Source organism: Streptomyces sp. NBC_01775, from assembly GCF_035917675.1.
GTDB lineage: Bacteria > Actinomycetota > Actinomycetes > Streptomycetales > Streptomycetaceae > Streptomyces.
Genome location: NZ_CP109104.1, coordinates 1,412,751 through 1,528,093 on the forward strand (window position 1 = coordinate 1,412,751; position 115,343 = coordinate 1,528,093).

General features: G+C 72.3%; 94 protein-coding genes and 1 pseudogene (2 of these 95 cut by a window edge). 41 read left to right on the forward strand and 54 right to left on the reverse strand.

Annotated elements, in window-relative coordinates; all coding sequences use genetic code 11:
• The 4 genes from OHB04_RS06585 to OHB04_RS06600 all read right to left on the reverse strand — a co-directional run.
• Positions 1-887 carry the 5' portion of a cytochrome P450 gene (locus tag OHB04_RS06585; RefSeq protein ID WP_326686741.1) on the reverse strand. It extends 379 nt beyond the left edge of the window, so only the first 887 of its 1,266 coding nucleotides appear in the window; the start codon lies at positions 885-887; the stop codon falls past the left edge of the window.
• 299 nt (positions 888-1,186) lie between these two features.
• Positions 1,187-2,500, reverse strand: coding sequence for a lanthionine synthetase C family protein (locus OHB04_RS06590; RefSeq protein ID WP_326807010.1), 1,314 nt, complete (start codon positions 2,498-2,500; stop codon positions 1,187-1,189).
• The gene (locus OHB04_RS06595; protein WP_326807011.1) at positions 2,500-5,586 is read right to left on the reverse strand and encodes a lantibiotic dehydratase; all 3,087 of its coding nucleotides are present in this window, start codon (positions 5,584-5,586) and stop codon (positions 2,500-2,502) included. The genes OHB04_RS06590 and OHB04_RS06595 overlap by 1 nt, the downstream gene beginning before the upstream one ends.
• Before the next feature lie 88 nt (positions 5,587-5,674).
• Positions 5,675-5,842 carry a class II lantibiotic LanA gene (locus tag OHB04_RS06600; protein WP_326686744.1) on the reverse strand — a complete coding sequence of 56 codons (168 nt, stop codon included), beginning with the start codon at positions 5,840-5,842 and terminating at the stop codon, positions 5,675-5,677.
• Between the two features lie 419 nt (positions 5,843-6,261).
• Between OHB04_RS06600 and OHB04_RS06605 the strand changes: the two genes are divergently transcribed.
• Complete coding sequence (locus OHB04_RS06605) at positions 6,262-7,998, forward strand: L-lactate permease (RefSeq protein ID WP_326686745.1); 1,737 nt, start codon at positions 6,262-6,264, stop codon at positions 7,996-7,998.
• A 36-nt stretch (positions 7,999-8,034) separates the two neighbouring features.
• On the opposite strand, the gene OHB04_RS06610 is transcribed toward OHB04_RS06605, so the two are convergent.
• From OHB04_RS06610 to OHB04_RS06620, 3 genes are all read right to left on the reverse strand, one after another.
• The gene (locus OHB04_RS06610; RefSeq protein ID WP_442815079.1) at positions 8,035-9,369 is read right to left on the reverse strand and encodes a DEAD/DEAH box helicase; all 1,335 of its coding nucleotides are present in this window, start codon (positions 9,367-9,369) and stop codon (positions 8,035-8,037) included.
• 362 nt (positions 9,370-9,731) lie between these two features.
• Complete coding sequence (locus tag OHB04_RS06615; protein ID WP_028436804.1) at positions 9,732-9,935, reverse strand: cold-shock protein; 204 nt, start codon at positions 9,933-9,935, stop codon at positions 9,732-9,734.
• Positions 9,936-10,243: 308 nt separating this feature from the next.
• Entirely contained in the window at positions 10,244-11,227 is a 984-nt protein-coding gene (locus tag OHB04_RS06620) for a multicopper oxidase domain-containing protein (protein WP_326807012.1), read from the reverse strand.
• A gap of 244 nt (positions 11,228-11,471) precedes the next feature.
• Between OHB04_RS06620 and OHB04_RS06625 the strand changes: the two genes are divergently transcribed.
• Together OHB04_RS06625 and OHB04_RS06630 are read left to right on the forward strand one after the other, a co-directional pair.
• A complete protein-coding gene (locus OHB04_RS06625) occupies positions 11,472-13,958 on the forward strand; it encodes a ThuA domain-containing protein (protein WP_326807013.1) in 2,487 nt (828 codons plus the stop codon).
• 59 nt (positions 13,959-14,017) lie between these two features.
• On the forward strand, positions 14,018-15,976 hold the full coding sequence (locus OHB04_RS06630) for an OmpL47-type beta-barrel domain-containing protein (RefSeq protein WP_326686749.1): 1,959 nt from the start codon (positions 14,018-14,020) through the stop codon (positions 15,974-15,976).
• A 248-nt stretch (positions 15,977-16,224) separates the two neighbouring features.
• Here the strand turns inward: OHB04_RS06630 and OHB04_RS06635 are convergent, their stop codons facing one another.
• Positions 16,225-16,749: a TerD family protein gene (locus OHB04_RS06635; protein ID WP_326686750.1), complete on the reverse strand. Its 525-nt coding sequence runs from the start codon at positions 16,747-16,749 to the stop codon at positions 16,225-16,227.
• A 113-nt stretch (positions 16,750-16,862) separates the two neighbouring features.
• On the opposite strand from OHB04_RS06635, the gene OHB04_RS06640 reads away from it, so the two are divergent.
• Entirely contained in the window at positions 16,863-17,597 is a 735-nt protein-coding gene (locus OHB04_RS06640) for a phage holin family protein (protein ID WP_326807014.1), read from the forward strand.
• Here OHB04_RS06640 and OHB04_RS06645 read toward each other — a convergent pair.
• Both OHB04_RS06645 and OHB04_RS06650 read right to left on the reverse strand, forming a co-directional pair.
• Positions 17,585-18,247 (reverse strand): DsbA family oxidoreductase, encoded by a 663-nt coding sequence (locus OHB04_RS06645; RefSeq protein WP_326807015.1) that lies wholly within the window; start codon positions 18,245-18,247, stop codon positions 17,585-17,587. The two genes, OHB04_RS06640 and OHB04_RS06645, sit on opposite strands and share 13 nt — an antisense overlap.
• Positions 18,248-18,391: 144 nt before the next feature.
• Positions 18,392-19,099, reverse strand: a complete 708-nt coding sequence (locus OHB04_RS06650) for an SDR family NAD(P)-dependent oxidoreductase (protein WP_326807016.1) — start codon at positions 19,097-19,099, stop codon at positions 18,392-18,394.
• A gap of 111 nt (positions 19,100-19,210) precedes the next feature.
• On the opposite strand from OHB04_RS06650, the gene OHB04_RS06655 reads away from it, so the two are divergent.
• Both OHB04_RS06655 and OHB04_RS06660 read left to right on the forward strand, forming a co-directional pair.
• Positions 19,211-20,113 (forward strand): helix-turn-helix transcriptional regulator, encoded by a 903-nt coding sequence (locus OHB04_RS06655; protein WP_326807017.1) that lies wholly within the window; start codon positions 19,211-19,213, stop codon positions 20,111-20,113.
• Positions 20,114-20,325: 212 nt separating this feature from the next.
• Positions 20,326-21,585: a DUF1266 domain-containing protein gene (locus tag OHB04_RS06660; protein ID WP_326686755.1), complete on the forward strand. Its 1,260-nt coding sequence runs from the start codon at positions 20,326-20,328 to the stop codon at positions 21,583-21,585.
• Between the two features lie 56 nt (positions 21,586-21,641).
• Here OHB04_RS06660 and OHB04_RS06665 read toward each other — a convergent pair whose 3' ends face one another.
• Together OHB04_RS06665 and OHB04_RS06670 are read right to left on the reverse strand one after the other, a co-directional pair.
• The gene (locus OHB04_RS06665) at positions 21,642-22,049 is read right to left on the reverse strand and encodes a RidA family protein (protein ID WP_326807018.1); all 408 of its coding nucleotides are present in this window, start codon (positions 22,047-22,049) and stop codon (positions 21,642-21,644) included.
• A 93-nt stretch (positions 22,050-22,142) separates the two neighbouring features.
• Positions 22,143-23,105, reverse strand: coding sequence for a TIGR03557 family F420-dependent LLM class oxidoreductase (locus OHB04_RS06670; protein WP_326807019.1), 963 nt, complete (start codon positions 23,103-23,105; stop codon positions 22,143-22,145).
• A gap of 82 nt (positions 23,106-23,187) precedes the next feature.
• Here OHB04_RS06670 and OHB04_RS41755 point away from each other — a divergent pair, with 82 nt between their 5' ends.
• Positions 23,188-23,529, forward strand: coding sequence for a hypothetical protein (locus OHB04_RS41755; RefSeq protein WP_442814784.1), 342 nt, complete (start codon positions 23,188-23,190; stop codon positions 23,527-23,529).
• Between the two features lie 19 nt (positions 23,530-23,548).
• On the opposite strand, the gene OHB04_RS06680 is transcribed toward OHB04_RS41755, so the two are convergent.
• The 5 genes from OHB04_RS06680 to OHB04_RS06700 form a co-directional block, all read right to left on the reverse strand.
• Positions 23,549-25,144 (reverse strand): hypothetical protein, encoded by a 1,596-nt coding sequence (locus OHB04_RS06680; RefSeq protein WP_326807020.1) that lies wholly within the window; start codon positions 25,142-25,144, stop codon positions 23,549-23,551.
• Positions 25,145-25,229: 85 nt separating this feature from the next.
• Complete coding sequence (gene paaK / locus OHB04_RS06685; protein ID WP_326807021.1) at positions 25,230-26,582, reverse strand: phenylacetate--CoA ligase PaaK; 1,353 nt, start codon at positions 26,580-26,582, stop codon at positions 25,230-25,232.
• Complete coding sequence (gene paaI, locus OHB04_RS06690) at positions 26,579-27,028, reverse strand: hydroxyphenylacetyl-CoA thioesterase PaaI (protein WP_326686760.1); 450 nt, start codon at positions 27,026-27,028, stop codon at positions 26,579-26,581. The genes paaK and paaI overlap by 4 nt, the downstream gene beginning before the upstream one ends.
• A 57-nt stretch (positions 27,029-27,085) precedes the next feature.
• A complete protein-coding gene (locus OHB04_RS06695; RefSeq protein ID WP_326807022.1) occupies positions 27,086-28,612 on the reverse strand; it encodes a hypothetical protein in 1,527 nt (508 codons plus the stop codon).
• Between the two features lie 112 nt (positions 28,613-28,724).
• On the reverse strand, positions 28,725-29,399 hold the full coding sequence (locus tag OHB04_RS06700; protein WP_326686762.1) for a hypothetical protein: 675 nt from the start codon (positions 29,397-29,399) through the stop codon (positions 28,725-28,727).
• 243 nt (positions 29,400-29,642) lie between these two features.
• Between OHB04_RS06700 and OHB04_RS06705 the strand changes: the two genes are divergently transcribed.
• The 6 genes from OHB04_RS06705 (at position 29,643) to OHB04_RS06730 (ending at position 37,457) form a co-directional block, all read left to right on the forward strand.
• Positions 29,643-30,197 carry a hypothetical protein gene (locus OHB04_RS06705; protein WP_326807023.1) on the forward strand — a complete coding sequence of 185 codons (555 nt, stop codon included), beginning with the start codon at positions 29,643-29,645 and terminating at the stop codon, positions 30,195-30,197.
• 24 nt (positions 30,198-30,221) lie between these two features.
• A complete protein-coding gene (locus OHB04_RS06710) occupies positions 30,222-30,992 on the forward strand; it encodes an endonuclease V (RefSeq protein ID WP_326686764.1) in 771 nt (256 codons plus the stop codon).
• 179 nt (positions 30,993-31,171) lie between these two features.
• On the forward strand, positions 31,172-33,067 hold the full coding sequence (locus tag OHB04_RS06715; RefSeq protein ID WP_326807024.1) for a methylmalonyl-CoA mutase family protein: 1,896 nt from the start codon (positions 31,172-31,174) through the stop codon (positions 33,065-33,067).
• Positions 33,064-35,331, forward strand: coding sequence for a methylmalonyl-CoA mutase (gene scpA / locus OHB04_RS06720; RefSeq protein WP_326807025.1), 2,268 nt, complete (start codon positions 33,064-33,066; stop codon positions 35,329-35,331). Before OHB04_RS06715 ends, scpA begins: the two co-directional genes overlap by 4 nt.
• A gap of 4 nt (positions 35,332-35,335) precedes the next feature.
• Positions 35,336-36,322 (forward strand): methylmalonyl Co-A mutase-associated GTPase MeaB, encoded by a 987-nt coding sequence (meaB, locus tag OHB04_RS06725; RefSeq protein ID WP_326686767.1) that lies wholly within the window; start codon positions 35,336-35,338, stop codon positions 36,320-36,322.
• Between the two features lie 193 nt (positions 36,323-36,515).
• Positions 36,516-37,457, forward strand: coding sequence for a DMT family transporter (locus OHB04_RS06730; protein WP_326692619.1), 942 nt, complete (start codon positions 36,516-36,518; stop codon positions 37,455-37,457).
• Here OHB04_RS06730 and OHB04_RS06735 read toward each other — a convergent pair.
• Positions 37,421-37,846 (reverse strand): hypothetical protein, encoded by a 426-nt coding sequence (locus OHB04_RS06735; protein ID WP_326686768.1) that lies wholly within the window; start codon positions 37,844-37,846, stop codon positions 37,421-37,423. The genes OHB04_RS06730 and OHB04_RS06735 overlap by 37 nt on opposite strands.
• Before the next feature lie 469 nt (positions 37,847-38,315).
• Between OHB04_RS06735 and OHB04_RS06740 the strand changes: the two genes are divergently transcribed.
• Both OHB04_RS06740 and OHB04_RS06745 read left to right on the forward strand, forming a co-directional pair.
• Positions 38,316-39,677, forward strand: coding sequence for a GntP family permease (locus tag OHB04_RS06740; RefSeq protein WP_326807026.1), 1,362 nt, complete (start codon positions 38,316-38,318; stop codon positions 39,675-39,677).
• Between the two features lie 217 nt (positions 39,678-39,894).
• Entirely contained in the window at positions 39,895-41,424 is a 1,530-nt protein-coding gene (locus tag OHB04_RS06745; protein ID WP_326686770.1) for an FAD-binding oxidoreductase, read from the forward strand.
• Between the two features lie 71 nt (positions 41,425-41,495).
• On the opposite strand, the gene OHB04_RS06750 is transcribed toward OHB04_RS06745, so the two are convergent.
• The 9 genes from OHB04_RS06750 to OHB04_RS06790 all read right to left on the reverse strand — a co-directional run bounded on the left by OHB04_RS06750 (position 41,496) and on the right by OHB04_RS06790 (position 53,449).
• On the reverse strand, positions 41,496-43,169 hold the full coding sequence (locus OHB04_RS06750; protein ID WP_326807027.1) for a hypothetical protein: 1,674 nt from the start codon (positions 43,167-43,169) through the stop codon (positions 41,496-41,498).
• Between the two features lie 2 nt (positions 43,170-43,171).
• Positions 43,172-43,462 (reverse strand): non-oxidative hydroxyarylic acid decarboxylases subunit D, encoded by a 291-nt coding sequence (locus OHB04_RS06755; RefSeq protein WP_326686772.1) that lies wholly within the window; start codon positions 43,460-43,462, stop codon positions 43,172-43,174.
• The gene (locus OHB04_RS06760) at positions 43,459-44,889 is read right to left on the reverse strand and encodes a non-oxidative hydroxyarylic acid decarboxylases subunit C (protein WP_326686773.1); all 1,431 of its coding nucleotides are present in this window, start codon (positions 44,887-44,889) and stop codon (positions 43,459-43,461) included. Before OHB04_RS06760 ends, OHB04_RS06755 begins: the two co-directional genes overlap by 4 nt.
• A 165-nt stretch (positions 44,890-45,054) precedes the next feature.
• The gene (locus tag OHB04_RS06765) at positions 45,055-45,720 is read right to left on the reverse strand and encodes a UbiX family flavin prenyltransferase (protein WP_326686774.1); all 666 of its coding nucleotides are present in this window, start codon (positions 45,718-45,720) and stop codon (positions 45,055-45,057) included.
• Complete coding sequence (locus OHB04_RS06770) at positions 45,710-46,402, reverse strand: isochorismatase family protein (RefSeq protein ID WP_326686775.1); 693 nt, start codon at positions 46,400-46,402, stop codon at positions 45,710-45,712. Before OHB04_RS06770 ends, OHB04_RS06765 begins: the two co-directional genes overlap by 11 nt.
• Positions 46,403-46,431: 29 nt before the next feature.
• Positions 46,432-47,226, reverse strand: a complete 795-nt coding sequence (locus OHB04_RS06775; RefSeq protein WP_326686776.1) for a 2,3-dihydro-2,3-dihydroxybenzoate dehydrogenase — start codon at positions 47,224-47,226, stop codon at positions 46,432-46,434.
• Positions 47,227-47,288: 62 nt separating this feature from the next.
• Positions 47,289-48,491 (reverse strand): 3-deoxy-7-phosphoheptulonate synthase, encoded by a 1,203-nt coding sequence (locus OHB04_RS06780; RefSeq protein ID WP_326686777.1) that lies wholly within the window; start codon positions 48,489-48,491, stop codon positions 47,289-47,291.
• The gene (locus OHB04_RS06785; protein ID WP_442814785.1) at positions 48,488-50,608 is read right to left on the reverse strand and encodes an anthranilate synthase family protein; all 2,121 of its coding nucleotides are present in this window, start codon (positions 50,606-50,608) and stop codon (positions 48,488-48,490) included. The genes OHB04_RS06780 and OHB04_RS06785 overlap by 4 nt, the downstream gene beginning before the upstream one ends.
• Positions 50,609-50,701: 93 nt before the next feature.
• Positions 50,702-53,449 (reverse strand): AAA family ATPase, encoded by a 2,748-nt coding sequence (locus tag OHB04_RS06790; RefSeq protein ID WP_326807029.1) that lies wholly within the window; start codon positions 53,447-53,449, stop codon positions 50,702-50,704.
• A gap of 585 nt (positions 53,450-54,034) precedes the next feature.
• Here OHB04_RS06790 and OHB04_RS06795 point away from each other — a divergent pair.
• The 7 genes from OHB04_RS06795 to OHB04_RS06825 all read left to right on the forward strand — a co-directional run bounded on the left by OHB04_RS06795 (position 54,035) and on the right by OHB04_RS06825 (position 61,979).
• The gene (locus OHB04_RS06795) at positions 54,035-55,687 is read left to right on the forward strand and encodes a carboxylesterase family protein (protein WP_326807030.1); all 1,653 of its coding nucleotides are present in this window, start codon (positions 54,035-54,037) and stop codon (positions 55,685-55,687) included.
• 83 nt (positions 55,688-55,770) lie between these two features.
• Positions 55,771-56,688 (forward strand): SDR family oxidoreductase, encoded by a 918-nt coding sequence (locus OHB04_RS06800; protein ID WP_326686781.1) that lies wholly within the window; start codon positions 55,771-55,773, stop codon positions 56,686-56,688.
• Between the two features lie 73 nt (positions 56,689-56,761).
• Positions 56,762-57,847 (forward strand): aldo/keto reductase, encoded by a 1,086-nt coding sequence (locus tag OHB04_RS06805; protein WP_326686782.1) that lies wholly within the window; start codon positions 56,762-56,764, stop codon positions 57,845-57,847.
• A gap of 24 nt (positions 57,848-57,871) precedes the next feature.
• On the forward strand, positions 57,872-58,792 hold the full coding sequence (locus tag OHB04_RS06810; protein WP_326686783.1) for a pseudouridine-5'-phosphate glycosidase: 921 nt from the start codon (positions 57,872-57,874) through the stop codon (positions 58,790-58,792).
• 1 nt (position 58,793) lies between these two features.
• Positions 58,794-59,486 (forward strand): HAD family hydrolase, encoded by a 693-nt coding sequence (locus OHB04_RS06815; protein ID WP_326686784.1) that lies wholly within the window; start codon positions 58,794-58,796, stop codon positions 59,484-59,486.
• Positions 59,487-59,571: 85 nt separating this feature from the next.
• Positions 59,572-60,612, forward strand: coding sequence for a methyltransferase (locus OHB04_RS06820; RefSeq protein WP_326807031.1), 1,041 nt, complete (start codon positions 59,572-59,574; stop codon positions 60,610-60,612).
• A complete protein-coding gene (locus OHB04_RS06825; RefSeq protein WP_326686786.1) occupies positions 60,609-61,979 on the forward strand; it encodes an aspartate kinase in 1,371 nt (456 codons plus the stop codon). The genes OHB04_RS06820 and OHB04_RS06825 overlap by 4 nt, the downstream gene beginning before the upstream one ends.
• 128 nt (positions 61,980-62,107) lie before the next feature.
• Here OHB04_RS06825 and OHB04_RS06830 read toward each other — a convergent pair whose 3' ends face one another.
• A complete protein-coding gene (locus OHB04_RS06830; protein WP_326807032.1) occupies positions 62,108-63,904 on the reverse strand; it encodes a DHA2 family efflux MFS transporter permease subunit in 1,797 nt (598 codons plus the stop codon).
• A gap of 87 nt (positions 63,905-63,991) precedes the next feature.
• On the opposite strand from OHB04_RS06830, the gene OHB04_RS06835 reads away from it, so the two are divergent.
• From OHB04_RS06835 to OHB04_RS06850, 4 genes are all read left to right on the forward strand, one after another.
• Positions 63,992-64,483 carry a MarR family winged helix-turn-helix transcriptional regulator gene (locus OHB04_RS06835; RefSeq protein ID WP_326686788.1) on the forward strand — a complete coding sequence of 164 codons (492 nt, stop codon included), beginning with the start codon at positions 63,992-63,994 and terminating at the stop codon, positions 64,481-64,483.
• A 149-nt stretch (positions 64,484-64,632) separates the two neighbouring features.
• Entirely contained in the window at positions 64,633-66,351 is a 1,719-nt protein-coding gene (locus OHB04_RS06840) for an FAD-dependent monooxygenase (protein ID WP_326807033.1), read from the forward strand.
• Positions 66,348-67,136, forward strand: coding sequence for an amidohydrolase family protein (locus OHB04_RS06845; RefSeq protein WP_326686790.1), 789 nt, complete (start codon positions 66,348-66,350; stop codon positions 67,134-67,136). The genes OHB04_RS06840 and OHB04_RS06845 overlap by 4 nt, the downstream gene beginning before the upstream one ends.
• The gene (locus tag OHB04_RS06850; RefSeq protein WP_326807034.1) at positions 67,133-68,443 is read left to right on the forward strand and encodes a phenylacetate--CoA ligase family protein; all 1,311 of its coding nucleotides are present in this window, start codon (positions 67,133-67,135) and stop codon (positions 68,441-68,443) included. Before OHB04_RS06845 ends, OHB04_RS06850 begins: the two co-directional genes overlap by 4 nt.
• Before the next feature lie 29 nt (positions 68,444-68,472).
• On the opposite strand, the gene OHB04_RS06855 is transcribed toward OHB04_RS06850, so the two are convergent.
• From OHB04_RS06855 to OHB04_RS06915, 13 genes are all read right to left on the reverse strand, one after another.
• A complete protein-coding gene (locus tag OHB04_RS06855; RefSeq protein ID WP_326686792.1) occupies positions 68,473-69,600 on the reverse strand; it encodes a response regulator transcription factor in 1,128 nt (375 codons plus the stop codon).
• A 77-nt stretch (positions 69,601-69,677) separates the two neighbouring features.
• A complete protein-coding gene (locus tag OHB04_RS06860; protein WP_326686793.1) occupies positions 69,678-70,739 on the reverse strand; it encodes an NAD(P)-dependent alcohol dehydrogenase in 1,062 nt (353 codons plus the stop codon).
• A gap of 17 nt (positions 70,740-70,756) precedes the next feature.
• Entirely contained in the window at positions 70,757-72,094 is a 1,338-nt protein-coding gene (locus tag OHB04_RS06865) for a phenylacetate--CoA ligase family protein (protein ID WP_326686794.1), read from the reverse strand.
• Entirely contained in the window at positions 72,081-72,860 is a 780-nt protein-coding gene (locus tag OHB04_RS06870) for an amidohydrolase family protein (RefSeq protein ID WP_326686795.1), read from the reverse strand. The genes OHB04_RS06865 and OHB04_RS06870 overlap by 14 nt, the downstream gene beginning before the upstream one ends.
• 4 nt (positions 72,861-72,864) lie before the next feature.
• Complete coding sequence (locus OHB04_RS06875) at positions 72,865-73,971, reverse strand: 3-dehydroquinate synthase II (RefSeq protein ID WP_326686796.1); 1,107 nt, start codon at positions 73,969-73,971, stop codon at positions 72,865-72,867.
• Positions 73,968-74,795 (reverse strand): 2-amino-3,7-dideoxy-D-threo-hept-6-ulosonate synthase, encoded by an 828-nt coding sequence (locus OHB04_RS06880; protein ID WP_326686797.1) that lies wholly within the window; start codon positions 74,793-74,795, stop codon positions 73,968-73,970. Before OHB04_RS06880 ends, OHB04_RS06875 begins: the two co-directional genes overlap by 4 nt.
• Positions 74,780-75,658, reverse strand: coding sequence for an AfsR/SARP family transcriptional regulator (locus OHB04_RS06885; RefSeq protein WP_326807035.1), 879 nt, complete (start codon positions 75,656-75,658; stop codon positions 74,780-74,782). The genes OHB04_RS06880 and OHB04_RS06885 overlap by 16 nt, the downstream gene beginning before the upstream one ends.
• Positions 75,659-75,794: 136 nt before the next feature.
• A complete protein-coding gene (locus OHB04_RS06890; protein WP_326686799.1) occupies positions 75,795-76,715 on the reverse strand; it encodes a tyrosinase family protein in 921 nt (306 codons plus the stop codon).
• The gene (locus OHB04_RS06895) at positions 76,712-77,143 is read right to left on the reverse strand and encodes a tyrosinase family oxidase copper chaperone (RefSeq protein WP_326807036.1); all 432 of its coding nucleotides are present in this window, start codon (positions 77,141-77,143) and stop codon (positions 76,712-76,714) included. Before OHB04_RS06895 ends, OHB04_RS06890 begins: the two co-directional genes overlap by 4 nt.
• 23 nt (positions 77,144-77,166) lie before the next feature.
• Positions 77,167-78,537, reverse strand: coding sequence for an aldehyde dehydrogenase family protein (locus OHB04_RS06900; protein WP_326807037.1), 1,371 nt, complete (start codon positions 78,535-78,537; stop codon positions 77,167-77,169).
• Complete coding sequence (locus OHB04_RS06905; protein WP_326807038.1) at positions 78,537-79,595, reverse strand: phenazine biosynthesis protein; 1,059 nt, start codon at positions 79,593-79,595, stop codon at positions 78,537-78,539. Before OHB04_RS06905 ends, OHB04_RS06900 begins: the two co-directional genes overlap by 1 nt.
• 113 nt (positions 79,596-79,708) lie before the next feature.
• Positions 79,709-81,187, reverse strand: coding sequence for an MFS transporter (locus OHB04_RS06910; protein WP_326807039.1), 1,479 nt, complete (start codon positions 81,185-81,187; stop codon positions 79,709-79,711).
• A 33-nt stretch (positions 81,188-81,220) separates the two neighbouring features.
• Positions 81,221-82,636 (reverse strand): FAD-binding oxidoreductase, encoded by a 1,416-nt coding sequence (locus OHB04_RS06915; RefSeq protein ID WP_326807040.1) that lies wholly within the window; start codon positions 82,634-82,636, stop codon positions 81,221-81,223.
• Between the two features lie 206 nt (positions 82,637-82,842).
• On the opposite strand from OHB04_RS06915, the gene OHB04_RS06920 reads away from it, so the two are divergent.
• Positions 82,843-84,198 carry a GntP family permease gene (locus OHB04_RS06920; RefSeq protein ID WP_326807041.1) on the forward strand — a complete coding sequence of 452 codons (1,356 nt, stop codon included), beginning with the start codon at positions 82,843-82,845 and terminating at the stop codon, positions 84,196-84,198.
• Here OHB04_RS06920 and OHB04_RS06925 read toward each other — a convergent pair.
• The 7 genes and pseudogenes from OHB04_RS06925 to OHB04_RS06955 all read right to left on the reverse strand — a co-directional run bounded on the left by OHB04_RS06925 (position 84,134) and on the right by OHB04_RS06955 (position 94,311).
• Positions 84,134-86,145: pseudogene (locus tag OHB04_RS06925) on the reverse strand (glycosyl hydrolase family 28-related protein). The gene OHB04_RS06920 and the pseudogene OHB04_RS06925 overlap by 65 nt on opposite strands.
• 121 nt (positions 86,146-86,266) lie before the next feature.
• Positions 86,267-88,228, reverse strand: coding sequence for a glycosyl hydrolase family 28-related protein (locus tag OHB04_RS06930; RefSeq protein ID WP_326807042.1), 1,962 nt, complete (start codon positions 88,226-88,228; stop codon positions 86,267-86,269).
• Between the two features lie 51 nt (positions 88,229-88,279).
• Positions 88,280-89,875, reverse strand: a complete 1,596-nt coding sequence (locus tag OHB04_RS06935; RefSeq protein ID WP_326686808.1) for a glycoside hydrolase family 13 protein — start codon at positions 89,873-89,875, stop codon at positions 88,280-88,282.
• 58 nt (positions 89,876-89,933) lie between these two features.
• Complete coding sequence (locus OHB04_RS06940; RefSeq protein ID WP_326686809.1) at positions 89,934-90,827, reverse strand: carbohydrate ABC transporter permease; 894 nt, start codon at positions 90,825-90,827, stop codon at positions 89,934-89,936.
• A 13-nt stretch (positions 90,828-90,840) separates the two neighbouring features.
• Positions 90,841-91,797: a carbohydrate ABC transporter permease gene (locus OHB04_RS06945; protein ID WP_326686810.1), complete on the reverse strand. Its 957-nt coding sequence runs from the start codon at positions 91,795-91,797 to the stop codon at positions 90,841-90,843.
• A 7-nt stretch (positions 91,798-91,804) separates the two neighbouring features.
• A complete protein-coding gene (locus OHB04_RS06950) occupies positions 91,805-93,166 on the reverse strand; it encodes an ABC transporter substrate-binding protein (protein ID WP_326686811.1) in 1,362 nt (453 codons plus the stop codon).
• 125 nt (positions 93,167-93,291) lie between these two features.
• Complete coding sequence (locus OHB04_RS06955; RefSeq protein ID WP_326686812.1) at positions 93,292-94,311, reverse strand: LacI family DNA-binding transcriptional regulator; 1,020 nt, start codon at positions 94,309-94,311, stop codon at positions 93,292-93,294.
• Positions 94,312-94,797: 486 nt separating this feature from the next.
• Here OHB04_RS06955 and OHB04_RS06960 point away from each other — a divergent pair, with 486 nt between their 5' ends.
• Both OHB04_RS06960 and OHB04_RS06965 read left to right on the forward strand, forming a co-directional pair.
• The gene (locus OHB04_RS06960) at positions 94,798-95,610 is read left to right on the forward strand and encodes a hypothetical protein (RefSeq protein WP_326807043.1); all 813 of its coding nucleotides are present in this window, start codon (positions 94,798-94,800) and stop codon (positions 95,608-95,610) included.
• Complete coding sequence (locus OHB04_RS06965; RefSeq protein WP_326807044.1) at positions 95,607-96,782, forward strand: S8 family peptidase; 1,176 nt, start codon at positions 95,607-95,609, stop codon at positions 96,780-96,782. Before OHB04_RS06960 ends, OHB04_RS06965 begins: the two co-directional genes overlap by 4 nt.
• 113 nt (positions 96,783-96,895) lie before the next feature.
• On the opposite strand, the gene OHB04_RS06970 is transcribed toward OHB04_RS06965, so the two are convergent.
• The 3 genes from OHB04_RS06970 to OHB04_RS06980 form a co-directional block, all read right to left on the reverse strand.
• A complete protein-coding gene (locus OHB04_RS06970) occupies positions 96,896-98,518 on the reverse strand; it encodes an alpha/beta hydrolase (protein ID WP_326807045.1) in 1,623 nt (540 codons plus the stop codon).
• Positions 98,515-99,771: a serine hydrolase domain-containing protein gene (locus OHB04_RS06975; RefSeq protein ID WP_326807046.1), complete on the reverse strand. Its 1,257-nt coding sequence runs from the start codon at positions 99,769-99,771 to the stop codon at positions 98,515-98,517. Before OHB04_RS06975 ends, OHB04_RS06970 begins: the two co-directional genes overlap by 4 nt.
• Positions 99,772-99,990: 219 nt before the next feature.
• A complete protein-coding gene (locus OHB04_RS06980; protein ID WP_442814786.1) occupies positions 99,991-101,289 on the reverse strand; it encodes a CapA family protein in 1,299 nt (432 codons plus the stop codon).
• 574 nt (positions 101,290-101,863) lie between these two features.
• Here OHB04_RS06980 and OHB04_RS06985 point away from each other — a divergent pair.
• A complete protein-coding gene (locus tag OHB04_RS06985; RefSeq protein WP_326807047.1) occupies positions 101,864-102,826 on the forward strand; it encodes a CPBP family glutamic-type intramembrane protease in 963 nt (320 codons plus the stop codon).
• Here OHB04_RS06985 and OHB04_RS06990 read toward each other — a convergent pair.
• Positions 102,805-103,902 (reverse strand): polyprenyl synthetase family protein, encoded by a 1,098-nt coding sequence (locus OHB04_RS06990; protein ID WP_326686818.1) that lies wholly within the window; start codon positions 103,900-103,902, stop codon positions 102,805-102,807. The two genes, OHB04_RS06985 and OHB04_RS06990, sit on opposite strands and share 22 nt — an antisense overlap.
• 395 nt (positions 103,903-104,297) lie before the next feature.
• Here OHB04_RS06990 and OHB04_RS06995 point away from each other — a divergent pair, with 395 nt between their 5' ends.
• Both OHB04_RS06995 and OHB04_RS07000 read left to right on the forward strand, forming a co-directional pair.
• On the forward strand, positions 104,298-104,747 hold the full coding sequence (locus tag OHB04_RS06995) for an SRPBCC family protein (RefSeq protein ID WP_326686819.1): 450 nt from the start codon (positions 104,298-104,300) through the stop codon (positions 104,745-104,747).
• A 28-nt stretch (positions 104,748-104,775) separates the two neighbouring features.
• Positions 104,776-105,219, forward strand: a complete 444-nt coding sequence (locus tag OHB04_RS07000) for a hypothetical protein (protein ID WP_326686820.1) — start codon at positions 104,776-104,778, stop codon at positions 105,217-105,219.
• Between the two features lie 248 nt (positions 105,220-105,467).
• Here OHB04_RS07000 and OHB04_RS07005 read toward each other — a convergent pair whose 3' ends face one another.
• The gene (locus tag OHB04_RS07005; RefSeq protein WP_326686821.1) at positions 105,468-105,890 is read right to left on the reverse strand and encodes an ATP-binding protein; all 423 of its coding nucleotides are present in this window, start codon (positions 105,888-105,890) and stop codon (positions 105,468-105,470) included.
• Positions 105,891-106,273: 383 nt separating this feature from the next.
• Here OHB04_RS07005 and OHB04_RS07010 point away from each other — a divergent pair, with 383 nt between their 5' ends.
• The 7 genes from OHB04_RS07010 to OHB04_RS07040 all read left to right on the forward strand — a co-directional run bounded on the left by OHB04_RS07010 (position 106,274) and on the right by OHB04_RS07040 (position 112,506).
• Entirely contained in the window at positions 106,274-106,774 is a 501-nt protein-coding gene (locus tag OHB04_RS07010) for an Asp23/Gls24 family envelope stress response protein (RefSeq protein WP_326686822.1), read from the forward strand.
• A gap of 298 nt (positions 106,775-107,072) precedes the next feature.
• Complete coding sequence (locus OHB04_RS07015) at positions 107,073-107,570, forward strand: STAS domain-containing protein (protein ID WP_326686823.1); 498 nt, start codon at positions 107,073-107,075, stop codon at positions 107,568-107,570.
• Positions 107,571-108,079: 509 nt separating this feature from the next.
• Complete coding sequence (locus OHB04_RS07020) at positions 108,080-109,834, forward strand: ATP-binding protein (protein ID WP_326686824.1); 1,755 nt, start codon at positions 108,080-108,082, stop codon at positions 109,832-109,834.
• A 3-nt stretch (positions 109,835-109,837) separates the two neighbouring features.
• Positions 109,838-110,242, forward strand: coding sequence for a roadblock/LC7 domain-containing protein (locus tag OHB04_RS07025; RefSeq protein WP_326686825.1), 405 nt, complete (start codon positions 109,838-109,840; stop codon positions 110,240-110,242).
• Positions 110,239-110,592 (forward strand): DUF742 domain-containing protein, encoded by a 354-nt coding sequence (locus tag OHB04_RS07030; RefSeq protein WP_326686826.1) that lies wholly within the window; start codon positions 110,239-110,241, stop codon positions 110,590-110,592. Before OHB04_RS07025 ends, OHB04_RS07030 begins: the two co-directional genes overlap by 4 nt.
• Positions 110,573-111,193 carry a GTP-binding protein gene (locus OHB04_RS07035; protein WP_326686827.1) on the forward strand — a complete coding sequence of 207 codons (621 nt, stop codon included), beginning with the start codon at positions 110,573-110,575 and terminating at the stop codon, positions 111,191-111,193. The genes OHB04_RS07030 and OHB04_RS07035 overlap by 20 nt, the downstream gene beginning before the upstream one ends.
• 173 nt (positions 111,194-111,366) lie before the next feature.
• Positions 111,367-112,506, forward strand: a complete 1,140-nt coding sequence (locus OHB04_RS07040; protein ID WP_326686828.1) for a PP2C family protein-serine/threonine phosphatase — start codon at positions 111,367-111,369, stop codon at positions 112,504-112,506.
• 36 nt (positions 112,507-112,542) lie between these two features.
• On the opposite strand, the gene OHB04_RS07045 is transcribed toward OHB04_RS07040, so the two are convergent.
• Positions 112,543-113,160, reverse strand: coding sequence for a LysE/ArgO family amino acid transporter (locus OHB04_RS07045; protein WP_326686829.1), 618 nt, complete (start codon positions 113,158-113,160; stop codon positions 112,543-112,545).
• Between the two features lie 81 nt (positions 113,161-113,241).
• On the opposite strand from OHB04_RS07045, the gene OHB04_RS07050 reads away from it, so the two are divergent.
• Both OHB04_RS07050 and dgt read left to right on the forward strand, forming a co-directional pair.
• On the forward strand, positions 113,242-114,153 hold the full coding sequence (locus OHB04_RS07050; RefSeq protein ID WP_326686830.1) for a LysR family transcriptional regulator ArgP: 912 nt from the start codon (positions 113,242-113,244) through the stop codon (positions 114,151-114,153).
• Between the two features lie 54 nt (positions 114,154-114,207).
• Positions 114,208-115,343: the 5' portion of a dGTP triphosphohydrolase gene (dgt, locus tag OHB04_RS07055; protein ID WP_326686831.1), read on the forward strand. It continues 187 nt past the right edge of the window; 1,136 of the gene's 1,323 nt are visible here — the first part of the coding sequence; its start codon is at positions 114,208-114,210; the stop codon falls past the right edge of the window.

The following is a 115,343-nucleotide window of genomic DNA, read 5'->3' on the forward strand; positions in this document are numbered from 1 at the left end:
ACCGCCGGGGCGGCGAACCCGGCGTCCTTCCCCAGCCGGTCCAGGAGTCCGGGCCGCTGGGTCATGGAGACGAGGGCGAGGGCCAGCATGTGTCCGGTGGTCTCGTATCCGGCGATCAGGAGGGACATCGCGGTCGCACACAGTTGCTCGGCGTCCAGCTGCCCGGTGCCGACCTGCTCCTCGATGAGACGGCTGAGCAGATCGTCTCCGGGGCGCACCCGCTTCTCGGCGATGACGTCGGCGAGGTAGGAGCTGAACTCTCCGGCGGCGCGGATGCGTTCTTCCGGCTCCCGTTCGGGATCCATGGCGATGCCGCTCTTCTCCTGGAAGACGTCGGCGCCGGTGCAGTCGATGCCGAGCAGCTCGCACATCACCCGGGACGGCAGCGGAAGCGCGAACGCTTCGACGAAGTCGGCCTCCTGGCCCTGTGCGGTCATCCGGTCGAGCAGCTCGTCGACCATGGCCTCGACCCGGGGCCGGAAGGTCTCCGTACGACGGGCGCCGAACTCCGGTATGAGCATGCGCCGGTAGCGCCCGTGCTCGGGCTCGTCCATCGTGAGGAACGCGCGGGCGCGGCGCTTGGCCGGATCGGGCGCGGGGCGCGGGGTGGTGGAGCCGCTCGGGAATCCCTCGCGGGCGGGGTCGGTGCTGAAGCGCGGATCGCGCAGAACCTGCTTGGCCGCCTCGTAGGAGGTGACCAGCCACAGCGGCTGCTCCTTGAACCGCACCCACGCGACGGGCTCTTCGGCCTGCAACTGCCCGTACCGGGCGGGCGGGTGGAAGGGGCACTCCCGGGCCACCGGATATGACAGAAGGCCGGAGTCCTCCTCGGCAGCCGGACCCGCCGGACTGCCGGACTCCTCGGATTGCTGCCGGGAAGCTGTCATCACTTGTCCTTCTGAGCGAGGCGTCCGGTCAAGGAGCGTCCGGTCAAGGCGAGGAACCCCCCGAGCGCCGGTGGGCAGTTGCGGGGGTGAAGCGAAAATCGTGAGAACTATAGGCACGCTTTTGACGGCGCAGCAACGGATATCTCTGCGGTGGCAGCCGGACCAGCCCTGACCTGGATGCACCCGCTGCCGGCCACGGTGTCGAGCTCGAGTCGTCCGTTGTGGGCGCGGGCGTTCGCGGTGGCGACGGCAAGGACGAGTCCACCGCCGTCTGCCGCCTGCCACCTGAGAGCGCGAGGCTAGGCCACCAGCAGGGCCATGTCCCAGTCGGTCGTGGCGCGGCCGTCCGCGTAGGCGTCCAGGGCGAGGGCCGTGCCGGTGGCGCCTTCCAGGAACGCGGGGACGTCGGTGCCCTGCGGGGCGCTCGTGAGGAAGGCCCGGAACCCGAACCGGTACTCGGGACGGAACTGGGCCAGGGTGCGGGCCGCCATGTCGTCGACGAGGTCGGTCAGGCGCTTGTCGCCGATGGACTCGTTCAGGACGGCGAACAGGTGCATCAGCCCGCCCGACCCGTGGCACAGGTGGGGTTCGTCGAAGCGCCAGCTCTCCGGACCTGCGGTCAGGAACGGCAGCAGCGAGCGGTGGGCCAGTCCGAGCCACTCGGCGCGGCCGAGCGCGAGCCCCGCGAGCTGTACCGCGCGGGAGACCCCCGGGGCGCCGTAACACCAGGACGGGCGCTGGCGCGGCGGCGCGACGCCCGGCCCGGCCGCCCAGCCTTCGAGGGTCAGATGCGGAGGCCAGTACGGTCCGCTCTCGCTCTCATACGCCCACTGCTGGAGAAGGCCGGCCAGCCGCTCGATGGCCTCGCGCTGCCCGTCGACGACCACGCCCTGCCGCCAGGCCAGCGAGAGCAGGGCGAGCGGGCCCGCGACGCCGTGGGAGAGCCCGAGGTTCAGGTGTCCGTCGGGCATCTCGACCTCCTGCCCCAGCTTGGGCGCTGCCCACGTCCACCAGCGGGGCACTTGATGGCCCCGGTGGCTGATCTCGCCGTGCGCCATGCGTGTCAGGTAGGTGAGGACGAGCCGCAGCTCCTCCTCGCAATTTTCCTGGCGCGCCAGCAGGTAGCGGCCGATGCCGCTCATGCCACGCACCACCTCGAACTCGCCGTTGGTCGTCGCCGGGGTGTCACGGACTTCGGGAAGCGCACGGTGGACCAGGCGGCGCTGATACTCGTCGAGCCGGCCGAGAGCGGAGCGGTAGCCGCCGGTGGCGCGGTGGGCGACGAGGACGGCGAAGGCGACGGCGCCCGGACCGGTGTAGATGCCGCCCGGGGCGTGGGCGGTGGCGGCGGTGGCCCGCATCGCCCGGACGAGGTAGGCCTGCGCTCGCGCGGCGTCATCGGGGCCGGGGGTGCCGCGGCCGGTGAACGCCAGGGACACTCCCGGATAGCCGCTGGAGAGGGCAAGGTCCTGCCAGAGGGGCTCGAGCAAGGTGATGTGCGAGGCGTCGCCCGGGATGCGGGTGTCGGCAGCGGTGGCGTCCGGGTCGGCGAGCCGGTCGAAGACCTGCGCGGCGACATCCCGGGCCTCGTCCGCGTAACGCGGCGCTGTCATCACGTCTCCTTCCCGCCCTGGGCGTGGGCCAGGCGGCCCTGGTGGTCACGGGCGACGCCGCGCAGCACGGCGTAGCCGGTGTCCTCGCCGGTTCTGTCGATGCCGAACAGGCGGTTGTGCTGCATGTGCAGCACAGCCATGACGGCTTCGGCGTGCTGTTCGGTACCGGGCGCCCGTCCCCCGCCGGACAGCAGCAGCGCGCCGTACTTCCCGGTCTCCGGCGTGGTGCTCCACAGGGCCGCGAGGGGGGCGCCCAGCACGGGGGCCGCGCTCTGGGCGGTATGTCCGGGCACGATCAGCGACCTGGCCTGTTCCTGGTACTTCCGGTAGGCCGCGTGGGCGGGCCCCTTGGGCAGCGCACGGCTGATCCAGGCCGACCAGTCCCAGTCGCCGAGTGATTCCAGCAGCAGCGCGTGGTTGACGGCCGCGAGCACGGGGGCTGCCAGGGCCAGAGCGCCCCGCGCCCGCATGCCGAGCTGGGCCAGCGCCGACTGGCTGTCCACGCAGAACATCCGCTCCGCGTGGGCGAGTGCGTCGGGCCCGCCGTAGCGGTCGGTTTCGGGCCGGTAGGTGTCGAGGACCATGCCCTTGATCAACCCTGTCTCCTGCCAGTCGCGGCTCACCGCGGCGAGCCGGGGCAGTGCCGTGGCCCGCAGGGCCTCGGCCTCGCCGTGCAGACGGACGCGGATGTGGGGCTCGGGATCGCGGTACCGGATGTAGTGCCAGCTGTGCAGCTTGTCTCCGACCTCGCGCACGAGCGTGGGCAGGCCGGCGTGCAGCAACTCGTCGTGCGTGTCCTCAGCCGCGTAGAACTTCGCGTAGAGCCACTCCTCACCGGGCAGGTGCGCAGCGCTGTGGTCCGTGGGCCGGGGCACGAGCACCGGGCGGCGCGGTCGGCGGGCTCTGCCTTGATGCTGATCCGGTGCGGTGGTCCGGGCGAGCGGGATGACGACTTCGGCGCTGTGTCCGCCGGACCAGCCCAGTCCGCGTCCCCCGTCCGTGAGGTCCTCCATGATCGCCAGGGAGCCGCCGCCGCGGACTTCCTGCCGGAACACCTCCCGGCGCCAGGGGTCCGTGAGGTCCACCCGGTACGTACGGTCCCACCTCGCGAGGTTCACCTCGTCAGGGACGCGGTAGCGATCCCGCCATGCAGCGACCGCCTCCTCCCACCCGGAGGTGCCGTCCGCAGCCTCGCGCAGGTACCGGTCGGGCACCCAACGCCGGGGGAAGATCGTGACGCGGCCGTACGTGATTCGGGGGAGATAGGGCAGCCCTTCCAGCCCGCACCAGTTCCAGCCCGTCCACGTCCTGGCCATGCCGGAGGCGAGTTCCACCAGCAGCCGGGCGACCGGCGGCGCCTCCCGGTCGAGAGCCAGCACGTGCGGCACGACGGGCAGGACCTCACGTCCGTCATCCGGCAGTATGAGCCGTAGTCCGAAAGGCCCTGGCGTGACGAGGAGTTGCCGCCAGTCCAGTGTGCCGGGAGCGCTCCGGTCGGCGTACACGCCCACCGGTATCCGGTGCGGCAACAGCTCCGGAACCTGGGCCATGTTGAGCCCGCGCACGGTATGCGGTCGGTACACCACCTGTGCCGGCACCGTCCCGGCATCGCCGAGACCGGCCAGGAGTGACGCCAGTTCGCCTTCCATCCCGACGAGTTCGGCGAATCGTCCGACGGTCGCCCCGGCGACCCAGGAACCCGGGTACGCCGGGGACAGGAGCCTGAAGTCGCCCCGGTCGATGGCCTGTTCGCTCTCGGCCAGCAGTTGGAAACACAGCTCCAGCGATCTCGGCGGGGGTACGGCCGCGTCGGCCGTCCGGCCGACGGCCAGCCGGTCGACGAGGCCGGGGGTGAGCCGGACCTCGTCGTCACCGCTCAGCAGAGCCTCCTGCACCAGGTCATGGGTGAGGAGACGGCGTTCCTTGGGCAGCTGCTCCGGTTGCTGGTGCCCCGCGGTCTTTCCGCCCGCGCGCTCGCCGTAGCCGGAGGGGAAGCCGATGCTCCGGTGCCGGTCGACGAGTTGGCCCAGTGGAACCACGCCGGTGGTGCCGTACGCCTCCAGGAACCGGTCCCGGTACGTACGCATGTGGGCATGGGTCTGCCACTCCCCGGAGAGGTCCCACATGGCGGAGGCGTAGCGGGCGGCCTCATCGGTCACCGCTCGCGAGATCCGCAGATCGGCGTCCATCCGCAGGTCGACGTGGACGGGCGGCCTGGCGGCGGTGGCCTCGGGATCGGTCAGCCGCATGAGCCCGCGCCACGCCGCGCGGCCCTCGCCGGGTCCTGTCGCGGCGTAGGCGTCCAACGCCGCGCGTACGGAAGCGAGTTCCGCGGCCACCCCCGGCACGGGCGCGACCGCCGCCGCGATGCGGTCGTACAGCGCGTCGTCGAGGTCCTGCGGGGTGATGGAGGTCAGCAGGAAGCCGTGCCGTACGAGTTGGAACAGCGCGGCGTCCACCTGGGCGGTGGTGAGGCGGGGGAAGGAGCCGCACGCCTGCTCAAGGAGCACGGCGTAGCCGACGGGCTGCGCCGTCCGCTCGCACACCCAGGTCACCAGCGCCGTGTCGCGGGCGGAGACCTCGCTCCCGTTGCCCGGGACGACGATCCGCTCGCCCCGTGTCCGGCACAGGTCGCTCAGCACGACGTCGACGCCGTGCCGTACCGCGGGCAGTTCGAGCCATTCGGTGACGCGCCGCGTCAGCCAGTCGGCGTCCAGCCGTACCTTCTTCTCGCCGGGACCAGACACTCGCACCTGTGTGGTGTCCGCCGCCCGTGCGGGTGCGACACCGGCGAAGAGCCCGAAGGGCGTCGGCCTGGTCTCAGCTCGCAGCGCGTACCGGGAGAGGGCAAGCGCCGTACGGCGCAGCCGCTTGGCCCCCAGATCGGCCCCCGCGTCGAGCCGGTCGAGGGAGTCGGCGAGGCTGCCGCTGGCGACGTGCAACGCCTCGCGCAACAGCGGGTCGGCAGCGACCTCGCGCACCTGCGCGGCCGAGTCGCCCAGGGGACGGCCACCTGATCCGGTGCGGGGAGTCGCCGTGAGGCGTACGAACAGACAGTCCTGCGGCGTGTAGTGATCATCCCGCACGTGTTCCGGCTCCCCCCTCGTTCCCGAGCACTGGCTTGACCCGCGTGGGGCGGGGACCCGGCCCCGCCCCACGCGGGCGCTGATGCGTTTACGCGCAGCAGATGTTGCAGGGCGACGGCCCGGGCGAATACGTGCTGGGCGAGGTGAAGCCGCCCGACGCGAACGCGGGGCCCTCGTCTTCGGTCTCGGAGATCTGGATGTCGAGATCCAGCTCGGCGAGGTCGGTGGTGTCTTCCAGCAGAAGGTTGGTGCTCATGAGACTCCTCCCGTTCAGTGGCTCGCCGACGTCGGCTGGACGTCGGCGAAACGTGTGGTCCTGTTCGAACCAGACGGGAGCATATGCACGACGAATGCCCAACACCGCATGCAGGGCGGCAAGTTGACCAGAATTGGCGTTCCCTCATGCCGATACGGAGACACTCCCTCCGACTCCACTCTCTATGTGATGACTGGGCGCCCTGGTGTGAAAAATGAGCTTCGTGAGCTTCTGATCCAACGGCGATTTCGCGCCATGATCACAGAGGCTCGGCAGCGCGATGACGCTCCGGAGCGGGCAGAGGCCGATTTCATCGCCGCTGTTCTCCCTCTTGCCCCATCCGTACCCGCCAGGGACTCTTAGACCGTCATCGACGCAGGTCAGGCGAACGAGATTCCCGGAGTAGGTGAAACACGGACATGTACCGTCCCGATCTCTCTCCCGTGGCCGACAGCCTCGCGCTGTCCTCCCTCGTGGGGGCGCTGCCGCTGCTGACGCTCTTCGTGCTGCTGGGCGGGCTGCGGCTCAAAGCACACTGGGCGGGGCTGGCCGCGCTGGGTGTCTCCGTCGTGGTGGCGGTGACGGCGTACGGAATGCCGCTGGACCTGGCCCTGTTGGCGGGCACCGAGGGCGCGGCCTTCGGGCTCTTCCCGATCATGTGGATCGTGCTGGCGGCGCTGTGGGTCTACCAGCTCACCGTGGTCAGCGGCAGGTTCGAGGATCTGCGCCGCTCCTTCAACCTGGTCAGCGGCGACCCCCGCGTGCAGGCGCTCATCATCGCCTTCTGCTTCGGCGCGCTGCTGGAGGCGCTGGCCGGGTTCGGCGCTCCGGTCGCGATCACTGGCGTGATGCTGATGGCGCTCGGCTTCTCACCGGTACGTGCCGCGGTGACGGTGCTGGTGGCGAACACCGCACCGGTGGCGTTCGGCGCGATCGCCACCCCGATCATCACCGCCGGGAGCCTCACCAAGATCGACTACGAGGAGATCGGTGCGTACGTCGGCCGACAGACCCCGGTGCTCGCGCTGTTCGTACCGTTGCTGCTCGTCGCGCTGGTGGACGGGGTGCGCGGGATACGGCAGACGTGGCCGGTCGCGCTGGTGTGCGGGGCCGTGTTCGCGGCGGCGCAGTTCGTGAGCGCCACCTGGATCTCCGTCGAACTGACCGACATCATCGCCTCGTTGGCCGCGCTGGCCGCCGTGGTCGGGTTCTTGCGGGTGTGGCGGCCGGTCGACGGGGAGCGGGTGCGCGAGGATCTGCGGCGCGCGGCGGAGCAAGAGCGGCGGGAGGCGGGCGACGAGGCACACGGTGAGCCGGCCGGTGAGACGCGCGACGAGGCGACCCATGAAGCCCGTGGCGGTGCGGACGGTGGGACGGACACGGGCGGGGACAGGGACGGCCGGAGGATCGCGGGGCCCCGGGTGCTGATGGCCTTCGTGCCGTACCTGATCGTGATCGCGGTCTTCTCCGTGGCCAAACTCTGGGACCCCGCCAAGGAGTTCCTGGCCGACAGCGATGTGGAGGTGAGCTGGCCGGGGCTGGACGGCGAGGTGCTCAACGCCGCCGGCGAGCGGTCCACCACAACCGTCTATGTCTTCCCGTGGCTCTCCTCGCCCGGCTCGCTGCTCCTGCTGTGCGGGCTGCTGGTGGCCGCGGTCTACCGGGTGCGCGCGCTCGATGCCGTACGGGAGTTCGGGCGTACGGTGGCGACGCTGCGCTGGGCGCTGCTGACGGTCGGCTCGGTGCTGGCGCTGGCGTACGTGATGAACCTGTCGGGCCAGACGATCACCATCGGCACCTGGATCGCGGGGGCGGGCGCCGCCTTCGCCTTCTTCTCCCCGCTCCTGGGCTGGCTCGGCACGGCCGTCACCGGCTCGGACACCTCGGCCAACGCGCTGTTCGCCACGCTCCAGCAGACGGCGGCCGGCAAGGCGGGGCTGGACCCTACGCTGCTGGTCGCCGCGAACACCTCGGGCGGCGTAGTGGGCAAGATGATCAGCCCGCAGAACCTCACCATCGCCGCCACGGCCGTCGGACTGGTCGGCAAGGAGGCGGTGCTCTTCCGCCGCGCGATCGCCTGGAGTCTGCTGCTCCTGCTCGTCATGTGCGTGCTGGTGTTCCTCCAGTCGCACATGCTCGCGTGGATGCTGCCGTAGCCCGAGGGGTCGGGCGCGAAGCCGCCACGGCAGGGGTCAGGCGGCCTTCTTCCGAGACTGCGGGTTCCGCGAGCGGCGGCTGCGCCCGCGCGCCGCAGTGGTGCTCTTGCTGCCGGTGCCGTTGCCACCGGTGCTGCCCTTCCCGCCGTTCCGTCCGCGTCCCGCGCGGGAGGAGGAGGCCGCCTTCTGCGGGGTGGCCGGCGCGGCGGTCGGGAGGGCGACCGGTATCCCGGAGGGGGTCCGGGCGCCGGTGAGGCGGGCCAGTTCGTCGTCGCCGGGGCGCGCACGCAGGGCTGTCGCGTCGACCCTGGCCTGCTTCAGGAGGCGGTCCATGTCGCGCCGCTCCTCGGGCAGGACGAGCGTGACGACGCTGCCCGAGGCCCCGGCACGGGCGGTGCGCCCGCCACGGTGCACATAGTCCTTGGGGTCGGTCGGCGGGTCGACGTTGACGACCAGGTCGAGGTCGTCGATGTGGATGCCGCGCGCCGCGATGTTGGTGGCGACCAGGACGGTGGCCTCGCCGGACCGGAAGTGGTCCAGCGCGCGGTTGCGCTGAGGCTGGGTCCTGCCGCCGTGGAGGGCGACCGCGCGGACCCCGTTGTTCAGCAGCGACTTGGTGAGCCGGTCCACGGAGCGCTTGGTGTCGCGGAACATCAGGACGCGCCCCTCCCGTGCGCCGATGTGCGCGGCGACGGCGAGCTTGTCGTCCGAGGCGACGTGCAGGAGGTGGTGGTGCATATCGGTCACGACACCGGCCGAGGGGTCGACGGAGTGCACGACGGGGTCGGTCAGGAAGCGCCGCACCAGGCGGTCGACCTCGGCGTCCAGCGTCGCGGAGAACAGCATGCGCTGCCCGTCCGGCTCCACCTGCTTCAACAGTGCGGTGACCTGCGGCAGGAAGCCCATGTCGGCCATCTGGTCGGCCTCGTCGAGCACCGCGACGCGCACGTCCCCCAGCTCACAGTCGCCACGCTCTATCAGGTCCTTGAGCCGCCCCGGTGTGGCCACGAGGATCTCGGCGCCGGCCCGGAGCACATGGATCTGACGGGAGAGCGAGACGCCGCCGACGACGGTGGCGGTACGCAGCCGCAGCGCGCGGGCGTGGGGGGTGAGCGCGTCCGTGACCTGCTGCGCCAGCTCTCTCGTCGGCACGAGCACCAGCGCGAGCGGGCGGCGGGGTGCGGCGACGTGGCCCGCCGTCCTGGCCAGCAGCGCCAGGCCGAAGGCCAGGGTCTTCCCGGAGCCGGTGCGTCCGCGTCCCAGCACATCGCGTCCGGCCAGCGCGTTGGGCAAGGTGGCGGCCTGGATCGGGAAGGGGACGGTCACGCCCTGCCGGGTCAGCGTGTCCAGCAGCGGCGCGGGCAGGTCCATGTCGGCGAAGGCGTGGACGGCCGGGAGCGCGGGGGTACCGCTGGTCGGCACCGCGAACTCACCCGCGGTGCGGGGCTGCGGGGCCGCCTTCTGGCCGCCGGAGCGGGCCGGGCGCTGGGCGCGTGCGGGACGGTCGCGCTGAGGGCGCGGGGAGCGGCGGGTGCTCGGCGAGCGTTGGGTCACGTGGACTGCCTTCCTCGGTGCGGCGCGTCGGGGCCGTCGCGAGGGCCCACGCTGCCCGTACGGGGGGAGCGGGTGGGGTGAACAGGGAGCGAAAAGAGGTGAACAGAACTGCGGGAGCCCAAAGCACGGCGCTGGGGCCCGCACCTGGACGGTGCGGGCCCCAGCGTTACGACGCGCGATCAGGCAGGAGTGATGTTCTCCGCCTGCGGGCCCTTCTGGCCCTGCGTGACGTCGAAGTTGACCTTCTGGCCCTCGTGCAGCTCACGGAAACCCTGGGCTGCGATGTTCGAGTAGTGGGCGAAGACGTCAGCGCCGCCACCGTCCTGCTCGATGAAGCCGAAGCCCTTTTCCGAGTTGAACCACTTCACGGTGCCAGTTGCCATGTTTTTCTCCTTCAGGGTGGCTGGGAGCCGCGCACTTCGCGGGCCCCACGTCGCCGCGTTGACCCCATCCAGAAAGAACTCCGGAAAACAAAAGCGCCCGAGCTACGAAGCTCGGGCGCACATAAGTCATGGGTACCAAAACTGCAACAGGTCAAACGTACCACGCTCCCGCCGGGAACGGAATCGGTGTCGATCACCGAAGCTGATCACCGGAGCGGCGCCGGCCCACGGCACGAGCCACGACCACCGGCCACCGGCCACCGGCCACCGGCCACCGGCCACCGGCCACCAGAGCAGCGTCGTCACCCTCAGTGGTGGTCACCGTGACCGGGGACCGTGCCGTCCGGCTTGGCGATCAGCAGCAGGCCCGCCATCCCCATGTCGGAGTGGCTCTGGACGTGGCAGTGGTACATCCACGCGCCCGCGCCCACGCCCTCCCCGGCGATCAGCTGGAAGCCGAAGGAGTCGGCCGGGCCGGTGATCTTGGTGTCGATCACCGCACTGTGGTCGTCAGGGCCCTGGAGCAGCCCGGTGCGGTTGTCGGCCCAGCGGTGACCGTGCACATGGAACGTGTGGTAGTACTCACCGTGCGTGATCATGATGATCTCGATGCGGTCGCCGACCGTGGCCTTGAAGTCGGGCGCCTTCTTGAGATTGTTGGTGGTCATGTCGTTGAAGACGACGGTGAACTGCCGGTCGGGGTCCGGGAGGATGTCGCCTTCGCGGCGCACGATCGCTGGCCCGTACAGGCCGTTGCGGATGCCTCCGGTGCCGTGTTCCGTCCCCACCACGTGATCGTGGTAGTGCCAGTACCCGGCACTCCCGGGGCGCCAGCTGCCGTCCTTGCGCCGGCCCGGCGCGTGGGTGCGCCAGGTGTAGGTGCGGGTCTCGCCGGGCTCGACGTGGCCGTTGTTCATCTTGGTGCCGTCGTTGGCGATGTCGTAGTCGACGCCGTGGGGGTGGAGGCTGGCGGCGACGTCCATGGTGTTCTCGAACTCGATGTGCAGGGTGTCGCCCTCGATCAGCTCGATCAGGGGGCCGGGAATAGTCGCCTTGCCCTTCTCCAGGCCGTATCCCATCTGCCCGTCGGCGAGCTTCTCCGCGTACATCTTGATGCGCCGCGTGGCGCCGCCCTTGCCCGCGCGGCGCGGCTCGGCGGCGGCCGACGGGGCGGCCTGCGAGGACTGGGAGGCGGCAGTCAGTGCGCTGCCGCCGACCGCGGCGACGGCCCCCGAGGCGAGGAGGCGCCTGCTGAAGGCGCGTCGGGTGTGGTTGCTGGCGGTTCCGGTCATCGTTCTCCCCCGGGCGAGGCCAATGGTGCGCAGCGTGAGGCGAGTTGAGCGGATCACCTGGGACCGTAGCGCCCGTCTCCCTGTTTATCCACACTCAGGACAAAGTTCGTTGAGTTGCGGTCATAGCTCTTGGCGAAGTGCCAAAAGAGGTCTAGCTTCAGCCACGTTTCTGTGACAGAAGAGGGGTGGATCGCTCATGCGGCACGAACCGCGTCAAAGACCCTCACAACGGCGAGGGCTGAGCATGTTCAGGCCGGGCCCCGCACGGCGGAGATCCCGGCGCAGACGAGTCGCCGTACTCCTGGCCGGGGCGCTGGCCGCCGGTCTGCTCAGCGCACCCGCGCTCGCGGGCCAGGCACCCGACCGGTCCGTGCCCAAGCTGGATCTGCCGAGCCCGCCGGGCGGCGAGGACGTGCGCGTCCTGGTCTTCCACGGCGCCACGGGCGAGGAGTCCCCCACCGTCAACGCCGGGATCGAGGCCATCGAGAAGATCGGGCAGCAGGGCCCGGCGCAGGAGCGGTTCACCATCAAGGCCACCGGTGACCCCGCCATCTTCACCCAGCCCAAGCTGGGCAAGTTCAACGCCGTGGTCTTCCTGGCCGGGGACGGCGACGCGCTCGATCCCGAGCAGGAGGCGGGTCTGGAGAGCTACCTGGAGGCGGGCGGCGGCTTCCTGGGCGTCCATGACGCGGCGCGCGCCGAGCCGTACTCGGACTGGTTCACCGGCCTGATCGGCGCCCGGCCCGCCGCGAACAGCCCCGAGAAGACGCAGCGCGCCACCGTCGAGGTCGGCGACCGCCAGCACCCGGCGACCAAGGACCTGCCCGTCGAGTGGAAGCGCCCCGACAAGTGGCTCAACTGGAAGGAGAACCCCTCCGGTTCCGTCCACACGGTCGCCCGGGTGCGCACCAACACCTACGACCCCGGCGAGAACTCCGGCGGCTGGGACCACCCGGTCTCCTGGTGCCGTGACTACGACGGCGGGCGGTCCTTCTACACCGCCATGGGCGGCACGGCCGCCAGCTACGAGGAGACCGACTTCCGCAGCCATCTGCGCGGCGCCCTGATGTGGACGACGCGGCTGGAGCGCGCCGACTGCCAGGCGGCGATCTCCTCGAACTACGAGGCCAAGCGCGTCACCCAGCCCAACCAGCCGGGCAAGAACGACCAGATCGGCGAGCCGCACGGCGCGGTCACCGCCAAGGACGGCCGGGTCTTCCACATCGGCAGGGGCGGCGCCGACGCGGACCAGCCGGTGGTCACCGACTGGAACAACCCCGACATCGGCAAGGGCAAGGGCCAGGTCCACATCTACGACCCCAAGACCGGCAAGTCCACGCTGGCCGGTGAGCTGACCGTCTTCGGCAACAAGGGCGGCGGCGACGAGCTGGTCAAGAACGAGGAGGGCCTGCTCGGCATCGAGCTGGACCCCGGCTTCGCCAGCAACGGCTGGGTCTATCTGCACTACACCCCGCACAGCGAGATCAACCGGGACACGCACATGGCCGAGCGCCGTGTCTCCCGCTTCACCCTGGACAAGGCCAACGACAAGCTGGTCATGGACTCGGAGAAGGTCCTGCTCAAGTGGCCCGTGCAGATCCACAGCTGCTGTCACGCGGGCGGCGGCATGGCCTGGGACTCCAAGGACAACCTCTACATCGCCACCGGGGACAACAACTCCTCGCAGTTCTCCGAGGGCTACTCGGGCAACAACCCCCAGCCCAACTTCAAGGGTGTCTCCTTCGCCGACGCGCGCCGCACCGCGGGCAACACCAACAACCTCAACGGCAAGATCCTGCGCATCCACCCCGAGGACGACGGCACCTACACCCGGCCGGACGGCAACCTGTTCACCGGCAAGGAGACGGACGAAGGCGGCGGCAAGACCCGCGGGGAGATCTATGTGATGGGCGTGCGCAACCCCGCGCGCATCTCCGTCGACAAGAAGACCGACACCCTGTACGCGGGCTGGGTCGGCCCCGACGCCGCCGAGCCGAGCACCACCTGGGGGCCGGCGAAGTACGACACGTTCGCCCGGATCAACAGCGCGGGCAACCAGGGCTGGCCGTACTGCATGGGCAACAAGCAGCCCTACCGCGACCGCAATCTGCCCGACCCGAGCAAGCCGCTGGGCTGGTACGACTGCGACCACCTCAAGAACGAGTCCCCCAACAACGACGGCCTCGTCAGCATCCCGCCCGCCCGGTCCAACAACATCTGGTACTCCCCCCAGGGCGGCGGACCCGACTACCCGCGCGACGCCGACGGCGTGCCCAGCTACAAGATCTCCGAGCAGAAGCTCACCCTGCCCTGGCTCAAGGGCGGCGGCCAGGCCACGATGAACGGCCCGGTCTACCGCTACGACAAGGACAGCGCTTCCAAGGACAAGTGGCCCTCCTACTGGGAGGGCAAGTGGTTCGTCGGCGACTTCTACGACGCCGACCAGCCGCGCCACGCCGTGGTGATGCCCGAGGGCGACGCGGTGGGCGCACCACCCGTCCACGCGGAGAGCCTCAAGAAGATCATCCCGGTCGGCGAGAAGGGCATCCGCAACCTGATGGACTGGAAGTTCGCCCCGGACGGCTCGCTGTACGTCCTCGACTACGGGCGCGGCTTCTTCACCTCCGACGACAAGTCGGCGCTGTGGCGTGTCACCTACAAGGGCGGCGAACCCACCCCCGCGGCCGGTGACATGGCCGAACCGGCGCTGCGGAAGGAAGCGGGCCGATGAGATTCAGACGGGCTGAACGGGTACGGAAACCGGGCCGCGCGAGGACACGGGGCCGAGTCATGACCCCCGCCTCGCGCGCGCGGCGGGAGCGGCGCAGGCTGCTGACCGCCATGCTGGCCGCGCTGCTGATGGTGCTGGGCCTCACCTCCGCCACCGCGTGGGGGCAGGGCTCGGACCAGGGCGCGAAGAAGGCGGCCGGTCCCGACACCAAGGCCGAGCAGGTGCTGACCTGGACGGCCAACGACGACATGACCAAGTACGCCTCGGCTCCCACCACGGCGGTGGCGGGCAAGGCGACCATCGTCTTCGAGAACAGCACCGCCACCGGCAACACGTCCGGGATGTCGCACACTCTCACCTTCGACACCTCCAACCCCGACTACAACCAGGATGTCGACCTCAACATCCTCGCCAGCCCCGTGGACTCCAACGGCGGCAAGCACACCGCGGAGGTCACCCTCACCCCGGGCACCTACCGCTACCACTGCACCATCCCGGGGCACCTCGCGATGCAGGGCACCCTGGTGGTCACGGGAGACCCCCCGGGGGACGACACCACGCCGCCGGAGACCTCGGCCAAGGTCGAGGGCGAGAAGGACTCCGCGGGCGACTACCTGGGCAGCGCCACCGTCACCGTGACCGCCTCGGACGCCGAATCGGGCGTGGACAAGATCGAATACGCCCTGGGCGACGGCGCGTTCCAGACCTACACCGCGCCGGTGACGGTCAAGGACACCGGCAGTCACACCGTCCGCTACCGCGCGAGCGACAAGGCGGGCAATACGGCGGCGGAGAAATCGGTGACCTTCACGGTGGTCGAGCCACCGGACGAGGACACCACTCCCCCGGTCGCGAAGGGCAAGGCCGAGGGCAAGAAGAACTCGGACGGCCACTTCGTGGGCAAGGCGACGGTCACGGTGACCGCGACGGACGACAAGTCGGGGGTCGCCAAGACCGAGTACTCCCTCGACGGCGGCCCGTACCTCACCTACTCCGATCCGGTGGTCATCGACCGCGCCGGACATCACTCCGTCACCTACCGGGCGACGGACAAGGCGGGCAACACCTCCGAACCCGCCGAGCTGTCCTTCCGGGTGGTCGCGGGCGGCGGGGTGCCCTCGCCGGACTGCCCCGAGTACGACGAGCGGCTGACCGTCATCGTCGGAACGATCGACTCGGGCGTGCCCAACCGCATGACCCAGCGCCGCTGCACCATCAACGAACTGATCGAGGACGAGAAGGAGTGGACCTCACAGGCGCTGTTCCTCAAGCACGTGCGCGGGGTCACCGCGGGGCTGGTCACCGACGGTGTGATCGTCGCCCGTGAGCAGAAGCTCATCAACCAGGCCGCCAAGAAGTCCGGCATCGGCACCCCGGGGCAGGAGAGCGGGTACCGCGACCTGTTCGACGGGAGCAAGGAGAGCTTCGCCAAGTGGGAGCACGTCGGCGGCGGGGCCTTCGGCCTCAACGACGACGGCACCATGACCAGCAGCTCGACCGTCGACGGCATGGGCATGCTGTGGTATCCGCAGCGCAAGTACGCGGACTTCTCGCTCAAGCTCCAGTTCCGTGACGACGCGCCGGGCAGCGGCAACGCCAACAGCGGTGTGTTCGCGCGCTTCCCCGACGTCCATGACCATCCGGAGGAGTCCCGGCCCGAGTGGGTGGCCATCAAGTACGGCCACGAGCTCCAGATCAACGACCGTGCCGACGGGGACATGTACAAGACCGGCTCCGTCTACGGCTTCGACCGCGTGGGCCTGGCCGGTGCCGGGGTCACCCCCAAGGGCACGTGGAACGACTACGAGGTCCGCGTGATCGGGCAGCACTACGAGATCTACCGCAACGGCGTGCTGCTCAACGAGTTCGAGAACAACGGCGGGCAGGTGTTCAACCCGCCGCGTGACGACGACCCGGGCACGGACGGGAGGCGCTACGCCTCGGGGTACGTGGGCCTCCAGACCCACAGCACCTCGGACGTCGTGTCCTACCGCAACGTGCGGATCAAGGAGCTCTGAGCGCTCCGCGGGAAGTGCCGAGAGGTTGTGTCGTTCGGCTGCGACTACGTCGTGGCTGGTCGGGTCCGCGCGGCGGAGCCGCATATATGACACAGCCCCGCGCCCCTTCGGGGCACGACCGGGCCCCATGGGACTTCGGCGAGGCCGCTCAGTGCCCCTGGGCGGTTCCTCGAAGAGCGGCTCCGGTGCGGCGGGATCTCCCGCCGCACCGGAGCCGCTCGCTCGTCAGGCACGGCCCGTCAGGCTCGTCAGGCGCGGCCCATCACGGAGGTGAACTCCTCCGAGGCGCCGTCGTATCCGCGCAGCACCACCTTGTGGTGCCACTCGCCCGCCTCGCCCCGGGCGAACTCCGCGACGGTGGCGGCCGTCGCCGGGGCCACCCCCGTGAAGTCGCTCTGCGACAGCTCCTCGTAGCCCTCACGGATGCGCACGGCGGGGTTGGCGATCTCACCGAACGTCTTGTGACCCTCGCCCTGCTGGATGGCGACCCCGACCACGACCCGGGTGTAGTTCGGCGCCAGGCGCCCCAGCTCCAGCGTCATCACCTCGTCCGAACCGAAGCCCTGGCCGTTCTGGCTGTCGCGGTTGAGAGTGATGGTGCCGTCCGGCGAACGGCTGTCGAAGTGCACGAGGTACGCGGGCTCCCCGTAGGGCGCGTCGGCTGTGTATGTGGCGGCGACAATGTCGAGGTCGTGAGGCGCGGCGCCCAGCGGGCTGGGGTCCCACCTGAGGGTGACCTCCACCTTGTCGATCCCTTTGTTGAGACTGCTCACCTGATGTCCCCTCCTCCGGCCGCCAACTGACTGGATCTTCGCGGCCTTTCCATCTTGCCACGGTGGCGGCGGACAGGTGCGTCAGGCCGGAACCAAGGGGTACTCGGCGCGCTATGAGTGACAAGGCGATCTACCCGGGCGCGGACACCTCCCACGGCGCCGCTCCGGCAGGAGACCTGTCCGAGCCGATGGCGCACCTCGTCCGCGAGCAGCTCAAGGCGGTGGAGGAGGAGATGCGCGCCGAGGTGCGCGCACGCGTCAGCACCCGCACGGTCAAGCTCAACGCGGGGGCCGGGGCTGCCACGCTGTACGGAGGAGGCGCGCTGGTCGCGGCCGTTGGGCTGGCCCTCGCTCTGGTCCTGCCCGGCTGGGCGGCGTTCCTGATCGTCGCGGGCGCGCTGTTCGCCCTCGCGGCGGCCCTCCGGAACGCGGCGCGGGGTCACGGGCCGGACCGCGTGGCGCCACCCACCCCTTCGTCCGCTTCGTCCGCGCCCGCACGGGCGCGGACGGCGGCTGACGCGGCACGGGCCGCGACCGCGGGTGCGACAGCGGCAGCGGGGGCGAGGGCGGGGGCGGGAACGGCAGCCGCTCCGGCGCGCCCCGCGCCGCCCACTCCGGAGGCGGCGCCCCAGGCCCCGTCGGCACCGCCGGTCCCGGAGGCGGCACCGCCGGTCCCGGAGGCCACGCCTCGGGCGCCGTCCGTACCGGCGGCACCGCCCGTTCCGGAGGAGGCCCCCGCCGTGCCGCCTGTTCCCGAGGAGGCCCCCGCGAAGTCGGCTCCTTCCGCGCCGCCGACCGGGCCGGATCCGCAGGGCCCGGAGCCGCAGACCCCGCGTCACCCGGCCTGAGGGCCGGAGCGGTTCACCTCCGCGGGAGACCCCCGCAGAAGGGTCAACAGCTCTTTCTCCGTGGGCTCCTCGCCGAGGACGGGCCGGCCGTCGAGGAAGAAGGCCGGGCCCGTCTCGCTGCCCAGGGTGCGGGTGCGGGCGAGTTCGTCGCGGAGGTGTCCGGTGAGATCGGTGAGGTCCGTGAGGCCGGTGCCGGTATCCACGCCGGTTTCGGCGGCCAGGCGGGCGAGGACGGCCGGGTCGGCGATGTTGAGACCGTCGGTGAAGTAGGCACGGAAGAGGCGCTCGGCGACCGGGAGGGCCAGCCCCTGCGGAGCTGCCCGCGCGAGGAGATGGTGCGCGGCGAAGGTGTTGGTGAACACGGCGTGGCCGAAGCGGAGCCGGAGCCCGTCCTCGCGGCCCGTCGTGGTGTCGGCACGTATCCGGCGGGCGGTCTCCTCACCCCGGTCTCGCCGGTGCACCTCGAACAGGGGCTCGCCTTCGGGGGAGGCGTCCGGGCGGACCTGGAAGGGCCGCAGCACGAGTTCGGCACCTTGCCCCTCGGCGCGCACCGTCTCCAGGGCGCGGCGGGCGCGGGTGAAGGCGAGGTAGGAGCGGGCGCACACGAAATCGTGGACCAGGTCGAGGCGGACGGGGCGTTGGCTGGGCATGGCGGCTTCTTCCGTCGTTCCTGCTGTCATTCCTGGTGCCGTTCCTGCTGTCGTTCCTGCTGTCGTTCCTGCTGTCGTTCCTGGTGCCGGACGCGCTGTCGGAGGCCACTGTCGGAGGCGCTGTCGGAGGCGCTGCGGGCCGAGTCACCAGGGGATCGGCCCCCCGGTCGCGAGGTAGCCGCCGGTGGGGCCCTCCGGCCCGATGGTGGCCATCCGCACGATGATCTCCGCTCCCTCGGCCACGGTCCTGCCGCCGGCGTGGCCGTTGAAGTCGGTCGCGGTGCAGCCGGGGTCGACGGCGTTGATACGGAAGCCCGGCAGGGCGTGCGCGTACTGCGCGGTGAGCATGTTGAGCGCCGCCTTGGACGAGGCGTAGGCGAGCCCCGGTATCCAGTCGGGCACGGCGCGGGCACGCGCTTCGGGGTCGCCCACGGCGGCGAGGGAGCCCAGGCCGCTGCTGACGTTGACGACGACGGGAGCGGCGGCGGCACGCAGCAGGGGCAAGAACGCGTGGGTGGTGCGGACGACGCCGAAGACGTTGGTGTCGTACACCGTGTGCAGCTCGGCGGCCGTCATCCGGTCGGCGGGGCGGTCGGGGCCGGGGATTCCGGCGTTGTTGACGAGCACGTCGAGGTGGTCGGTGCGCTCCCGCAGCAGCTTGGCCGCCGCTCGTACGGATTCCTCGTCGGTGACGTCGAGCGGCAGCGCGTGCCCGCCGGTCTCCCTCGCGGCGCGCTCGCCGCGCTCCGCGTCCCGGGCGCCGAGGTGGACGGTGTGTCCGGCGGCGGCCAGCCGCCGTGCTGTCTCCAGGCCCAGGCCCCGGGTGGCCCCGGTGATCAGTGTGGTGGTCATGGCTCCAGCCTCGGCGCTCCGCGGGTTTCCGGGCAGCGGCAGGTTCTTCCTGGTAATGGCGTTACCAGGAACAGGCCTTGCCTCTCGGTCCGCAGGCCGGACACTGGAGTGATGGCCGCACCACCCCTCGATCCCCCTCCCGCCGACGGGCCCGGCACCAACGAGCTGGGCCGTGCGCTGCGCCGCTGGCGGGGCCGCACCGACCCGGCCGGCACCGGGCTGCCCGTCGGCCGCCGGCGCAGGACCTCGGGGCTGCGCCGCGAGGAACTGGCGGCACTGGCCGGAATGTCCGTCGACTACGTCGTACGGCTGGAGCAGGGCCGGGCCTCCTCGCCCTCGGCGCAGATCCTCACCGCGATGGCGCGGGCGCTGCGGCTGTCGGAGGAGGAGCGGCGGCATCTGTTCCTGCTGGCGGGCCGCCGACCGCCCTCGGACGGGCGGATGCCGGCCCGGCTGACGCCGGGGGTGCGGCGGCTGCTGGAGCAGCTGCACGCCACGCCGGTCGGCGTGTTCGACGCGGCATGGACGCTGTTGGCATGGAATCCGCTGTACGCGGCGCTGATGGGCGATCCGGGGCGGCTTCGCGGGTGGGAGCGCAACATCCTGTGGCGTCACTTCTCGGGCCGTCCCGAGCGGGTGAGCCACAGCGCCGAGCAGGCGGCGCGCTTCGAGGCGGCGGCGGTCGCCGATCTGCGGGCGGCCACGGCCCGCTATCCGTCCGACCCGCAGCCGCGCTCGCTGACCGCCGAACTGCACACGCTCAGCGAGCGCTTCACCCGTCTGTGGGACGCGCACGCGTGCGGCGCGCACACCATGAGCAGCAAGACGGTGCACCACCCCGAGGCCGGTCCGCTCGAGCTGGACTGCGATGTGCTGGTGGTGCCCGGCAGCGAGCTGCGGGTGGTCATCCACACGGCTGCCGCCGGGACCGACGGCGCGGCCAAGCTGGCGCTGCTGGGTACGGACGCGCGCCCCGACCCGGCGGTTCGGCCCGCTCCCGTCCTGGAGCTCTGACGAGGAGCGGCCACTGGCCTCTCAGGCTCCCGGACGCCCTCCGCGGGAGCGGCGGGCCCGGCGACGCGGCCCCGGGCAGCGGGCGGTAGCGTGCATCCGTTCGATCATGCAAGTGCCCGCCGCGCGCCCACGCGGGTCGCGCGGCGGGCACTTCGACGGCAGGCGACGGAGCCCGCGGGCAACGGGGCCGGCGGGCGGAACGGGGCGCACGGATGTACACGGTGGGCGAACAGGACGAGCATGACGAGATCTTCCCCGTCATCGAGATCCCCGAGGGCGAGTTCTGGCAGGCCCCCGGCGACCTGGAGCGCCGGCTCTACAAGCTGTGCGAGGTCGAGGAGAGCTACACCTACCTGCGCACTCTGGCCGCCCACGGCGTCTACCACGCGGTCCCGCTGACCGAGAGCGTCCGCGACCCCCTCAAGCGCAAGCTGCTGACCAGCGAGATCGAGGGCAGCGACGGAGAGACCCGGGTCATCACGCAGGTGTACACCGACGGTGTGCTGCCCAGGCCGCACCCGTATGTGGTCTACGAGTTCATCACCCTGGGGGCACTCGCCCGTATCTGCCCGCCCGAGGTCGGCGTCCTCGTCGTCAACGCCGCGACGCCGTGCCAGGAGATGTTCCTCGTCGACGACGAGGAGCGCGAGGTGTGGCTCGACCTGCACGAGGATTTGTTCGACCCGGACGCGCTCGCCGACCGGATCGTCACCCGCCGCACCGGGGCTCCCGAGCCCGGCCCGCTGCTGCACGGCCTCGCCTGCGGTGCGCACCTGTGCTACGGGAACGGCGATCCGTGGAACACCCTCGACTGGCACGGCGCGGGATACAGCAACGAGGTGGAGCGCCTGGAGGAGTCCTGGGACGTGCGCGTGCGCGAGGACTGGCTCGAAATCCAGGAGCGGCTGCTGAAGTGCGAGGTCAGCCCCTGGGTCTGGGACTACGTGCTCGGGGCGCGTCACGCGCTGGCCGGCGAGCACGGCCGCCCGGTGGACCCCGGCCTGTGGCGGGACTGTGTGGAGGCCAACCTGCGCGACGGGCTGGCCGACACCGAGGGCCCGCACTTCGAGTCCTTCGTCGCCGGACTGCGCGGCCTGGTCGGCAAGATACTGCGCTACGAGTCCCGCTTCCGCGCCGACGGCCTGCTCGGTCCCGGCGATACGGTCCGCACCATCGCGGCCTGGGACCTGGGCCGCGCCTCGAAGATGGCCCGCTGGGGCCGGGGCGCCCGCTACGCGACCCGGGCGGAGATGCACGAGGCGCTGGAGCGGGTGAGCGCGGGGGTCCAGCAGTCGTACCTCTCCTGGGGGGAGTTCTCGGCCGCGTATGTCATGGGCCGCTGCCTGCACTTCGACGAGGAGCGCTTCGGCGACTGGTACACCTCCGTGCTGGCGGCGCACAAGGCGCTGGACGAGCGGCCCGGCAGCCCGTGGGACCTCGTTCCGTTCAGGCTGCCGGACCGGTCGCTGTGACGCTGGGGTCGCTGTGACGCCGGTGTCGCTGTGACGCGGGCGGAGCTTGGCCGTGGTCAGCCGACCACGGCGGCGACCGCCTCGATCTCCACGAGCTGGTCGGAGTAGCCGAGGACGGTCACGCCCATCAGCGTGCTGGGCACGTCGTGTTCACCGAGCGCGTCGCGGTAGACCTCCCAGGCGCTGAGAAGGTCCTCCCGGCGGGTGGTGGCCACCAGGACGCGAGTGCTGATCAGGTCCTCCGGCGTCGCCCCCGCCTCCTGGAGCGCCACCCGCAGGTTGTCCACGCACTTCGCCGCCTGGCCCGCGTAGTCCCCGACGGGGGCGATCGTGCCGTCCTCTTCGAGCGGACAGGCACCGGCCAGGAACACCGGCCGCGCCTCGGCGGACGCGGTGGCAGCGTAGGCGTATTCGGCGACGTCCGACAGCGTCGCCGAGCGGATGAGTGTCACGGCACGCGCCACGACGTTCCCCTTTGGTGAGAGTCCCGATGAAAGTCGTAACCACAGATCACCGGCCATGCTCTCACCCTGTGCAACCAGTTTTCCGGGGCGTGCTCAGCTCTCCAACCGGCGCAGCGGGCCGGCCAGTTCGCTGCGGTAGAAGTCCATGAAGCCGTCCGGGTCGGGGCCGGCGTTCATCAGGACGAGGCGGTCGAAGCCCGCCTCGGCGAAGGGCTTGGCGACCTCCAGGAACCGCTTGGGGTCGCTCCCGCAGGCGAACCGGCCGCGGATGTCCTCCTCGCGGACCGTGGCGGTGGCCGCGTCGAAGTTGACCGGGTTGGGCAGCTCGCTCATCACCTTCCAGCCCGTCACGGCCCACCGGAAGTACTCCAGGGCCGAGCGGGCCGCTGTCGTCTCGTCGTCCGCCCACGCCATCGGCACCTCCGCGTAACGGGGCCCGGTGCCGCCCGCCTGGCGGTAGTGCCGCACGATCTGCGGCTTCTCCTCGGTGGCGAACAGCCCGTCCCCCAGCTCCGCGGCGATCCGGCAGGACGCGGGGCCGCTCGCGGCGACGGCGATCAGCGGGGACTTCGGCGGCAGGTCGAAGACCCTGGCGTCCTCCAGTTGCAGGTACTTGCCCTCGTAGGAGCGGTAGCCGCCCTGCCACAGCAGCCGGATGATCTCCAGCGCCTCCCGCAGCATCACATGCCGCTCGGTGACGGGGGGCCACCCCCCGCCGATCACATGTTCGTTCAGCCGCTCGCCGGAGCCCACGCCGAAGACGAAGCGCCCCTCCGAAACGAGCGCGAGGGTGGCGGCGGCCTGGGCGACGACGGCCGGGTGATAGCGCAGGGTCGGGCAGGTCACCCCGGTGACCAGCTCGACGCGTTCGGTCCTGGCGGCGACGGCACCCAGGACGGTCCAGATGAACGAGGAGTGCCCCTGACCGTCCAGCCAGGGGTGGTAGTGGTCACTCATCTCGACGAAGTCGAAGCCGGCCGCCTCTGCGGCGACCGCCTGCCGGATGAGTTCCTGGGGGCCGTACTGCTCGGACGCGAGCTTGTAACCGATCTGCATGTCTGGCTCCTTGGTCGCTTCCCCCCTCGGGTTGCCTCCAGCCGCTACGCACACTCCCACCGACCCTCGGCGCCACCCGGGTGTGACACGACGCCTCGGGGGAACCGCCGGATCCGACACCTCCGCCCGCGTGAAGGAGGCGGCGACGCGGAAGATCTCGGACCGGTCGGTGCTGGTGACGGGCGGCTCCAGAGGGCTGGGGCTGATGGAGCGCGGCGGCGTGGACCGGCTGGCGGCGCTGACGGCGGCCATCGACGTGGTGCGGCGCGGCGGGAGGGTGTCCATCTCCGGTGTCTACGGCGGCGCGCTGGACCCGCTGGGCGTCGGCCACTTCACCACCCACACCCTGTCCCTGGAGGAGGGGCCGAACGCCTACGGCACCTCCAGTGCAAGAAGGAGGACGGGATGGTCAAGACCCTGCTGAAGCCCTCGGGGGGCCGAGTTCAGCTCCAGCGGGCCAGCAGCGCGGCGCAGTAGGTGTCGACGCCCATCGGCGGGGTCGGCGGCGGCGCGGGATGGATCGCGGCGACCAGGGGCGGGATCGCCGGGGACCAGGCGCGCAGCGGGAGCCAGGCCGCGACGTGCGCCTGCTCGCGGTCGGTGCCGGGCCGCCCGGTGCCGCCGACGTCGTGGCGCATCCGGGGCCGCCGGTCCCGCTCACCGGGGTCCACGACGTGCCGGGTGAAGGCCGCGGCCACCGCGTGCAGGTCACCGTCGGTGAAGACCGGCGGCAGGCCGCGCGTGCGGTGGTACAGGTGCAGGAAGTCGAGGTCTATGAGGGCGTGGGTGACGTCCTCGGGGACGGTGACGGGCGCGTACGAGGGGCGGTAGAGGGAGCCGTCCCGGTCCGGGTGGCCGGTCGCCGTCCAGCCGCTGTGGACGCGGCCGAAGCCGGGCCAGTACGGCCACACCGCGACGCCGTCGCGGCGGGCCAGATCGTCACGCAGGGCGCGCGCCATGGCAGCGGCCCGCTCGGCGTACCCCTCCTCCCCCGTCAGCACGGCGAGGTGCGTCAGGGTGCGGCCCATGGCCAGGAATTCGTTCGTCGGCAGCTCGGCTCCGGCGAAGGACACCGGCTCGTCCGGCAGCCACCGGTAACAGCCGCGCCGGCCGGAGACCGGCTGCCACTGGTGGTCGTGCGCCCGCACGGCGCGCACCACGGCGTCCAGGTAGCCCTCCAGCCTGACCCGGACCGACGGCGGCACCACCCCGGCGGTCCGCTCGTCACGGGCCAGCCGGATGAGCCCGGCAAGGGGATACGTGATCATCCCGGTCTGCGCGGCCAGCGCCACCATGGCGGGGCGTACGCCGTACTCGCCCGCCTGTACGCGACGCCCCGGCGTCCCGCCCGCCCCGCTCCCGGGGCCGCCCGGCCCACCTGGACCGGAGGGGCCGGAGGGGCCGGGGAAGCCGGAGGGCCCGGGCGGCACCAGCCTGCCGGTGATGCCCCGGCTTTGCTCGTACGCCTCGTACAGCACGCGGTCGGCGCGCCTCGGGTCGGCGGGGTCCAGGCTGAGGCCGGGCACGGTGACGGCCGGGCGGTCGGGTCCGTGCACGGTGAGGCCGAAGCGTCCACCCTCCTCGGGACGTACGGTCACCCGCGCGTGCAGGGCGCGGGGCGGACAGACCGTCACCTCCAGCGCGGCGCGGCCCTGCTCGTCCTGGACGGTGGCGGTCGCCGCGGTGAACTTCCCCGCGGTGCTCCACACCGGCCCGCTGTGGCCCCGGTGGTCGGTGACGCCCCGCTCCTCGTCGCGGGCGGCGAGGACCCCGTCGATCAGCGCGGCGAGCCGCTCGGCGTAGGCGGGGTTTCCGGTGCGCTCGGCCATCAGCACATAGCCCTGCATCCGCCAGGAGATGCCCCAGCCGATGACACCGGCCCTGTTGTCCTCGGGCACCCCCGGTCCGGAGGGCGGGACGAGCCCGCTCTCCACCTCGTGGAAGCAGCGCACTCCGGTGCGGTGCTGCCGGGAGCCGCGCAGGACGAAGGGGAGGGCGAAGCGGAGACCCGACCGGGGCCGGGTGGATATGGCGCACATAGGATGAGTAAAACCCACAAACAGCGCACATGCCCCGGCGAGCTGCACCACCCCGGTGACCGGCCCGATCGGCGGGGGCTCCCGCCTACCCCCCGGCCATGCCGCGCAGATCCTTGACGCGGCGGAACTTGCCGACGGAGCGCTCGATCGTCTCCGGGTCCACGACCTCCACCTCGACCGTGACGCCGACGCTGTCCTTGACCCCCTGGAGGATGGCCGCCGCCGCGGCACCCCGCTCGTCCGTGGTGGCCTCCGGGCGCGCCTCCACGACGACCGCGAGGTGGTCCAGGCGACCGCGCCGGGTCAGCCGGAGCTGGAAGTGCGGGGCGACGGCGGGCCGGCGCAGCACGATCTCCTCGATCTGACTCGGGAAGACGTTGACGCCCCGCAGGATGATCATGTCGTCGCTGCGGCCGGTGATCTTCCGGATGCGGCGGAACGAGGCCCGCGCGGTGCCCGGCAGCAGCCGCGTCAGGTCGCGGGTGCGGTAGCGGATGACGGGCAGCGCCTGCTTGGTGAGCGTGGTCAGCACCAGCTCGCCCTCCTCGGCGGGCTCCTCGCCGAGCGGGTCCACGATCTCCGGGTAGATGTGGTCCTCCCACACGTGGAGCCCGTCCTTGGTCTCCACGCACTCCTGGGCCACACCCGGGCCCATCACTTCCGACAGCCCGTAGATGTCGACCGCGTGCAGGTCGAGCCGGTCCTCGATCTCGCGGCGCATCTCCTCCGTCCACGGCTCGGCGCCGAAGATGCCCACGCGCAGCGAGGTCGAGCGCGGGTCGATGCCCTGGCGCTCGAACTCGTCAAGGAGCGTGAGCATGTAGGTCGGGGTGATCATGATGATCTCGGGCCGGAAGTCCTGGATGATCCGCACCTGCCGGGCGGTCATGCCGCCCGAGGCGGGGATCACGGTGCAGCCGGCGCGCTCGGCACCGTAGTGCGCGCCCAGCCCTCCGGTGAACAGCCCGTATCCGTAGGAGACATGCACCTTGTGCCCCGGCCTGCCGCCCGCCGCGCGTATGCAGCGCGCGACCAGGTCGGCCCAGTTGTCCAGGTCACGCTGGGTGTAGCCGACGACCGTCGGACGACCCGTCGAGCCGCTGGAGGCGTGGATGCGGCGGACGCTGTCCATCGGCACGCCGAACATCCCGAACGGGTAGGTCTCACGCAGGTCGGCCTTGGTCGTGAACGGAAAGCGCGCCAGGTCCTCCAGCGTGCGGCAGTCCTCGGGCCGCACCCCGGCCGCGTCGAACTTGCCGCGGTACAGCTCGATGTCGTCGTACGCGTGCCGCAGCGTGGCCCGCAGGTGCGTGAGCTGGTGGGCGCGCAGCTCCTCGGGGCTCATCCGCTCACCGTCGTCGAGGAGCCCGTCCGGCGGCGGCTCCCCTCTCCTCCGGTCCGCCGTCATACCGTCCGCCGTCGCGCCGTCGCCCGTCATGCCGTCGCCCCTTCCGGGCCCGTGACGCCCGTACGGCTGCGGCTGCGGCCCCGGAACTCGGCGATCACCTGCTCGCCGCGCAGCACGCTCACGTCGTAGATGCCGCTGCGCCCGTATCTGGTCCGTTCGTGAGCCGTCGCGTCCAGCACGTCGCCCTCCCGTGCGGGCGCGACGAAGGTGATGTCCGCGCCCGCGGCGACCGTCACCGGGCCGTGGCTGTTGCAGGCGCAGGCGAAGGCCGTGTCCGCGAACAGGAACACGTAACCACCGTGCGCCGTCCCGTGCCCGTTGACCATCGCGTCCGTCACGGTCATCCGCAGCCGCGCGAACCCCTCACCGCTCTCGACCAGCTCGATCCCGAGCCCCTGAGAGGCCCGGTCCCCCGCGAACATCGCTTCCGCACCGTGCCGCACCCTCGCCTCCACGTACGTACGCCGACCGAACATTCGGTTAAGCGTCAGTAATCCAGCCTGCCGCGGGGCCTGTCAAGGGATCGTTCCGCCTCAGAATCCGGTCGCGGCACGTGCCTTCCGCCGCCGGACCAGCCAGTACGCGACGCCCGCCGCCAGCACTCCGGCGACTCCGGCACCCCACGGAAGGGCGGCACTCACGGCCCGGCTGGTACGCAGTTGTGAGGTGACGCCGCTGACCTTGAGCGGCATGGTCGCGCTGTCGTTCGCCCGACCGGGGTCGTGTGCGGGGAATTCCGCGCTGTGCCGCACCGCGGCCTTCGCGTGGGCGCCGGGCACCTTCCGGTCGACGCGCAGGGAGAGGGACTCGCCGTCCAGCCCGCCGGGGCAGGAGACCGTCCGGCCGTGGGTCTCGCACATGGGCTCGCCCGAGTCCTCCGGGACGCCGACCACCTTCGTGCCCTCGGGAGCGGTGAACCGGTAGGTGTAGGCCATGTAGTTGGGCGACTCCGTGCTGCCGTCGGGCCAGCGCTCGCGGGTACGGATCGGAACGCCGATCGTCTCGCCCTCCTTGGCGCGCAGCGTCCGGTGGGCCACCGAGACATCGACGTGCGAGTCCACCTTGATCCAGTCCCGCGGGGACTTCTCGAAGCGTCCGCCCTTCTCCGCGCCCTCCGCGTCCGGCTCCGTCTCCAGAGCGGGGTCACCGGGCCGCCCCTCGCGCCAGTTGTCATAGCGCTTGCTGTTCCGCACGAACTCACCGTCCGGGTCCAGGCCCGGGTCGTCGGGGCCGCCGATCGCGTAGGCGTCGACGTCGAGGGGGGTGTAGAGCAGGTGCTTCGGGACGTGGAAGTCCAGGGGACGGGTGAAGGAGACGGTCCCACCGGGGCGCGGGGCCTTGTCGAGCGTGCACAGCGCGGTCGAGGGCACTCCGACGTCCTTGCCGCAGTTGCGGTACGTGGCGGAGAGCGAGACGTCGTCGCCGCTGTGGAGGCGGATGCCGAATCCGTTCGCCGCGGGCACCTCGCCGCTCGCGCGGACCTTCAGCCGCAGTCGGGCCGTCCCTCCCGGCTGCTGCCGCTTCTTGTCGAAGTGGGCGCTCGCGGTGAAGCGGGGCACACCCACGACGACGTCGGTGCTCCGCCGTACCTTCTTGCCGTCCCCGGCGGACGCGGTGACGGTCACCTCCGCCTTGTCACCCGCCTCGCTCCCGCGTGCCGCGCTCAGCTCGAACGGGTTCACGGCCCTGGCCGAGGCGCCGACGCTGTACGAGCACGTGACGGCTTGCTTCGCGCCGCCCTCGGCACGGCAGTCCTTGCCCAGCTCACCGACGTCGGCGACACGGGAGAGCTTCCCGGTGTCGATCCGGACGCTGACCCGCTGCTTCCCCTTCCCCTCCCCCGCGCCGATCGCGAAGCCGAAGCGCGACTGCTCCCCATCCCCGTCCCCGCCCCGCTCCGGCAGATACCGCGTGCTCTGCGGCCCGACGAGCGTCACCGCGTCCTCACCCGCCTTCGGCGCCGCCACGGCGGACGACAGCTGCGGCAGGGCAAGGGCGGCACCGGCGAGCGCGGCGCACAGCACCGCGCACGGGGCATGTACCCGGGGTCGTATTCGCATACGGAATACGACCCTCCTTCCGCTCACGCGGTTCCACAGGGGGTTTGACCTGTCCCCGCGCGAAGGGGTAGGCCCTCGGGGCCTCGTCCCGGCCGCGGACCGCGGCGCCGGGTCAGAACCGCTTGGGGCCCGGGTCGCGCCGACGCGACCAGAACGCGGCGAAGAGCACAGCGCCCCGTCCTCCCACGGCTACGGGCGGGCAGACGAACGCCAGCGTGTGCCAGACGCCGTCCTTCCCGATCGTCTCCGTCGGCCTCGGACCGATACGGCCCCGCGGATCGTATGTGACTGCTATTCGCTCTCCTCTGCTCGCCCACTTCTCGTCGAGCCTCATCGTGTGGGGACGCCCCGCCGCGCAGTCCAGGGTGTGCTTGTAGTCGATCCTGGTGCTGGTGTGGGACATGCCGTTGCTGTCGGTGTAAGTGGTCGTGTGCACTTGCCTGTCGACGTCCAGCACCGTGCACCGCGTGGGCTCGCCCCTGGTACGCAAGATCTCCCCGTCCACGAAGGAGACCACCGCCAAGACCCCCGCGGCCAGCACGACGCTGGTCACGACCGCCACGAACGGCTGCCAGGGGTGGTCGGAGTCGCAGAGGGCCCCCGAGGCACACGCGCCGATGAACGCGACGACAACCAACGCGTTGCCGACGAAGACGCTGCTCTCCGGCCGGCCGTTGACCGCGTACAACGCGCCTCCGTACGCCATGCCGATGACGCACACGGGCGCGCCCACGACACCCATCGCGTGGACGACCGGCCCCGGCTCGCTCCGCCGGTACTTGCGCATGCCACCACCCCCCGCACAGGCATGTACCCAGTGGGGAGCGGCCATTCCTCGCACGGCCCCGCAGCGCCCCTGGAGCGCAACCGGCCCCAGGCCGGTTGCGCTCCCCTCTCTGGGACAACAGCGCCTCACCCGAACGGGGGAATTCGGGGGCACATTGTCACTCCCGCCCTGCCCCAAGGGCCGGCGGGGGCCCACGATGCGCTCAACGGCCCTGACAGCGCGCCGCAGACGAGGAGTTCCCACATGTTCCGTACCGCACGTACCCGCGCCCTCCCGCCGACCTGTACGGCCCGTACGACCCGCCCGACCGCCCGTACGACCCGCCCGGCCCCGGTGCCGCGCCGGGCATCCGCCGCCGTCGCCGCCTGCGCGGCGGCTGCGGTGCTGGGGGCGCTCCTGGCGGCGCCGGTGGCCCAGGCGGCGCCCGCGTCCCCGGACGCCGAGCGGCCTTCCGCGAGCGCTCCCGCCGCGCAGGGCCGCCACACGGGACCGCAGATCCACCGCTTCCTGACCTGGTTCTACGGCGACCACGGCCCCACCCGGCAGCAGCGCGACAAGCACGTGTCCGCCTTCCTCAAGGGGAAGCAGGAGCAGAACCCGGGGTACGACGTCATCCTGTGCGCCCAGAACACCCCGAGGGACATCGAGGTCGGCCCCGTCACGGTGGGGCAGTCCGTCGGCTTCGGGTGGGCGACGGTCACCGCGTACTGGGGAGACGGCACCACCAGCACCTCGACCGCCTATGTCGCCCTAGACTCCCGTCCGATCGAGCTGCACGACGTCGTGTGTGCGCAGTGACCTGCGAGGACAACGGAGTAGTACGTGGACATAGGTGACTGGCCCACCACCGAGGCCGAGGCGATCGCCGTGCAGGAGCGGCTGCGCGAGGCCGCCGACCTGACCGGCCCGGGCCCCGGGCCGGACGAGGCGCGCACCGTGGCCGGGGTGGACGTGGCCTACGCCGACAGCCGAAGCGGTGGCGCCACCGAGGGCGGCAGCGGCCGGAACGACGGCAGCGGCGGCGGCAACGACGGCGGCGGCCTTCTGGTGGCCGCCGCCGTCGTGCTGGACGTGCGGACCCTGGAGGTGGTCGAGGAGTCGGTCCACGTGGGCACCTCCGCCTTCCCCTACGTCCCCGGACTGCTGGCCTTCCGGGAACTCCCCTCCGTGCGGGCCGCGTTGGACGGTCTGACGCACCGCCCCGACGTGCTGGTGTGCGACGGCTACGGCCTCGCCCATCCGCGCCGCGCCGGACTGGCCGTCCACCTCGGGGTGCTGACCGGGATCCCTTGCTACGGCGTGGCGAAGACACCGTTCGTCTCCCGTTTCGAGGAGCCGGGCCGCGAGCGGGGCGCCTGGACGCCGCTGACGCTCGACGGCGAGCGGGTGGGCCGCGCACTGCGCACCAGGGAGGCGGTCAAGCCGGTGTTCGTATCTGTCGGCAGCGGCATCAGCGAGGAGAACGCCGCCGCCCTCACCCTCCGCCTCACCCCCGCCTACCGCCTCCCCGAAACCACCCGCCACGCGGACCACCTGGCAGGCCGGCGCCTGGCCCAGGAGCTCAGCCGCACGCCCACGGCAAACGGAACGTAGCCCCCGCCCCCGCCCGATCCCGCGCCGGCTCCCCCGCCACCTACCCCGCAACACGCCCGCGCACCGGCGTGCGCCGGACCTGCGCGCGCCACCTCCGAGCACCATGCGAGCACCGGGAGAGTCCAAGGTCACACCGACAGTCACTGCGGAGCCCGGTCCACCTCCCCTAATCTGCGGCCATGACGGTCCCGCCTGAAGAAGGGCTCTCCCTGGCGGAGGACTTCCCGGAGGCCACGTACGAGCAGTGGCAGCAGTTGGTCTCGGGAGTCCTGCGCAAGACGGGAGCGACGGTAACGGACGACGCCGTTCCCGAATCCGCCCTCACCACCACGCTCCCCGACGGCATCACGGTGCGCCCCCTCTACACGCGCGACGAGGGAGGCGGTGACCCCCACGGGCGGCCGGGCTTCCCCCCGTTCACCCGGGGCGCCGACCCCGAGGGGAACGTGGCGCGGGGCTGGGACATACGGCAGCGCCACACCCGCGCCGACGCCGAGGGCACCCGCGAGGCCGTACTCGGCGACCTGGAGAACGGCGTCACCTCCCTGTGGCTCACCCTCGGTCCCGGCGGACTGCCCGTGGGCGACCTGGAGCGGGCGCTGGAGGGCGTCTATCTGGACCTGGCGCCCGTCGTGCTCGACGCGGGCGACCAGTTCGGCGCCGCGGCGGTCGAACTGCTGCGGCTGCGCGAGGCGCTGGGAGCCGCCGCTCCCCCGGCGCCCGGCGGCTCGCTGGGCGCCGATCCGCTGGGCCACGCGGCCCGCACCGCAGCGCACGACCAGGCCGCGGGGCTGCGCCGCGAGGCGGCGGAGCTGGCGGCCCGCTGCGCCACCGGTCACCCGGGGCTGCGCGCCTACGTGGTGGACGCGCTGCCCTACCACGAGGCGGGCGCCTCTCCCGCGCGGGAGCTGGGCTGTGCGCTGGCGACCGGCGTCTCCTATCTGCGGGACATGACCGCGGCGGGGCTGCCGGTGAAAGCGGCCTGCGCGCAGCTGGAGTTCCGGTACGCGGCCACCGCCGACCAGTTCACCACCGTCGCGGCGCTGCGCGCGGCCCGCAGGCTGTGGGCGCGGGTGGCACAGGCGTGCGGCGCGGCCGGGGAGGCCGGGGCGCAGCGCCAGCACGCGGTCACCTCACCGGTGATGATGACGCGGCGCGACCCGTGGGTGAACATGCTGCGTACCACGGTGGCCACGCTCGGGGCCGGGGCCGGGGGCGCTGACGCGGTGACGGTGCTGCCGTTCGACGACGCGCTCGGGCTGCCCGACGCCTTCGCCCGGCGCATCGCGCGCAACACCTCCTCGATCCTGGTGGAGGAGTCCCAGCTGGCCGGGGTGATCGACCCGGCGGGCGGCTCCTGGTACGTCGAGGCGCTCACCGACGAGCTGGCCCGCGCCGCCTGGAGCTGGTTCCAGGAGATCGAGGGCGCGGGCGGGATGGCCGCGGCGCTGCGCGACGGGCTGGTGGCCGAGCGGCTGCGCGAGGGCTGGGCGGAGCGCTCGGCGGCGCTGGCCCGCAGGAAGGAGCCGGTCACCGGCGTCAGCGAGTTCCCGGACCTGGACGAGCGGCGCCTCCCCCGTCAGGCCGCGCCCGAGCGGCCCGGCGGCGGGCTGCCCCGGGTGCGCCGCGACGACGCGTTCGAGGCGCTGCGGGCCAGGTCCGACGCGCGGCTGGCCGCCACCGGCGCGCGGCCCGCGCTCTTCCTGGCGGCGCTGGGCCCGGCCGCGGCGCACACCGCGCGGGTCTCCTTCGTCTCCAACCTCCTCCAGGCGGGCGGCATCCGGCCGGTGCACGACCCCGTGACGGTGGACCCCGACAGCGTGGGCGAGGCGTTCGCCCGCAGCGGCGCGACGGTGGCCTGTGTGTGCTCCAGCGACGCGCTCTACGCCGAGCGGGGCGCGGCGACGGCCGCGGCGCTCAAGGCGGCGGGTGCCGAGCGGGTGCTGCTGGCCGGGCGGCCCGCCGCCGGGCCGCGCGAGGAGTATCTGGCGGCCGGTGTGGACGAGTTCGTCTTCGCGGGCGGCGACGCTGTCGCCACCCTCACCTCCCTTCTCGACCGTATGGGGGTCTCATGAGTCAGGAGCGGACACCGGGCGCCGGACACGGCGGCTCCGTCCCGGACTTCACCGCCGTCAGCCTCGACCCCGACCGGCCGGAACAGGCGTCCGGCCGGCCGGAACAGGCCGGCTCCGGTGCCGGGGAGCAGTGGCGGGACGCGGTCAAGGAGCGCACGGGCCGCAGCGTGGAGGACCTGTCCTGGCACACGCCCGAGGGCATCACGGTCAAGCCGCTGTACACGGCCGAGGACCTTGAGGGCCTGGACTTCCTGGACACGTATCCGGGCATCGCGCCGTATCTGCGCGGCCCGTACCCGACGATGTACGTCAACCAGCCGTGGACGATCCGGCAGTACGCGGGCTTCTCGACCGCCGAGGAGTCCAACGCCTTCTACCGGCGCAATCTGGCCGCCGGGCAGAAGGGTCTCTCGGTCGCCTTCGACCTGCCCACCCACCGGGGCTACGACAGCGACCACCCCCGGGTGACGGGCGACGTCGGCATGGCGGGCGTGGCGATCGACTCGATCTATGACATGCGGCAGCTGTTCGACGGCATCCCGCTGGACAAGATGACGGTGTCGATGACGATGAACGGCGCCGTGCTGCCGGTGCTGGCCCTCTACATCGTGGCCGCCGAGGAGCAGGGGGTGCCGCCCGAGAAGCTGGCGGGGACCATCCAGAACGACATCCTCAAGGAGTTCATGGTCCGCAACACCTACATCTATCCGCCGCAGCCCTCGATGCGGATCATCTCCGACATCTTCGCGTACACCTCGCAGAAGATGCCGCGCTACAACTCCATCTCGATCTCCGGCTACCACATCCAGGAGGCCGGTGCCACGGCCGACCTGGAGCTGGCCTACACGCTGGCCGACGGCGTGGAGTACCTGCGCGCCGGCCAGGCCGCCGGGATGGACGTGGACTCCTTCGCGCCCCGGCTGTCCTTCTTCTGGGCGATCGGCATGAACTTCTTCATGGAGGTCGCCAAGCTGCGCGCGGCCCGGCTGCTGTGGGCCAAGCTGGTGAAGCAGTTCGGGCCGGAGAACCCCAAGTCGCTGTCGCTGCGCACCCATTCGCAGACCTCCGGCTGGTCGCTGACGGCGCAGGACGTGTTCAACAACGTCACCCGCACGTGTGTGGAGGCCATGGCGGCCACCCAGGGCCACACCCAGTCGCTGCACACCAACGCACTGGATGAGGCCCTCGCCCTGCCGACCGACTTCTCGGCCCGTATCGCGCGCAACACCCAGCTGCTGCTCCAGCAGGAGTCGGGCACCTGCCGGGTGATCGACCCGTGGGGCGGCAGCGCCTACGTCGAGCGGCTCACCCACGATCTGGCGCACCGGGCCTGGCAGCACATCGAGGAGGTCGAGGCGGCGGGCGGCATGGCCAAGGCCATCGACGCGGGCATCCCCAAGCTGCGGGTGGAGGAGGCCGCGGCCCGCACCCAGGCGCGGATCGACTCCGGGCGGCAGCCGGTCATCGGCGTCAACAAGTACCGCGCGGCGAGCGACGAGGAGATCGACGTCCTCAAGGTCGACAACTCCTCGGTGCGCGCCCAGCAGATCGAGAAGCTGCGCAGGCTGCGCGCCGAGCGCGACGAGGACGCCTGCCGCGCCGCGCTGGAGGCGCTCACCCGCGCGGCCGAGGCGGGCTCCGGCGGCGGGCCGGCGAACAACCTGCTGGCGCTGGCGGTGGACGCGGCGCGCGCGATGGCTACCGTCGGGGAGATCTCGGACGCGCTGGAGAAGGTGTACGGACGGCACGCGGGACAGATCCGTACGATCTCCGGTGTGTATCGCGAGGAGGCAGGATCGTCGTCCGGGGTGGCGCGCACCCGTGAGCTGGTGGACGCCTTCGAGGAGGCGGAGGGCCGCAGGCCCCGGCTGCTGGTGGCCAAGATGGGCCAGGACGGGCACGACAGGGGCCAGAAGGTGATCGCGACGGCCTTCGCCGACCTGGGCTTCGACGTGGACGTCGGCCCGCTGTTCCAGACCCCGGCCGAGGTGGCGCGGCAGGCGGTGGAGGCGGACGCGCACATCGTGGGCGTCTCCTCGCTGGCCGCCGGGCACCTGACGCTGGTGCCCGCGCTGCGCGAGGAGCTGGCAGCCGCCGGACGGGAGGACATCATGATCGTCGTCGGCGGCGTGATCCCTCCGGCGGACGTGGCGGCCCTCCACGAGGCGGGCGCGACCGCGGTCTTCCCGCCCGGCACCGTCATCCCCGACGCCGCACACGACCTGGTACGCAAGCTGGCCGTCTCGCTCGGCCACGAGTGGTGAGCCGGTGCCTCCGACGATCGACCTCGACAGCTACGCCAAGGGCGTCCTGGACGGCTCCCGTGCGCAGATCGCCCGCGCCATCACGCTGGTGGAATCCCGCAGGGCCGACCACCGGGAGCTGGCCCAGCAGCTGCTGACGACGCTGCTGCCGCACGCGGGCGGCGCCCGCAGAGTGGGGATCAGCGGGGTGCCCGGGGTCGGCAAGTCGACGTTCATCGACGCGCTGGGCACGCTGCTGACCGAGCGGGGGCACCGGGTGGCGGTGCTCGCCGTCGACCCCTCCTCCAGCCGTACGGGCGGGTCGATCCTGGGGGACAAGACGCGGATGGAGCGCCTGTCGGTCAACCCGGACGCTTTCGTGCGCCCCTCCCCCACGTCCGGGACGCTGGGCGGGGTCGCCAAGGCCACCCGCGAGACGATGATCGTGATGGAGGCCGCCGGGTACGACGTCGTGCTGGTCGAGACGGTGGGGGTGGGCCAGTCGGAGTCGGCCGTGGCGCAGATGGTCGACTCCTTCCTGCTGCTCACCCTGGCCCGCACGGGCGATCAGTTGCAGGGCATCAAGAAGGGCGTGCTGGAGCTGGCCGATGTGCTGGCGGTCAACAAGGCCGACGGCCCGCACGAGCGCGACGCGCGCTCGGCGGCGCGTGAACTGGCAGGCGCGCTGCGGCTCATGAAGTCGGCGGAGACCGCCTGGACCCCGCCCGTGCTCACGTGCAGCGGGCGCGAGGGCAGCGGGCTGGACGAGGTGTGGGAGCGCCTGGAGCGGCACCGGAGTCTGCTGGAGTCCACCGGGGAGCTGGCGGCCAAGCGGCGTGACCAGCAGGTCGAGTGGGTGTGGGCGATGGTCCGCGAGGATCTGCTGGGCCGGCTCCAGCGGGACCCGGAGGTGCGGCGGCTGGCCCCGCAGCTCGAAGAGCGGGTCCGCGAGGGCTCGTTGACGGCGACGCGCGCCGCCCAGCGGATCGTGGAGGCGTTCGGACTGAAGTGAGGCCCCGCGGCCCACGGCCCCGGACTCCGAACGCGGCAGCGCACTATTCGCTTGTACCCGACACGTCGGCTCTTGCAAGCTTGCCGCTCACGTGCGGGCGAGGGCCGCATTCGGTCAGCTTCAGGAGGATGCCATCGTGGATCAGCGGTCGGAAACAGCAGCGGGGGACGGCGATGCCGGGTCCGCGAGCGGAGTGGACCGCCGCGCCCTCGTCGCGGCCTGTGTCACCGTGCTGCTGTGGGCATCGTCGTTCATCGCCATCCGCAGCTCCGCGGCGCATTTCGATCCGGGAGCGCTTGCCCTGGGCCGGCTGGCGGTGGCGTCCGTCGTGCTGAGCGCCATCCTGCTGGCCCGGCGGGGCGGGTTCCCGCCCCGCGAGGCATGGCCCGGCATAGCCGCCTCGGGAATTCTGTGGTTCGGCGCGTACATGGTCGCCCTGAACTGGGGCGAGCAGCACGTGGACGCCGGCACCGCTTCCATGGTCGTCAACGTCGGACCGATCCTGATGGCGCTCCTGGGCGGCTGGCTGCTGAAGGAGGGCTTCCCGCCCAAGCTGATGGCGGGCATGGCGGTGTCCTTCGCCGGGGCCGTGGTGGTCGGGCTGTCCACGTCCGGCGACGGGGGGTCATCTGTCCTCGGCGTGCTGCTGTGCCTGTTCGCGGCGGTGGCGTACGCGGTGGGTGTGGTGCTTCAGAAGCCGACGTTGAAGCACGCCACGCCGATGCAGGTGACGACGTTCGGAGCGCTCGCGGGAGCGGTGGTCTGCCTCCCGTTCGCCGGACAGTTGACGTCGCAGGTGAGCCGGGCTCCCGCGGCGGCGACATTGCAGATGGTGTATCTGGGCGTCTTCCCGACGGCCCTGGCGTTCACCACGTGGGCCTACGCGGTGTCTCGTACGACCGCCGGGAAGATGGGTGCCACGACGTACGCGGTGCCGGTGCTCGTCGTCTTCATGTCGTGGCTGTTCCTCGGCGAGGTGCCCGGCTGGCTGACGCTGCTCGGCGGTCTCCTGTGCCTGTCCGGGGTCGCCGTGACGCGTATACGGGGAAAGGCGCGTGCCCAGAGCCCCGAGGAAGCACGAGGGAGTACAGCCGACGCTCAGCCCGAGGCGCCGACCGAGTCCTCCGCGCGGTAGCGACCGGCGCGGCGGTTCGGGGACCGCCGCGCCGCACGGGGCGCACTCATGGAGTCATGGACAGCCGAGATCCACTTTCGCGGCACGCTCCGGACCGGCGTCCGTGACCGGGGGTCGCAGGGCCTCCTCCCCGGGCCGCTGCCCGCGACGCGGTGCGCGCCGGCTTCCCGCGCGGCCCGAAGCGCTTTCGGCGCGGGGAGCAGCCGTTCGCCGAGCAGCACCACGCACGCTCCGACGGTCAGCAGCCCGCCCGTGAGGAAGGTGCCGCGCACGTCGGCGGGCGACAGGACCAGGCCCCCGAGCGCGGCGCCCGAGGCGATACCGGCGTTGTAGGCGCCGGAGTTGGCGGCGAGTGCGATATCGGTGCGGCCCGGCGCGCACCGCAGCATCTCGTTCTGGGTGGCGTCGGGGCACGGCCCGCGTGACGTGGGCCGGCGGCAGGGATGCCACGGCGACCGTCACGCCATGACCGGTGGCCAGGCAGCCGACCGCCGGCAGTGAGACCCGAAGGCCATCGGAGATGAGTTCCAGGCCGATCGGCAGGTTCCCCGCGGTGTTGAAAGTGAAGGCGGCCGGCATCAGGGCCGCGAGCACCGCCGGTGCGTTCGGACAGTTACGGCCACCCCTGACCGCGGCGCGCCGTTCATGGGGGTTCATGTGATCTTCATTGCGGACAGGTCACTCTTCCGGGGGACGGCGTTAAGCGAAGGCGCAGACCCACCCTTTCGTGGGCATGCCACAGCATGAGACACGAATTCCGATTCCGCTCACTACGTGCCGAATTGACGGCATCCGGCCGCGGACGACCGGGTTCCGGGAGGTTCCGAGGCACGCCTACGGCCGGACAGGAGAAGAACGATGGTTAACGCCGCCCCCTTGGTGCACACGGCCATCGCCATCGCGGCGGTGGTCGTTCTCATCCTCAAGGCGAAGGTCAACCCCGCTCTCGCGCTCGTACTCGGCGCCGTCTACCTCGGCATCATCTGCGGCCTCGGCGCCGAACGCACCCTGCGGATCGTCAACCAGGGCTTCGGTGACCTGTTGGCGAAGGTGGGACTGCTCATCGTTCTCGGCGTGCTGCTGGGCACGCTGTTGTCCGCGCTCGGGGCCATCGACAAGCTGATGAAGCTGCTGTTGCGCATACTCGGCCCGAAGCTGCTGCCGTACTCCTTCGCCGTCCTGCTGGGCACCGTCCTCCAGTTCATCTTCACCGACGTGCTGCTGGTGATGACCGCGCCGCTGGCCCGGTCGCTCGGCACCCATATCGGGCCGGGCGGACTGGCGCGGATGGCGGCGGCCATGGCGCTGGGCCTGGAGGTCGGGGTCACGCTCTCCGTGCCGGGCGTCGGGACACTGGCGCTGGCCGGGCTGCTGCACATCCCGCTGGGCGTCATGCTGATCCACGGCATCTCGCTGACGATCCTGACCGTGTTGCTGACCCTGCTGCTGTTCAGCGCGCTGGTCAAGCGCGGCTTCTGGAGACCCGAGCGGGACGAGAGTGCGACAGCGCCCGAGGAGAGCGCCCCCGCGGAGGACGCGTATGGGGACGTGGCGAAGGCGCGGGCCGCGCTCCCCCCACCGCCGTTGGCGCTCTCCCTGTCTCCGCTGCTGCTCGCTCTGGTGATGATCGCGGCCGGTGCCATCAGCGCGGTCGCCGAGTGGCACTTCCCCCTCGTCGGCTTCCTCAGCAACCCGGTCGCCGGGCTGCTCACGGGTCTCATTCTCGCCTGTCTGATCGCGCGCCGCTGTCTGCCCAAGGGCGCGGTCAGCCAGGCGTTCGGGCAGAGTTACCGGGCCAGTGGCCAGATCCTGGTCCTGCGGGGCGTGGGCGGGTCGCTGGCCGCGGTGGTGGGGGCGGTCGGCCTCGGGAGCATCGTCAAGGACTCCGTCGCCACCAGTACCTGGGCGCCGCTCACGCTCGTCTGGCTGATCGCCGCCGTCCTGCACCTGGCGATCGGCTCGGTCATCACCTCGGCCATCACCGCGGCGGGCATCCTCGCCTCGGTGGCACCGAGCCTCGATGTGCAGCCGGTGCTGGTGGCCCTCGCGGCGGGCGCGGGCTCCCTGTTCGGCATCCACGCGACCAGCAACACCTTCTGGATGCTTCAGACCATGCTGGGCCAGACGACACAGGGCGCGCTGAAGACGGTCACGATGACCGTCTCGGTCGCTTCCGTGATCGCGCTGGGACTGCTCCAGGCGGCGAGCATGGTGCTGTGAACGGCCACCGGGAGGGCCGGGAACCTCGAACCCGGCGGCGAACGGCGCCGGAACGCCCGCCACCGGGCCCGAGACATCACGTGTTCCCGTGATTCGGGGGAGCGACCGCTGCGGCTACGTTGCACAGCGGACAGCGCGCGGGACGCCGGGGCCGCCCCGGCGAGGCCGCCGCTGTCCGCTGCGACGTGCTCAGCAACGGTTCCTCGAAGGAGGCCACATGATGGACCGCAGGAGATTCATGGCACTCGGCGGCCTCACCGCCGCCGGTACCCTCGGCGCCGCGCCGCTGGTATCGGCGGCGACCGCCAGGGCCCATGACTCCGGCCACGGAACGCCCGACTGGAACGCGCTACGCCGCAGCGTTGACGGCAAGGTGCTGCTGCCCGGGGACGAGGGGTACGACTTCGCGCACAGCACGTACATCAAGCGGTACGACGCGGTGCGGCCCGCCGCCGTCGTCCAGGCGGCCCGCGCCGAGGACATCGCCGAAACGGTGAAGTTCGCCCGGCGCTTCGGTGTCCGTACCGTGGCACGGTCCGGCGGGCACAGCTTCGGCGGCTACTCCACGAGCCCCGGCATCGTGGTCGACCTGTCCCCGATGAACCGGACGACGGTCTCCGACGGGCTCGCGCGGGTGCAGTCGGGCACGAAACTCGTCGACATGCAGCGCGAGTTACTGTCGCGCGGCATCACCATCAGCGGCGGCATGTGTCCCACCGTGGGCATCTCCGGGCTGACCCTGGGCGGCGGCTTCGGCATGGCGGGCAGGCGGCACGGCCTCACCTCCGACCGGCTCACCTCGATCCGGGTGGTGCTCGCGAACGGGCGGATCGTCACCTGCGATCCGCACCACGAGCCGGACCTGTTCTGGGCGCTGCGGGGCGGCGGCTGCGGCAGCTACGGCTTCGTGAGCGACTTCGAGTTCGAGCCCTTCCCCGCCGACGACCCGACGGTCTTCGAGCTGCACTGGCCCTGGCCCCTGGCCGCGAAGGTGCTGCCGGCCTGGCAGCGCTGGGCGCCCAAGGCGCCCGACGACCTCAGCGCCGGGATGTTCGTCCGCTCCCCGGACCCCGCCGTGGAGCCGATGCTGTACGCCTTCGGGCAGTGGGGCGGCGCGCCCGCCGACCTGGACGCTCATCTCGACCGGCTCACGGCCATGGTCGGGCAGGCGCCGTCCAAGGTGGTGCGCAAGACGATGCCGTACATGGACGCGGTCATGCACTGGGCGGGCTGTTCGGAGCTGACGGTCTCGCAGTGCCACGGGGAGGGCCAGACGCCGGACGCGAAGCTCCAGCGGTTCGAGTACGCGCTGACCAAGTCCAGCTTCTTCACCGACGTCATGACCCCCGAGGCCGTCCAGACGCTCGTGAAGAACTTCACCGCACCGGGGGCCGGGGCGCAGCTGCGCGGGCTGGAGTTCCACGCCTTCGGCGGCGCGTACAACAGGCCCAGGCCCGGGAAGACCGCGTTCGTCCACCGGCGGCAGCGGTTCTTGCTCCAGTACCTGGCGCAGGTGCCGATGGACTCGCCCGAGGCGCACAAGACCGCCGTCACGGACTGGGCCAGGACGCTGCACTCCTCGATGCTGCCGTGGGCCTCCGGCGAGTCGTACCAGAACTACACCGACCCGGAGCTGAAGGACTGGCGGCAGGCCTACTACGGGAGCAACTACCGGCGCCTGGTGGAGGTCAAGCACCGCTACGACCCGGAGCGCTTCTTCGACTTCCCGCAGGCCATCGGCCGCTGACAGGGCAGGCCGAAAAGAGGGGGGCTCCCCGTGCCGGGCGCGGGGAGCCCCCCTCGCGTGTGCGCGAGCCGCTACCGCCCCGGGCCGGGGGCGCGCATGGTGACGACCTTGCCGTGGGTGCCGTAGGGCAGCACGGTCTCCTCGTACATCGACTCGTCGAAGGTGACCAGCAGCCAGTCGCCGGACGGGCTCCCCGGGTCGGGGAAGACCTGGGGAAAGGGGGTGCCCAGCGGGTAGGGGGCGTCGATCGCGCCGCGGGGGCGCATCGACAGATCGAGGCGGGGATACGCCTTGTGCGCCCGGTCGCTCACCAGCAGCCGGGGCTGCCCGCCGAAGTGCTGCCAGCGGCAGCCTTCCGTGTTGGGCGGTCCCGGCGGCACCCGGCGCAGGGCGATGCCGTCCGCGTAGTCGCCGCCCCGCTCGGCGACGGCCAGCACCGGGCGGAAGCTCAGCTCGGGCTCGTAGGCGGTGACGTCCACGTAGGCCCAGTGCCAGCGGCCTTCGTACCGGATGAGGGCCGGGTCCCAGGCGCTGCGCGTGAACGGCGCCTCCAGCGGCCGGTCATGGAGGACATGGACGCCGCGCAGCAGGTCGGCCGAGGTGGTGGCGTGGTACATCCGCACGCCGGGCGTCGGCAGGTTGCCGCCGACCGTGAGAACGATGAAGCGGTCCCGGGCCGGGTCGTGCAGGAGCTGGCCGCCGTGGTCGCCGAACAGCAGCCCGTCGCGGGCGAAGAACAGCTTGGCGACCTGCTCCATGCGCTCGGGACCGTCCGGGTCCATCGCCCACACTCCGGTGTGCGCCTCCTGGGAGAAGCCGGCGCCGGCGCAGCCCGCCGTGAAGAAGACCTTGCCGCCGCGCACATACGGGCGCCCGCCCACGTCGCGCACCAGGTGCAGGTCGCGGAGTCCCAGCTGCCCGAAGTGGCCCGCGCGCAGCCGCCGTACGGTGGCTCCCCCGCCGCTGTGACAGGAGTAGCGCAGCCGTTTGACGAGCGCGGGCTGCCGCAGGTCGAGAAGCGGGGCGACCGCGCCCTTGTCGGTGAGCAGCGGACGCCAGGGCAGGCCGCCCCGCGCCGAGGCACCGGTGGAGACGAAGGCGGCGACGGTGTGCCCGGTCACCGTGAAGGCGAGCCGGAAGGGTGCGCTCAGCCGCTCCCGTACCGTCGCGACGGTCGTGGTGCCGCCGGGTCGCACGACCTCGACGGTCGTGGTGCCGCCGGACCCCGTGCTGTCGTGGCGCACCCGGACCGCCTCGGTGCCGTCGGCCGTCTCCAGGCCCGGGGCGACGCTGCCACCGGGCGGGAGCGCGGCGACGTCCGCGATGACGGCGGCGAACGGGGCGGCCGGGCCGGCCTCGGCGAGCAGCCGCGCGGGCGGGTGGCCCATCGGTCCGGTGTCGTGGTCGACGAAGCGCGGCGCGATCAGGTCGACGGGGCGGAGGCTGTGGATGACCGTGAAGTGCGGCCCGTACACGGCTCCGGAGCGCCCTGACCCGGAGTGCCCGGCGGCGCCCGCCGGGGTGCCGGGGGCGAGCAGCGCCGCCGCACCCGCCGAGGCCGCGAGGCCGGTCAGCGCTTGCCGGCGGCCCAGCGGGTGGCCGCCCGGCTGGTGGCCGCCCGGCTGGTGGCCGCCCATCCCGTGGCCGCCCGCATGGTGATCGCCGCGCCGGAGCTCCCATGGGCGCAAGTCCCGCAGGCGCAAGTCCCGCATCCGCAAGTCCCGCAGGCGGAAGTCCTCCGTCATTGTCAGCTCCTCTCCTCGCGCGCCCGCACCCGCGCCCGTTCCAACAGGGGGGGTATCGCGGGAAGTTCGGGTGCGGTGTCCATGGACTGCTCCGTCAGCCGGAACTCCTCGGGGAACAGCTCCGGCGTCGTCCTGGCCGCCGGTTCGGTGGTGCGCCACGCGTACCAGCAGCGGGTGCACTGCCGGACCTCCCACACCCCGCCCTCGGGCGCGACCGTGACAGTCTCCACGCGCTCCGCCAGGCACCTCGGGCAGGTCACGGCGGGCTCTCCTGCCGGACGGGGACCGGTCATCGGCGTGCCTCCTCGGCGAGGGCGCGCAGCCGCTCCAGCCAGGCGCCGGTCTCGGGCAGGTCCCGCACCGGAGTCGTGTGTCTGCCGCGCCGGTCGGGGGCGACGGGCGTGGTGGCGTCGAGCACGACCTTGCCGCTGATCCCGGTCGGGTCGGAGGACGGGTCCAGCGGCAGGATCGACATCCCGGGCAGCTGGACGAGGTCGTCCGTGGGGTTGAACTTGGTGGACAGCGCCCACATCACCTGCGGCAGATCGAAGGGATCGACGTTCTCGTCGACGACGATGACGACCTTGCAGTAGCCCAGCCCGTGCGGCGTGGTGGCCACCCGCAGCCCCACCGCGCGCGCGAACCCGCCGACGCGGGAGCGGGTGGAGACGATCGCGACGAGGCCGTGGGTGTACATCGCGTTGACGGCGACCACCTCGGGGAACTCCGCGCGCAGTTGCTGGAGCAGCGGCACGCAGGTGGCGGGCCCCATGAGGTAGTCGATCTCGGTCCAGGGCAGGCCGAGGTAGAGGTGTTCGAAGAGCGGGTCGGTCCGGTAGGAGATCCGGTCGACGCGGATGACCGGCATCCTGCGGCCCCCCGAGTAGTGCCCGGTGAACTCGCCGAAGGGGCCCTCGATTTCCCGGACGCGGGATTCCACCACGCCCTCGAGCAGCACCTCGCACCCCCACGGGACGTCGACGCCGGTGAGCGGCGCCCGGGTGATCGGCGCGGGCGCGCCGCGCAGCGCTCCGGCGAGTTCGTACTCGGACTCCTCGTACGCCATGGGGGTGGCCGCCACGATCGAGATGACGGGGTCGTTGCCCAGCGCGATGGCCACCGGCAGGTCCTCGCCGCGCTCCTCGGCGGCCCGCAGGTGCCGGGCGATGTCGTGGATGGAGCCGGGCTGGATGCCGAAGTGGCGCCTGCCCTTGCACTGGAGCCGGTAGATGCCCACGTTCTGCTTGCCGAAGTGTTCCGGGTCCTCGGGGTCCCGGGTGACCACGGCGGCCTTGTCGACGTAGAACCCGCCGTCGTGCGCGTTGAGGCGGAAGAGCGGCAGCACCCGGTAGAGGTCGACCTCCTCGCCCTCCAGCGTGTTCTGGAGGAACGGGGGGTCGGCGCGGCGCTCGGGCGCGACGGGGAAGGACTCCCAGCGGCGGCTGAACTCCGCGACCTGCTCGCTGACGGGGGTGGTGGGGGGCAGCTCCAGCGCGAGGGCGTGGTTGGCCCAGGAGCCGTGCACGTTGAGCGCGACGCGGCCGGTCGAGTAGCCCGTCACGTTCTCGAAGCACAGGGCCGGTGCGTCGGCACCCATGCGGGCCGCGGCGTTGGCCGCCGCCGCGAGGTCGGGTTCCGGGTCGGCCGGCTCCTCGATACGGAGCAACTGGCCGTGTTTGTCCAGTGCTTCGAGGTAGCCGCGCAGATCGTCGTACGGCAACGGTTCGCCGCCTTCCAGGGAGTGTGGGCGTCGTGGTGGTTCGTGGGCGTCGTCGGTGTGTCCGGTGGTGCGGCCAGGCGGGTCCGGCGCCCCAAAGGGGCGCGGGGAACTGCGCGACCAGCCACGACGGGCCCGCAGATGACCCACCGGACTTCCATCGGAGCACTAGGAGGTGGCGCGCAGTCGCGCCGCGCGCATGCCCTCCCAGCGGCGGGCGGGCGCCTGGACGCCGAACTGGTCCAGCACGCGCGAGACCAGGTGGTCCACGAGGTCGTCGATCGTGCGCGGGTGGTTGTAGAAGGCGGGCACCGGCGGCATGACGACGCCGCCCATGCGGGAGAGCGTGAGCATGTTCTCCAGGTGCACCTCGGTGACCGGGGTCTCCCGGGGTACGAGCACCAGCCGCCGGCGCTCCTTGAGGGTGACGTCGGCGGCACGGGCGATGAGGCCTTCGGTGTAGCCGGTCCTGATGGCCGCGAGCGTCTTCATGCTGCACGGCGCGATGACCATGCCGTCGGTGGGGAACGAGCCGCTGGCGACCGTCGCGCCCAGGTCGTCGGGACCGTGGCAGACGTCGGCCAGCTCGGCGACCTCGGCCACGGTCCGGTCGGTCTCCAGAGCGATGGTGGAGCGGGCCCACCGGCTGAGGATCAGCTGGGTCTCCACGCCGGGGACGGCAGCGAGCGCCTCCAGCAGCCGGATCCCGTACACCGCGCCGGTCGCGCCGGTCATGCCGACGACGATCCGCCGCGCGGGCGCGGCCGGTGCCTCCCTGCCGTTGCGCTCGGCCCGGCCGTTGGGCTCAGCCCGGCCGTTGGGCTCAGCCCGCATGCGAGGTCACCGCGCGCGCTCCGGCCGCGCCGCCGTCCGCGCGGGCACCCTTCAGTACCCGCAGCAGCTCGGCGCTGGTGGGGGTCGCGGCGCAGCGCTCCGCGGCGTACTCCAGGGCGAGCGCGTGGTATTCGGGGGTGAAGTCGGCCAGCGCGTCGGCCACCAGGAACGGCTGGATGTCGGAGGTGAAGGCGTCCACGGCGGTGATCAGACAGCCGATGTGCGCGTAGACCCCGCAGATCACCAGCTGGTCCCGCTCCATCGCGGCGAGCCGGGTGAGCAGGTCGGTGCGTGCGAAGGCGCTGTAGCGCCACTTGGTCAGCACGGTCTCGCCCTCGCGTGGCGCCACCTCGGGAAGGATCTCCTGGTGGGCGGGGTCGGCGGTCATACCCGGGCCCCACACGTCGTGCAGGAGCCCGCGGTCCTGGCGGGACATGGCGCCGGGCTGCGCCGTGTAGAGGACGGGCACCCCGGCGGCGCGGGCGGCCCCGACGAGCGCGGCGGTGTGCGCCACCAGCTCCTTGCGGGGTGAGGCGTCGGGCGCGAAGAAGTCGAGGAAGTAGCGCTGCATGTCGTGGACGAGCACCACGGCGCGCTCGGGGCAGAGCCGCCACAGGTCCGTCTCGCCCGGCGCCCGTTCGGCGTGGGGCATCGGGTAGGTCACGTTGTCGGGTATCCGCACCGCGGACGCCTCCTTGGGGTCGGTGGTCGTCAGCGGCCGAGCGCGGCGCCGCCGTCCACGTACAGGTCGTGCATGGTGATGTGGGAAGCGGCGGACGACAGCAGGAAGACGACGGCCTCGGCCACGTCCTGCGGCGCGGCGAGCTTCCCCAGCGGAATCCCGACCCGGTAGGCCGCCATGTCGCCTCGCAAGGTGGCCTCTTCGCCCTGGTCGTCGTGCCACAGCTTGCGCAGCATGGGCGTGTCGGTGGACCCGGGCGCCACGACGTTGCAGCGCACGCCGTACTCGGCGAGTTCGAGCCCGAGGGTCTTGGTGAAGGAGGTGGCCGCGGCCTTGGAGGCGCCGTAGGCGGCCATCTGCGAGCGGGGTACGGAGGCCGCGTTGGAGGCGACCGTGACGATCGCCCCGGCGCGGCGTGCGGCCATCCGCTTGCCGACGGCGCGGGAGACGTGGAAGACGCCGGCCGTGTTGACGGCGAAGGTGGTCGTCCAGTCCTCGTCGCTCAGCGCCAGGACGGGCGCGGCGCGCAGCACTCCCGCCACGTTGGCCAGCACCCCGATGGGGCCGAGTTCGTCCTCGACCCGGGTCACGGCGGCTTCCACATCCGCGCTGCGGGACACGTCGAGGGGGTAGGCGCGCGCGACGCCGCCTGCCTCGGTCACCTCCTTGACCAGTGACGAGAGCGGTTCGGCCGCGGCGTCGGCCGCCGCGACGGGCATGCCCCGGGCGGCGAGCGTGCGGGCGACGGCGGCGCCGATGCCGCCGGCCGCGCCCGTGACGAGTGCGACAGGACCCGGTCGGTCCGGGCCGGCTGTGGTGCTCATGGATTCCCCCTTTGGACGGCCCGGGACCGAAGCCCCGGGCCGAGGTGTTCGGGCCGAGACGTTCAGGCCCAGGTGTTCAGGAAGCGGCGGGTCTGTTCCGGGTTGAGCCGCGGGTCGCACAGGGTCGTGTACCGCTCGGTGAGGCGCTCTTGAGAGGTGACGGGCCCGCCCACGCACTCGGTGACCCCGCTCGCCGCGACCTCCAGGTGGACGCCGCCCGCGTGCTGCCCCTGCCGGTCCAGCACCGCGCGGAAGGCGGCGGCCTCGGCGATGAGGTCGGGCAGGTAGCGCGTCTTGAGGCCGCCCGCTGCCTTGACGGTGTTGCCGTGCATGGGGTCGCACAGCCACACCACGGGGTGACCGGCCCGGCGTACGGCGGCGACGACCGGCGGCAGCGCCTCGGAGATCCGGGCCCGCCCCATCCTGACGATCAGAGTGAGCCTGCCCGGGGTGCGCGCCGGGTCCAGGTGCTGACAGAGCATCAGCACCTCGTCGGGGGTGGCCGACGGGCCGATCTTGCAGGCGACCGGGTTGGCCACCGACGCCAGCAGGGCGACGTGGCGCGACCCGGGCTGCCGGGTGCGCTCCCCGACCCACGGCAGGTGGGTGGAGGTCAGCAGCGGCTCGCCGGTGACCGGGTCGACGCGCACGAGGCGGGTCTCGTAGTCCAGCACCAGCGCCTCGTGGCTGGCCCAGGGGCCCGCGGTCCGCTCCCCCCGGTGGCCGCGCAGCGCCTCGAAGACGGCGCCGCTGGCCTCGTAGGCGCGCAGCATGCGGCGGGGGTCGGGGCGGCGCGCCTCGGCCGTCGGCTCCTCGGAGTTGACCATGTGGCCCCGGAAGACCGGGAGGTCACGGCCGTCGACCCGCTCGGTGGGCTGGGAGCGGGGCTTGGCGAACTGTCCGGCCAGCCGCCCGATGCGCACCACCTGGCGGCCCGAGCTGCGCTGGAGGTGGTCGCCGAGCTGGTCGAGCACACTGACGCGGTGGTCGGCCTGGACGGGGCCGCACTCCTCCAGGCTCTCCGCGCAGTCGCCCGCCTGGAGGACGAGGCCCTCGCCGCGCGCGACCGAGGCGAGCGTCTCGCGCAGCCGGCGGATCTCCGCGGCGTCCGCGAGCGGCGGCGCTTTGGCGAGCCGCGCGGTGACCTCGCCCAGCTCGGGGTGGTCGCGCCAGCGGGGCTCTTGCGCGTCCTGGGCCAGGGGGGCCGGAGGCGCAAGGTCCGTACGGAGCTGAAGGGCGGCCGGGTGGCTCACGGGGCTGGTCATGCGCTCCTCCGTGCGTCGCTGGTGGTGAGGCCGGCCGCCGGACGGCCCGCGAGGGCGCTGGTGGCCAGGTCGGCCACCAGGTCGATGCCGTTGCTGGTGAGCACGGACTCGGGGTGGAACTGGGCCGAGGAGAAGCCGGGCCCGCGCAGTCCGTGGATGTCGCCGGCCTCGGGGTCGCGGGAGACCAGCACCTCGCCCGCCACCCCGGGGCAGCTCACGCGGGAGGAGGAGGCGTGTGCGGTGAAGGAGTTGTAGAAGCCGACGGGCTCCTCGCGTCCGAAGAAGTCGATCTTCTTCTGGAGCCCTTGGTTGGGTACGGCGCGCGGGACGACCTCGAAGCCGAGCCGCCGCGCGAGCAGTTGGTGGCCGAGGCATACGGCGACGAAGGCGGTGGGCCCTTCCAGCAGCCGCGCGACGGTGCCCAGGACGGTGCGGATGCGCGGGTCCTCGTCGTCCCTGGGGTCGCCGGGGCCGGGGCCGACCACGACGAGGTCCGGCCCGCTCCTGGCCGGCCGTCCCGCCGCCTGGTCGTAGGGCAGGACGGTGGTGCGCGCGCCCAGGGCGCGCAGCTGGATGGCGAGCATGCCGGTGAAGGTGTCCTCGGCGTCGACGACCAGGGTGTCCAGGCCCAGCAGCGGCTGCGAAGGCTCGGGCCGGTCCGCCTGCGGGGTGTCCTTGGGCGGGTCCTCCAGCCAGAATCCGGCCAGCGGGGCGTTGCGCCGCGCCAGTGCCTCGCGGATACGCGGGTGCCCGGCGAGCAGCGCGTGGGCGGGGCGCGGGTGGGGCGAGGGCTCTTCGGCGACGGCAGCCCCCGCCTTCCGGCCCTCCGGCGACGGCTGGTCCGTCTCCCCGGCCAGCCGCAGTCCTGTCGCATCCAGCAGCCCCGCCGCCTTGGCGCGCGTCTCGGCGGCTTCGGAGGCCGGGTCGGAGTGCCGTACGAGGGTGGCGCCGACGCTCAGCCGCAGGGTGCCGCCGGAGTCGATGTCCGCGGTGCGGATGAGGATCGAGGAGTCGAGCACGGGACGCTGCCGGTGGTCGGTCTCGATGAGGGCCGCCACTCCGCTGTAGTAGCCGCGGCTGTCCCGCTCGTGCCGGGTGATGACGCGGCAGGCGTTCTCCAGGGGGCTGCCCGTCACGGTGGGCGCGAACATCGTGGCGCGCAGGATGTCCACCGGGTCGCGGTCGCTCTCTCCCTCCAGCAGGTATTCGGTGTGCGAGAGGCGGGCCATCATCTTCAGGTAGGGGCCGCGCAGCCGGGCGCCGCGCCCGCAGACTCCGGCCATCATCTTGAGTTCCTCGTCCACGACCATGGACAGCTCGTCGGTCTCCTTGCGGTCGGCGAGGAAGGAGACCAGGCCCTCCAGTTCGGCGCCGGACGGCGGGTGCCGGTAGGTGCCGCTGATGGGGTTCATCACGGCCCGGCCCCCGTTGAGGCACACGTGCCGCTCCGGGGTGGCTCCGACGAAGGTGCGCTCACCGGTGTGGATCACGAACGTCCAGTAGGCGCCCGCCTCCTGGCGCAGCAGCCGCCCGAACATGGCGAGCGCGGTCAGGTGGGAGTAGTCGGGGAGCTTCGCGCTCAGGGTGCGGCGGATCACGAAGTTGGCGCCGGCACCGGCGGCGATCTCCTCGTCCACGACGCGGCGCACACACGCGGCGTACGCGGCGTCGTCGAGGTCGAAGGCGGCCTCGGCCTCCCGCAGCGGGAGGCGCTCCAGCAGCGGAAGGAGGCCCTGGGCCGAGGTGTCGGCCCGCTCGTCGACGAGCATGGCCAGCACGGGTTCCTTGCCGTCGTGGCAGTCGAAGCCGCGTTCGGCGATCTGACGGAAGGGCAGCAGGGCGAGCACCGCCCGGGATCGGGGGGTCCCGGCGCGGTGCCATGACAGTTCACTCAGCTCCCGCAGCTCCCGCACGGGCCCGGTGAGCAGCTCCACGGTGTCCCGCCCGTGCACGGCGGGGCGCCACAGGAGGGCGAAGGGCCCGGGGTCGGGTCCCAGGATGCGCTCGACACTCGCCTCGGACGCGGAGCGTGGTGCCCGGGGTGCGGACTTGGCGGATGGGGATGGTACTCGCACGGTCGTTCCCTCCAGCGTGAGGAGGCCCCCTGTACGTCGCATGGCCGGCATGGCTGCGGCCGGAGGACCACGGGCGGCGCGCCCTTGGGAGCGCCACCGCCTCGTCACTCTCCCGTGGCACGGGACCCTGGCACATCACGTGTTCTCGGGATCGTCCGGCGTGTGGTGCTCCACCACGGCCCTGGTCAGTTCCACCCGGTTGTTGACGGCGAACTTCGCGAAGCACTGGCGCAGATGGCTGTCCACGGTGTGCGGGGAGAGGAAGAGCCGCTTGGCGACCTCGCGATTGGTCAGCCCCTCGGCGACGAGGATGCCCACGCGCCGCTCGGCCTCCGTCAGCGACTCCCAGCCGGGCACGGTGCCCGAGGTCTGCGCCGCGTTCGGCCGCGCGGGCTGCTCCGCCAGCCGCCCGCGCACCCGGCGGGCGAGGAAGGACGCGCCCGCCTTCTCGTACAGGCACAGTGCCTGGCGCAGCCGGGTCGTCGTCTGCTGGCCGCCCTGGTCGCCGGTGCGGCGCAGCAGTACCCCGCTGTCCTCCAGCGCGGCGGCCAGTGCGAGGGGCCGGACCGTCAGCCGCCGTTCCTCGTGCGAGCGCTCCACCAGGCGCAGGTCGTCCCGCAGGACGCCCTCCGCGTGCATGGCGGCTCCCTGGAGGGAGCCGATCGACGGGTGACGGCTCGTCAGGTCACGCATGACGGCCACGACCGTCGCGGCGTGCTCCCTGGAACCGGCACAGCGCGCGACCCCCACCAGGATCGCCGCGGCCCCCGGCTCACGCGTGAGCAGCCGGGGGCGGGCCGGGAGCGTGTCGTACAGGGGACGCAGCGCCTTGAAGGCACCCGCGGTGTCTCCCTCGGCGCGCCGCAGCAGGCCGCGCCGCCACACCAGGTCCTCGGGCGCGGAACTCATGGTGTCGAACGGGCCCAGGGACGCGCAGCGCAGGTGGTAGCGGGCCGTGGAGATGTCGTCGCGCAGCAGGGCGAGGTGGCTGAGGAGCGCGAGGACGGCGGAGCCGACCGGGCTGCTCGGTTCGACGGCGGACGCCGCGGTCTCGGCGGCCTCCTCCGCCTCGGCGAGCCGCCCGGCCGAGAGCCGCAGGAGCGCGCGCTGGTAGTGCCACATGGGGCGCAGCCAGGTGTCTCCCTTGCGCACGGCCTGCTGCTCTCCGAGGCGCAGCATGATCTCGGCCTCGGCCAGTTCGTCGTGGGCCGCGAGTGCGGACGCCATCATCAGATGGGGGTAGTGGTGGGCGGTCTCGCGCCCGCCGAGCTGGGCGAGGTGCATGCCCTCGCAGGCCCGGATGACGGCCTCGTCGAGGTCGCCCGACTCCAGGGCGCAGCGGCTGAGGAGCATGTCGGCCAGGAGCCGCGAGAGCACGTCCTCGTCTTCCTCGCCCTGCCGCAGCGCGCGGCGTCCGGTGGCGACGGCGGCCTCGGTGTCGTTGTCGCACAGGTGGGCGACGGCCTCGGCGACCAGCAGCTGGGAGCGCTGGGGCGCGGGGAGTTCGGACTCCCCGAGGTGGCGGACGGCCTGTGCGGTCAGTCCGTCGTTCCGGCCGGTGTAGAGCCACACGGAGGCGACGGCGAGCAGGGTACGCACCTTGACGGCCGTGTCCGGTCCGTCGGGCCCGGCACCGCGCAGGACGCTCGCCACCAGTGCCCGTGCCTCCTCGTGATGGCCCGCGGTGGCGAGCAGGCGTACGGAGTCGGTGATGCCCTGGGGCGAATGCGCCGTGCGCTCCAGGAAGGCGAAGAGTCTTCCGGTGGTGTCCTCGCCCGGTCTGCTGCCGAGGGTGATGTGCCGGGCCACCTCGTCGGTGCCGCAGCTGCCGTCCCGCTGGAGCAGGGTGGCCGCTTCCCTGTGCAGGGCCATCCGCGTGGTCTCGGGCAGGTTGTCGTACGTCGCGTCGCGCGTCAGCGGATAGCAGAAGTCCACGCCCCCGTCGCGTTCGACCAGGACGCCCTGGCTGAGGGCCTCGTGGACGGCCGCGACGATGTCGAGGGTGGACCTGCCCACCAGCGCGCCGGCCTCGTGCAGCGTGCAGGGCCGGTCGAAGACGGCCAGCGCCGAGACGAGCCAGCGCGCGTCGTCGGACAGCTCGTGCATCTTGAGCGCCACCGCGTCCAGGACCCGGCGGGGCAGCTCGTCGCTGCGCAGGCTCGCGCGCTGCCCTCGGATGCGTACCAGGCCCTCTCGCGAGAGCGCGTCGAGCAGCAGCTTCACCAGTGCGGGCGCGCCGCCGGAGCGGTGGACCAGCTCCGCGAGCCGGGGCTCCATCGGGGCGCCGAACGCGGCGGCGGCCATCTCGTCGACCGCGGCCTCCTCCAGCGGTCCCAGCCGCAGGCGGACCGCGTGGTGGGAGGCGATCTCTTCCAGTGCCCGGCTCGTGGCGGTGACCGCGAGCGCCGGTTTGCGGGCCAGCAGCCACAGCACCGGCAGGGTCTCCGTACGCGACACAAGTGCGGCCAGCCGTCGCGCTGTCGCCTCGTCCGCGCCGTCGATGTCGTCCAGGGTCAGGACGAAGGGCCCCTCGGTCAGGGCGAGTTCCCGCACGCGCGCTTCCGCCGGGTCCACCGGCCCGGACCCGCCGGGGTCGGCGGCGAACCGTGCCGCGAGGTGTGCGGCGAAGTCGAGTCCACCCGTGTGCTGTGCCGGCGAGCCCCCCGCTGCGCCCGCGGCGATGATCCGGATGTCCTGCTGCGCCGCCTCGCTCGCGGCGGCCTCCAGCAGATGGCTCTTGCCGATGCCTCCGGGGCCTTCGATCATTACGCATCCGCCGGTGCCGCCGCGTAACTCCTCCAGCGTGCGGCGTAATAGGGCCAGCTCTTTGCTCCTGCCCGCTGTCTGGATTATCTCCGGCTTCGTCAGTACGGTTACGGACACTTTCCCATCTCCCTCGGAATGGCGACGGCGCCGGCCTCGATGCGAGTGGTACTTCTGCCGCTGTAGACGGCACCGGGCGATGAATGCGTGGTGACGCGTTCACGGCACGGCGGTACTCACGGGGGAGATTTTCGAGAGGCCACTGGTGTGGACCGCGCGTCAGGACCGGGGACTCCTGAGGCGCTGCGAGTCGGCGCAGTCGGGAATTCGAGAATCAGTCACTGAATCTTTTGGCGCTTGATCTCTTTGACGCTGTCGGCCACCAACAACACGGCAGCGGCCGTCCGCTGATCCACCCCCCGTGGACTTCCGCTCTCATTCTACGAACTCTTCAAGCACGGATCGAGTCGTGCGCGAGCGTCGCGCTCAGCGCCATGCATACAGGAATTCTTGGGCGGAAGACAGCACTCCATATCGACGCGCGCGGCCCGCTGCCGTCCGCCCCGGCAGACCACGTGAGCCCCGCATATCCCGCGTTCGCGTGAGGTGGCGCGGGGCCCTTCCGTACCAGGCTGACCGTGGCTGACGCAGCCGCAGTCCGTCGTCCGCCGGTGTGTTGCACCGGCCCTCGGAAGGAGACCACCGGTGCACCGACGCACCCTGCTCACCGGGTCGGCGGCCCTGGCCGCCGCCGGCGCCCTCATCCCGGCCGGCGCCCGGCCCGCCGCCGCTGCGGCCCCTTCGGCGCGGCCGTCGGCGGGCTCGTCGTCGGGCCCTGTGGTGCGTACCACGGCGGGTCGGATCCGGGGCGCGCGCGAGTCCGGGGTCGCCGTCTTCCGAGGGGTGCCCTATGCCCGGCCGCCCGTGGGCCGGCTGCGCTTCGCGCCGCCCGCGCCGCCGCTCCCGTGGACGGGAGTGCGCGAGGCGGCCGAGTTCTCCCGCCCCTTCCTCTCCCCCGGCGCACGCGACGGCAGCGAGGACGCGCTCTACGCCAACGTCTGGACGCCGGACACGGCGGGCCGCAGCCCCGTGCTCGTCTACGTCCACGGCGGCGCCTGGCTGTACAACACGGGCAACAACCCGACGTACGACGGCACCGCGCCGGCGCTGCGCGGCGATCTCGTCGTCGTCACGTTCAACTACCGCCTCGGCTGCTTCGGCTTCGGGCTGCACGAGGAGTTCGGGGACGGAGGGGACGGCGACGCGGGGGCCAACTGGGGGCTCCAGGACCAGGCCGCGCTGCTGGAGTGGGTGCACGACAACGCCCGCGCCTTCGGCGGCGATCCGGACAACATCACGCTGTGCGGCACCTCCGCGGGCGGCTCCAGCGTCTGGCAGCTCGCCCTGCGGGAGTCCACCCGGAAGCTGATCCGCCGCATCGTGCCGGTCAGCGCCGCGCACCTGTGGACCCCGCTGGGCGCCCTCACACCCGAGGACGCGCGCACCTCCTACGCGGGGGTGGCCGGGCAGCTGGAGACCACCGTCCCCGGGCTGCGGCGGCGGCCCGCGCTGGAGGTGATGGACGCGTGGGAGGGCCGCTTCGCGGGCGACCCGGGATCGCGTGCGGTCGCCAGCGGCCGGTACTTCCGCGGGCCCGTCGTCGACGGGAGGTGGATGACCGGCTACGACCACGCCCTGCCGACGCCCGGCCTGCCCACGATGGTGGTCAACACCCGTACCGAGGGCTCCTTCTACACGGACATGACCGCGCCCGCGCCGGAGACCGAGGCCGAACTGCGGCGCATGACACGGGAGTACCTCCTGCTCGGCGCCGAGGACGTACCCGGCCCGCTGCTGGACGGCGTGCTCGACGCCTACCGCGCCGCCGCTCGGGCCGAGGGGCTGCCCCAGGACCCGCTCTCGCTCTACACGGAGATCTACGGCGACGGGCTGTTCCGCTACCAGATCCTGCGGCTGGCCGAACGCCGCGCCCAGGAGAGCCGCGCCCCGCAATACCACATGGACTTCGCGCACCCCGTGCTGCCGCCGGGGCACGGGACGCCGCACGAGGCCACCTCCCCGTTCCTGTTCGGCACCCAGGGCATCCCCCAGAACGCGCCGTTGTACGGGGACGGGCCGCTGGAGCGCCGGGTGTCGGCCACCTTCATCGACCTGGTGGCCTCCTTCGCGCACACGGGCGTCCCCCGCAGCGCGCACGCGCCACGGTGGCCGGTCTTCTCCTCCCGCGCGCCGCGCTCCCTGGTGCTCGGCGGCGAACACGTGGCGCGGATCGCGCCCACCCCGAAGCTGCGCCAGCTGGAGTTCTGGGACCGGGCCGGCTGGGTGCCCCGGCCCTGACAACGGACCACACCCCGACAGGACCGGGCCCGGCCCACGCCCCGGCGGGAACGGGCCCATACCCCCGACAGGAAGGGAACACCATGTCCGACGCACAGCCCGAGCGCTATCTCGTGATGGGCGCCACCGGCGCCCAGGGAGGCGCGGTGCTCCGGCGCCTGGCCGCGCGGGACCGCACCGTGGTCGGCATCTCGCGCGGCACGAGGAGCGCGGACACCGGCTCCCCCGTACAGGTGCACGCCGTGGACCTGGCGGACCGCGAGGGCCTGCGCCGCGCCTTCGAGGGGGTGACGCGGGTGGCCGCGAGCCTGCCCCTGGTCTACGACGCCGAGGTGGCCTCCGGCTACGCGGCCAACCTCGTGCACGCAGCCCGGGAGGCGCGGGTGCGGCGCCTGGTGTTCAACACCAACCTGCCCGTCCCGCACGCGCCGACCGGCTATCCGGCCTTCGAGACCCGGCGGATCGCGGAGGAGGCGCTGGTGGCCAGCGGCCTGCCGGTCACGGTGCTGCGCCCGCCGCTCTACCTGGACAACCTCTTCGGCCCGGGCCACGCCCCCGCGCTCGTCAACGACGGGGTGCTGGCCTTCCCGCTGTCCGACAGCCTGCCGGTGAGCTGGATGTCGCTGGACGACATGGCCGCCGCCACGGTCGCGGCGCTCGACGGCGCCGACGAACTGGTGGGCACCGCCTTGCGCGTCGGCGGCGCCGAGGCGGTCACGGGGCCCCGGCTGGCGACCCTCTTCGAGGACGTGCTGGGGCGCGACGTGACCTTCCATTCCATGGATCCGGGCGACTTCGAGACGGCCGTCTCCGCCGTCCTCGGCCCGGAGCTGGGCGCCGGGATCGCGGGCGGCTACCACTGGGCCCGCGCCGCCGCCGACGACAGCTCCTTCACCGCCGATCCGGAAGCCGTGGAGAAGCACCTGGGCATCCGGCTGACCCCGCTGCGGCAGTGGATCGCGGCGCAGCCCTGGAACCAGTGGGCGCACTCCGGCTCCTGACCGCCGGACGGCCCGGCGAGCGGCACGCCCGCCATCGACAGCTACCGCGTACGCGCGACGAGGAGGATTCGCAGTGGAACTACGGACGTTGGGCCGCACCGGTATGCAGGTGAGCCCGCTGTGTCTGGGCACGATGATGTTCGGCGTCTGGGGCAACCCGGACGAGAAGGAGTCGATCGGCGTCATCGAGGCGGCGCTGGACGCGGGAATCAACTTCGTGGACACGGCCGACGTCTACTCCTGGGGCGGCTCGGAGGAGATCGTCGGCAAGGCCCTGGCGGACCGGAGGGACGAGGTCGTCCTCGCCACCAAGTTCCACTTCCCGATGGGTGACGGACCGCACGCGTCCGGCAACTCACGGCGGTGGATCACCCGGGCCGTCGAGGACAGCCTGCGCCGCCTGGGCACCGACCGGATCGACCTCTATCAGGTGCACCGCCCCGACCCCGAAACGGACATCGAGGAGACGCTCTCCGCGCTGGACGACCTGGTCACGGCGGGCAAGGTGTGCGCCGTGGGCACCACGACCTTCCCGGCCGAGGAGATCGTGGAGGCCCAGTGGGCCGCCGAGCGGCGCGGCCTGGTCCGCTTCCGCACCGAGCAGGCGCCCTACTCGCTGCTGAACAGGGCGGCGGAGGCCGCCACGTTCCCCACCTGCCTGCGGCACGGCCTCGGGGTCACCACCTGGAGCCCGCTGAGCGAGGGCTGGCTGACCGGCAAGTACCAGGGCGAGATCGACCTGACCCAGGGCCGGCAGGCGGCGCACCGCGCCAACTTCGACCTCGGTCTGACCGGCAACCAGCTCAAGCAGCGCACCGTCGCCGAGCTGGCGAAGCTCGCCTCGGACGCCGGGTTGACGCTGATGGAGATGGCGCTCGGCTTCGTCCGCAACCACCCGGCGGTGACCTCCGTGCTGATCGGCCCGCGCACCCCGGAGCAGTTGCGGGGCCTGCTGGCGGCGGCCGACACGGTGCTGGACGCCGATCTGCTCGACCGTATCGACGCCTGCGTGCCGCCCGGCACGGTGCTCAACACCGCCGACTCGCACTACACCCCCGAGGCGCTGGCCGACCCGGCGCTGCGGCGCCGCACCGGCACCGGCAGCCCCGTGGCCCCCTCGTGGGAGCGCCGCGGACCCTCGGCCCCGCCGCACTCGTAAACCCTTGGAGAGGAAGCAGCACAGATGGACGCACTGACACACATCAGCGAGGAGATCCGTACCGCTGTCGCGGAGCGCCGCCCCGTGGTGGCGCTGGAGTCCTCCCTCATCGCGCACGGGCCCGGCTATCCGGCCAACGTCGAGATCGCCGTGGCGCTGGAGAAGGCCGTACGCGACACCGGAGCCGTGCCCGCGAGCATAGGCATCGCCGACGGCAGGTTCGTGGTCGGCATGGACGAGCAGCTGATCGAGAGGTTCGGCCGGTCCAAGGGCATCCCGAAGGTCAGCGCCCGGGACATCGGCCGGGTCATGGCCGGGGGCGGCCTGGGCGCCACCACCGTCGCCTCGACCATCGTGGGCGCCGAGCGCGCGGGCATCCCGGTGTTCTCCACAGCCGGCATCGGCGGGGTGCACCGGCGGGCCCAGGAGACCTTCGACATCTCCGCCGACCTCCAGCAGTTCACCCGCAGCCGGATGACGGTGGTGTGCGCAGGGTCCAAGAGCATCCTCGACCTCAAGCTGACGGCCGAGGTACTGGAGACCGCGGGGATTCCGCTCCTCGGATACCGCACCGACACCCTCCCGGCCTTCTACGTCCGCGAGTCGGACGTGCCGGTGCCCAGGGTGGACGACCTGTCCGAGGCCGCCCGTTCCGTGCTGCTGCACTGGGAGGTCAACAAGGGCGGCTCGGTACTGCTCACCGCGCCGATCAGCGAGGAGGACGCGCTGGACGGCGAGGAGATCGAGCGCGTCATCCAGGGCGCGCTGGAGGAGGCCGACCGCGCGGGTGTGGTCGGCAACGCGATCAGCCCGTTCCTCATGCGCGCCGTCGGTGAGGCGACAGCGGGCCGCTCGGGCGCGGCCACGCGTTCGGTGCTCATCAGCAACGCCAGGCTCGCCGGTGAGTTCGCCGTCGCGCTGTCCGCCGTACAGAAGGAGAGTTGAGATGTCCGCTCCCACCGGCCCCGTTCGGCGGGGCGTGATCTTCGACCTGGACGGCACTCTCGCCGACACGGCTCCCGCGATCACGGCCGTCACCGCGAAGATCCTCAGCGGGATGGGGCGCTCCCCCGTCGAGGCGGAGATCCGCGCGACGGTGGGCAAGCCGCTGGACCAGAACTTCGCCCAGCTGCTGGGGCTGGCCCCCGACCACGCCGATGTCGGACACGCCATGGGCGAGTACCGCCGGCTGTTCGGTGAGCATGTGCGCGCCGAGGGCCGCAGGCTCCTCTTCCCCGGTGTCGCCTCCGGGCTGCTGCATCTGCGCGAGGCCGGCCGGAAGCTGGGCATCGCCACCTCGAAGGTGCACGCGGCGGCCGTCAAGACCGTCGAACTCACCAGCATCCACGAGCTGTTCGACGCCATCGCCGGGCACGACAGCGTCCCGCGCGGCAAGCCCCACCCGGACATGGCGCTGCGGGTCGCGGACGAGTTCGGTCTCGCGCCCGAGGAGTGCGTCGTGGTGGGTGACGCCGTGGGCGACATCGAGATGGGCGTCTCGGCCGGTATGGCCACCATCGGCGTCGGCTACGGGGTCGCGGAGGCGGCGGAGCTGACGGCGGCGGGCGCCGACACCGTCGTCGACTCCTTCGACGCCGTGGTGACCTGCGTGCTGGCCGGCATTCCTGTCGGCGCGTGATCGGCGGACCGGGCGCCGGGGGCGAGACGGCCTCCGGCGCCCGTCCGTGCCCGGCCCGCCCCACGCACTTCGCGAAGGAGGAACGATGACGAACGACGACGCCGCCACCCGGGCACTGCTCGTCCGGATGACGTATGGCTACATGACCTCGCAGATGATCCGCACGGCGGTGGAACTGCGGGTGCCCGAACTGCTCAGGGACGGCCCGCGCGGCAGCGACGAGCTGGCAGCGCTCACCGGGGCCCACCCCCCGTCCCTCTACCGCCTGCTGCGCTCGCTGGCGGCCTTCGGCATCCTGACGGAGCCGGAGCCGCGCACGTTCGCGACGGCTCCGGCCGGGGCGCTGCTGGACTCCTCGTCGCCCGGCCACCTCACCGACATCGTCCGGCTGTTCTGCGGCGAGGAGTTCTGGCAGTCCTGGGGGCGGCTGACCCACAGCATCACCACGGGCGAGGCCGCCTTCGACACCCTCCACGGCACCGACTTCTACTCCTACGTGGCACGCAACCCGCACTTCGCGCAGGTCTTCCGGGACGCGATGGGCACGAACGCCGCCTTCGAGGCGCCGTACATCGTGGCCGGATACGACTTCTCGCCGTACGGCACCCTCGTGGACGTCGGAGGGGGCGACGGCACGCTGCTGGCCGCGATCCTGCGCGAGACCCCCGGACAGCGCGGAGTCGTCCTGGAGACGCCCGCCATGGCCGGGCAGGCGCGCGAGCAGCTGGCGGGTGCCGGGCTGGCGGGCCGGACCGAGGTCGTGGAGGGCGACTTCTTCGACAAGGTCCCCGAGGGCGGCGACGGCTATCTCCTCAAGAGCGTGCTGCACAACTGGGACGACGAGCGGGCCGTCGCGCTGCTGCGCACCTGCCGGGAGGCGGTGGGCGAGGCGGACAGGCTGCTGGTGCTGGAGCCCGTCCTGCCTGTCACCGCACGGGAGTCGGTGTGTGTCGAGACCGCGTTCAGCGACGTCAACATGCTGGTGCTGACGGCCGGCGGGTTCGAGCGGACCGAGGAGGAGATGCGGCGGGTCTTCGAGGCGGCCGGCTTCGAACTGGCCGGGATCTCCGCGCAGATCGAGGCGAGCGACTTCCGCGTCGTCGAGGGACGGCCGGTACCGCGATGATCTCCGAGAGGAACGGACCGGCGCCGGGCCAGCGCACCTTGGCGGGGCCCGGCGCGTCCGGCGCTCCGGGCACTTCGGGTGCTTCCGGCGCTTCCGGCGCGCCGCGGGGGCGGCGCCGGAATCTCGTCGTCCACAAGTACGGGGGCAGTTCGCTGGCCACCCCCGAGCAGATGCGGCACGCCGCCGCGCGGATCAGCGCGGCGCGGGTGCGCGGCAGCCGCGTCGTGGTGGTCGTCTCGGCCCAGGGCGACGCCACGGACGAACTGCTCGCGCGCGCCCGCGGCTTCGCGCCGCACGGCGACCTCCGGGAGGCCGATCAGCTGCTGGCCACCGGTGAGGTCGCCTCGGCCGCGCTGATGGCGATGGCGCTGCACGAGCGCGGGACCCGTGCGCTGTCGCTGACCGGCGGCCAGGCGGGGGTCCGCGCGCTGGGGCGGCACGGCGCCGGCCTCGTCGACCGGGTGGCGCCGGGGCGCATCCTGGGGCTGCTGGAGGCCGGTGTCGTCCCGGTGATCGCCGGGTTCCAGGGCGTCAACTCCAGCGGCGACACGGTGACGCTGGGCCGGGGCGGCTCGGACACCACCGCCGTCGCACTGGCGGCGGGGCTGGGCGCCGAACGCTGTGAGATCTACACCGACGTCGACGGCGTCTACAGCGCCGACCCCCGGGTGGTCGCGGCCCCCCGGCTGCTGCCGAGCGTGCCCGTCGACGTGATGGCCGAGATGGCCTTCACCGGTGCGCGGGTGCTGCACTCGCGCGCTGTGGAACTGGCCGCCACGCACGAGGTGGAGACCCTCGTGCTGAGCTCCTCCACGGAAGGACCGGGAACAGTGATCACGGGGACCTACGAGACGGCGCTGGAGACCGCACCGGCCATCACCGCCGTGACCCACGACGCGGATGTGGCCCGCGTGCTGGTGCACTGTGCCGGCACGGCCCGGGACATGGCAGCGGAGTTCCTCACCGTGCTGGCCGAGTACGCGCTGCCGGTGGACCTGGTGGCCCGCTCCGGGCCGCACGAGGAGGAGTTCCGGATGGGCTTCGCCACCCGGCGCAGCGAACTGCGCGAGGCCAGGCCCGCGCTGGAGCGGCTGGCCGGGACGCTGGGCGGGCGGATCCGGGTCGACAGCGAGGTGGGCAAGGTGACGGTCCTGGGCACCGGGCTGCTCAACCGGCCCGAGTGCACGGCGCGCATGCTCCGGGCCCTGTCCGAGGCGGGCATCCCCACGATGTGGATCCTCACCTCCCAGATCCGGGCCTCCGCTCTCGTGCCCTCCGACCGGCTGACCGAGGCGGTACGCGTACTGCACACGGCCTTCGGCCTCGACGCCCGCGAGGGGCGTACGGCCCGCGAAGTGCCCCTCTAGGCGTGCTTCCGACCGCGGGTCCCTCGTGGCTGATCGCGCAGTTCCCGCGCCCCTTGGGGCGCACCCGCAGCGCAGCACGGACAAGGAGGCGGGCCCGCGGTGTTCGCGGGCCCGCCTTCTCGTGCGGGTCAGCTGCCGGGCCGGACGGGCTCCCCGGAAGCGGGGGCCGCGCCTTCGGCGGCTTCCTCCGGCGTGGGGCCTTCGCCCTGGGCCTGCTCGTCGTCCTGCGGCGCGTCGCCGCCGCGCGGCAGCAGGGCCGTGAGCGCGGTGACGAGCACCAGCAGGCCGACGCTCCACCACAGGGTGCGCTGCATCGCGTCGGTGTAGGTGTGGGCGCGGGCGTCCTTGGAGGCGTCCGCGAGGGCCCTGCCGACCGCCGGCCGTGCTTCGGCGGGCGCGGACGCCAGTGCTCCGGCGCAGCCTCGCTGGGCCGCCGCGCCCTCCTGGTCGTCCATCTGCTGCTTGTGGCAGGCGCGGAAGTCGGCGAGGACGCGGTCTTGCGCCGCGCCGTCGACGGAGGCCGCGCGCAGGTCACCGCGCAGCGCCGATTCCACCGAGGCCGATCCGGACCCGGCCTGGCCGCCGACGGCGCCGAAGAACAGGACGCCGATGAGGGCGACTCCGACGACGCCGCCCGCCTGCATCACGGCGTTGAAGACGCCGGAGGCGGCGCCCGAGTCGGAGGCGGGGACGTCCAGCAGGCTGACGTTGGTCGCCTGCGCCATCACCAGGCCCATGCCCAGGCCGCCGACCAGCAGGGAGGGAACCAGATACCAGCCGCTCATGCCGGTGCCGGCCAGCTGGATGGTGCCGATCAGCAGGAGCAGCCCGGCGACCATGCCCAGGGCGCCGAGGGTGACGACGATCCGCTTCGGTGCCGCGCCCGCGTTGCTGATGAAGATCGCCGCGAGGGTGACCCCGATGGGCCACGGCAGGCTGGCGGCGCCCGCCGCGAGCGGTGAATACCCCAGCCCCTGCTGGAGGTAGAGGGTCAGGATGAGGAAGAAGCCGATGATGGCGGTGAGGAAGGTGAGCATCACCACGAGTCCGGCGTTGAAGCCGCGCAGCCGGAACAGCGTGGGCGGCACCAGCGGTGAGCCGTCGGCCGCGTGCTTGCGCCGCTGCCACAGGGCGAAGGCCGCGATCACCGGGAGCGCCGCGACCATCAGGCCCCAGCCCCAGCCGGGCCAGCCCAGCTCCCGTCCCTGGAGCAGGGGGTAGAGGATGGCCAGCAGTGCGCCGGTGATCAGGACGACGCCGAGCGGGTCCAGCTTCAGCGGCTTCTCGCTCTTGCTCTCGGGCAGGAGGCGCACGGCCATGACGAAGGCGCAGATGCCCACCGGCAGGTTGACCAGGAAGATGGGGCGCCAGTCGAGCCCGAACAGGTCGGCCTTCAGGAGCAGTCCGCCCAGGATGGGGCCGCTGACGTTGGCGGTTCCGGCGATCATTCCGTAGAGGACGAAGGCGCTGCCGCGCTTGGCGGGCGGGATGGTGGCGGCGATGATCGAGAGCACCTGCGGCACCATCATGGCCGCCATGGCGCCCTGGACGACGCGTCCGGCGATCAGCATCCCGGGGGAGGCCGAGAAGCCGCATAAGGCGGAGGCCAGGGTGAAGCCCGCCATTCCCAGGAGGAAGAGGCGCCGGCGGCCGAAGATGTCACCGAGCCGGCCGCCGGTGATGAGCATCAGGGCGAAGGGCAGGGTGTATCCGATGAGGGACCACTGGATGGCGGCGTTCGAGGCGCCCAGGTCGCTCTGGATGGCGGGGATGGCGACGTTGACGATGTTGGCGTCCAGGACGTCCACGAAGACCGCGATCAGGACGACGGCCAGGACGCCCGTGGCCCGCCCCCCGGCGTCCTGGCCGCCGTCCCTCTCCTGGGTCCCGGGCGGCGGGGGCGCCGGTGTTGATTCACTGCTCATGCTGAGAGGTCCCTTCGAGGACAGTCGCTGCGGATTGATGTAATTTAGCTTCTAAGATATTTACTTCGTGAGGGATGTGCAACAGCATTGGGCGACACACGGCACCACACAGGAGCCCCCCGCCGCCGGGAGCTGACGCGGTCGATCTACCGGGAGGCACGTACGGCCGCCACCCGCCAGGCGCTGGTCGACCAGGCCGTCGCGGCCCGGCTCGGCATCGGCAGCACCGACCTGCTCTGCCTGGGGGTGCTCGACCACGCGGGCCCGCTCACCGCCGGCCGGCTGGCCGAGCTGACCGGGCTGACCACGGGCGCGGTCACCGGCGTCGTCGACCGCCTGGAGCAGGCGGGGTTCGCCCGCCGCGCCAAGGACCCGGACGACCGCCGCAAGGTGATCATCCATCCGGAGGACGCCCAGCGGGAGCGCACCGGAGAGCTGTACACCCCGGTCCTGGACGCCCTCGACACCTGGTGCGCGGCGCACACCGAGGAGGAGCTGGAGACCGTCCTGGATTACCTGCGCTCCTTCAGCGGCTCCCTCCCCGGGCTCGCCGACGACCTGCGGCGACGTAAGGCCTGAGCCTCCCCCGCCCGCCTCCCGCCGGGCCCCCGGCCAGGTCCCGCGCCCGCCTGCCGCCGGGCCCGCGCGGGGGCGCCGCGCGGGCCCGGCGGGGACTATCGCGCGATCGCGTGATGTGTGCCGTCCCGCTCCTCGGCAGAGTTCGGACCATGGGAAAACGGCATACTTCGGCCGAACAGCCCGGCGAACACGACGTGCTGATCGTGGGGGCTGGTCCGGTCGGCTCGACACTCGCATTGGAACTGGCGCATCACGGCGTCACCAGCCTCCTCGTGGAACGGCACGACGCGCCGTCGCTGCACCCGAAAATGGACTTCGTCAACGGCCGCAGCATGGAGCTGTTCCGCCGTCTGGGAGTGGCAGAGGAGATCCGCGCCCGCGGGATCCCCGCGCGGCACTCCTTCAACTTCCAGTGGTTCCGCTCCTTCGCCGAGCCGCCCGTCGACGAATGGACCCACCCGTCCGTCGACGACGTGTTCGCGAGCATCGCCGAGCGGAACGACGGCACCAGCCCGCTGGAGCCCTACCAGCGGCTGCCCGGCAACATCCTGGAAGAGCTGCTGCGGCGGCGCGCGGGTGAGGAGCCGCTGGTCGAACTGCGCACCGGCACCGCCTTCCGCGAGCTGACCCAACTGCCGGACGGGACGGTCTCGACGACGCTCACCGACATGGCGACCGGCGAGGAGTACACCGAACGGGCTCGCTACGTCGTGGGCTGCGACGGCGCCAGCAGCGCGGTGCGGCGCAGCACGGCCATCACCGTGCCGATCGTCGGGCCCGAGACGGATCACTGCGACGTCTACTTCCGCAGCACCGATCCCCGGCTGCGCCCGCACGGCAGGTATTTCCTGGGTATCTCCGCCGGTGGCGCGACCCTGGTCTCCCGGGACGAGAAGGACACCTGGACCGCCTTCTTCCCCGTCCTGGAGGACACCGGCTTCGAGCGCGACCCCATCGGGGTGCTCAGCCGCCGCCTGGGCACGGACATCACCGTCGAGGAGGTCTTGAAGGTCACCCGGTGGCGGGGCCGCATGGGAGTGGCCGAACGCTACCGCGAGGGGCGGGTCTTCCTCGCCGGGGACGCGGCGCACGAGTTCTACCCCATGGGCGGCCACGGCGCCAACACCGGCCTGGGCGACGCGGTTGACCTGGGCTGGAAGCTGGCCGGGGTGCTCAAGGGCTGGGGCGGCCCTGGACTGCTGGACTCCTACGAGGCCGAGCGCCGCCCGGTCGCGCTCTTCAACCGGGAGATGTGCTTCAACCTCCTGGAGGTGTGGCAGCGCTTCCCGCAGCTCGCCGCGGCCGGCACCCCGCCCAGCCATCTGGCGGGCTATCTGGCCCAGGAGCGCTACCAGATCGAGAACACCGGCATCCACTTCGGCTACCGGTACAGCTCCTCCCCGCTCGTGTTCGGCGAGGACGGCGCGGGCGAGACACCGCCCGACTGGCAGTGGACCGGCATCACGCCCTCCACCTGGCCGGGCGGACGGGCACCGAGTGTGCGGCTGCCGGACGGCGCACCCCTGCTGGACCGGCTCTCCGACGGATTCACGCTGGTCGACTTCTCCGGCAAGGACCTCGGCCAGGACGTGACCGCCGTGGCCGGCAAGCGCGGGATGCCGCTCGATGTGCTGGCCGTGGACGACCCGCACGCGCGTGGCGTGTGGGAGCGCGACCTCGTCCTCGTCCGTCCCGACCAGCACATCGCCTGGCGCGGGGAGGCTCCGCCAGCGGACTGGGGCGAGGTGCTCGACCTCGTCAGCGGCAACGGGGCCGCGGACGACACGGACGGCGGGCCCGGCGCGGACGGCGGGCCCGGCGCGGACGGCGGGCCCGGCACCGGCCCGGCCGAGGGCAGCGGGTCGTGACGGAGCCCCTGGGCGCTGCCCGGCTGCCGGGCGCGGAAGCGCTGTTCGACTTCCGCGTCCGGCTGCGCCCCACCGCCGACGCCGCCGCCGGGCTGCTCGCCGCCATGGACGCGCACGGCATCCGGCGCGCCGTGGTGACCCCGGGCGGCACGGCGTCGCTGGCACGGATCTCCCGGCAGTTCATCGAGGGCGGCGGGGTCACCGACGACGCGGACAACGGCGCGGCCCTCGCCGTGTGCCGGGCGCACCACGAGCGCCTGGTCCCCTGCTACTTCGCCAGCCCGCACAACCCGGACGCCTACGCCGCCGAGGGCAAGCTCCACGCGGCCGTGGAGATCTCGCCCGCCGTGCACGGAGTGCCGCTGTCCGATCCCCGGACGGCGGCGCTGGCGGAGACCGCGGAGCGCACGGGGCACAGCGTCTACACCGTCTGTCTGCCGCTGCCCGGCTCCGGCGTCGCCGACCTGGTGCGGCTGGCCGCCGACTTCCCCTCGGTGACCTTCGTGATGGGCCACTGCGGAATCGGGAACATCGACGTCTGGGGCCTCTCGCTCGTGCGCGAGAGCCCCAATGTGCTGGTCGAGACCTCGGGCGGCTACACGGTCACCCTCCGCGCCGCGCTCGACGAACTCGGCAGCGACCGGGTGCTCTTCGGCTCCGAGTACCCCTTGCAGGACCCGGGGGTGGAGCTGGCCAAGGTCGCCGCGCTCGGCCTCGACAGCGCCACCTTGTCCCGCATCACCTGGGAGAACGCCCACCGCATACTCGGGGAGGACCTCGTATGAACTCGATCCTGCCGCAGCTCGGAGACTGGCGCGGCACTCAGGAACTGCTGGAGGGTCAGGAGAAGCAGCTCGCCCTCAGCCTCTCCTGGGCGGCCCGCTCGCCCTTCTACGCGCGGCGTTTCGGCTCCGGGGCCCAGCCGTCCGGCTCGGACGACCTGGCGGGGCTCGCGCTGACGACCAAGCAGGACCTGCGCGACAACTACCCCTTCGGCCTCCTGGCGGTGGAGAAGGAGCGACTGGCCACCTACCACGAGTCCAGCGGCACGGCGGGCCACCCGACCCCCTCCTACTACACGGCCGAGGACTGGACCGACCTGGCGGAACGCTTCGCGCGCAAGCACGTCGGCATCACACCCTCCGACACCCTGCTCGTCAGGACGCCCTACGCGCTGCTGCTGACCGGGCACCTGGCCCACGCCGCCGCCCGGCTGAACGGCGCCACCGTGGTCCCCGGCGACAACCGCTCGCTGGCGACGCCCTGTTCGCGCATCGTGCGGGCGCTGCACGACCTGGAGGTCACGCTGACCTGGTCGATGCCGACGGAGTGCCTGCTGTGGGCGGCGGGCGCGCGGGCCGCCGGGTACGAGCCGGGGGCCGCCGACTTCCCGGCGCTGCGCGCCCTGTTCGTCGGCGGGGAGCCGCTCAGCGGCCCGCGCCGGGAGCGCATCAGCCGGCTGTGGGGCGTGCCCGTCGTGGAGGAGTACGGCTCCACCGAGACCGGGACGCTCGCGGGTGAGTGCCCCGAGGGACGGCTGCATCTGTGGGCGGACCGGGCGCGGTTCGAGGTGTTCGACCCGGACACCGGCGTCTGCTCCCCCGAGGGCGCGGGGCAGCTGGTGGTCACCACGCTCTACCGGGAGGCCATGCCGCTGGTCCGCTACAACCTGGAGGACACGGTCGAGGTGTCCTACGAGGAGTGCCCCTGCGGCTGGCACCTGCCGACGGTCACCGTGCTGGGCCGCTCCGCCTTCGGGCACGACGTCAACGGCCGCAAGGTGACCCAGCACCGCTTGGAGGAGCTGGTCTTCGGGCTTCCGGACGCCGATGAGGTGCTGTTCTGGCGCGCCCGCGCCGAGCCCGGCCGGCTGCGCGTGCAGATCGAGGCGGCGCCGGACCGCGCCGAGGGTGCGGCGGCGCGGCTCACCGAGGCCCTCCGCAGCCGGCTCGGCGTCACCGCCTCGGTGGAGGCCCTGCGTCCCGGGGGCCTGCTGCCCACCGAACTGCTGCGGGCCATGCCCGACGTGGTCAAGCCCCGCAGCCTCTTCGGCCCCGACGAGGACTGGGACAAGGCCCTGCTCTACCAGTGAGCACAAGGCCGCTCCCGCGGGTCCTCCAGCTACAGCTCGCGCCCGCCCCCCTCGGCCTCCGCCAGGGGGGCGTAGTGCTCGATGAACAGCTTGCCGACCAGCTCGCCACGGCTGGTGACGCCGACCTTCTCGAAGGCCGCCTTGATGTGGTCGCGCACCGTGTGGGGCGAGAGGTACAGCTCCTGGGCGATGCGTTCGGTCGACATGCCGCGCGCGACGTGCACGGTCACCTCCAGCTCCCGCCCCGACATCTCGTAGGCCCCGGCGATCAGCGGGATGATCTCGCCCAGGCCCGCCGGCTCGATGACGACGGCGAAGGACTGGAGCGTCCCGTCCGCCGAACGCAGACACGAGGCGTGGCACACCAGCCACTGCCCCGCACGGGTGCGCAGCCGGACGCGTGCGTCGCCGCGTTCGCCGTCCCGGGCCAGCGCGCGCGCCTTCATGGCGGTGCTGTGGATCCACACCGGGATGCGGTAGCCGAGCCCGGTGGGGGTGGTGGGCCCGTCGGGGAGTTCGTGGAGATGGCCGAGCGCCGCCTCGTTGACGGAGACGAGGGAGCCGCCGGTGTCGAAGAGCAGCAGCCCCGGCTGGCCGCCCCGGGCGCCGGGCGGCGCGCCCAGCGGCACGTTGAACGAACGCAGGAGCCGTGCGAGCGGGGTGACCAGGGTGCCGACGAACCTGCTGTCGGCGGACGTGAAGGGGTCGCGGCCCCGCTCCCGGAACAGGCTTATGTAGCCGTGCGTCCGGTCGCCGACGCGCAGCACGGCGCGGAGTTCGTCGTGCACTCCCCGGGGGCGCATGAAGTCGTGGTAGAGCGCGCTGCGGGTCGGGCGGCCCTCGCTGCTCTCCCACAGGCCGGCCACCGGCAGGGGGGCGCGGGCCAGGTCGCGGAAGAGGTTGACCTTCTCGGCGAGCAGCTCGCACTCCCAGTAGGCCGCGCACTCGGCGCCGTCGATGTTCTCCGCGTGCACGGGCGCCGTCATCATGCCGTTGACGGGGTCGGTGACCCGCCACACGGCCGCGTCGTAGGGGACGAGGCGGCGCATCCGCTCGGCGGCGAAGGCGAACAGCCGGGCCGCGTCCGGGGCCCGGGCCGCGCCGGAGAGCAGTTCCTCCCGCTCCCTGGGCGATCTGCGCTGCGCCGGAACGCTCATCGTGGCCCCCCTTGGCCGTGGCCGTGCCCCGCCGGGGTCCGCCACCACGGCGGCTCCCCCTTCAGAAGGTAGCCCCTTCAGAACGTGGCCGCGTCGATGACGAAGCGGTAGCGGACCTCACCGGCCACCACCTTGGCGAACGCCTCGTTCACCCGTGCCGCGTCGACGAGCTCCACCTCGGCGCCGATTTCCGCCGCGCCGCAGAAGTCCAGCGTCTCCTGGGTCTCCCGCAGGCCGCCGATCATGGATCCGGCGACCACCTTCCTGCCGTACACCAGGGAGAAGGGGCCCACGCTGGCGGGCGCGTCCGCGATGCCCAGGTGGACCAGCACGCCGTCGACGGCCAGCAGGGACAGATGGGCGTCCTGGTCGACGCCCACCGGCGCCGTGTTGAGGATCAGGTCGTAGGAGCCGGCCAGCGCGGTGAACGCCTCGGGCCCCGGCAGGGTGTGGAAGTGGTGGGCGCCCAGCCGCCGCGCGTCGTCCTGCTTGCGGGGGCTGCCGCTCAGCAGCGTCACCTCGGCGCCCATCGCCCGTGCCAGCCGGATGCCCAGATGGCCGAGGCCGCCCATGCCGACGATCGCGACGCGGGTGCCCCGCGTCACCCGCCAGCGCCGCAGGGGCGCGTACACGGTGACGCCGGCGCACAGCAGCGGGGCGGCGCGGTGGAGGGGGATGCTGTCGGGTATCCGCAGCACGTGGTTCTCGTTCACGACGATGTGCGTGCTGTAGCCGCCCCGGGTCGGCTCTCCGTCGGCGCCTATGGCGTTGTACGTCGAGGTCATGCCGCGCGCGCAGAACTGCTCGGCGCCCGCCGCGCAGTTCACGCAGCTTCCGCAGGAGTCGACGTAGCAGCCGACGCCCACCCGGTCGCCCACGGCGTGGCGCGTGACGCCCTCGCCCGCCGCCGTGACGACGCCCGCGATCTCATGGCCGGGGACCATCGGGTAGATGCCCTGCCCCCAGTCGCCGCGTACCTGGTCGATGTCGCTGTGGCAGATCCCGGTGTAGCGGATCTCGATCAGCACGTCGTGGGCGCCGGGCTCGCGGCGGCTGATGACGGTCGGCTCCAGCGCGGCCCCTGCCTTGGGCGCCGCGTAGGCGGGGACCTTGTCCAGTGGGGCGGTGACGGTTGGCATACGCCTCTCCCGTGAGGTCAGTAGTAGTGGACGGCGCGGTCCCAGTCCTCGTCCGCGCCGAAGACGGTGCGTGGCTTGACGAACTCGTGCCCGCGGCGCAGCAGGTCCCGGGAGACGAGGCCGCCCGGGGGCAGGCTCCGGATCCGCGCGGGGACGCCGAGCCCGTGGCGCAGGGAGCGGGTCAGCGCCGCGGCTGCCGGCGCGCCCCGGCCCTCGGCCGTCTCGATCTCGGCCTCGATCGCGTCGGGGCGCACCCGGGCGCGCCAGAACAGCACGCCGTGCTCGGCCGGGAGGCGGAAGACGTGCTCCTCCAGCTCGTGCGGGGTCACCCGCCGGCCGGCGACCGGGTACCCGTCGCCGGAGCGTCCCGCCACGCGCACGGTCGGCAGCTGCCAGCCGCAGGGGCACGCGGCCGAGGAGATCTCGACGGTGTCCTCCAGGTCGTAGCGGACCAGCGGCATGGCCTCGCGGTAGAGCGTGGTGATGGTGAGCCGGCCCCGCCCCTCGCGCGCCGTGCCGCCGCTCTCCGGGTCGTAGACCTGGGCGAGGAACCGGTCCGCCCACAGGTGGAGCCGCCCGTACGCGCATTCCCCCGCCAGGCTGCCGGTCTCGGTCGAGCCGTAGTCCTGGTGGACGGGGACGCCGCCCCACAGTTCGCTGATCCGCGCGCGCCGGGCCTCGCTCAGCGGCTCGCCCGCCACGAGGAAGGCCCGCAGCGCGGGGAAGTCCCGCTCGGGGCGGTAGCCCGCCTCGCGTGCGGCGGCCACCCACAGGAGGGCCTCGCTGGGCAGGCACCAGGCGACGGTGACATCGAGGTCGTGCAGCGCCCGTACGACGCGGGCGTAGGGCATCACCAGCGAGCGGTTGTCGGCGGGGACGACGGTCGCGCCCCGGCTCCGCGCTGCCTGGTGCGCCTGGTGCGCGGTGGTCAGCATCGCGTAGGGCGTCCGCACCAGGACGGTGTCGTCGCAGTTGAGGCCGACGGCGTGGCGGGAGAAGCGGTCGGTGACGTCGTGCCAGTCCCGCTCGGAGAAGAAGGAGGGCGTGGGCTCGCCGGAGGTGCCGCTGGACTCGTGGTACGTGGCCAGGCCGCGGCGCGCGATGGCCAGCATCCCCCAGGGGTATTGCTCGCGCAGGTCCTGCTTGGTGGTCAGCGGCACCGAGTCGAGGTCGGCGGCCGTCTCCCAGCGTCCCGCGCCCGCGAGGCGGGGGCGGTTGAACGGGGAGCGCCGGGCGAGGTCGAGCGCGGCGGGCAGCCGCGCGTCCTGGAACCGGTACAGGTCATCGACCGACTCCCACGCCCCGAGCGGGGGCGGCAGGGCCAGCGATGGGGCGCTCGTATCAAGGGTGTTCACGGGCGTTGTCTCCTATGAGTCGGCAGGTGTTCTGCCAGGTCACGCGGTGCCACACCTCGTCGGACAGGTTCAGTGCCCGGTATTTGGCGAGTTCGACGGCCGGGTGCTGGAGCGGGTATTCGGTGCCCAGGAGCACCCGCTCGCTCCCCAGCCGGTCCAGCGCGGCCCGGACGACGACGCTGAAGCAGCCGGAGGTCTCGAAGAGCACGTTGGGCCTGGGCCGGATCAGGTCGATGCCGTAGAGGTCCATGTCGCCGACCCCGCCGTGGCCGAGCACGAAGGTGACGGCGGGGAACTCACCGGCCAGCCGGGCGAGTTCGGCCACGCCGAAGCCGGGGCGCTGGAGGCAGTGCAGATAGACGCCGTGGCCCTTGGCGCCGGCCTCCTCGACGAGCGCGGTGGTCCGCGCGTCGAGGAGGCCGACTCCGTGTACGGAGGGTGCCAGCTTCAGGCCGCTGAAGCGCTCGTCGGCGGCCCGGTAGTCCGCGCCCGAGCGGTGCGGGTTCGCGAAGAAGAACGGCACGAGCCGGCCGCCGGAGCGGGCGCACCCCTTGAGCACGGCGCCGTTGTCGGCGTCCGTCTCGACGTGGCCGCCCTCGATGATCTGGCGGGAGAGGCGGTCGGGATCGACCGCCCCGCCCGCCACGACGACGGCACGGGCGATGCCGCTGCTGTCCATCACCTCCAGGAGCCGTTCGGTGGCTCCCTCGGCTCCGGGGAGATGGGCGTGGGCGTCGAACACCGGTGGGTGCTCCGTACCGGTCACGGGGTCACTTCTCGATGCAGAACTCGTCGATGGGGTACCCCACGTGCCGGTCCTCGCTGGGCAGGTAGCCCAGCACGCGGTCCCCGGGCTTGAGTTCGGTGCTGTTGAGCACGCTGCCGCCGGGGCCGAGCACCCGCACGTGCCAGTCGTCCTGGAGGATCAGGTTGACCCGCTGGCCGCCGGGTGCGACCGCGTCGACGGAGATCAGCGGCCGGGACTCGATCTTGACGCGGCCGACGGTCACCATGCGGGTGCCGCCCTTGATGTCGACGGCCATCACCTTGCTGCCCGCCTGAAGCTCGCTCAGGTAGTTGGTGCGCTCGTCCTTGGAGAGCGTGTAGGAGTGGATGGCGCCGGCGTTGACCCGGAAGGGGCGGGTGGGCATGTACGGCAGCGGGTGGGTCTCGCTGACGCACAGCACCATGCCCTTGGAGGTGGAGCCGACCAGGATGCCCTCGTCCTCACGGAAGTGGGTGCAGGTGTCGACGCAGGCCCGCTCCCCCATGCCGATGTGCTCGGTCTTGACGACCTCCAGCTCGGTCAGGTTCAAGTCCGGCACCTCGGACTGCGCCGCCGCCTTCAGCTTGGCGGCGTCGCCGACGCGCGCGGGGGCCATCATCACGCCGTCGGAGCCGTGTTCCAGCACCCCGAAGATGATCTCCGCTTCCTCCACGTCCTGGGCGATGGTGACCAGGCTGCCGGTGGAGCGCGCTGCGGCGGCGATGACGATCTCCAGCGGGATCTTCGTCGGGTCGCGGAAGAGCAGCACGCTCCAGCTCTCGGTCCTGGCCGCGTCGCACGCCTCCTCCAGCGTGGGCGCGTCGACGATCTCCACGAAGCGGCCGAACTCCACCTCCGGGTGGCGTACCGCCAGTTCGGCCGGGGTGATGCCGTGCCGGACGGGGTCGACGATGACGACCGTGGCCTCGCCGAAGTCCTCGGGCAGCGTGGTGCCGGCCGGGAAGAGGATCTTGCTCAGGGTCGGGGGCAGGCCCGCCAGGTCGGCGGCGTCGTCCGCGACGATCCCCTCCATCCGGTAGTGCAGGGCCTCTTGGAGGACGGCCTCCTTGAGCTCGCCGAGGCCGCGTATGTCCAGCCAGCTCAGCTTCATGAAAGAACTCCTTCGGGCGTACGGACGGTTGGGGTCACGGGTACACAGTCGGCGTGGATGAGGGAGGCGAGCTTGGCGGCGATCGCCCCCGGGTCGGGCGCCTGGAAGATGTTGCGGCCCATGGCCACGCCCGCGGCGCCGCCGGCCAGCACCTCTTCCACATAGGCGACGACCTGGCTGTCGTCGGCGACGCGCGGGCCGCCCACGGCGATGACGGGCAGCGGTGCGGCGCGGGTCAGATCCCGCATCTCCTCGACGGAGCCGACGTACATGGTCTTCACCAGGTCGGCGCCCAGGTCCGCGGCGAGGCTGACGGCGTGCGCCACCAGCTCCGGGTCGCGGGGGTTGTCGATCTTGGGGCCGCGCGGGTACATCATCGCCAGCAGCGGCATGTTCCAGCGGTCGCACGCCTCGGCGACGGCCGCCATGTCCGAGATCTGCTGCCGTTCCTCCAGCGCGCCGAGGTTCACATGGACGCTCACCGCGTCCGCGCCCAGCCGCAGGCTCTCCTCGACCGTGGCCACCAGGTACTTGGCGTTCGGGTCCGAGGCGTGCACGGTGCTGGCGCTGAGGTGGACGATCAGCGAGGTCTCGCGGAAGAGCCCGGGGCGCACGTGGCGGAGGCTGCCCTTGTGGAGCACCACCCCGTCCACCTGGCTCGCGGCGAGCTGCCCGACGAGGTCGTCGAGCCGGCTGCCGCCTGTCACCGGCCCGTCGGTCACGGAGTGGTCCAGGGGCACGATCAGCAGCCGCTGGGAGTCACCGCCGTAGAGGCGCCGGAGCCGCAGCCTGCGGCCGAACGGCGTGTTCAGTTCGTTTGCCATTCCTTCTCCTGCTCCAGAACGGGAACCGATGTGCTGTGAGCATGCGACGGGGTTCTATCGACCCGCTTTCGGGCACCTATCGCATTTCCGGTACGTATAAGGGGAATTGGGCGTACGGTGCGTTCGCCGAGAATGGCGCACTCCAGCGCGCGGAGTTTTTCGCCGGGTTCGAGGCCGAGTTCGTCGGTGTAGCGCACCCGCACGTCGCGGTAGACCCGCAGCGCGTCGGCGCGGCGGCCCGAGTGGTAGAGCGCGAGCATGAGCTGGGCGCACAGCCGCTCGCGGAAGGGGTGCTCGGCGACGTGGCCCATCAGCTCCCCGACGATGCCGTGGTGCCGGCCGAGGCCGAGTTCCAGGTCGAAGCACTCCTCCGCGGCGGCGACGCGCTCCTCCTCCAGCCGCACGGCGGCCGAGTCGAGCAGCGCGCTGTCCAGCCCGGCGCCGACGGGCCCGCGCCACTGTTCGGCTCCGGCGCGCAGCAGCCCGACGGCTTCCTCGGCGCGGCCCTCGCGCGCGGCGTGGCGGCCGTGTGCCACCAGGTCGCGGAAGCGCAGCAGGTCCAGCGCGTCGCGGCCGGCGCGCAGCGCGTAGCCGGAGGGGCGGGTCTCCACCACCTCGCCCGCGCCGGTCTCGGCCAGCCGTCTGCGCAGACCCGAGACGCAGATCCACACCTGCCCCTTGGCCGAGGCCGGGGGCCGCTCGCCCCAGATCCCGTCGATGAGCCGCGGGACGGGCACGGCCCGGTCGGCCTCCAGGGCGAGCAGCGTCAGCAAGATCCGCTGCCGGAGCCCGCCCACGCGGACGGCATCACCCGCGTGTTCGACCTCCAGCGGCCCCAGGACGCGGAATTGCGTTCCCCCCATGTGCCCCTCCCAAGTCGACGGCGAGTGGCCTCACCGCGTAGGGCTTCAGCCTCTCCGTTCGGGGAGGGCGGGCACATCACGTACTTCCGGGATACGGGGCGCACTCGCGGGCCCGCGGCCCGGACAGGGCTGCGCTTCAGCCGGCGTAGCGGTAGAACTTCGTGTGGTCGAGCAGGTCCGCCGGGGCCATGGTGCGCCAGGGCGGCAGCTTGGTCCGCAGCGAGGGCACGTCGGCGGTGTCGTCGGCGGGCAGGTAGTGCGGGACACCGGGGTGCAGCCGCTGCCAGTCGGCCCAGATCTTGTCGATGAAGCAGTGGTGCAGGAAGAAGACGGGGTCGTTGGGCGAGCCGATGTAGAGCATGTGGCCGCCGATCCAGGTGTGCCCGGCGCCGTGCAGCTTGCCCAGGTTGGCCTCCCAGGAGAACTTGGCGTAGCCCTCCAGGTGGTTGCGGAAGCTGTCGTACGGCGCCTCCGAGCCGGAGGTGTAGTTCCACGGCGGGCAGTCGTAGACGGTCAGCGCCATCGTGTCGGACAGTTCCTTGGGCGTGGGCAGGGCGGGAATGAGCGAGCCCAGTTCGCGGACGAGGAAGTCGCGGTCGTCCTGGGTGTAGTGGCCGTTCAAGGAGGGGTGTTCGTCGCCGACGGGCACCACGCTGTTGCGCAGGACCCAGCCGTTGTCCCGGGCGAAGGGCCCGGTCATCACGCGCCGGTCGCCGGGCCGCCCGTTGCCGCCCATGAACTCCTCGTCCCACAGCGGGGAGTCGGCTCCCTGGTCGGTGGTCCAGTCCCAGTAGGGCAGGGTGACGCGGGGGTCGACGCGGCGCAGCGCGGACTCGAAACGCAGCAGGTATTGGCGGTGCCAGGGAAAGAACCCGGGATTGATGTGCCCGAACCTCTTTCCGGTGTCCTTGTCGATGTAGTCGGCGGAATTGATCAGGATATGGATCCGGACGAGTTCGTCGTATGTCCCGCGGCGTTTGATCTCCTTGACGGCGGCCACGAATCTGCGTTTTTCCTCGGCCGTCAGGTCCAGGTGGTTCTTCCGTATGTGCGTCACGCGCTCTTCCCCTGTCTTCCATGCTGCCGGCCGCCGTGGCCCCGGCCGGAGCCGCCGGGGTGGGATTCGCTGTGGCCGAGGGGCAGGAGGTCGGCGCCGCGCAGTTCCTCGACCGCCCTGCGGGCCGCGAGCAGCGGGCTGGCGGCGAAGCCGTAGTGGCACATGGAGCTGAGGTAGGCGCCCTCGCCCAGCTTCATCAGGTGCAGTTCCCGGCCGTCTATCCGGACGGCCTCGGCGCCCTCGTGGCCGGTGACCTCGATGGTCCTGCCCCGGTACTTCTCCTTGTGCGCCGGGGCCGCCGCGCTCTTGACCGCCTGCTCCTCGCCGGGCGATCCGTCGGCCGAGACCATCACGGCCCCGGCGGCGCCCGTCAGCGTGACGCCCGCCGCGATGCCAGTGGTGGCCTTCACCATGTCGCGTCGTCTCATATCGCTCCCCGTTCCGGTGGTCTTCACTGAAGGTGCTCGCCGACGACGCCCTTGGGCTCCAGCAGGAAGCCCGTGAAGCTGCCGTCGTGCGGGATGCCCGGTGCGGTGCTCCAGGGCGGCACGGTGCCCGTGGTCACCTTGCGGACGCTGGGCTCGCCCACCGCGCCGGCCAGCAGCCCTGGCCGGTCCGTCAGGAGGTTGAGGGCCAGCGAGTCGCGCAGCGGCGCCGTGCCGTCCGCCGGCTCCCACGGAGCGACGATCACGAAGGGGAACGGCAGTTCGGCACCGACGGAGGGATGGTCGTGGCCGGCCGCCGAGAGGACCACGGGGCGCGGGCAGTACGAGCCGTCCGCCAGCTCGACCGCGAGGGGGCGGGCATCGAACCGCGCGCTGTGGTCGGTCAGCCCGCCGGCCAGCCGCTCGACCTGCGCGGCGAGCTGCCCGGCGCGCTCCCGGCCCGTCACCGGCAACACGGCGGCCGGGTCCGTCACCGGCAGCGCGGGCAGCGCGCCGAGCCGCTCGGCCAGCTTGTCGGCGGCCTGGGCCACGGGCCCGCTCGTCAGCAGCACGGACACATTGGTGCAGCGGGTGCCGCCGTCGAAGGCGACGGTGTGGGCGAGGTGTTCGAGGACGTCGTCGGTCAGCTGGACGTCCAGCAGAGCCTTGGCCCGGCCCGGTCCGCGTACGGCCATGGTGGTGTGCCCGCGCCAGCGTCCGACGGCGCTCTCGCCGCCGTAGACGATGCCCAGGTCGGCGGCGTCGAGCAGGAATTCGCCCACCTGGTGCGCGCTGGGCAGCAGGGCGAGGCGCCCGGCGGGCAGTCCGGCGGCCAGGAGTGCGGCGGCCAGTCTCCTGGGCGTCCAGGGGTCCCGGCCGCCGGGGCGCACCAGCACGCTGTAGCCGTGGAACAGCGCCTGCGCCCAGGCGCCGTGCGGGGCCGGGTGGTTGCTGGCCATGACGGCGGCGAAGATCCTGCCCCGGGGCACCCAGCGGGTGCGGAACCCCCCGCCCAGGTCGCCGCCCGGCAGCTCGGCCGCCGTCGTCTGCGCCAACTCCCTCAGTTCGGCCGCGAGTTCACCGAGGGCGTTGCGCACGGCGGAGACCGCGAGCCCGGTGCTCAGCGCGACCCGCCGGGTGTAGTCCTCCGGGGTCTCGTCGCCGAGGGTGCCCTCGGCGAGCAGCTTGGCCGCCCGGCGGAAGAGCGCGGGGTCGGGCGCCTCGCCGGTCGCCGCGGCGCGGAGGGCGTTGACCGCGCTCTGGGCCATCAGCCGGGGGGCCAGTCCGACATCGGCGAGCGCCTTGCCGTGGACGCCGCTCAGCGTGGTCCGATCGGCGCTGGCCAGGACATCGCCGGCCACCAGCGGGTCGATGACGACGGGGTCTTCGCCGGTCATCAGTAGACCCCCTCGACGATGTCGCGGGCCCCGGCCTCACGGTGGGGCCGGAGGTCGGCCAGCCCGTCGCGCCGGGCGCCCGGGGCAGCCCGGACGCGGACGGCGGTGTCGCGCTCCAGCACGTTCGGCAGGAACATCTCCTCGCTGACCAGGTGGAGCCGCACCCGGCCCCGCTCCCCGTACGGCACCACGGCGCCCGCCTCGTCCACGGGTTCGACCAGCGTGGTGTCCGGGTGCGTCTCGAAGACGCAGGCGTGGGTGTCGCCCGGGGCCGGTGGCCGCTGGGGCGCCAGGCCCATCAGCGTGTTGCCGTAGACCCCGATGAGCCGCGCTTCGGGGAAGTAGACCTCGTCGAGCTGGCGCAGGGTCTCGGGCGAGGCCGAGGTGCCGCTCCAGATGATGGCGCGCACGCTCCGCCGGACGCGCTCCAGGAGCGCGGGGCGCCCGCACAGGCTCTCCAGGAGCGGCGGTGTCGTGCTGAGTACCTCGATGTGCTGGGATTCCAGCACGGTCTCCGCCTGGTCGAGCAGGTGCTGGACGTAGGCGTCGGCCAGGTCGCCGCGCCCCTGGGTGACGGCGCGTTTGACCCAGCGCGGGTCCAGGTCGACGGTGTGGCACAGCCCGCCTCCCATGGCGGCGTGCCGCTGGACGTCGGCGCCCACTATGTGCGGTCCGCTCGGCCCCAGACAGAGCCAGTCCCCGGCCGGGGGCAGCCCGCCCGCCAGCAGCACCTCGCGGGCCCAGCGCAGCATGTGCAGCCGCCCCTCGCCCGCCACGACGCGCGCGGGCGCGCCGGTGGTGCCGCCCGACTCGTGGACGCGGAAGTGCCGGTCGGCCAGTCCCCGGGGAATGAGGTCCCGTACGGGGACGGTGCGCAGTTCGGCGCTCAGATCGGGGAACCGCACCAGGCCGTCGGCTCCCTGGATGTCGGCGACCGGGTCGAAGCCCAGGCTCTGCCGCTTGCCGAGCCAGAACGCCGACCCTGTCCCCGGATCGAAGTGCCAGGCCAGCGACTTGCGCACATGGCTGTCGAAGTCCGCTGCCGCGTCCGCGTCCATGGTGCTGAGTCCTTCCGGTGGGCCGCTTGTGCTTGCCGTGCCGCTGGCCATGGTGGCCGCCGCGCCTATTCGTGGGTTTTCGTCGGGCTATCGTCCGGCGGCCTGCCGTCGGGCTATCGTCCGGCGGCCTGCTGCGGCGCCGGGGGCTGCTGGCCCGGCTGTTGTCCCGACTGCTGCTGCCCGGGGTGTTGCTGCCCCGGCTGCTGCTGCGTCGGAGGCTGCTGAGCGGGGGGCTGCTGGGCCGGGCGGGGCAGGGTCAGCGCGACCACGGCGCCCAGCAGGGGCAGCAGGGCGATGAATCCCAGCACGGTGGTCAGCGCGTAGTTCTTGGCGAGCGCGCCCGCCAGCGCCGATCCGACGCCGCCGCCCACGAAGAAGGTGAGGTTCAGCAGCGCGATCGCGCCGCCGCGCCGCATCGGGGGGATCAGACCGGACATCAGCCCGGTGGTGACCACCTGGGTGACGGCGAAGGAGGCGAAGCCGAGCGAGGCGCCGGTGACGATCAACGCGGGCCCGCCCGGCAGCACTCCGACCAGTCCCAGCACCAGCGCGGCGGCTCCCGCCGTGCCCGCCAGCAGCCTGTTGCCGCCGCTGCCGGCGGTGAACCGGGACGCGGCGCGCGAGGCGACGGCGCCCACGGCCGCTCCGGGCAGCAGCCAGGCGCCGACCGAGAGCACGCTCCAGCCGTGTCCGCCCACCAGCGCCTGCGGCACCGCGTACATGGCGCCGAACAGTCCCGCGTAGACCCCGGCGCCGACGAGCGAGGCGCGCAGGAAGGCGCCGTTGGTGGCCAGTTCGCGCGGGACGAAGCCGTCGGCCTTGCGCACGACGCGCAGCGCGAGCCCGGCTGCGGACAGCACCAGCAGCGCGGCGAGCAGCAGGGTGAGCGCGGTGCCCAGCTCCAGCGCGGAGGACTGGACCAGGAGGAGCAAGGAGGCGGCGGTGACGGTCAGCAGCGCCGCTCCGGTCAGGTCGGGCGCCTTGCCCGAGCCGGGGCGCGCCGCGGCCATCCGCAGGCAGAAGGGCACGGCCAGCACCGAGAGCGCGGGCAGCACGAGGGCGCCCCGCCAGTGGATCCAGTCGGTGACCAGCCCGCCTGCGAGGGTCGCTCCGGCGGAGAAGATCGCCATGGTGGCGCCGAAGATCGCCAGGATTCTCGGACGCGCGGCGGGTTCGGAGGACGCGGCGAGCGCGAGCGCGCTGGAGGACATCGCGCCGGAGCCCGCCGCCAGGACGAACCGGCCAGCGACCAGCGTGCCCAGGTTGGGCGCCGTCAGGCAGAGCACGGTTCCCAGCAGCAGCGCGATCGTCCCGGCGAGGAGCGTGGTCTTGATGCCCCAGGTGTCGGACAGGCGCCCGGACAGGGCGGTGCCGACGCCGAGCGCGAGGGCGTGCGCGGTCAGCACCCAGGCCGCGCCCGCGGGGGTGGCGTGCAGGGCGGCGGCGACGTTAGGCAGGGCGACGCCCGCCGCGGTGACGCCGAAGATCGCGGGGCCGAACAGCGCCCCCAGCCGGACGCCGGTGGAGCGGGCACTGAGCATGGCGCCTGGAGACCCCTGCATGGGGGCCGGCGCCGGGGAGTTGGCTGTCATGTGAGAGTCCTCGTCCTGGTGAGAGCGGGAGAGTCAGTCGGAAGGGGCCGGGGCCGGGGGGATGTTGTGGTTGAGGCGGAAGACGTTGTGCGGGTCGTAGGCCGCCTTGACCTGCGCGAGCCGGGTGTAGGTCGCGCTGTCGTAGGCCGCGGGCACGCAGTCCGCCGTGTCGGACCCGGCAAGGAAGTTGGCGTACTTGAGCCCGGTGCCCCACGGCGCCATCGCGTCCGTCAGCGGCTCGGGCCGCCGCTCGCCGGGGGCCGCGGGCGGCGAGATGGTGGTGAGCGCGAAGCCCGCGTCGCGGTGCCCCACCGCGCTCGGCTGGGCGGGGGCGCGTCCGGCGGCGCCGCCGAGGTGCCGCAGCTCCACGACGTAGTCGTCGCAGGCGGCGCCGTGGCCGGCCAGGGCGAGCAACTGCTGGGCCGCGTCGAAGCTCAGGTCGGCGAGCATGAGCGAGTTCTGGTGGTACTCCTGCGGCCCCTCGGGGTCCATGTGGATGTCGCCGACGGCGGTGTACGGGATGTCCGCGACGGTGTCCAGCATCGGCGTCAGCGTCGTGCGCAGCGGTTCGACGAGCCGCGCGCCCTCGTCCGGCGGGCCCGCGTAGGCCACGCGCACATGGACGGTGAGCCGGCCGCGCAGCGGTTCGGGCGTCTCGGGGACGTCGGGCAGCCGCAGCAGGGCCAGCGAGGAGGTCATCTCCTCGGGCAGCGTGCGGGTCCAGCCCCGCCACAGGTGCACGGCCTCGGCCGCCAGCTCCCCCGGGTAGAACAGGCCGCCGCCGTACAGCCGGGGTACGGGCACGAGCCCGAACTCCAGGGCCGTGACCACGCCGAAGTTGCCCTTGCCGCCGCGCAGCGCCCAGAACAGCCCGGGGTCCTGCGTCGGGGTCACCGTGCGGTGCTCCCCGTCCGCCGTGACGACCTCGATCCGGCTCACGTGGTCGGCGGCGTAGCCGTACTTGCGCACCATGAGCCCGAGCCCGCCGCCCAGGGTGTAGCCGACCACTCCCGCTGTCGGCGAGGAGCCGTTGAGCGGCGCCAGCCCGTGATGGGCCGCCGAGGCGATGACCTGGTGCCACTGGGCACCGGCGGCGGCGCGGGCCGTCCTGGAGACCGGGTCGACGCTGACGGAGCGCATGTGGCGGGTGCTGAGGAGCAGGCCCCCGGCGGTGTCGGCGGCGGGCCCGTGGCCGGTGGCCTGCACGCCGACGGGCAGCCCCCAGGCGCGGGCGAACTCGACGGCGACCCGGACGTGTTCGTCACTCAGGGCGACGACGATGAGCGCCGGACGATGGCCGGATATCCGGTTGTACCCGGCGAGTTCGGTGTCGTATGCGCGGTCCTGCGGGCGCAGCACCTGTCCGCGCACATGCTCCATGAGCCCGGCGACCGCCTCCTGCGGGGGTGCTTCCCACTCCGGTATCGGGTGCTCCCTGGTTGACGGCACTGACGCCTCCTCGCGGTGTCCGGGACGAATCGCCGCAATCCTCTGCGGGACGCGCGCCGGGCGACATCCCTCATCTGAGGGGGATGCCACAACAGCGCCCACGGGGGTCACATCGTGAGACACGGATTCCGCCAGGGGCCGGTACGCAGCGACGATGACCCGGCTGCGGACGAACAGCACTCGTCAGGCCCGACAGGAGAAGAACGATGGGAAACGCGGCACCTCTGGTGCATACGGCCACCGCCATCGCGGCGGTGGTCCTGCTCATCCTCAAGGCGAAGGTCAATCCGGCCCTCGCGCTGGTGCTCGGCGCCGTGTACCTCGGTCTGGCGGGCGGGCTCGGCGTCGAGCGCACCCTGGAGACCGTCAACAAGGGCTTCGGGAACCTCATGGCCGAGGTGGGCCTGCTCATCGTCCTCGGCGTGCTGCTGGGCCAGCTGCTCTCCGCGCTCGGCGCGATCGAGAAGCTGGTGACCCTGCTGCTGCGGGTGCTCGGACCCCGGCGGCTGCCCTACTCCTTCGCCGTGACGATGGGCACGGTGCTCCAGTCGATCTACGCCGACGTGCTGCTGGTGATGACCGCGCCGCTGGCCCGCTCCCTGGGCACGAGGATCGGCCCGCACGGCGTCGCGCGCATGGCGGCGGCCATGGCGCTGGGGGTGGAGGTGGGCATCGCCCTGGCGGTGCCCGGCATCGGCGCGCTCGCCCTCGCAGGGCTGCTGCACATACCGCTGGGCATCATGCTGCTGTACGGCTTCCCGCTGGCCGCCGTGACGATCGTCTTGACGCTGCTGCTCTTCAGCGCCCTGATCAAGCGGGGCTTCTGGAACCCGGAGCGGGACGAGAGCGCCCAGGCGCCGGAAGAAGCGGCCCCGCAGCCGGAGGCGGACAGCGAGGAGGCGGCCGATGCCGTCGCCACCCCTCCCCTGGCGCTGTCCCTCGCGCCGCTGCTGCTGGCGCTCGTGATGATCGCCACCGGTGCCTTCGCCGAGGTCGCCGGGTGGCGCTCCCCGGTGGTCACGTTTCTGGGCAACCCGGTCATCGGGCTGCTGACGGGCCTGATCCTCGCCTGCCTGGTGGCCCGTCGCAGCCTGCCGGCCGGCGGGGTCGGCGAGACGTTCGGGCAGGGTTTCCGTACGAGCGGCCAGATCCTGGTGCTGACCGGGGTGGGCGGTTCGCTGGCCGCCATGGTGGAGGCCGTGGGGCTGGGCGATCTCGTCAAGGACTCGTTCTCGGCGAGCACCTGGGCACCGCTGGCGCTGGTGTGGCTGATCGCCGCCGTGCTGCACATGGCGATCGGCTCGGTCACCACCTCGGCGATCACCGCCGCCGGCATCCTGGCCCCGGTGGCGCCGCAGCTGGATGTGCAGCCGGTGTTGATCGCGCTGGCGGCCGGGGCCGGTTCCCTGTTCGCGATCCACGCGACGAGCAACACCTTCTGGCTGTTGCAGACGCTGCTCGGGCAGACGACCAGAGGGACGCTGAAGACGGTGACGGTCACCGTCTCGGGCGCCTCGGTGATCGCGCTGGGCCTGATCCAGACGGCGAGCCTGGTGCTGTGAGCCATGCGGTGAACCGGATGCTGCGAATCTGATGCCGTGAGCCGGATGCTGCGAGTCTGCAGGTGCCCCCGGCAGGCCGGGGGCACCTCTCAGGCCGGTGGGTGGCGTCGGTTCGAGCTGGTGGGGGTGTCAGTCCGCCGAGCCGCGCTTCGGCCAGCTGTCGCAGTTCTCCCACAGGCCGTCCCAGCCCGAGTTGCCGCCGCCGTCCTCGACGGTGAAGGTGCCGCTGCCCTTCGGGAAGGGGCAGTTGTAGACGCCGGTGACGCCGACGCCGGTGGCCTTGACGCCGCTGAACCTGGCCGACCCCGGGGTCTCGGCCTGGACGGCCACGGTGCCAGCCTTCTCGATCGTGGCGCCGTCCACGGTCACGTTCTTCACGGGGTGCCCGGCGCCGCCGCCCGAGACGAGCTCGAAGACGCTGTAGGGACTGTCGGCGGCCGTGGTGTCGGTGATGCTGACCTGCGCCTCGATGGCGGAGTCGTAGGAGTCGACGCGCAGCGCGCCCATCGGATGCTGCCAGTTGGGGTTCATCGCGCCGGTGCGCACCAGGGCGTTCCCGTCGGCCTTGACCGTCCCGGCGAGCGGGAAGAACGGCTCGGCGAACTTCTGGTTGGACAGCGCGATGCCGCTGCCGAGCGCGTTGGTGTCCAGCACCAGGTTGTCGCTGACCGTGATGTCCCGGCCGCCGTAGATGGCGATGCCGTTGGCCAGGTTGGGCTGGGTGACGGTGTTGTTCTTGAAGGTGCTGGAGGAGTTGGTGGTGTTCAGCGACCACATGGCCAGGGCGTCGTCCCCGGTGTTGCGCAGGAAGTTGTCGCTGACGGTGATGTTCTTGGCGCCTCCGTTGAGGTTGAGGCCGTCGGCCGTCATGTCCAGGAAGCGATTGCCGCTGACGGTGAGGTTGTCGTTGTCGCCCATCAGCCACAGGCCGACCTTGAGGTGCTGAAGCCACATCCCGGAGACCGACGAGTCGGGGCCGAGGGCGCCGTTGACGAAGTTGTCGGGGTTGCTGTCGACGCGCTCGGTGACCTCGCCGAGGACCGCGAAGTCCTTCAGGTGGACCTTGCCGGAGGAGGACTGCTGGTCGATGAAGCGGGAGCTGTGCACCTCCGAGTACCAGCTTCCGGCGCCCCGGAGCGTCACGTTCTGCACGCCGCTCAGCTCCGAGGTCAGCTTGAAGTCGCCCTCGGGGATCCAGACGGTGCCGCCCTCGGCATCCGCGACGGCCTGGCGGAACGCCTGGGTGGAGTCGCCCTCGCCGCTGGGGTCGGCGCCCTTGTCGACGACGGAGACGGAGCCCTCGGGCCGCTGGGCCGGGCCGCTGATCTGCTCGAAGTCGGCGACGTCGAGCGTGGTCTCGCCGTCGGCCTCCAGCCGCACCTTGTCGCCCTGCTTGAGGTCCTTGCCGAGCGCGACGCGGGCGTTGTCGAGCAGGTGGTGCGTCTTGGACCCGGTGATCCAGGGGGTGTCGACATAGCTGTACTTGGAGGTGAGGGCGAGCTTCTTGTCGGTCTTCTCGCCGTTGACGTACACCGCGAGGGAGCCGCTGCGGCCGTCGGGCACGCTGTAGGCGACGTTCACGGCGTTGGCCGCCGAGGGCAGGGTGAACTCCACCCCCTGGCCCGCGCCCAGCTTGACCGCCTGCCTGCCGGAGGACTCGGAGGCCACGGTGCCCTGGGTGTGGTCGGGCCCGATCTTCTGGCCTTCGCTCGCGGCGTCCTCCGCCTCCAGCGAGGTGAACGGCAGCGTGGCGCCCGCCTGGGCGACGCGCGCGTAGGCGGACTTGGCCTTTCCGGCGCCGGAGCCGGTGCCGGGCTCGGCGGCCCGCGAGAGCGGTACGACGGCGACGGCCGCCGCGCACGCGGTGGCGGCTGCCGCGGCCACCACCGCGCGCCTGCGCCGTCTGCTGCCGCGGCTTACTTCCTTGATCCTGTCGTACTGGAACATGAGCGTGGCTCTGCCTCTCTTTGTGGGGGGTGGAGCTTTTTTGTGGGGAATTGCCGCGTGGGGAATCGGCGTGCGGGAACGGCGTGCGGAACAGCTGCCGTGCTCCGTGGGGCGGTGCGGGTCACCTGGCGCGGTGAGGTGCGCGGGCCGGGGCGGCGGGGTCCGGCCACTCCCCGCAGTACGTAGCGGGCAGCTTCTCGTTCCAGCCGGAGTTGCCGCCCTCGTCGGTGAGCGTGAAGTTCGGGCCCAGGCAGCCGTAGACCGGCTCCCGGAAGCCGACGCGGGTGGCCGTCACATTCTTGAAGGAGGCGGCGCCCGGGTCGTTGAGCTGGAGGGCGAAGGTGCCGGTCTCGTCGATCCGTACGTCCCGCAGGCGCACGCCCTTGGTGGTGCCCGAGACGAAGTGGACGGCCGCGTAGGAGCTGTCCAGGATGTCGGTGTCGGTCACCTGGATGTCGGCCTTGTCGATGGGGCTGTTGCGCGCGTCGAACCAGAGCGCGCCCACCGGGAAGGGCCAGCCGTAGTCGGTGTTGCCCGCTCTGAGCAGTGTGTTGCGGGCGAGCGTGAAGGTGCCCCGCACATCGGTGCCCTGGCCCGGGGACACGCCGGGGTAGCGGTTGCCGACGTGCAGGCCGCCGCCGTTGGTGAGGTTCTCACCCGCGACGTTGTCGGTGACGGAGATGTCCTTGCCGCCGTATACCGCCACCGCGTTGGCCAGGATCGGCAGCACCACCGTGTTCCCGGTGAAGGAGTTGGCCTCGTTCGTCTTGGTGTCGGCCCACATCGCGAGGCCGTCGTCTCCGGTGTTGCGCACGAAGGTGTTCTCCACGGAGGAGCCGGTGACGCCCCAGTGGAAGTTCACGCCGTCGGCGGTCTGGTCGAGGATACGGCTGTTCTTGATCGTGAAGTTGTCCATCGGGCCGTCCATCCAGGCTCCGACCTTGGTGTGCTGCATCCACACGTTGTCCACGGTCGAGTCGCTCATCGCGCCGCCGATCGCGTTGACCTGGTCGTCGTCGACCCGGTCCGTGATCTCCCCGAGGATCGCGAAGTCCTTCAGCGTGACGCCCCTGCTGGGCCCGCCCGCCTCGTGCGGCCGTATCTCGCCCTCGTAGCCGCCGCCTTCGGCGTACTTGCCGTAGATTCCGGCGGCGCGCCTGCGGTCGGTGGGGTGACGGCCCGTCAGGACGCTGTACCAGGGGCCCGCGCCACGGAGCGTGACCTGGTCGACGACGACGTGGTCGGTCAGCTCGAAGGTGCCGCGCGGAATCCACACCTCTTTGCCCTGCGCCTTGCCAGCGTCCACGGCCTCCTGGAAGGCGGAGGTGGAGTCCTGGCCGCCGCTCGCGTCGGCGCCGAAGTCGGTCACCGACAGCGACCCGGCGGGCTGTGCGGCCGGTTCGGGCACCAGCTCGAAGTCGGCCAGATCCACCACCGCCCAGTCGGCCACCCGGGTCGAGGGCAGTGTGACCCGCACCTTGGTCCCGGCCTTCAGGGTCTTGCCGAGGAGAGCCCGGGTCTCGTCGTAGAAGTGGTGCGGGTTCTCACCCGGGGTGTTGGTGAAGGGGTAGCTCCCGTAGAACCAGCCGTACTTCGAGGTCAGCTCCAGGTCCTTCAGCCGCTGCCCGTCCGCGCTCAGTCCGGCGGGCGCGGTGAGCCCTGTGCCCTGCGCGCTGTCGGGGACGGCGTAGCGCAGGGTGAGCGCGTTGGCCTCCTTGGGCAGCGTGAACTCGACGTACTCCCCTGCCGCGTCGAGCCGTACGGCGCTGCGGCCCGACGCTTCCGAGGGCAGGGTCGTATAGGTGCGGTCGGGCCCGATGACGGAGCCGTTGGTGGCCGCCTCTTCCGCCTCCAGCTCGGTGAAGGGGACGGTGGCGCCCCGGCCGGCGACGTCGAGCGCCGACTTCGCAGCCGACGCGGCCGTCGCCCCGGCCCGCGCGGACGGCTCGGCGGGCGCCTCGGCGGACGACTGTCCGGGCGCCGCTCCCGCCACGGGCGCCGTGGCGCCGAGAGCCAGCACGCAGACGAGCGCCGCCAGGCCGCGTAACACGGTCGCGAGCGGTGGTGGACCATGGTGTGTCATGTCGATCCCTTTCCAGGTGTGGGGCCTGTGGTGCGGGATGCCGTGGTGTGCTCAGACGCGCAGCCACACCGCCGTGTCCGGGGGCAGCAGACCGTCCCCGTCCAGGGGGGCGCTGGCCAGCAGCAGTGCGTGGTGGGGCGGCGGGGCGACGGGGCGGCCGGTGAAGTTGACGGCGCAGACCACGGACTCCCCCCGGGCGAAGGCGAGTACGCCTTCGGGCGCCGGCAGCCAGCGCATGTCCTGGCCGCCGAAGCCGGACTCGCTCCGGCGCAGCCGCAGCGCCGCGCGGTAGAGGCTGAGCATCGAGCCGGGGTCGCGTTCTTGGACGTCGGCCGCGTACCGCTCCCAGCCGGCGGGCTGCGGCAGCCATGGCTCCCGCGCCGAGCCGAATCCGCAATGCGGCGCCCCCGCCGCCCAGGGCAGCGGGACCCGGCACCCGTCCCTGCCCGGGTCGGTGCCGCCGGAGCGCGCGTGCATCGGGTCCTGGATGCGGTCGAGGGGAATGTCGGCCTCGGGCAGGCCCAGTTCCTCCCCCTGGTAGAGGTAGGCGGTGCCGGGCAGCGCCAGCGACAGCAGCGCGGCGGCGCGGGCCCGGCGGGTGCCGAGGGCCAGGTCGGTGGGGGTGCCGAAGGTCTTGGCCGCGAAGTCGAAGCCGCTGTCGGCGCGGCCGTAGCGGGTGACCGTACGGGTCACGTCGTGGTTGCACAGCACCCAGGTCGCGGGGGCGCCGACGGGGGCGTGGGCCGCGAGGGTCTCGTCGATGGAGGCCCGTAGCCGGGCGGGGTCCCAGGGGCGGGCGAGAAAGTCGAGGTTGAAGGCGGTGTGCAGCTCGTCGGGGCGCAGGTACCGGGAGAAGCGCTCGTGGTCGGGCAGCCACACCTCGCCGACGAAGATGCCGCCGTACTCGTCGGCGACGGCGCGCCAGGAGCGGTAGATCTCGTGCAGCTCGTCCCGGTCGATATAGGGGTGGGGGGCGCCCTCGGTGAGGTCGGGCAGCCCCGGAGCCTTGACGGGCAGTGCCGCCGAGTCGATCCGTACGCCCGCGACACCTCGCTCGAACCAGAAGCGCAGCACCTCCTCGTGCTCCTGGCGCACGGCCGGGTGGGCCCAGTTGAGGTCGGGCTGCCCGGGGGCGAACAGGTGGAGGTACCACTCGCCGTCCGCGACCCGGGTCCAGGCGCAGCCCCCGAACTCGCTGCGCCAGTCGTTGGGCGGCAGCTCGCCGCTCCCGCCGCGCCCCTCACGGAAGTGGAAGAGGGCCCGCTCGGGGCTGCGGGGCCCGGCGGCGAGCGCGGCCCGGAACCAGCTGTGCTGGTCGGAGACGTGGTTGGGCACGATGTCGACCAGGGTGCGCAGACCCATCCCGCGCGCCTCGCTGATCACCTTCTCGGCCTCGGTGAGCGTGCCGAAGGCGGGGTCGATGACACGGTAGTCGGTGACGTCGTAACCGCCGTCGGCCATCGGCGAGAGGTACCAGGGCGTGAACCACAGGGCGTCGATGCCGAGTTCGGCAAGGTAGGGCAGCCGCTCGCGGACGCCGGTGAGATCCCCGGTGCCGTCCCCGTCGCCGTCGGCGAAGCTGCGGACGTACACCTGGTAGATGACGGCCGAGCGCCACCAGTCCGCGGCGGCCTGGCTGCCTTCCATAGTGGTTCCTTTCAGCTGTACGGACAGGACGGAACGGGACTGCGGACCAGGCGGCGGCTCAGCCCTTCGTACTGCCCGCGCTGATACCGGCGATGATGTGGCGCTGGAAGACCAGGAACATCACGAGCATGGGGATGCTGGCGATGACCATCGCCCCGATCAGCACGGTCAGCGGCACGTTCTGGGAGAGCTGGACCAGGGCGACGCTGATGGGCTGCTTGTCGGTCTGCGAGAAGACCATCAGCGGCCACAGGAAGTCCTGCCAGACGGCTACCAGCGCGAAGATGGAGACGACGCCGAGGACCGGCCGGGACATCGGCAGCACGATCGACCACAGGGTGCGCAGCCGCCCGGCGCCGTCGATCTCGGCCGCCTCGATGACATCGCGGGGTATCTGGTCGAAGAACCGCTTGAGGAGATACAGGTTGAAGGCGTTGGCCACCGCCGGCAGCCAGATGGCCAGCGGGTCGTTGAGCAAGCTGGTGTGGACGAAGGGCAGGTCGGCGACGGTCAGGTACTTGGGTACGACCAGCGCCTGGACCGGCACCATCAAGGTGGCGAGGATCCCGCCGAGGATGACCCGGCCGAAGACGGGCTTCAGCTTGGAGAGCGCGTAGGCGGCGGCGGTGCAGAAGACGATCTGGAGCACCCAGGCGCCGGATGCCTGGACGACGGTGTTCCACAGGTGGGTGGGCAGGTCCATCAGGTCCCAGGCGCCGGTGTAGCCGTCGGTGTGCCACCGGTCGGGGATCAGGGTGGGCGGGGTGCGCACGAGTTCGTCGGGCGACTTCATGGCGCCCGTTACCATCCAGTAGACGGGGAAGAGGAAGGCCAGCGCGAACAGCACCACCACGCCGGTGAACACGGCCCAGTAGGCGGCCTTGCCGCGCGGCCCGGCCAAGGTGAGCGGGGAGACGAGCGTACGCACGCGGGGCGTGGCCGTCCGGGTCATGGCGCCACCCTCCTCAGTCGTCGGTGCGGGTGAGCCGCAGGTAGAGGGCGGAGAAGGCGCTGAGCAGGAGCAGCAGCATGACGCTCAGGGCACAGGCGCCGCCGAAGTCGTTGTAGAGGAAGGCGTACTTGTAGATGAGGTAGAGCACGGTGACGGTGGAGTTCTCCGGCCCGCCGCCGGTGATGACGAAGGGCTCCGTGAAGATCTGCATCGTGGCGATGATCTGGAGCAGCATCAGCATCAGGATGATGAAGCGGGTCTGCGGGACGGTGACGTGCCGGATGCGCTGGAGCAGTCCGGCGCCGTCCAGTTCGGCCGCCTCGTACAGCTCGCCGGGGATGCCCTGGAGCGCGGCGAGGTAGACCAGCACGGTGCCGCCCATGTTGGCCCAGGTGGCAACGAGGACGAGGGAGACGAGCGCGGTGTCGGCGCCGTTGGACCAGTTCGAGGTCGGCAGGTGGGCGAAGCGCAGCGCCTCGTTGGCCAGTCCGGCTCCCGGGTCGTAGAACCACTTCCACAGCAGGGAGCTGACCACCGGCGGAATCATCACCGGCAGGTAGACCAGGACCCGGAAGAGCCCCTTGGCGTGCCGGAGTTCGTTGAGCACCAGCGCCATGAGGAAGGGCACGGCGAAGCCGATGAACAGCGCCAGCAGGGTGAAGGTGAGTGTGTTGCGCCAGGCGGCGGCGAACTCGGGGTCGTCGAGGACCCGGGTGAAGTTGGCCGTGCCCACCCACTCGGGCTCGGAGCCCGGGGTGTACTTCTGGAACGCGATGATCACGGAGCGGATAGCCGGGTACCAGGAGAACAGCGCGAAGCAGAGCACGCCGCCCAGCAGGAAGCCGTAGGCTCTGGCCTGGTCGCCCAGTTTGCGGCGCAGGGGTGTCCCGGGCCCGGCGCTGCCGGTGACTCGCGTCGGTGCGGGCCTCTCGGTGCCGGCTGCGGAGGGGGGTTTGGCCGCCGTCGTCATCGCCGCCTCAGCCCCGGGCGAGGATTCCGTCGATCTTCCCGGAGGCGTCCTTCAGGAGCTGGTCGATGTCGGCGTCCTTCTTGGTGAGGACGGCGGAGACGGCTCCGTCAAGGACGGCGTAGAGCTGCTGGGCCTTGGGCGGCTCCAGCTTGAGGTCGAGCTTCTGGTTGGCCTCGGTGAAGGACGCGTAGTTCTTGACCGGCACGTTGGCACTCTTCTTCTTGAGTGCCCGGTCCTTGGCGTCGGTGGCGCCGGTGAACAGCCGGGGTTCGGGCAGGCCGACCGGGGAGCCGTCCTTGTCGAGGCGCTCGTAGTTGTTGACGAAGCCCCGGCCGGGGGTCAGGAAGGTCCATTCGAGCCATCGGAGGCCTGCCTTGATCTTCTCGGGGCTCGCCTTCTTGTTGAACATGTAGCCGTCGCCGCCGATGAGGGTGCCCTTGCCGCCGGGCATGGGGGCGAAGGCGAGGTCCTTGTAGCTGCCGCCGGCCTCCTTGACGATGCGCGGGACGTTGTCGGGGGCTGCCATGTACATCCCGAGCTTGCCGGAGCCCATCAGCTGGAGGGCGTCGTTCATGGTGAGCAGCTGCTTGGAGCCCATGGAGTCGTCCTGCCAGCGCATGTCCTTGAGGTTCCGGAGGACGTCCTTGCCCTCGGGGGTGTTCACCCGGGCCTTCTTGCCGTCGGAGCTGACGACGTCGCCGCCGCGTGCGTAGACCTGGGCGGTGAAGTGCCAGCCGCCCTGGTTCTGCGCGCTGTACTCGGCGTATCCGACGGTGCCCTTGCCGACCTTGGCGATCTTCTTGGCGGCGGAGCGGACCTCGTCCCAGGTGCCGGGCGGCTTGTCGGGGTCGAGCCCGGCCTTGGTGAACAGCTTGCGGCTGTAGAGCAGGCCCATCGAGTAGTTGGTGCGCGGGATGCCGTAGATCCTGCCGTCCACGGTGTAGGCGTCGCGCAGCGCCTTTTGGATGTCCTGGTAGCCCTTGAGGTCCTTGACGTAGGGGGTGATGTCGGCGGCCTGGTTGATGTCGACGACATGCTTGGTGTCGGTGAAGTACGTGTAGAAGACGTCTTCCATCTGGCCGCCGGCGAGCTTGGCGTCGAAGGTCTTGGGGTCCTGGCACGGGTAGGCGTCGTGCGCGGTGATGTCGATCTTGGGGTGCTGCTTCTCGAACGCCTTGACGTCCTCGCCGAAGCGCTTGTGGTCGATCTTCGCGCTGGGCTGGGGCCGGCAGTTGACCGTGAGGTGCGTCTTGCCGTCCGCGGCCTCGTCACCGCCCGAACCGCAGGCGGTCAGCGCCGTGAGCGCGACGAGGGCGAAGGCGGCTGCTGCGGCGAGGGTGCTGGTGCGGCGGTATCTGGAGCGGCTCATCGGAGGCCCCCTTGGGCGAGACCGGGGAAGCCGCACGGCAACCCGCCGTGCGGCGCGGGTCATACCCAAGCACCGCGCCCCAAAGAGCCGCAATATCTCGCGCAGAATTCGCAAAAATTCGACTATCAGTCGGCTGTCCGCGACGCCGGCCGCCCCGTGGAGCCCCGCACGACCAGTTCGGGCTCGAACAGCAGCTCCTCCGAGGCCGTCGCACCACCCTGGATCTGCACCGAGAGCAGCTCGACGGCGGCCCGCCCCATGGCCTCGATGGGCTGCCGCACGGTGGTCAGCGGGGGCTCGGTGCAGTTCATGAACGCCGAGTCGTCGTAGCCGACGACCGACACCTGGCCCGGGACCGACAGCCCGCGCCGCCGCGCCGCGCGCACCACGCCGAGCGCGAGCGGGTCACTGGCGCAGATGAAGCCCGTCACCCCGTGCTCCAGCAGCCGCGCCGCCGCCGACTGGCCGCCCTCCAGCGAGAACATCGCCCGCGCCACCCGCTCCTCGGGCAGCGCGCCGCCCGCCGCCTCGGCCATGGCACGCGCGGCGGCCAGCTTGCGCTGCGAGGGCATATGGTCGGCGGGGCCCAGCACCAGGCCGACGCGCTCGTGCCCGAGCGAGGCCAGATGGCGCCACGCCTGCTCGACGGCGACCGTGTCGTCGCAGGACACACAGGGGAAGCCGAGCTTCCCTATCGGCGCGTTGATCAGCACGACGGGGACCTTGCGCCGGGTGAGCAGCCGGTAGTGGTCGTGCGGCGCGTCGGCCTGCGCGTACAGCCCGCCGGCGAACACCACGCCGGACACCTGCTGTTCCAGCAGCAGCTGCACATAGTCGGCCTCGGTCACCCCGCCCTTGGACTGGGTGCACAGGACGGGGGTGAGGCCCTGCTGGGCGAGGGCGCCGCCGATCACCTCGGCGAACGCGGGGAAGATCGGGTTCTGGAGCTCGGGCAGCACCAGGCCCACAAGCCTGGCCCGCTCGCCGCGCAGCTGCGTCGGACGCTCGTAGCCGAGGACGTCCAGCGCGGTCAGCACCGACTGGCGGGTCGCCTCGGAGACGCCGGGCTTCCCGTTCAGCACCCGGCTGACGGTGGCCTCGCTGACACCAACCTTCTTCGCCACTTGAGCAAGTCGTCGCGTCATGCGCGCAAGGCTAACGCAATTTTTGCGCTGTGCTTGCGTAGAGGTCGGGCCGACGCGGACGGGCCGACGCGGGCCTGGGGCGGACCGCCTGTCCAGGGATGCTCACCTGTGACACAGACGAGACAGGGGATCGACTGACTCGCCTTCGAACGTGCTCGATAGTGTCTACGCAACTGCAGGGGAACGCGCATTTAGTCAGAGCCACCATCTTCCCCGCAGGTCAGCGCCCAGCACCGGGCGCCGAGAACCAGGAGGGGAGCCATGTCACACCCGAGGCCGCCCGAGAGCCCCGGCAGCGCCGGGCCGTACGGGCAGCAGCCCCAGCATGGGGGGTGGCAGCAAGGTCAGACGCCGGGGCAGGCACAGGGCCAGGGCAGCGTCCCGCCGCCGATGCCACCGGCACCGCCGTCGATGCCACCGGGTGCACCTGGTCCGCCCGGCGCCCCCGGTCCCCACGGCTTCCCCGGTCAGCAGGGTCCCCCCGGCATGGCACCCGGTATGGCCCACGGCATGCCGCACGCGCCATTGCCCCTCCCCCCGAAGAAGAACACCGGCCGCACCTGCCTGAGTGCCTTCCTCGGCGTCGTCGGCGGCCTCGCGCTGCTGGGCGGCGGCGCGCTCACCGCACACACGTTCTCCAACGCGGCCCAGGACGTGCCCAACCGCAGCGGCTACGGCCCCACGATGTGGCGCAACCTGCCGGCGGAGAAGCTCTTCCCCAAGACCCTGGGCCCGAAGATGAACTCCCAGGCCGGCGCCACCGACCCCAAGCACGCCGAGTGGCACCGCGTGGGCATCTTCCAGAAGACCGGCTGCGCCGACTCCCTGACCGGGGCCACGCTGGCCGAGGCGAAGAAGAAGGGCTGCAAGGCGGTGCTGCGCGCCACCTATGTGGACCCCACGGGCAACGTCCTCGGCACCGTCGGGCTCATCGTCCTGCCCGAGACCGACTCGGCCGAGGAAGGAATGGCCACCTTCTTCGACGCGGAGAAGGAGAAGCGGAATCCGAAGCCCGGCGTGAAGGCCATGGGCGTTCCGCGCACCATCGCCGCCGGCTGGAAGGACGGCAACCGCAACGGGTCCGAGGGCCTCCAGGCCACCAGCTTGGACATGTCCTACGCGTATGTGGCCACCACCGGCTCGGTGGACGGCCGCAAGGCCGGGCACCTGCCGGGCGAGTGGGGCGAGACGAGCCTCGACGCGAAGTCGGACCGGGGCCCGTGGCGGGAGGCCGCCGCATCCCTCGCCAACGATCTGAACCTGTACCACGGCGACCTGCTGCTGGAGGAGACCTCATGAGTATCCGGCGCATCGGCACCGCCGTCACTGCCGCCGGCCTCAGCTCGCTGCTGTGCGCGGTGGCCGCCACCCCGGCCCAGGCCGACACGCCCAGCAGCTGGGAGTCCCAGGCACTCGGCCTCTCCTCGGCGCACCGCACCAGCCAGGGGCAAGGCGTCAAGGTCGCCGTGCTGGACAGCGGCGTCGAGAAGGACCACCCCGCGCTCGCGGGCAAGGTGACCACCGGCCCCGACTTCCTCAAGGACGGCCTCCAGCCGGGCGATCCGCGCTGGGGCGGCCACGGCACCGCGATGGCCTCGGACGTCCTCAAGGTCGCCCCGAAGGCCAGCATCCTGTCGGTGCGGGTCATCGACGACAAGAAGGAGCACGAGGGGCTCCAGTCCGGGCCGAGCCCGGTCGCCAAGGGCATCAACTACGCCGTCGACCACGACGCCGACGTCATCTCCATGTCGCTGGGCGGCGACTCCTTCGGGAGCAGCTTCAACGACGAGGACACCGCGGCACTGGCACGCGCCGCCCACGCGGGCGTCACGGTCATCGCCTCGGCGGGCAACGACGGTGACATCTTCAACGACTCCTCCTACCCCGCGGGCTACCCCGGCGTCATCGCCGTCGCCGCCGTCCAGAAGGGCGGCAGCCGGGCGGAGTTCTCCACCGTGCGGAGCTACAACACGGTGGCGGCGCCGGGCGTGGGCATCGTCAGCGCGAAGAACACCGGTGGCTACGCGGCCGTCAATGGCACCTCGCCGGCCGCCGCCCTCACCTCCGGTGTCGCCGCGCTGCTGCTCGCCAAGAACGACAAGCTGCGGCCGTACCAGGTCCGTGAGCTGCTCGCCAAGACGGCGGCGCACCCCTCGGGCGGATGGAACGCGCTGGTCGGGCACGGGCCGGTCAACGCCGCCGCCGCGCTGCGGGCCGTCGCCAAGTCCCCGGCCGACCGGGCGGCACCGAGCGCGTACAAGGGCAAGGAGCACCTGGCCTCCCCGGACGGCACCTCCCCCATCCAGCACCCGGAGATGGAGACCATGTCCCTGGTGGTCGGGTTGAGCGCGGCGGGCGTGGGGCTGCTGATGGTGATCGGCGCGATCCTCGTCAACCGCGCGGGCCGCCGCCGCGGCGCGAACGCCACACCCGCGCCGGCCGGTCCCGGGCTCCCGGGCCCGCGGCACTGAGGCTCCTGGGCCCGCGGCACTGAGCCGAGGCCCACACGGCAGAAGCGGGCAGGAGCGGAGCGGTTTGTGACGCCGGAGCACAGGCTCCGGCGTCACAGCCGTTCAACGCCGGATCACTTCCCGCCGCCCCCCGTGTCCTTCCCGCTACTCGCCGGGTCCTTCTCGCAGGTGGTGTCCTTCGCCGGGAGGGTGCCGGTGCGCAGGTAGTCGTTCACCTGCCGGTACACACAGCGGTTGGGGTACATGCCGTAGACCCCGTGCACCTGCGCCTTGAGGGTGATCAGACGCGAGTGGGGCATCTTGCGGTGCAGGCCCTGGCCGTTGCCGTAGGACGTCCGCGGGTCGCCCGTCGCCTGAACGATCAGTCCCGGCAGGTCATTTCCGCTGGTCACGGGTTTCTCCAGCGGCTTGTTCGGCCACAGCGCGCAGGGGCTCACGCCGTTGAACACCGGCCCGTAGAGCGGGCTTCGGGCGCGGCTGCGCTCCACGTTGCGGCGGTACCAGGACAGGTCGTGGGGTGCCTCGCGATCGGCGCACAGCAGGGCCAGCTGGAGGGAGTTCTGGTTGTCCGCCTCGGCACTCGGCTTGTCCAGCGCCTCCACCAGATCCTCCGTAGGCTCGACGGGCCTGCCCAGCGAGGCCTCGTGCAGGACCTTGATGTTCTTGCCCGCCCGCTCGAACTCCCTGTCGTCGGCCATCATCATCGCCAGCGCCTGCGGCACCTGCTGGCCGTCTGCGGTGTACTTCCCCACCTTCAGCGGCTCGCGTGCCGCCTGGCGTGCGATGCCGTCGACCGTGGCGCGCACCTCGCGGGGCGTGTCGCCCAGGCCGTAGGTGCCGTTCCGCCGGGCCGCCCATGCCGACCAGGTGTCCAGGAATTCCTCGTTGGCCCGGGTCGCGTCGCGGAAGGCCTCCACATGCCAGCGCGCCGGGTCGAGGGCGCTGTCCAGCAGCAGCCGGTCCACGCTGCCGGGGAACATCTTGGCGTAGGCGGCGCCGAGGTAGGTGCCGTAGGAGATGCCGAAGTAGGAGGTCTTGCGCTCGCCGAGGACGGCACGCAGCAGATCCATGTCGCGGGCTGTGTTGCGCGTGGTGAAGTGCCGCAGATACGCCATGTCCTTGCCGTAGACCCGCTGACAGCTGTTGACCAGATCGGCCTCGTAGGCGGTCTGGGCGCGGAAGCCCTTCTCGTCGTACCCGGCCGAGCGCAGCCAGTGGCCCTTCGTCCCGCAGTGGAGCGCGCTGCTGCGGCCCACGCCGCGTGGGTCCATGCCGATCAGGTCGTAGCGCGCCGCCAGCTTCTTGCCCATCGCGGGCTCGTCCATCAGCGGCATGTCGAGGGTGATGCCGCCGGGGCCGCCGGAGTTGTGCATCATCAAGCCGATGCGGTGCTCGGTGTCCTTGGCCTTGATACGGGAGAAGCCGATGGTCAGGGTGCGTCCCTCCGGCTTGCGGTAGTCCAGCGGCACGCGTATGCGCGCGCAGAGCGCCCCGGCCGCGTCCAGTTCCTTGACGCCGCACTTCTCGTAGTGGGGGCGCTGGTGGACGAAGCGGCCGAGCGCGGCGGTCTCTTCGGCGGTCTTCGCGCTTCCCCCCGGGTCCGCGCTCTTCGTGGCACTCGCGGGGCGCGTCGTATCGGCCACGCCGCCCTGGGCCGTGAGGGGCGGGGCGGCGAGGAGCACGGCCACTGCCAGGGCTCCGGCGGTCGCGGTGCGGTACAGCGTCGCTCGTCTCATGACGGGGTGTCACCTTCCTGTCGCGGGGATGTCCGCGGGCCGCGCGGGACGTGCCGGAAGATCCGCTCGACGGTGTCCACCACGGCCTGCGAGGCGTCCTCGGCCGGTGCCAGCTCGTTGACCGCGATCAGTACGGCTCTGCCGTCGGCGGTGATCCCGCCCCGGGTCCTGGTGCCCGCGACGCTGCCGCCGTGGCCCCAGTAGCCGGTGGCTCCCGTGCCCTCGCCGAGCGGGTAGCGGGCCAGGCCCAGTCCGTAGGCGGCGCCGCGCGCGATGTCGGCGGGCAGGGTGTGCTTCATCTGCGCGAGCTGTGCGGGCGGCAGCAGCTCGCCGTCCAGCAGCCGCCGGTAGAACTCCGTCAGCTCCTGTGCGGTGGATATCAGCGCCCCGGCGGCGCCGATCACGGAGGTGTTGATGAAGGTGACCTCGCGATGGCCGCCGTCCTTCGTCCGCTGGTACGCCTTCGCGTGCGGCCCGCGCAGCCGCTGTTCGGGCCAGCGCGGCCAGTAGGTCTCCGCCAGCCCGAGCCGCGCGATCACCCGCCGCCGCACCTCGTGCTCGACCGGGCGCCCGGTGACCCGCTCGATCAGCATGCCGAGCAGGAGATAGCCGAGATTGCAGTACGACCACCGCTCGCCGGGCGGGAAGAGCGGCGGCTGGCGCAGCGACTCTGCCACGACGCGCTCGGCCGTGTGGTGGCCGGGAGTGTGCTCGTCGAACTCCTCCGCGAATTCGGGGAGCCCGCTGGTGTGCTGGAGGAGCTGGTGCACGCTGATGCGGCGGCCGTCGTTCCCTCCCCCGCGCACCACGCCGGGCAGATAGCGCTCGACGGGCGCGGACAGCTCCACCTTCCCGGCGGCGACGAGCTGCAACAACGCGGTGGCCACGAAGGACTTGGTGTGGCTGGCTATGCGCAGCCGGGCCCGGTGCGGATACGGGCGCCCGGTGGCCAGGTCACCCGCGCCGGCCGACACCTCGACGACCCGTCCGCGCGCGTCGGTGATGACGGCCTGGGCGCCGGGGAGGTGCTGCTCCGCGACGAGCCCGGCCAGCGCGCGGCGGACGGCTTCGGTGTCGACGCCGCCCTGACCGGCACCGACCGCGGCAGGGGCCCCGGCGCCGGACGCGTGCGGGAGTGCCGTACGCGGGGCGGCGTACGCGGTGCCCGTGGCGCCCGTCGCTCCGGCCAGCAGCGGGGCCGCGGCCAGGAGAGCCGAACCGCGGGCGAAGCGCCGTCTGCTCAGCGACGCCACCGGCGCCCCGGACGGAGGCGACGGAGGCGACGGGGGCAGTGAGGGAGAGGGCGGGCGGACTGTGGCCATGGCACCCGGGGGTGCCGACGGATTCCTCGTCATGGGTCACAAGGATTCCGTCGGCACCCCGCCCCGACCATGGAGCCCGCCCCCCTCCTGAAGCAGGGGCACCCCTCCCGCAAAAGGTAGAGCGAGCACCATTGCACCCCGACCGGCGGGCTACGGAACCATGCGCAGCCCGTCCTTGGCGGCGCCCCTGCTGAGCACGACCTTGCGGATGGAGGCGTATGCCGTGTCCTGCTGGCTGTCGCCCGCGCGCCTGCTCTCCTTGGAGGCGAGGTTGACCAGGGTGAACCGGGGCTCGTTCGCCATCATGAAGGGCGTGAACCCCGCCTTTTCGACGGTCCATTCACCGTGGCCGCGCTTGGCGGGAGGCGCGAAGCGGAAGCGCGCCGCGGTGCCCATGCTGCCGCGCGGGTCGTTCATCTTGCCCGCGATCTGGTCGCCCATGCCGTACACGACCCAGGTCCCGTTGACCTTCTCGTACGCCTGCGGCACGTGCGCGTGGGTGCCGATGATCAGGTCGAGGTCACGGCGCCCGCCCGAGCGCGAGGCGGTGAGCTTCTCGGCGACGGAGCGCTGGAGGGAGTCGGGGTCCTCCTGCCACTCCGTGCCCCAGTGCACGCTCGCCACGACGACATCGGCACCGGCTCGGCGGGCGGCACGGGCATCCGCGATGATCTGCTTGGGGTCGATGAGGTTGACCAGCCACGGCTTCCCCTCGGGCACCGGAATGCCGTTGGTGCCGTAGGTGTAGGCGAGCTGAGCGACCTTGGCGCCGCCGGCCCGCAGCATCGCCGGCCGCTTCCGCTCGGCGGCCGACCGTGCGGAGCCCACGTGCTCAAGACCGGCCGCGTCCATCGCCTTGAGCGTGCGGCTCACACCCTCGGAACCCGCGTCCAGAGTGTGGTTGGACGCGGTCGAACAGGAGTCGTAGCCCGTGTCCTTGACGGAGCGCGCGAGCTGCGGCGGCGTCTTGAAGAGCGGGTATCCGGTGAACGGCCCGCCGTCGGGCCCGTAGACGGTCTCCATATGACAGATCGCCAGGTCGGCGCCGCGCGCCATGGGCTTGGCCCCGGCGATCATCCGGCGGAAGTCGTAGTCCGAGCCGCCCGCGTCGGAGCGGGCCTGCCGGATGATCGAGTCGTGGACCAGCAGGTCGCCGGTGGCCACCAGCGAGAAGCCGCGCGCCGCCCGCTTGCCCCGGTGCCCCTGGGGCAGGGCCCGGCCGTGCTTGCCGGTCTCCCCGCTTCCCTGCGCCGCGGCCCCGCCGTCCTTCTGCTTCTCGTGCCCGGTCCCGGTGTACTTCGGCCCGCCGTGCTGCGGCGGCTGGGACGAACTGCCACAGCCGGCGAGCCCTCCCAGCAGGGCAGCAGCCGCCACCGCGCCCGCCACGCGGCGGGTGGCGGCCGAGGGCCGGGATCTGTGGACGGCGCGTGTTCTCTGACGGTGCTTCACGGGGCACTCCAGGGGGCTCAGTCACAGGAACCGGTCAGATAAGTGCGATAAACGCACTGGTTGCTCAGCGATCCCCGCTCTTGACCCGCCACACCGCGGATACCGGCCATACGGCCCAGAAGGTGCACCCGGTAGATCGTTCGATGTACCCGCGGATCATCACGCGAGACGAGGCCCCGGCCCCTTCGGAAACCGGAGAATGAGCAGGTGAGCGGGGGCGGCAGGACAGGCAGCCCCGTCGGGGCGCGCTTGGAGCGGGCCGCCTCGGCCGCGCGGTGCGACTCGGCAGCGCGGGCCGGGTCACTGCGCGGTCCGCTGTGACCATGCGGGTCGGCGGTGGGGGCGGTGGCGGTCGGTGGGGACGACGGGGTCCCACCGACCGCCACCGCCCCATCGGCCCCGCCGGGGCCACCGAGCGGTCGGCGCGACGGGCGACGCGCCCGCACCCGTGTCCACGTTCCCGATCGCATCCACGTCGGCGCCCGCGCCAGGAAGCCGGGCACGGGCGCGCTTCGGCACCCGGCGCCCGCTCACCGCGGACGACCCCTGACGACGACCCCTGACGGAGGAACACGTGACCGAGCTTCATTCCAGGCCAGGGCGCGCGGTGCGGCGCGCGGTGGCCGCAGCGCTGACGATGGCCGTGGCGCTGGGCGTCGGCACCGGGGCCGGGCCCGCGCTCGCACGGGGGCTGGGCCTGGGCGCCTCGGGTACGGGCGGGCGGCTGGTGGGGGCCGGGCTCGTGGCCGTCGTCGCCGTGCTCCCGGTGCTGTACGCACTGCGCCGCTTCGGGCTGCCGCCCGCTCGGGCCGGTTTCGGGGGCGCGGGTGCGAGCGTCCGCGCCCTGCTGACGGGCGTCGGCGTGACGGGCGGGGCCGCCGCGCTCGTGCTGGGGCTGGGCACGGCTGCGGGCATGCTGCGCTGGGCGCGCCCCGACCTCGGCACGCTGGCCTGGTTCCTCGTCACCAATTCGGTGATCGCCCTGCTCCTGGAGGCCCTGCCGGAGGAGACGACGCTTCGCGGCTTCGCCTGGTCCTCACTGCGCGCGTCCTTCGGCGGCGGGATCGCGGCGCTCGGGACGACGGCGGTCTTCTTGCTGGTCCCGGGGACCTCGACGGTGGTGGGCGCAGGGGCCGCGCGGCTCGTCGGGGACAGCGACGGCCCCCGGATCGGCCTGGTCCCCGAAGGGCAGCACCCGGCGGACTATCTGGTCCTGCTGACCGTCTTCGGCCTCACCCTGGTCGCGGCGCGCACGGCCCTGCGCCACGCCCCGCTGTGGACGGCGATCGGCACCCACCTCACCTTTTTGACGGTCAACCGTATTGCCCTGGAGGGCGAACGACGTGGCGCGGGCTGGTCGGCCACCGACCTCTCCCCCGAGGTCCCGCTGCTGGTTCCGGTCTACCTCCTGCTGGCCGCCGCCGTCTTCCTGGTGCTGGGACGCAGGACGCGGCGCGCCGACGCCACCGTCGCCGCCAACGCCAACGCCAACGCCACAGCGTCCCGCGCGACCGCTCAGCCGTGGCTGAGGGTGTAGCGGAACAGGGTGCGCAGCGTGGTGTGGGTGGCGGGGGGCAGGCCCGCCTCGTCCAGCCGGGCCAGGGCCTCTGTCAGCTGCCAGGCGGAGATCTCGTGCGCCGCCGCCCGTCCTCCCGCGTGTTCGATGAGCGCGACCAGCTCGTCGGGTGGCGGAGGGCAGGCGGGGCCGCCACCCAGTGATTCGGCCAGGGTGCGCGCCGCCGGGTTCCCGGCATGCAGTGCCGCGATCAGCGGCAGACTGGGCCCGCCCTCGCGCAGCCCGCTCATGACCGGCTTGCCCGTCAGCGACGTACCCGACCACAGGTCCTCGATGTCCCGGGACGCGCGCCAGGCGATGCCCAGGTGGTGGCCCGCGCGGGTCAGGGCCGTGACCATCCGCTCGTCCGCGCCGCCCAGCAGCGCGCCGCCCGCCAGCGCGCACTCCAGCAGGGCGCTGCTGCGCGCCGCGGCAACCGCCGCGTACTCCTCCACGCTGACACCCGCTGGTGCCCTGCGGCGCAGGGCGAGTTCGGCGGAACGGCCCCCGACGAGCCGGGAGGTCGTACGGGCGGCCAGCCGCAGCGCGGCGGTTCCGTGCTCGTCCATCGCCAGCAGGAGGCGGTGCGCGGCGCCCAGCAGCGCGTCCCCGGCGAGGATGGCCCAGCCCGTCCCGTACACCGCCCACACGGCGGCGCGGCCTCGCCGCAGCGCGTCGCCGTCCATCACGTCGTCGTGCAGCGCCGACCAGTTGTAGATGAGTTCCACGGCGGCGGCCCCCGGCAGCGCGGCGGCGACGGCCTCTTCCGCCTCGGCCGTCCCCGCCGCGGCGCGGGTGCCCGCGCTCGCGGCGTGCAGGGCCAGCGCGGCACGCAGGCAGACGCCCGGGGTGACCCCGTGGGTGGGGCTGCCGTCGGGCTGGGTCCAGCCGAAGTGGTAGCCGCACACGCGGCGCAGCTCCGGCTGGAGGGTGCCGACGACTTCTCGCAGGACCGGTTCGGTCCGCTCGTTGGCGTGGTGCAGCAAGGAGGGGGCGACGGGCACGGAAAGTGGAGCGGTGGCCGTCGCTGACGCGGCGAAAAGGTCCTGACTCGTCATGGCGGAGCGGCTTCTCCCTTCTCCCGGAGCGGGGCGCCGGGCGCTGATGTGCGCGAAGCGTGGGGAGCGATGCGCTCTCCGTAATCGGCTTTCCCGCGCGACTGCCTCTCGACTCCCGCACTCGCGTCGTTGTCCGAAGCACATGGGGCGCAGGGGCCCGCACAGGGGGCGGGCCGGTGCCCGTGAGCCTGCCGCGCCCGCCCGCTGTGCGACCCGTCGAGGGCTGCCCGCCGTGCGACCCGCCGGGGACCGCCGCTGGGCGACCCCGTCCACCGCGCCGTGCGAGGGCCACATCCGGCCCGGACCAATCGGACCGGATCGAGCTGTGTGAGGAGGCCCCAACGGTGAAACCCGGGACCGGACGCTCCGAAAGCCCCGAATCCCGGGAGGGAGACATGACACAGGTAGAGGAATCCATCGAGGTGGCCGTCCCGGTCACGACGGCCTACAACCAGTGGACACAGTTCGAAGAGTTCCCCCGGTTCATGGACGGTGTCGAGCGCGTCGAGCAGCGCACCCCGAGGCTGACGCACTGGGTCACCAGCGTGGCGGGCGCCCGGCGTGAGTTCGACGCGGAGATCACCGAGCAGATCCCCGACGAGCGGGTCGCCTGGACCACCGTGGAGGGCGAGGTACGCCAGGCCGGGGTGGTCACCTTCCACCGGCTGGACGAACACCGCTCCAAGGTGATGCTCCAGCTCGAACACGACCCGCAGAGCATCACCGACTCGGTCGGCGACAAGCTCGGCTTCGTCACCCGGCAGGCCCAGGGAGACCTCAAGCGCTTCAAGTCCTACATCGAGCGGCGCGGCGCGGAGACCGGCGCCTGGCGCGGCACTCTCTGAGCGACGGCCGAAGGTGGGGCCGGGGCCCGTGCGCGCACGGGCCCCGGCCCCAGCAGCGAGCAGTACGCCGAGCCCTACCAGCCCTTACGAGCCGCTGCGGGCCGCGCTCGCCGGCTCAGGCGAGACCGGCATCGCCACGTTCGTGACGGGGAACAAGGGACCTCGTGGCGCCGCGCACCGAGGACCCAGCGACACCTACGAGGAACGGGTGCGCGGCCCGGGCTCGGGCCCGGACGGCCCCCCTGCGGCGGCCCCGCGGCGGCAGCGTCCCGCCCGCCTCGCGCACCGCCTCGCAGGCGGCAGCGATGTCCTCGGCGGGACAGGCGAGGTGCTGCCGCCCCAGGTCGCGCGGGAGCGCGGCCTCACGCTGGCGGGCCCCGGTACTCGAACAGTTCGATCCTGGCCCGTCCGGCAGGCGCGGCATGCGCACCGCGACCCGTTCGGTGCCCCACGGCACGTCCGAGCGCTCTAAAGACCGTGGCGGCCTCGATATCGGGCTCGGGGACGCCGACGTGATCAATTCCCCGGACCATTTTCCAGTGCGCTCCTTCTGCCTCCGGGCTTCTTCCGCTCCAGGAAGGCCGCGGGGATGAAGTCCCGCACGCGGGTGGGTTTCACTGGAGCGGCGTCTTCCTCTGGAGGGGCCGCCGGAGGGGCCACATCTCGGTGGAGAGGGCCGCTTCTCGGAGGGGCCGCTTCTCCCGGCGGGGGCCGCTTCCGCTAGAGAGGGAGGTGCGCCTGAATGATCTTTCCGCCGTTGTGCCTCAGCCGGATGGTGAGATCGCTCGCGAGGTGCCGGACGATCGGCCAGCCGAATCCGCCGTTCTCCGCCTCGTCAAAGCTGCCCGGCACGCGTTCTGCCGGAAGTACGGAGCTGGAATCCCCGACTTCGACAGTGAGGGTGCTGTGTGTGCAGCCGAGGTGGAAATCCGTCACTCCGCTCGCGTGCCGCAGCGCGTTGGTCACCAGCTCGGAGACAACGAGGAGCACGGTCTCCGTCGCCTCGGGCGAGGGCGGCGGGGAGAGGGTGGACAGAAAGCCGCGGGTGATCTGCCGGGCTTGAAAGCTGCTGCACAAGTAGGGGGCGTGGGTCATGGCGACTGCTTCCGCTTCACCATTTCGTATAGCCGTTGCGTTGTTCATCTGCGTCTCCCGTCTCCGCCAGGTGAATTACTACAGGAGCGGGCCAGAATCAGGCTGTCCCTGCGACTGCCGGCCTCTCCTTCCCACAGCCTGGCCGCGTATTCGTTGCCGTTCGCTTTTGGTGAACGGTGACGGTTTCCGCTGCCTCACCACGGGCCGAACGGCTCTGGGGAAATTGTCGAACGATGCAGTCTCAGTTACCCGGCACTTTCGTCTTCATGCATGCTCCGGAGCGGGCGGGATGCCGCCCGGAAGGAAGCCGCCAGGAGGGAGCGCCGCCGAGCGTCTCAGGAGTTGTGTGCGGCGGCACCGTTCCCCCTCGCGCGAACGGGAGGCAGGCTGTCTCTCACCGGGCGACAGCCGTACTTCATCCAGGAGTCCCTATGACGTCCCAGCAGATCTCCACCCCCGCGGAGAGTACGGCCGGCGCGGCGCAGGCCGGGCCCGGAGCCGGCTCCACCACGGTGAGCGGCGGGGCGCGCGGCGCGGACGAACCCGCCGCCACGCGTGGCAAGACCTCGATCGCGGATGTCGTGGTCGTCAAGATCTCGGGAATGGCCGCCCGCGAGATCCCCGGGGTCCACGACATGGGCGGCGGCCTCTCCCGCACCCTGGGGGCCGTCCGGGACCGCGTGCCGGGCGGCAGGCCGAATGTGCGCCGGGGCGTCAAGGTCGAGGTCGGCGAGCGCCGGACCGCCGTCGATCTGGACCTGGTGCTGGAGTACGGCGTGCCGGTCATGGAGGTGGCCCGCGACGTCCGGGAGAACGTCATCGCCGCCGTGGAGCGGATCACCGGGCTGGAGGTGGTGGAGGTCAACATCGCCGTCAACGACATCCACCTGCCCGACGAGGAGGAGACGACGCCGGACACCCGCGTGGAGTGAGGGTGACCTCTCTTTCACTCCCCCCTCCGGGCTCCCCGGGGCCTGGCCGGCAACTCACGGGGGCCGGGCGTCCCGTGGCCCCCACAATCCGTCACGAGATCTGCCCGGGACGTACGATCACTCTGCACGGGACCAGAGTGAGCTGTCCGAAAGACGCCGACATATACGCGGCGTCCCGCTCAGGGGAGGCATGTTCGCATGGCGTGGTTTGGGATACTCGGGCAGTGTGGGCCCGGAAACAGAAGATCGGCGTGACAAGCCTCATGGCACCGGCGCCTCGCCGGGGGACGGAGGAGGAGTGAGGTCGCGGGAAGACGACCGGCTGGCCATCACCCCGCTCACCGTCAAGGACGAGTGCGCGGTGCTGCGCTTCAGCGGCGAACTGGACCAGGGGTCGGAGCAGTTCTACCTCGACCGCATCGGCGCCGTGGTCGCCACGGGCTACCGCCACCTCGTCCTCGATGTGACGGCCCTGGTCTTCTGCGACTCCCGGGGCCTCAACTGCCTGCTCGCGCTGCGCTGGCTGCTGCACCGCAGGGAAGGCAGCCTTCTGCTGGCGTGCGTGGGGCGCCGGCTGGCCGCCGTGCTCTCACTGACGGGGAGCACCGAGGTGCTGCCGGTCTACTCCAGCGTCAGCCAGGCACTGCGCACCCTCCCCGCCGACCAGCGGCCCGACTGGCCGCCCACCGGCGACACCGCCCCGGGGATCCCGCTGCACAACCCCGAGCCGCTGGAGGCCGCCTGGCAGCGGGAGGACAACCCGCATCTGCCGCTGGACCCGCGCGCCCAGGACTGAGCCGACCGCCGAGTACCGGACAGGGCGCGCCGAGTTGTGAATCTTTCGTGCCCACCGCACGCATCCGCGCCGCAGTTCACACCGGGGCACCGTGATCGGCTTCCGATATCCAACTCACACCTGTGCGCGCAGAGTTATGCCCACAGCGGCCCTCCGGGCGCGGCCACACCATCCGGACCCTGGTGTTCCGTATCCCGGAGATCATCCGCCATGACGCTGTGTGACGAGATTCGGCGGGCCTCGCGTCACTCGTCCGCCCCCGAAACCCCCCACGCCCAGGGCCGTCTGAGGGGCCCTCACCTCTCGGGGGCATGTCCGGGGGGCATGTGCGAACGATGATCACATGCAGCTATGCTGCGACGGGCTCGGAGAGTTGGGGCGGGCATCGCCCCAGGCCACCCCTGACCTGAAGCCGCCTCGGGTCCGCGTGTACGGCGGTCCCGACGGCTTTGTCACGGTGCCAAGCATCCCTTGTCCTGACGTGATCTCCCGATGATTTGAGGATGCTGATGGTTCGTAGTGAATCGTCACCCGGAGGTATACCGTCGCGCTCCGTCGCGGCGTGGGCGGTGCCCGCCGTCGTCACGGCCGTGGCGACCGCGGTCGCCGCGGTGCTGGTACCCGAGCAGGCGCGCGTCGCTGTCGCGCTGTGCGGCGGCGTCGCCACGATCGCCCTGGCTCTGCTCACCGCCGAGGTGGCCCGGCGCGGAAGGGCGTTGGAGGCGCTGCGCGCCGCCAACGAGGAGCGCGTGTCCGCGCTCCAGTACCGGCTCGACCTCCAGGAGGCCAGCACGGTACAGCTCTCCAAGGAGCGGCTTCCCGAGGCGGTGGCCCGGCTCCAGGAGGGCGAGTTCGCCGAGGACGTACTGATGTCCATGCGGCCGGAGGGCCAGGGCCTCAGCCCGCAGTTCCAGGCCGCGCACGAGGCGCTGCTGCGCTCGGTCATCGACGCGGTGGGGGCCGAGGAGAGCATGCGGGACTCGGCGCAGCGCGGTGTGGTCAACATCGCCCGCCGGGTGCAGGCGATCGTCCACCAGCAGGCCACCGACCTGCGGGGCATGGAGGACCGGCACGGCCAGCGGCCCGAGTTCTTCGCCGACCTGCTCCGGCTCGACCACGGCACGGCCCTGATCGGCCGCCTCGCCGACAGCATCGCCGTCCTCGGTGGCGCCCGCCCCGGGCGCCAGTGGGGCAAGGCCGTCCCGCTCTACAGCGTGCTGCGCGGCGCCATGTCGCGGATCCTGGACTACCAGCGGGTCGAGCTGCACTCGGTCGCCGACGTGGCCGTGGTCGGTCCGGCGGTGGAGCCGCTCATCCACGCGCTCGCCGAGCTGCTGGACAACGCCACGCGCTACTCGCCGCCCAAGGCGCGCGTCCATCTGACCGCCGGCGAGGTGCACGTGGGCATCGCCATCGAGATCGAGGACGGCGGCGTCGGGCTGAGCGAGGAGGCGCGCGCCCGTGCCGAGCGCATGCTCAGCGAGGCGCGGGCCGGGATCGACCTCAACGACCTGGGAGAGTCGCCGCGCCTCGGGCTCGCCGTCGTCGGCCGGGTCGCGCAGGCGTACGACTTCCAGGTGTCCCTTCCGCCGTCCGCCTACGGCGGTGTGCGCGCGGTGCTGTGTGTGCCGAAGAACCTGATCACGACCGCGCCCGCGACCGGCAGGGCCCACGGCATCGGCGCGGCATCCGGCCCCCGGCAGGCGCCCCGCCCCGGGCGCGAGTCCTCGGCGCCCGCCGACCCCCGGGCGATCTCCGCGTCGCGGCCGGCCGAGCCCTGGGAGGAGCCGCAGGTACCGGCGGTGGAAGCGCCCAAGGCGGCACACTCCACACCGGATGCCGCGTCCGCGCAGGACTTCACGCTGGCCGCCCCGGCAGGCCCGGAGACGGCCCAGGCCCATCCGGACACCGCGCCGACGGCGGGGGAGACGGCGCGGGCCCGGGTCCCGTACGCCGGACAGGCGGACTTCGCGGCGCCGGACGGCGCGGCAGGTCCCCCGCCCGACGAAGACGAGGAGGCCCCGCCCGTGACCGAACGCACGGCCGGCGGGCTGCCACAGCGGCGCCGCCGCAGCCCCGACCCCAGCGCCCGTGGGGCCTTCGGAACACAACGCCCGGTGCCTCAACCGGGCCCCGCCGCCACCGCGTCGGAGGAACCGGCGCCCGGAGTGTGGATGGCCGAGTTGCAAAGTGGACTGTCCGGCGGAAAGCCGAAGCCGACGCCGACTCGCGGTAGTAGCGACACGTCAGACAAGGATGAGTAGCCGATGGAACAGCGCGCGGACATGGACTGGATGCTTAAGGATCTCGCCGAAAGCGTCCCGCAGACCCGGCACATCGTGGTGCTGTCCTCGGACGGCTTGTGCATGGCCCGGTACGACACGGACATGGACGCCGCCGACCGGCTGGCGGCCATCGGCTCGGGTCTGCAGAGTCTCTCCGTAGCGGTCGCCTCCGAGTTCCCGCACAGCGACGGCCGGATGCGGATGGTCGTGATCGAGGTCAGCGGCGGCTTCATGTATCTGATGGCCGCGGGCTCCGGTGCGCACCTCGCGGTGCTGGCCGACGAGGGCGTGGACGCGGGCCTGGTCGGCCAGTGCATGCGCGACCTGGTGGCCCGGATCGGTGCCCACCTGACCAGCCCGCCCCGCAACGACGGACAGGTTCCGTGAGCGAGTCCGACGGGGTCTGGGACGGAGGCAGCCCGGAGCGGCTGTATGTGATCACCGGCGGGCGGGTCGACTCGTCCGAGCAGGCGGGTCTCGACCTGGTGACGCTGATCGTCTCCCTCCAGGAGCCGAAGGTGGGCATGCAGCCCGAGCTGGCCCAGATCCTGCGGATCTGCCGCTCGCCGCTCTCCGTCGCCGAGATCTCCGCTTATCTGGTCCTCCCCCCGAGCCTGATCAGCGTGCTGCTCACCGATCTGCTGGCCGACGGACGGGTCGAGGCCCGCTCGCCCGACCCGTCGCTCCCCGACATTGCACTGATAGAGGCGGTAATCCATGGACTCGAGAAGCTCTGAGACGGTCGTCGGGCCTCGGAGTGAGGACCGGCTTCCGTCCTCCGCCGCCTCCGCGGTCAAGATCGTGATCGTGGGCGGATTCGGAGTCGGCAAGACCACCCTGGTCCGCTCCGTCAGCGAGATCAGGCCGCTGACGACCGAGGAGACGATGACGCAGGCCAGCGCCGGCGTCGACTCCCTCGCCGGGGTCGAGCGCAAGACCGCGACGACCGTGGCGATGGACTTCGGGCGTATCAGCCTGAGTGACGAGCTGGTGCTGTACCTGTTCGGCACACCGGGCCAGCAGCGCTTCTGGTTCCTGTGGAACGGCCTGTTCGACGGGGCGTTGGGCGCGATCGTGCTGGTCGACACCCGCCGGCTGGAGGTCAGCTTCGATGTGATCGGGCGGCTGGAGGAGGCCGGGGTGCCCTTCGTGGTGGCCGTCAACGCCTTCCCCGATGCCGTCTCCTACCCCACCGAGGAGCTTCGGGCGGCGCTCGACCTGCCGCAGAACGTCCCGATCGTCACCTGTGACGCGCGCCTGCGCGAGTCCAGCCGGGACGTGCTGATCTCCCTGATGCGCTACCTGCGTTCCGTCGCCCTGGCCCCCGAGCCGAGCTAGTTCCGAAGCCGGCGCGGTTCCCAGCCCGGACGACGGCCCGGCCCCGAATAATTGTTCGGGGCCGGGCCGTCGCCGTGTCAACTCCCCCGCCATGGGGGATGGTGTCGCGCCCGGTGGCCGGCGCGGGGCGGGTGAGGATGGACGGGTCTCAGCCCCGCACCTAGGAACGGGCCATGGAGCAGCAACAGGAACCGGGCACGGAGCAGCCGAAGTCCCTGTCCAACCGTGCCTTCCTGCTGTGGAGCCTGGGCCTGACCCTGCTGGTCATCGGGCTCAGCCTGGTGGCGGGCTCGGAGGTGCGGCTGATCGGGCTGCTGATCTTCCTGCCCGCCGTCGCGTCGAGCGTGGGCACCGTACGGCAGACGGTCGCCGCCTCGTGCTGGGCCACGACGGGCGCGGTCGTCTCCACGGCCCGGGCGCCCCAGTACCGGTTCGACGACGGCGTGCTGCTGGTGGTGCTCACCGCGCTCTTCTCGGTGCTCGCCGTCTACGGCTGTCACTGGCGGGTCGCACGGGAGCGGGAGGTGCTGCGGCTGCGCTCGGCGGCAGCCGTGGTCCAGCGGCACATCCTGCACCCGCTGCCCGAGCTGACGGCCCAGGCCCTGGTGGAGGGCGTCTACGAACCCGTGCAGGAGGACAAGCTGTTCGGCGGCGACATCTACGACGTCGCCGACACCCCCTACGGCACCCGGGTCCTCATCGGCGACGTACAGGGCAAGGGCCTCTCGGCGGTGGGCGCCGTCTTCGCCGTCCTGGGTGCCTTCCGCGAGGCGGCACACCGCGAGCAGACGCTGACGGGGCTGGTGGAGTCGCTGGAGACCTCCGTCGTCCGGCACAACGCCTACGCGCGCAGCTCGGGCGAGCCGGAGCGGTTCGTGACCGCGCTGGTGCTCGGCGTCGACGCCGTGGACGAGGAGACGGCCCAGGCCGTCAACTGCGGCCATCTCGCGCCCTATCTGCTGGGCCTGCCCGGCGGCCCCCAACAGGTGCGGCCCGGTGCCGTCAACGTGCCGCTGGGGCTGGCCTCGCTGGTCGCCGAGCCGCGCACCGCCGGCTGGTTCACCTTCCCGCCCGGCACGACGCTGCTCCTCTACACCGACGGGCTGTCCGAGGCGCGGGGCGAGGGGGGCACCTACTATCCGGTGGAGCGCCGGCTGGCCGAGCTGACCGGCCCCGGCGACGGCTCGGCCCTCTCCCCCGGCTCCCTTGTCCAGGCGCTGTGGGAGGACGTGCGCGACTTCAGCCGCCCCCAGCAGCAGGACGACCTCGCCATCCTCACCGTCCACCGCTCCCCCACGGCAGAGCGGGTCTGACGCGCCGAGCGCGCCGTGTGCGGGTGGCGCCGGCCGTCACAGCGCGCCGGCCAGCAGGCTCGTGCCGAGGGCGGCCATGGTCGCGGCGATCAGGATGTCCAAGGTCCGCCAGGCGGTGGGGCGGGCGAAGAAGGGGGTCAGGAGGCGGGCGCCGTAGCCGAGCGCGGCGAACCAGCACACGCTGCCCAGTACGGCGCCGAGGCCGAATTCCCAGCGCAGGGCGCCGTGCCCGGCGGCCAGCGAGCCGAGCAGCAGCACGGTGTCGAGATAGACGTGCGGGTTGAGCCAGGTCAGGGCCAGGCAGGCGAGCAGCGCCCGGCGGGGAGAGCCGGCGCTCGCGCCCTCGGTGGTCATCGCCGACGGACGGAGCGCGCGGCGCGCGGCGAGAGCGGCGTAGCACAGCAGGAACCCGCCGCCCGCCAGCCCCGCGAGGGTCAGCAGGGGCGGCCAGGCGGCGACCGCGGCGCCGATACCGGCGACGCCCGCCACGATCAGCACCAGGTCCGAGGCGGCGCAGACCGCCACCACGGGAAGCACCGCCTCGCGTCGGATGCCCTGACGCAGCACGAAGGCGTTCTGCGAGCCGATGGCGACGATGAGCGAGAGGCCGGTGCCGAATCCGGCGGCCGTCGAGGTCAGAGCAGCTGTTCCCATGCGGACGACGCTAGGAAGCGCACGATCATAAGTACAGTTATGGTTTCTCACGTAACTTAAGTAGTGCTTAAGATTGTGCCTATGCCAGTCTCCGACCTTCCCCTTGATCAGGTGCGCACCTTGCTGGCCGTGGTGGACGAGGGAACCTTCGACGCGGCGGCCACGGCGCTGCATCTGACGCCGTCGGCGGTGAGTCAGCGCGTCAAGGCCCTGGAGAGCAGGACGGGCCGGGTGCTGCTGACGCGGACCAAACCGGTGCGGCCGACCGATTCGGGCCAGGCCGTGGTGCGCTTCGCCCGGCAGGTGGCCCGGCTGGAGCGGGACGCGCGCGCCGAGCTGGGGGCCAGCGGCCCGGACGAGCCGGCGCCGGTGCCCGTCGCGGTGAACGCGGACTCGCTGGCGACCTGGTTCCTGCCCGCGCTGACGCGGGTGCCCGAGGAGCTGCGGCTGTGCTTCGAGCTGCGCCGCGAGGACGAGTTCCACACCACCGAGCTGCTGCGGGAGGGCGTGGTGATGGCGGCGGTGACCTCCTCCGCCGAGGCGGTGGCCGGGTGTTCGGTGCGGCGGCTGGGCCGGATGCGCTATCTGCCGGTGGCCGCGCCCGGGTTCATCGGGCGGCACCTGCCCGGGTGGCCCCGGGCGCCGCTCGGGGAGCTGCTGCCGCAGGCGCCCGTCGTGGTCTTCGACCGGCGCGACTCCCTCCAGGACCAGTTCGTCCGCGAGCTGACCGGTGGTCGCGGCGCCGGGCCGCTGCGCCAGCACGTGCCCACCTCGGAGGGCTTCGCCGAGGCGGTCGAGGCCGGGATGGGCTGGGGGCTGGTGCCCGAACCCCAGGCCCGGCCGCGCCTGCGCGCGGGGACGCTCGCCTTGCTGGCGCCGGAGCGCGGCAAGGATGTCCCCCTGTTCTGGCAGCAGTGGAAGCTGGACTCCCCGCCCCTGGCCGCCACCACCGAGGCGGTCCTGGCCGCCGCGGCCGAGTCGCTGTATCCCTGACCGGGCCCCCGACGCCCGCCGTCCTCCGGGGGGGGCGCCCCGTAACATCCGTGTATGAGACCAGCTTTCTACAGCGACGACGACCTGGAGCAGCACTCGCTGGGCCGCAGGGTGCGGGACGACGGGCAGCGCACGGCCTTCGAGCACGACGTCGACCGCATCACGTACTCCACCCAGTGGCGGGCGCTGGCGGGCAAGAGCCAGGTCGTGGCCAGCGGGGAGCTGGGCGCGTACCACACGCGGCTGACCCATTCCATGAAGGTCGCCCAGCTCGGCAGGCGGATGGCCGAGCGGCTGATGCGCGAGTACGGCGGGCCCGATCCCGCGCTGGTGGAGGCGGCCTGCATGGCGCACGACATCGGCCATCCGCCCTTCGGGCACGCGGGCGAGACGGCACTGCGCGCCACCATGGACGAACTCCGCTTCGCCGAGGGCTCCCTGGACAGCTTCGAGGGCAACGCGCAGACGCTGCGGGTCATCAGCTACCTGGCCGCGCACAAGTACGCCGGCCACCGGGGGCTGCACATGACGCGGGCCTGCATGGACGCCTCCGTCAAGTACCCGTGGGAGCGCGCCCCGCTGGACCGGAGCGCGCTGCGGCACGCCAAGTGGGGCGTCTACGTCGCCGACCGGGAGACCTTCGCCTGGCTGCGGAACGGCAGGAGCGACACCGAGGTCCCCGTCGAGGAGCAAGTGATGGACTGGGCCGACGATGTCACCTACGCCTGCCACGACGTGGAGGACTTCTACCGCACCGGCCTCATCCCCCTGGCCGCGCTGTTCCCCTCGGACGGGGTGGCGGGCGCCGAGACAGCGAGGGAGACCACGCGCTTCTTGGACTACGTGGAGGCCAAACAGCGCGCCGAGGGCAACGGGTTCGACCGTACGGGCGCCCACGAGCTGCTCGCGGATCTCGGCAAGCGGCTGGCCTCCGCGCCGTACGCGGCCACCCACTCCGACGCGGTCGCGGTCAACCGGCGCACCTCCGACCTCATCGACTACCTCACGCGCGGCATCACGCTGGAGGTCTCGGGAGAGGCGGCGATCCGCTACGGTGCGCGGCTGCACGTTCCCGCCGGACTGCGCGCGGCCTGCGACCTGTTGAAGGAGCTGGTGTGGTGCTACGTCATCGACCGCCCGGCGCTGCGCACCCAGCAGCACGGCAAGCGCCGCATCGTCGGCGAACTGCT

Bases quoted from the DNA above. Each gene is read 5' to 3' on its own strand.
- OHB04_RS06590 (WP_326807010.1), bottom strand. From the start codon at position 2,500: ATGACAGCGCCGCGTTACGCGGACGAGGCCCGGGATGTCGCCGCGCAG.
- OHB04_RS06600 (WP_326686744.1), bottom strand. From the start codon at position 5,842: ATGAGCACCAACCTTCTGCTGGAAGACACCACCGACCTCGCCGAGCTG.
- OHB04_RS06605 (WP_326686745.1), top strand. From the start codon at position 6,262: ATGTACCGTCCCGATCTCTCTCCCGTGGCCGACAGCCTCGCGCTGTCC.
- OHB04_RS06610 (WP_442815079.1), bottom strand. From the start codon at position 9,369: ATGGACCTGCCCGCGCCGCTGCTGGACACGCTGACCCGGCAGGGCGTG.
- OHB04_RS06615 (WP_028436804.1), bottom strand. From the start codon at position 9,935: ATGGCAACTGGCACCGTGAAGTGGTTCAACTCGGAAAAGGGCTTCGGC.
- OHB04_RS06620 (WP_326807012.1), bottom strand. From the start codon at position 11,227: ATGACCGGAACCGCCAGCAACCACACCCGACGCGCCTTCAGCAGGCGC.
- OHB04_RS06625 (WP_326807013.1), top strand. From the start codon at position 11,472: ATGTTCAGGCCGGGCCCCGCACGGCGGAGATCCCGGCGCAGACGAGTC.
- OHB04_RS06630 (WP_326686749.1), top strand. From the start codon at position 14,018: ATGACCCCCGCCTCGCGCGCGCGGCGGGAGCGGCGCAGGCTGCTGACC.
- OHB04_RS06640 (WP_326807014.1), top strand. From the start codon at position 16,863: ATGAGTGACAAGGCGATCTACCCGGGCGCGGACACCTCCCACGGCGCC.
- OHB04_RS06645 (WP_326807015.1), bottom strand. From the start codon at position 18,247: ATGCCCAGCCAACGCCCCGTCCGCCTCGACCTGGTCCACGATTTCGTG.
- OHB04_RS06650 (WP_326807016.1), bottom strand. From the start codon at position 19,099: ATGACCACCACACTGATCACCGGGGCCACCCGGGGCCTGGGCCTGGAG.
- OHB04_RS06655 (WP_326807017.1), top strand. From the start codon at position 19,211: ATGGCCGCACCACCCCTCGATCCCCCTCCCGCCGACGGGCCCGGCACC.
- OHB04_RS06660 (WP_326686755.1), top strand. From the start codon at position 20,326: ATGTACACGGTGGGCGAACAGGACGAGCATGACGAGATCTTCCCCGTC.
- OHB04_RS06670 (WP_326807019.1), bottom strand. From the start codon at position 23,105: ATGCAGATCGGTTACAAGCTCGCGTCCGAGCAGTACGGCCCCCAGGAA.
- OHB04_RS06680 (WP_326807020.1), bottom strand. From the start codon at position 25,144: ATGTGCGCCATATCCACCCGGCCCCGGTCGGGTCTCCGCTTCGCCCTC.
- paaK (WP_326807021.1), bottom strand. From the start codon at position 26,582: ATGACGGGCGACGGCGCGACGGCGGACGGTATGACGGCGGACCGGAGG.
- paaI (WP_326686760.1), bottom strand. From the start codon at position 27,028: ATGTTCGGTCGGCGTACGTACGTGGAGGCGAGGGTGCGGCACGGTGCG.
- OHB04_RS06695 (WP_326807022.1), bottom strand. From the start codon at position 28,612: ATGCGAATACGACCCCGGGTACATGCCCCGTGCGCGGTGCTGTGCGCC.
- OHB04_RS06700 (WP_326686762.1), bottom strand. From the start codon at position 29,399: ATGCGCAAGTACCGGCGGAGCGAGCCGGGGCCGGTCGTCCACGCGATG.
- OHB04_RS06705 (WP_326807023.1), top strand. From the start codon at position 29,643: ATGTTCCGTACCGCACGTACCCGCGCCCTCCCGCCGACCTGTACGGCC.
- OHB04_RS06715 (WP_326807024.1), top strand. From the start codon at position 31,172: ATGACGGTCCCGCCTGAAGAAGGGCTCTCCCTGGCGGAGGACTTCCCG.
- scpA (WP_326807025.1), top strand. From the start codon at position 33,064: ATGAGTCAGGAGCGGACACCGGGCGCCGGACACGGCGGCTCCGTCCCG.
- OHB04_RS06735 (WP_326686768.1), bottom strand. From the start codon at position 37,846: ATGCTGCGGTGCGCGCCGGGCCGCACCGATATCGCACTCGCCGCCAAC.
- OHB04_RS06740 (WP_326807026.1), top strand. From the start codon at position 38,316: ATGGTTAACGCCGCCCCCTTGGTGCACACGGCCATCGCCATCGCGGCG.
- OHB04_RS06745 (WP_326686770.1), top strand. From the start codon at position 39,895: ATGATGGACCGCAGGAGATTCATGGCACTCGGCGGCCTCACCGCCGCC.
- OHB04_RS06750 (WP_326807027.1), bottom strand. From the start codon at position 43,169: ATGACGGAGGACTTCCGCCTGCGGGACTTGCGGATGCGGGACTTGCGC.
- OHB04_RS06755 (WP_326686772.1), bottom strand. From the start codon at position 43,462: ATGACCGGTCCCCGTCCGGCAGGAGAGCCCGCCGTGACCTGCCCGAGG.
- OHB04_RS06765 (WP_326686774.1), bottom strand. From the start codon at position 45,720: ATGCGGGCTGAGCCCAACGGCCGGGCTGAGCCCAACGGCCGGGCCGAG.
- OHB04_RS06775 (WP_326686776.1), bottom strand. From the start codon at position 47,226: ATGAGCACCACAGCCGGCCCGGACCGACCGGGTCCTGTCGCACTCGTC.
- OHB04_RS06780 (WP_326686777.1), bottom strand. From the start codon at position 48,491: ATGACCAGCCCCGTGAGCCACCCGGCCGCCCTTCAGCTCCGTACGGAC.
- OHB04_RS06785 (WP_442814785.1), bottom strand. From the start codon at position 50,608: ATGCGACGTACAGGGGGCCTCCTCACGCTGGAGGGAACGACCGTGCGA.
- OHB04_RS06800 (WP_326686781.1), top strand. From the start codon at position 55,771: ATGTCCGACGCACAGCCCGAGCGCTATCTCGTGATGGGCGCCACCGGC.
- OHB04_RS06810 (WP_326686783.1), top strand. From the start codon at position 57,872: ATGGACGCACTGACACACATCAGCGAGGAGATCCGTACCGCTGTCGCG.
- OHB04_RS06815 (WP_326686784.1), top strand. From the start codon at position 58,794: ATGTCCGCTCCCACCGGCCCCGTTCGGCGGGGCGTGATCTTCGACCTG.
- OHB04_RS06820 (WP_326807031.1), top strand. From the start codon at position 59,572: ATGACGAACGACGACGCCGCCACCCGGGCACTGCTCGTCCGGATGACG.
- OHB04_RS06825 (WP_326686786.1), top strand. From the start codon at position 60,609: ATGATCTCCGAGAGGAACGGACCGGCGCCGGGCCAGCGCACCTTGGCG.
- OHB04_RS06830 (WP_326807032.1), bottom strand. From the start codon at position 63,904: ATGAGCAGTGAATCAACACCGGCGCCCCCGCCGCCCGGGACCCAGGAG.
- OHB04_RS06840 (WP_326807033.1), top strand. From the start codon at position 64,633: ATGGGAAAACGGCATACTTCGGCCGAACAGCCCGGCGAACACGACGTG.
- OHB04_RS06850 (WP_326807034.1), top strand. From the start codon at position 67,133: ATGAACTCGATCCTGCCGCAGCTCGGAGACTGGCGCGGCACTCAGGAA.
- OHB04_RS06855 (WP_326686792.1), bottom strand. From the start codon at position 69,600: ATGAGCGTTCCGGCGCAGCGCAGATCGCCCAGGGAGCGGGAGGAACTG.
- OHB04_RS06860 (WP_326686793.1), bottom strand. From the start codon at position 70,739: ATGCCAACCGTCACCGCCCCACTGGACAAGGTCCCCGCCTACGCGGCG.
- OHB04_RS06875 (WP_326686796.1), bottom strand. From the start codon at position 73,971: ATGAAGCTGAGCTGGCTGGACATACGCGGCCTCGGCGAGCTCAAGGAG.
- OHB04_RS06880 (WP_326686797.1), bottom strand. From the start codon at position 74,795: ATGGCAAACGAACTGAACACGCCGTTCGGCCGCAGGCTGCGGCTCCGG.
- OHB04_RS06885 (WP_326807035.1), bottom strand. From the start codon at position 75,658: ATGGGGGGAACGCAATTCCGCGTCCTGGGGCCGCTGGAGGTCGAACAC.
- OHB04_RS06895 (WP_326807036.1), bottom strand. From the start codon at position 77,143: ATGAGACGACGCGACATGGTGAAGGCCACCACTGGCATCGCGGCGGGC.
- OHB04_RS06900 (WP_326807037.1), bottom strand. From the start codon at position 78,537: ATGACCGGCGAAGACCCCGTCGTCATCGACCCGCTGGTGGCCGGCGAT.
- OHB04_RS06905 (WP_326807038.1), bottom strand. From the start codon at position 79,595: ATGGACGCGGACGCGGCAGCGGACTTCGACAGCCATGTGCGCAAGTCG.
- OHB04_RS06910 (WP_326807039.1), bottom strand. From the start codon at position 81,187: ATGACAGCCAACTCCCCGGCGCCGGCCCCCATGCAGGGGTCTCCAGGC.
- OHB04_RS06920 (WP_326807041.1), top strand. From the start codon at position 82,843: ATGGGAAACGCGGCACCTCTGGTGCATACGGCCACCGCCATCGCGGCG.
- OHB04_RS06930 (WP_326807042.1), bottom strand. From the start codon at position 88,228: ATGACACACCATGGTCCACCACCGCTCGCGACCGTGTTACGCGGCCTG.
- OHB04_RS06935 (WP_326686808.1), bottom strand. From the start codon at position 89,875: ATGGAAGGCAGCCAGGCCGCCGCGGACTGGTGGCGCTCGGCCGTCATC.
- OHB04_RS06940 (WP_326686809.1), bottom strand. From the start codon at position 90,827: ATGACCCGGACGGCCACGCCCCGCGTGCGTACGCTCGTCTCCCCGCTC.
- OHB04_RS06945 (WP_326686810.1), bottom strand. From the start codon at position 91,797: ATGACGACGGCGGCCAAACCCCCCTCCGCAGCCGGCACCGAGAGGCCC.
- OHB04_RS06950 (WP_326686811.1), bottom strand. From the start codon at position 93,166: ATGAGCCGCTCCAGATACCGCCGCACCAGCACCCTCGCCGCAGCAGCC.
- OHB04_RS06955 (WP_326686812.1), bottom strand. From the start codon at position 94,311: ATGACGCGACGACTTGCTCAAGTGGCGAAGAAGGTTGGTGTCAGCGAG.
- OHB04_RS06960 (WP_326807043.1), top strand. From the start codon at position 94,798: ATGGCACCCGGTATGGCCCACGGCATGCCGCACGCGCCATTGCCCCTC.
- OHB04_RS06965 (WP_326807044.1), top strand. From the start codon at position 95,607: ATGAGTATCCGGCGCATCGGCACCGCCGTCACTGCCGCCGGCCTCAGC.
- OHB04_RS06970 (WP_326807045.1), bottom strand. From the start codon at position 98,518: ATGAGACGAGCGACGCTGTACCGCACCGCGACCGCCGGAGCCCTGGCA.
- OHB04_RS06990 (WP_326686818.1), bottom strand. From the start codon at position 103,902: ATGACGAGTCAGGACCTTTTCGCCGCGTCAGCGACGGCCACCGCTCCA.
- OHB04_RS06995 (WP_326686819.1), top strand. From the start codon at position 104,298: ATGACACAGGTAGAGGAATCCATCGAGGTGGCCGTCCCGGTCACGACG.
- OHB04_RS07005 (WP_326686821.1), bottom strand. From the start codon at position 105,890: ATGAACAACGCAACGGCTATACGAAATGGTGAAGCGGAAGCAGTCGCC.
- OHB04_RS07010 (WP_326686822.1), top strand. From the start codon at position 106,274: ATGACGTCCCAGCAGATCTCCACCCCCGCGGAGAGTACGGCCGGCGCG.
- OHB04_RS07020 (WP_326686824.1), top strand. From the start codon at position 108,080: ATGGTTCGTAGTGAATCGTCACCCGGAGGTATACCGTCGCGCTCCGTC.
- OHB04_RS07025 (WP_326686825.1), top strand. From the start codon at position 109,838: ATGGAACAGCGCGCGGACATGGACTGGATGCTTAAGGATCTCGCCGAA.
- OHB04_RS07035 (WP_326686827.1), top strand. From the start codon at position 110,573: ATGGACTCGAGAAGCTCTGAGACGGTCGTCGGGCCTCGGAGTGAGGAC.
- OHB04_RS07040 (WP_326686828.1), top strand. From the start codon at position 111,367: ATGGAGCAGCAACAGGAACCGGGCACGGAGCAGCCGAAGTCCCTGTCC.
- OHB04_RS07045 (WP_326686829.1), bottom strand. From the start codon at position 113,160: ATGGGAACAGCTGCTCTGACCTCGACGGCCGCCGGATTCGGCACCGGC.
- OHB04_RS07050 (WP_326686830.1), top strand. From the start codon at position 113,242: ATGCCAGTCTCCGACCTTCCCCTTGATCAGGTGCGCACCTTGCTGGCC.